The organism is Paractinoplanes atraurantiacus, assembly GCF_900215205.1.
GTDB lineage: Bacteria > Actinomycetota > Actinomycetes > Mycobacteriales > Micromonosporaceae > Actinoplanes > Actinoplanes atraurantiacus.
Genome location: NZ_OBDY01000004.1, coordinates 158356 through 269707 on the forward strand (window position 1 = coordinate 158356; position 111352 = coordinate 269707).

Sequence of the window (111352 nt, forward strand, 5' to 3'; positions counted from 1 at the left end):
CAGGCGCAGGCCGCTCGGGCCGACCAGGTCGGCCGCGCGCACCCCGTCGTCGGCGAAGCCGTACCGGGCGAGCCGGCTGGGCCTGGTCACTTACTGCCCCAGCAGCGGGAGGGTGCGGCCGGTGCCCGGGTTCGGTATGTCGGCGTCGGGCAGCGTGCCCAGGGCCAGTGAGGCGAACCGGGCCGCGAACGGCTGCCAGACCTCCTCGACGTCGGCCAGGATCTGGGCCGTGGCGTAAACGACGGCCTCGGCGTCGTAGCCGAGCTCGTCGATGCTCTCGCGGTCGCTGGCCGCCCACTGCTCGATCATCGCGGCGTCGCACTCGATGTGGAACTGCACGCCCCAGGCGCGGTCGCCGAGACGGAACGCCTGATGCGGGTAGCGGCTGGAGGCGGCGAGCAGGACGGCCCTGAGCGGCAGCTCGGTGATCTCGTCGCGGTGCCACTGGATCACGTCGGGCAGCAGCGGCACCCACTTGAACAGCGGGTCGGTGTCGGCCGCGTCGCGCTTACCGACCAGGCCGGGGCCGATCTCGGGGCCGGCGGTGCTGCGCTCGACCAGGCCGCCGTGCGCGGAGGCGAGCAGTTGGCCGCCGAGGCAGACGCCGAGGGTGGGCACGCGATGCCGCACGGCCTTGCGCAGCAGCCCCTCGAGGGCCGGGAACCAGGGCGCGCCGGGAGAGCCCCCGGAGTCGGGGTACGCGTTCTGGTCGCCGCCGAGGACGACCAGGGCCAGATACCCGTCGAGGTCGTCCGGCAGCTGGTCACCGGCGTGCGGGCGCAGCACGGTGAGCTCGAGGCCGGCCTCGGTCAGCCACTCCCCCAGCCGGCGCGGATCGTCCGTCGGATCGTTCTCGATGACAAGTGCGGTGGCCACGCCCACGAGGCTAACGTGTTCACCCATGACAGCGCCGCCGCGTGTACGAGTCTCGACGCTGGAGCTCTTCTTCGACCTCGTCTTCGTGTTCACCGTCATCCAGCTCTCCGAGACCCTGGCCGAGCATCTGAGCCTGGCCACGCTCGGCGACATGATGCTGATCCTGTTCGTGGTCTGGTGGATGTACTCCGGTTACGCCTGGCTGACGAACGCGGTCGCGCCCAGCAGCACGACCCGGCGCACCCTGCTGCTGACCGGCATGGCCGGCTTCCTGGTGATGGCGCTGGCCATCCCCGAGGCGTTCGGCGAGTACGGCTGGCTGTTCGGCGTGGCCTACCTGGTGGTCAACCTGGTGCATTCGGCGCTGTTTCTGACCGCCGGCCCGGGCGCGATACCGGCGCTGCGCTTCCTGGCCCCGCTGAACATCGGCTCGGCCCTGCTGGTGCTGGCCGGCGGCCTGGCACCGGAGCCGTGGCGGCACGTGCTGTGGATCGCGGCGCCGCTGCTCCAGATCGCCACCGGATATCTGCGCCGGCTGCGGGGCCTGACGATCGCCGAGGGCCACTTCGTCGAGCGGCACGGCCTGGTCGTGATCGTGGCCATCGGCGAGTCGATCCTGTCCATCGGCCTCGGCTTCGACGGCGTCCACCTGGGGTGGGACGAGGTCGTGGTGGCGGTGCTGGGCCTGTGCGTCGCGTACTACCTGTGGTGGTTCTACTTCGCGGGCGACGACACGCGGGCCGAGCACGTGCTGGCCGCGACGGCCGATCCGCTGAAGCGGGCGCGCCTCGCCTTACACGGGTGGGGTTTCGCCCACTACCCGATGCTGCTCGGCATCGTGGTCACGGCCGTCGGCGTCAAGAAGACGGTCGGCCACGCCTTCGACGGCCTGCCGTGGGGCTCGGCCCTGGCGCTGAGCGGCGGCGTGGCGCTCTACCTCGTGGGCCACGCCGCGTTCCTGGCCCTGCTGCGCCTGCGCGGCGTCCACCACCGTCTGGCCGCGGCCGCGGTCGTCCTGGCCGCCGTGCCCCTGGGCCACCGGATCGCGGTCGCCCAGCTCGCCGCCGTCGTCGTGATCATGGTGGCGGCCGCGATCATCGAAGACCTTCCGGAGGTACGCCGGACGCACTCCACCGCCATCAACGACTTCGGCCGTACGCCCTAAGCCCTGATGTCGATGTTCGAGAAGCGCACAAAGCCCTCGTCCCCGTCCGCCAGCTGGGCCAGGCCGAGCGTCGTCGCGCCCTCGGCCAGCGCCGGATCGTCCAGGACGGCGGTGAGGAGCTTCTCGCCGTCCAGCCGCACCGTGGCGATCTCGCCGACGATGTCGATGACGAGCTGGTGGCGTGCGGCGTAGTCGCCCTTCAGCGGCGCGCTGCTGATCGTGTTCACGTCGCCGGACGGGTGGTAGGCGGCGACGGCGATCTCGTCGGCGCAGGCGGTCAGCTCGTATCGGGCCCGGCCGGTGTGCCGAAATCCGACGAGCGCGCAGGCGTCGTCGCTCAGCTCGTCGTAGTGCACCTTGATCGACTGGTCGCCGGCGAACACGGTGGCCGGTCCGGGACAGGTGACACCGTCGTCGGTGGTTCCGCTGACGACGGCCAGCCCGTCCGGGCCGAGCTCGCAGCTGTAGTCGCCGGTCCGCTTGTCGCGCCACTGCCCGGCTCTGGTGAGGGTGTCGACGATGCGCACCTCGGCCGGCGTGCTCGCCGACGCCGGCGCCGACGCCGACGTGATGGTGGTGGCTCCGCTGTCGTCGCCCGTGTTCAGCGCCACCACCAGAGCGCCCGCCGCGACCACGGCCGCCGCGGCCACCGCGCCGGCGACCTTCCTCCGGTGCGGGGCCCGGCGGCGCGGCGGAAGCAGCGGTGGGGTGAACCCGGGGCGGCCGGTGAGCAGAGCGTCGAGCACGTCCTGGGCGGACGGACGGTCGGCCGGGTCCTTGGCCAGCGCCCGCCCGACCACCGCACGGAGATCGTCCGGAAGCCCGGCCAGGTCCGGCTCGGCCGTCATGATGCGGACCGCGGTGGCGGTCGGCGTGTCCGCGGCGAACGGCGTACGCCCGGTGGCGGCGTAGGCCACCAGCACGCCCCAGGCGAACACGTCGACCGCGGGCGTGACGGCGCCGCCGTCCAGCCGTTCCGGCGCCATGTACGAGATCGTGCCCACCACTTGATCGGTACGGGTGTGCTCGCTCGTCGACTCGAGCGCCCGCGCGATGCCGAAGTCGATCACTTTCGGAAATCCGGGCGCGAGAAGGACGTTGCGGGGCTTGAGGTCACGGTGGATGACGCCGGCGCCGTGGATGGCGACGAGGGCGGTGGCCACCCCGACCGCCACGCTGTAGAGCGCGCCGCCGGTGAGCGGGCCGTCGCCGGCGACGCGGTCGGCCAGGTCGGGCCCGTCGATGTACTCGACGACCAGGTAGGGCGTCTCGTGCTCCGGGTCGGCGTCGAGCACCGCGGCCGTGCAGAACGGAGGAACCTGCCGGGCCCGGTTGACCTCGCTGCGGAAGCGCCCGCGGAACTCGGGCTGGGCCGCGAACTCGGCCCGGATGATTTTGACGGCGACGGTCTTCCCCCGGCTCTGGGCCAGGTAGACGGCGCCCATGCCGCCCTCGCCGAGCAGGCCGAGCAGCTCGTACTCGCCCAGCGTGCGCGGGTCGTGCGGCCGGAGAGGCTTCATCGTCAGGGGGTCCAGCGGGCGACGAGCTCGGTGTCCTCGGTCTCGCCGGTCTCGTGGAAGCCGAGGGTGCGGTAGAGGTGCCGGGCGCCGGTGTTGTCGGCGGCGTAGCTCAGGGCCACGTTCGGGGTGCCCGGTTCGGCGATCAGGCGCTCGCGGAGCTTGCGCACGGCGGCGTGGCCGATGCCCTGGCGCTGGTGCTGCTCGCCGACGACCAGGCCGCCGATCCAGGCGCTGCGGTCGTCGTCGATCGCCCACATGGCGAAGCCCACGACGGTGCCGTCGCGGGTGATGGCCAGCGGGTTCCACAGCTCGCCGTAATGGCAGAGGCAAAGGTAGTACGTCACCGCGTTGACGAAGCGCTGCTGGCCGGCGCTCACGGTCAACTCGGCGCAGTCACGCCAGTTGTCGGCGGTGACCGGCACCAGGTCCACTTCAAGATCGATGGGCATCGGGACATTGTGCCGCCCGGCGGCACCGGACGCCGGGCGGCCCAAGGCTTTCTACAACCGGTCGGCGTCCACCACGGCCTGGGCGAACTCGCGCGGCGCCTCCTGCGGGACGTTGTGGCCGACGTCGAACGTGCGGTGCCGGTACTTGCCGGTGAAGTGCGAACGGTACGAGCTGCCGTTGCCCTCCGGCGTGAACGGGTCGTACCTGCCGTCGATCGTGATCGTCGGCACGGAGATCGGCGGCGGAGGCATGACCTGCAGCTTCTTCTCGATGTCGGCGTACTCGGGCTCAGCCGGGGCCAGGCTCAGGCGCCACCGGTAGTTGCCGATCACGATGGGCACGTAGTCCGGGTTCTTGAACGCCGCGGCCGTGCGGTCGTACACGGCCTGCGAGAACTTCCACGTCGGCGAGTTGAACTTCCAGATGAACTGACCGAGTTCCGAGGTGTACGTGGTCAGGCCCTTCACGCCGCGCTCGGTGGCGAAGTAGTACTGGTACCACCAGTCGTTCTCCGCCGCCGGCGGCAGCGGCGACAGGTTCGTCTCCAGATTGGTGATCAGATATCCGGTCACCGAGACGAGCGCCTTGACCCGCTCCGGCCACAGGGCGGCGATGATGTCGGCGGTCCGCGAACCCCAGTCGTACCCGGCGAAGACGGCCCGCCGGATCTTCAGCTTGTCCAGCAGGGCGAGGATGTCGAGGGCGAACGCGGCCTGGTCGACGTTGCGCGGCGTGGAGGCGGACCGGAACCGGGTGCTGCCGTGCCCGCGGAAGTACGGAACGATCACGCGGTAGCCGCGGGCGGCGAGCAGCGGGGCCACGTCGGCGTAGCTGTGGATGTCGTACGGGAAGCCGTGCAGCAGGACGACCGGGGCGCCCTTGACCGGCCCGAGCTCGACGTAGCCGACGTTGAGAACGCCGGCGTCGATCTGCCGTACCGGCCCGAAGTGCCCGGCCTTGCCGCCGCTGCTCGTCGTGACCGGGGCCGCGGCCTCGGCGGCGCCGCCCATCACGAGCGGGGCGACGCCCGCGGCCAGCGCGGCCGAGCCGGCCGCTTGCAGGAATTGACGACGGGGATTGCTGGTGACCATGAGAAGACTCCCTGGCGAGATCGACTGTGGACGCGCACCTCACGTTCACACGCCGCCCACCGGACCCAACCCAGGGAAACTCCCTGGTCCGGCCCCCGGCACGGGCCCCAGGTGACCCAGCCCACCGTTTAGTTCGGCCGGGACGCCAGCAGCGCGTGAGCGAAAAGAGCCTCCAGCCGGGCGGCGGCGCGGACGACCAGCGGCAGGGTGGCGGCGAAGATCAGGGCGGTGACGAGATAGAAGACGACCTCGGTGCTGTACGAGTCGCCGAGCCCCAGCCAGTGCGGCACGCCGTGGTCGTCGGGGCCGTCCGGGAGCGCCCAGCCCCAGGCCGACCAGGTGAGGCCGCCGAGCAGGCCGGACCACCAGGCCACCACGAACGAGAAGCCGATGGTGTTCGGGATGAAGCGCAGGATCGCGTGGGCCAGGTCGCGCCAGGCCTGCGGATCGGCCAGGCGGTGCAGTGCTGACCCCGTACGGTAAACCGGGTCGTGGATCCTTTGACCCAGAACCGCGCCGATGCGCCGGCGTTCGAGGACGGCGAAGCCGCGGGCGGCGACCAGCGCGGCGATGAGAATGGGCACGCCGACCCAGACCACCGCGAGGCCGAGACCGAGTGAAAAGGCGGTCACGCCGACGGTGAGGGCGGCGATGCCGATCGGAAATCCGGTGAGGACATAACGGGTGTCGGCGCCGATCCGCGCAAACGGGCGGACGGCCATGACCGGGGCTTCGAGCTGTGTCGTCGTCATGGGAATGACGCTAGGCAGCGGGCCGCCCCCAGCCGATCCGGTGAGCTGGCGGATCGAAGGTAGTGCCAGCCCTACCTGTCCCGCGCGTGGACGGCGACGGGCTGCCCGTGCCCCGGGACGACGGTGTCGAACTCGTGCACCAGACCAAGCTTCGCCATGACCCGCCCCGACCGTTCATTGTCGACATGCCGGATGCTGACGACACGCTCGAGCCCGCACTCCTCGAACCCGAACCGCAGAGCCTCGGCCGCGGCCTCGGTCGCATAGCCCTTCCCCCAGTGCGGCCGGGCCAGCCGCCACCCGATCTCCACAGCCGGCATGACCTCGGGCAGAAACTCAGGAACGGAAAGTCCGGCCCACCCCAGGAGTACGCCTTCGTCCCGCCCCTCAACCGCGAAAAGCCCGAACCCGCGCCGCGCCCACATCGCCCGGATCCGCCGAAGCCGCTCCGCGCTCTGCACCCGGTCGAGCACCGCCCCATCGAAGATGTAGCGCATGACCTCAGGGTCGGCATTCATCGCCGCCAGCGGATCGAGATCCTCATCCCGCCACTCCCGCAGAACCAGCCGCTCCGTCCTCAGCGTCACCATTTCCGCAGCGTAACGCGGTGCCGGTAGCGGGAAAGGCACCGGCGCCCTCGAACAACGACGGCCGATCCTCGTGGGGCGGGGGTCTGCCCTCGACGGCTGAAATCCGTGGCCGGGTGGCGGAACGATCTGGTACCTCTCGGCGGTGGACATTCTCGGTCAGGTTCTGGCCCGGGTGGGGGCGGATCCCAACGTACGCGGCGTCATTCTCACCGGGTCGCGGGCTCGCGGGCTTGAAACCGCGCGGTCCGACTATGACGTGACCGTCGTGGTGGCCGCGCAGGATCGGCCCTGGCGGCATGACACGCGAACCGCCGTGCTGGATGAAGTGGTCGGGACCGTGGAGGCGCTCGCCGACACCTCCGTGCACTGGAACCGGTATTCGTATCGGGGCGCGCGCGTGCTGCTCGATCGCCTCGACGGGGGCATCGCCGAGCTGGTGGCGCGGCAGGCCACATTCTCCCCGGAGGAGGCGCGGGAGCACGCCCGGGACAATCTGGACAACTACATCAACCAGCTCTACCGGTGCGTCAAGAGCCGCCGGGACGGTTTCGCCGACGCCGCCGGGCTCGACGAGGTGGAGAGTCTGCCGTGGATGTTGGAGACCGTGTTCGCCCTGCACGGGCGGCTTCGGCCCTACAACAAATATCTGGCGTGGGAGCTGGAGCGCTTTCCGCTGCCCGAGCCGTGGAACACCGCGCTTCGCCCGGATCGCGTCGGCACGGCCGCGCTGCGTTTGTTTCCCGAGGTCGAGGCCTTGGCTCGGCGCCTCGGCCACGGTGAGGAGATCGACAGCTGGGGAAGCGACATCGGGCTCATCCGCGCCGCCGCGTGAGGTAGGCCCGTTCGGCGGGGTTGCCGGCGAGGGCGAGGGCCCGGTCGTACGCCGTGCGGGCCTCCGCGGTGCGGCCGAGCCGGCGCAGCAGGTCGGCTCGGGCGGCGTGGAAGGCGTGGTAGCCGTCCAGCGGCTCGGCGAGGCGGTCGATCTCGGTCAGGCCGGCGGACGGGCCGTCGACCTCGGCCACCGCCACCGCGCGGTTGAGCCGGACGATCGGTGACGGGTCGAGCTGGGCCAGACAGTCGTAGGGGGCGACGATCGTGGGCCAGTGGGTGTCCTGGCAGTGGACCGAGTTGATCGCGGCCAGCAACTGGTAGCGACCCGGTGGGTCGCCGCCGGCGGCGACTGCCGCGATCCGCTCCCGGATCAGGGCGGTGGCCTCGCCGATGAGGGCGTGGTCCCAGGCGTCGCGGTCCTGCTCGTCGAGGGTCACCAGCTCGCCCGCGGCGGAGAGGCGGGCCGGGCGGCGGGCGTCGATGAACAACATCAGGGCCAGCAGGCCGGTCACCTCGCCGTTGCCCGGGATCAGGTCGCGGAGCAGGCGGGCCAGGCGGATCGCCTCGTCGGTGAGGTCGGCGCGGATCGGGTCGTCGCCGTCGCCGGCCAGGTAGCCCTCGTTGAAGACCAGGTAGACCACGGCCAGGACGCCGGCCAGCCGTTCGCGGATGTCGGTGGCCGAGGGGATCCGGTACGGGATCCGGGCCGCCTTGATCTTCGTCTTGGCCCTGGTGAGGCGCTTCGCCATCGTGGCCTCCGGCACCAGGAAGGCACGGGCGATCTCGGCCACGGTCAGGCCGCCGAGCAGGCGCAGGGTGAGAGCCACCCGGGCCTGCATGGCCAGGGCGGGATGGCAACAGGTGAAGACCAGTCGCAGCCGGTCGTCCTCGATCGGGCCGACCGGCTCGGGGGGTGAGTGCATGATCCGGGCCGCCTCGTGCCGGGCGTCGCGCTGCGACTCACGACGGAGCCAGTCGATCGCCTTGCGGGTGGCGGTGGTCGTGAGCCAACCGCCGGGATTCGGGGGTACGCCGTCACGCGGCCACCGCTCGGCCGCGGCGGCGAAGGCGTCGGCCGCCGACTCCTCGGCCAGGTCGAGGTCGCCGAAGCGGCGGGCCAGGCCGGCGACCACCCGCGCCCACTCCTCGTGGTGGGCGCGGACGATCGCCTGCTCGGCGCTCACTTCCAGCGGAACCCGGGGCCCCGGAACCGGTGCACCTCCTGCGGCCAGTCGAGCACGACCGCGAGCCGGCCGGCCCAGTAGCGGGCCGTCTCGTCGTCGGGGACGTCCACGACGCAGAAGCCGCCGAGATGCTCCTTGGTCTCGGTGTACGGGCCGTCGGTGAAGACCGGCTCGCCGTCGACCGCGACGACGCCGCACAGCGCGGTGGACCGGTCGAGGCCGCCGTTCGTGAAGATCAGAACGCCCTGGTCCCGCATCTCGTCGACCACGGCCCGCGCGGCCTTGCCCTTGTCACTCAGCTGTTCGGAAGTGTGCTCCTGCACCCACTCGTCGTTGAAGGTGATCAGGTATTCGGTCATGGTCGCTCCTCTGGAGTACTAGCCGGACACTAGTGCCACGAACGGCCCGGCCCCAGAAGGACAGACGCGTGATCAGAAAGTGTGTTCGGCCGCGGGGAACTCGCCGCCCCGGACCTCGGCCGCGTATTGGCGCGTGGCCTCGGCCAGGATGCCCGACATGTCGGCGTACTTCTTGACGAAGCGGGGAGCCTTGCCCGTACGCAGGCCGACCATGTCCTGCCAGACGAGCACCTGGGCGTCGGTGTCGGGACCGGCGCCGATGCCCACGGTCGGGATGTCGAGCTCCTTGGTGATCGTCTTGGCGACCTCGCCCGGGACCATCTCGAGCACGACGGCGAAAGCGCCGGCGTCGGCCACCGCCCGGGCGTCGGCCACCACCTGGGCGGCCGATTCGTCGCGGCCCTGCACGCGGTAGCCGCCGAGCGTGTGCTCGCTCTGCGGGGTGAAGCCGACGTGGCCCATGACGGGGATGCCGGCGCCGGTCAGGGCCTCGATCTGGGCGGCGACGCGGCGGCCGCCCTCGAGCTTGACGGCGTGGGCGCCGCCCTCCTTCATGAAGCGGACGGCGGTGCGCAGGGCCTGGGTGGGGCCCTCCTCGTAGCTGCCGAAGGGCAGGTCGGCGACGATCAGCGCGGTCGTGGTGGCGCGGACGACGGCGCGGACCAGCGGCAGCAGCTCGTCGACGGTGACCGGCAGGGTGGTCTCGTAGCCGTAGACGTTGTTGGCCGCCGAGTCGCCGACGAGCAGGACGGGTACGCCGTTCTGGTCGAAGATCGCGGCCGTGTACTGGTCGTACGAGGTCAGCATGGGCCAGCGGTCGCCCCTGGCCTTGGCCGCGGCGAGATCGCGGGTGCGGACACGCCGGGTGGCTGGACCGCCGTACAAAGTAGGAATTTCCGACATTTCCGACTCCTTCCCTCGAGGCCGCGGTGATGCGGTCCCCGGGTGCCCAGAAATCGTCGCACCTAGCGTCGCCGCGTGGTCAGGGGTCAGTGGAGGTAATCACACCCCTTCGCGAAACCGGTTGGTGATAGGCAGCCGGCGGTCGCGGCCGAAGGCCTTGCCCGAGATCTTGGTGCCGGGTGCGGACTGGCGGCGCTTGTACTCGGCGATGTCGACCAGGCGCAGGACCTTGTCGACCAGGGCCTGGTCGTGGCCGGCGGCGATCAGGTCGTCGCGGCCCATGTCGTGGTCGACGTAGCCGGCCAGGATCGGGTCGAGCAGCTCGTAGTCGGGCAGCGAGTCGGAGTCCTTCTGGTCCGGCCGCAGCTCGGCGCTCGGCGGCTTGGTGATCGAGCTGTCCGGGATGGGCGGCGTGCCCGGCTGCGTGTTGCGCCAGCGGGCCAGCTTCCACACCATCGTCTTCGGCACGTCCTTGAGCGGGTTGAAGCCGCCGACCGAGTCGCCGTAGAGCGTGGAGTAACCGACCGCGAGCTCACTCTTGTTACCGGTGGTGAGCACGAGGTGCCCGTCCTGGTTCGACAGGGCCATCAGGATGACGCCGCGGACGCGGGCCTGGAGGTTCTCCACGGCCAGCCCGGAGAGCGACATGTTGGCCAGGAACGCGTCGACCATGGGCTGGATCGGCTCGGTCCGGTAGTCGAGGCCGGTGCGCTTGGCCAGGTCGGCCGCGTCGTCCTTGGAGTGCTCGGAGGAGTAGCCGCTCGGCATCGAGACGCCGGTGACGCGGTCGGCGCCCAGCGCGTCGACCGCGATGGCCGCCACCACGGCCGAGTCGATGCCGCCGGAGAGGCCCAGGGCCACCGAGCGGAAACCGTTCTTGTCGACGTAGTCGCGCAGTCCGAGAACGAGGGCCGACCAGATCTCCTCCTCGTCGGCGACGCGCTCAGCGATGCCGCCGTCCCTTTTGTCACCAGGATGCGGGCGCAAATCAGACAAAGCGCCCACTCGGTCGATCGCCATATCGTCTTCGATGTGCTGTTCGCCGTGCGGCGGAGGAGTAGCGTCCGTTTTAGGCGAAATGTTCGGCGTGGGGTCGGCCGCCGGGAGCGACAAATCGTGCACCAACAGCTCCTCGGTGAACTGGCGCGCCCGGGCCAGCAACTCCCCACCCGCGGTCACGATCAGCGAGTCGCCGTCGAAAACGAGCTCGTCCTGCCCGCCGACCATGTTCACGTACGCGACGGTGGCCCCGGCCTCGGCCGCCCGGCGCTTGACCAGCGGCAGCCGCACGTCGTCCTTGTTCAGCTCGTACGGCGACGCGTTGATGTTGACGACGAGTCCCACGCCGGCCTCGCGGGCCGCCTTGAACGGCCCCCCGGCCTGCCAGATGTCCTCACAGACGGTGAGGGCCACATCGACCCCGCCCAGGCGCACCACGGTCAGTGATGTCCCCGGCTCGAAATACCGGTCCTCGTCGAAGACGCCGTAGTTGGGCAGGTGGTGCTTGTAGTAGGTCGCCACGATCTCACCGCCCAGCAGCAGCGCCGAGGCGTCGCGCCGCCCGCGCCCGGGAACTGCGTCGGCACTGGTGTGCGGCGGCCCGTCCGAGTCGACATATCCGACAACAACGGCGATATCTCCCAGGCCGTCCGCCGCGAGGTCGCCGGCGAGCGAGGCCACCGCCGCCCGCGAGGCCGAGACGAACGAGTTCCGGAAGACCAGGTCCTCAATGGGATATCCGGTCAGCATCATCTCCGGGAAGGCGACCAGCTGCGCCCCCGCGTCCGCGGCGGCCCGGGTCCACGACCGGACAGACGCGGCATTTCCGGCAATGTCACCGACCGTGGAGTTGACCTGGGCCAGGGCGATCCGCAGCGTGGGCATGACCCTTATTCTTCCCCAAGACGCCGCACGTCTATCGCGACCCGGGACATCCCCACAGCAGCCGGTCAGCGTAATGTCGGCGTAACCGGACCAGGGAAGACTGGCCTGCTAGGCCACCACCGACCAGGAGTGAACGTTGGACCGACAGCAGGAGTTCGTGCTTCGCACTCTCGAGGAGCGCGACATCCGTTTTGTCCGGCTCTGGTTCACCGACGTGCTGGGCACCTTGAAGAGCGTGTCCGTCGCCCCGGCCGAGCTCGAGTCCGCCTTCGAGGAGGGCATGGGCATCGACGGCTCGGCCATCGAGGGCTTCGCCCGGGTCTACGAGTCCGACATGGTGGCCATGCCCGACCCGACGACCTTCCAGGTCTTCCCGTTCGAGGGCGGGGCCAGCGGCGAGTCGGCCCGCATGTTCTGCGACATCCTGCTGCCCGACGGCAGCGCCGCCTGGGCCGACCCGCGCCACGTGCTGCGCCGCGGCCTGGCCAAGGCGGCCGAGAAGGGCTTCACCTTCTACACCCACCCCGAGGTCGAGTTCTTCCTGGTGCAGGACGGCCCGCTCGACGGCTCGGTGCCGATCCCGGTCGACAGCGGCGGCTATTTCGACCACACCACCCACGCCATCGCCCGCGACTTCCGGCGCCAGGCCGTGCTCGCCCTGGAGCGCATCGGCATCTCGGTCGAGTTCAGCCACCACGAGGTCGCCCCGGGCCAGCAGGAGATCGACCTGCGGTACGCGGACGCGCTGACCACGGCCGACAACATCATGACGTTCCGGCACGTGGTCAAGGAGGTGGCGCTGTCGCAGGGCGTGCGCGCGACCTTCATGCCGAAGCCGTACACCGACCAGCCCGGCAGCGGCATGCACACCCACCTGTCGCTGATGGAAGGCGAGCGCAACGCCTTCTACGACGCCGACGACCCGATGAAGCTGTCCAAGACGGCCCGCTCGTTCATCGCCGGCCTGCTGGTGCACGCCCGGGAGTACACGGCCGTCACCAACCAGTGGGTCAACTCGTACAAGCGGCTCTTCCCGCTCCAGCTGCCCAACGCGATCACCGAGTCCCCCGCCTTCGTCAGCTGGGGCCACCTCAACCGCTCGGCCCTGGTCCGGGTGCCCGCGTTCGGCAAGCCCAGCTCGGCCCGCGTCGAGGTCCGCTCGATCGACTCGGCCACCAACCCCTACCTGGCCTTCGCCGTCATGCTCGGCGCCGGTCTCAAAGGCATCGAGGAGGGCTACGAGCTGCCGCCGGGCGCCGAGGACGACGTCTGGTCGCTGTCGCCGGCCGAGCGCAAGGCCGCCGGATACGAGGCGCTGCCGGAAAACCTGTCCGAGGCCATCGACGTGATGGAGAAGTCCGAGCTGATCGCCGAGGTCCTCGGCGAGCACGTGTACGACTTCTTCCTGCGCAACAAGCGGGCCGAGTGGGAGCAGTACCGCCGCGAGGTCACCCCTTACGAGCGGCAGCGTTACCTGGGCGCGCTGTAGTTATGTAGACGCCTTCTTGTACGGTCTCTCCTGACGTCGCCGACAAGATCCGACCTGGGAGAGGCCGTGCTCGAAGACCTGCTAGAAGGTGCTGGCCGCAGCATCGTGTTCGGTATCGTCGGCATCGGCCTCATGGCGGTCGGCTACGTGCTGATCGACGTGCTGACGCCCGGCAAGCTGCGCGACCTCATCTTCGTGGAGCGCAACCCCAACGCCTCGCTGCTGCTGGCGGCCAACCAGCTGGGCATCGCCGCCATCGTCACCACGGCGATCTTCACCAGCTACTCCGACTTCGGCCAGGGCCTGGCCTCCACGGTCCTGTTCGGCATCATCGGCATCGGCATCATGGGCCTGGCCTTCCTGGTCCTCGACTGGATGACCCCCGGCAAGCTGGGCGAGGTCATCTGCACCCCCGAGCGCCACGGCGGCGCCATGGTCAGCGCCGCTTCACATTTCGGTGCGGCTCTGATCGTCTGCGCCTGCATTTCTTAGTCGTACGCGTCGTCGACCGGGCCCGTCTCGACGGGCCCGGGTCCGCTACGCGTTCCGCAGGAGCAGCGCGCCCCCGTACACCAGAGCCGCGATCGTGCCGAGCAGGAAGAGGAACGCCCAGATCTCACTGGGAACCAGCGTCTTTTCCCGCAGCACGCCGACTTCGTTGCCCTCGACCGCGTAGGTCCGCTGCGCGACCAGCACCAGCATTCGCTGCACCCCGCCGATCAGCAGCAACCACACCCACATGTAGGTGTACAGCTCCTGCACCGGCCCTTCGACCTTCGTCGCCATCATCCAGACCAGGACGATCAGCCCGGGCACCAGCAGCCACCCGAAAAAGCCGCGCACCGTGATCAGCATGAGCACGAGAAACGCGAGGCTCCCCCAGAGCACCCCCTCGGTGTGCTCGTGCAGCAGCATCCAGGCCCCGGCCAGCCCGAACATCGACGGCCCGAGATAGCCGGCCAGAAGCACGATGATGGCGAGCAGCCACGGCGTCTTCTCCACCGCGACGGCGGCACTCCCGCCCGCCCCCACAAGCCGCACCGACTTCAGCGGCCTGAAAAGCAGAACCGCCAGCAGCGCGTGCCCGCCTTCATGCGCGACGGACACCAGAAACCGGCTGACGTACCAGAGCGGCACAGCCAGCACCCACGACAACAAAGCCGCGGTCCAGGCAACATTCGACCCCGCCACCTCCGCAAGCTAACGACCACCCGCGCCACCGGACCACAGCCGATCATCCGACCCGTTCTGCGACCAACTGGTCGACGCCGAGCCTGCGGTAGCTCTGGTCGTCGGCCGGGTAGCAGGGCCCTCAGCGGCGACTTCCGCCACCGGCCCGGGCCGATCACCTCGACCAAGCAGGAGTGGCTGGCCGCCCTCCGCGCGGCGCAGGGCCCGCTGGAGGGCATGCGGGTCGCCATCACCCACCTGCTGGCCGACGGCGACCACGTCATCGTCCACTCGCAGCGCCGCCTTCCCGCCACCGGCGCCGAGATCGCCGTCATCGAGATGTGGCGCCTGGACGGCGGCCTCATCGCCGAGGGCTGGGAACTGATCGAGCCGCTGTCGCACGTCCCGGCCGACCTCGCGTGGTGGGCTCAGCCGGCGACGTGACGCAGGACGGCCAGGACGCGGCGGTTGTCGGTGTCGGACGGGGGCAGGCCGAGCTTGGTGAAGATGTTGGCCACGTGTTTCTCGACCACGCCGGACGTGATGACCAGGGCGGCCGCTATGCCGGCGTTCGAGCGGCCCTCGGCCATCAGGGCCAGGACCTCGCGCTCGCGTGGGGTCAGCGCGGCCATGCCGGTGGTGTCGCGGCCGGCTCTCATCAGGTGGCCCACCACCTCCGGGTCCAGGGCCGTGCCGCCGGAGGCCACCCGGGTGAGGGCGTCGACGAAGTCGGCCACGTCGGCCACCCGGTCCTTCAGCAGGTAGCCGACGCCGGTCGGGCGGTCGGCGAGCAGCCGGGTCGCGTAGCGGGTCTCCACGTACTGGGAGAAGACCAGCACGCCGACGGTGGGATGGTCGCGGCGGATGTCGATGGCGGCGCGCAGCCCCTCGTCGGTGTGTGTCGGCGGCATGCGGATGTCGATGATGGCCACGTCCGGTACGGCGGTGGCGGTCGCGGCGCGCAGGGCGTCCGCGTCGGCCACCGCCGCACAGACCTCGAAGCCGCGATCCGTGAGGAGACGGACCAGGCCCTCGCGCATCATCGCGGCGTCCTCCGCGATCACCACCCGCATGTGTGCTCTCCCTTCAGATGTGGATGTCGACACGGGTCGGGCCGCCGGGTGGGCTCGTCACGGTCATCCGGCCGTCCACGACGGCGATGCGGCGGGCCAGGCCGGACAGTCCGGGGCCGTTCGGGTCGGCCCCGCCGGCGCCGTCGTCCTCGACGGTCAATGTCAGGCGCCCGCCGACCGTGAGCTTGATGCTGGTGGCCCGGCTGTGTTTGGCCGCGTTCGCCAGCAGTTCGGCCGCGCAGAAGTAGACGATGGTCTCGATCGCGGGCGACGGTCGCACGGGCAGGTCCACGTGCACCTCGACCGGGATGGCACTGCTCGTGGCCAGGGTGCCCAGTGCGTCGCCGAGGCCGTTGTCGAGGACCGGCGGGTGGATGCCGCGCACCAGGTCACGCAGGTCGGCCAGGGCTTCCTTGGCGCCACGGTGGGCGAGCGCGACCAGCTCGCGGGCCTGATCGAGGTCGGGGGGCGGGCCGTCGGCGCCGAGCTTCTCGGTGGCCATGCCCAGGTTCATGGCCAGCGTGGCCAGCCGGATCTGGGCGCCGTCGTGCAGGTCCCGCTCCAGCCGGCGCATCATGGCGGCCGCGTCGTCGATCGCCTGGGCCCGGCTCTCCGTCAGCTCGGCGACCCGGCCCGGGCCGAGCAGCCGCCGCATCGCGGCCAGGTCGAGGGCCACGCCGGCCCGCATCAGCCACGGCGCGACCAGCAGCATGGCCAGGCCGGCGGCCGCGATCAGGAACGTGCCGGCGAACGTCCGCGTGCTGATCATGCCGAACGGCGTCAGCGCCCACACCGGTCCGAGGGTGGTGCCCGGCGGGTGGTTGCGGAACAGCGGCCACCACAGCGGATAGCTGAGGTTGACCACGCCGAACACGAAGCAGAAGGCGCCGTAGCCCTCGGGGATGGCCAGGGGCACTTTCAGCACGCCGTAGCCGAGGGCCCGCCAGCCCGGCCCATCGGAGATCCGCCTCGACCGGCGGGGCGGCGGGGCGTCCATCCGCGCGCCGAGCAGCCGGCGGGCGAGGAAGCGGTGCCATTTCCCGGTCGTACGCCCGAAGGGTGTGGCCAGCACGACCAGAAGCGCGACGGTGAGCGGGAACAGGACCAGGAACACCGGCGCCACCACCGGCGCCGGCTGCTCGGCCAAAGTCCCCGTCGCCCAGAGGATCAGCACGGCCGCGCCCGGCACGACCGCCGGCAGGGCCAGGATCACGACCGCGCTGACCACGCCGGCGACGCAGAACGCCACTCGGCGCAGGGCCATCATCGGCTCATTGTGGCCGATCACGCGTCGCGGTGGCGGAGCAGCAGGCCGCCGGCCACGATCGCCACCGCCGCGTAGCCGCCCATCAGCAGCACGCTGACCCACCCCGGGAACAGCCCGGGAATCGGTGACGTGACGGCGATCGAGTTGAGCAGCATCAGCAGCGGGACGAAGCGGCCGACCGCGATGCCGTCCTCGCCGAACAGCCCGGCCACGATCATCGGGACGAACATCAGCCCGAACAGCGTCCCGATGGCCGCCCCCGAATGCCGCACGATCGCCCCGATGCCGAGCCCGATCAGCGCCGTCACCCCGAGGTAGACGCCGGTCAGCACGACCGGCCGCAGGATCGACGGGTCGCCGAGGGAGGCGGCCGGGATGGCCGTGCCGCGGATCGCCAACTGCCCGCCCAGATAGCCGGCGAAACTCGCGAGCAGCCCGACCGCGAGGGCCGCTCCCCCACACACGGCGACCTTCGCGGCCAGCACGATCCGGCGCCGCGGCACGGCCGCCAACGTCGAGCGGATCATCGGAGTGCCGTACTCACCGGTTATCACCAGCACGCCGAGCGAGCCGAGCAGCAGCTGGGCCAGGATCGCCCCGCCCAGGCTGTTGTTCAGGATCTGAGCCGCGGTGGCGACCGGCGTATGCGACCGATAGCCGAGCCCCACACCCACGCCGGCCGCGGCCATCGAGACCACCGCCGCGATCGCCAGCCACCACGTCGACCGGACGCTGCCCAGCTTGATCCGTTCCATCCGCGCCACGTGCCGCAGTCCGTACCCGCTCATGACATCTCCGATCCGCGATAGTCGGTGGCCTGCGAGGTGAGCCGGAAGAACGCGTCCTCCAGGCTGTCCCCGCCGCCGGCCAGCTCGGCCACTGTCGTCTCGGCCAGCAGCCGCCCCCGCCCGATCACCACCAGCCGGTCGGCGGTCAGCGCCATCTCGGCGATCAGATGGCTGGACACGAACACCGTCCGCCCCTCGGCCGCCAGCCCGCGCAGCAGCTCCCGGATCCAGCGGATGCCCTCCGGATCGAGCCCGTTGACCGGCTCGTCGAGCAGCAGAACGGCCGGATCCCCCAGCAGCGCCACCGCCACACCGAGCCGCTGCCGCATGCCGAGCGAGTACGTGCCGGCCCGCCTCCCCGCCACGCCGGACAGCCCGACGATCCCCAGCACTTCGTCGACCCGCGAGCCCGGAATGTCGTTGCTCGCGGCCAGCGCGGCCAGATGCGCCCGAGCGCTGCGCCCCGGATGGAAGGCGCCCGCGTCCAGCAGGGCACCCACAGTCTTCAAAGGCCAATCCGATTGGGTGTACGCGACACCGCCCACCAGAGCCTCACCATGATCCGGGGCGTCGAGCCCCAGGATCATCCGCATCGTCGTCGACTTCCCCGACCCGTTCGGCCCGAGAAAGCCGGTCACCACCCCCGGCCGGACCCGGACGCTCAGCCCGTCGACGGCGACCCGCCCGCCGTACCGTTTGCTCAATTCCCGCAGTTCGATCACCTCTTCGACGCTAGGCAGCCCGGCCCCCGCGGATAAGCCGGAAACCATCCGACCGCGCCTGGGGGTTTTCCCACCCCCGCACAATGACGAGATGACGCAGCCGCTCCCGCACAAGACCGCCACCCTGGCCACCGACCTCCGCGAGCTCGGCCTGGCCGCCGGCGACACGGTGCTCGTGCACTCGTCGATGCGGGCGGTGGGTTCGGTGGCCGGGGGCGTCCAGGCCGTCGTACAGGCACTGCTCGACGTCCTCGGCCCGGACGGGACGCTGGTGGTGCCCACCCACATGCCGGCCAACTCCGACCCGGCCGGCTGGGAGAACCCGCCCGTCCCGCCCGAGTGGTGGCCGGTGATCCGCGAGCACAGCCCCGGTTTCGACCCGGACCGCACGCCCAGCCGGTGGATGGGCGTTCTTCCCGAGGTCGTACGGGCGTGGCCCGGCGCCCGGCGCAGCGGCCACCCACAGGTGTCGTTCGCCGCGCTGGGTGCCCGGGCCGCGACCGTCGCCGGCACCCATCCCCTGGAGGACGGCCTCGGCGACGGCTCACCGCTGGGCGCCGTCTACCGCGCCGACGGCAAGGTCCTGCTGCTGGGCTGCGGCCACGACCGCAACACGTCACTGCACTTGGCCGAGTGCCGCCAGACCCGGCCCTCGATAACGGAGCACGGGGCCGCCGTCCACGAGCCGTCCGGCCGCAGCCGCTGGCTCACCTGGACAGCACCACTGGCCGACGCCTCCGATTTCGCCGAGCTGGGAGCCGCCTACGAGGCGTTATCCACTGCACAGCCCTCCCCCGGCGTCACCGATCCAACAGCGTCCCCTGTGCGCATCGGCCGAGTCGGCAACGCGGAGTCGCGCCTGCTGCGGCAGCGCCCCTTGGTCGACTTCGCAACCGACTGGCTCAACCGGCACCGGTCCTGACCCAACTCCCGCGGCGCGTCGCGACCCCATTCCCGCAGCGCAGCCTCCGCGGCGCCTCGCCCGCGACCCAACCCCCGCAGCGCAACCCCGCCGCGCGTCGGCCGCGACCCAACTCCCCCAGCGCCCCGCAACGCATCCCCCTCGGCACGTCGCCCGGGACCCAACTTCCGCAGCGCAACCCCGCCGCGCGTCGGCCGCGACCCAACTCCCCCAGCGCCCCGCAGCGCAACCCCCGCGGCACGTCGCCCGCGACCCAACCTCCGCAGCGCAACCCCGCCGCGCGTCGGCCGCGACCCAACTCCCCCAGCGCCCCGCAACGCAACCCCCGCCGCGCGTTGGCCGCGACCCAACCCCCGCAGCGCAACCCCGCCGCGCGTTGGCCGCGACCCAACTCCCCCAGCGCCCCGCAACGCAACCCCCGCGGCACGTCGCCCGGGACCCAACTTCCGCGGCGCCCTCGCAGCGCAACCACTCGCACCGCGTCATCCGCGCCGGCGGTTTCGCGTTTTCCACAGGTCGTGAGCTGCTGTCCACAGGGGGCCGACGCGATCTCGCCGCTTTCCGTCAGAATGGGACGGGACGGGGGCCCCCTTGGGAGGGCGGGGTCTGCGGTCTGAAGGCGTGGCTCCGCGCGGCGCGTCATGCCATGACGGAACCTGCTTTTCGGGGCCTCTGGCGGCGTACGCAATGGTTATTTGGATTCGAGTTTGCCGTTTTCGTCGGGCTCGATCGGCCAGGTTCCGGCGGAGATGTTCAGGGCCGAGTGCAGGTAGGCCGTGCTGACGCGCTGGATGAGGGCTACGCGGTCGGGGCTCTCGTCGGTGGTCTCGGTGACGTTGTAGCCGGTGATGCCGCCCAGCGAGTGTTCGCCGCCGAAGAGGGTGAGCAAGGTTTTCGGGGACGGGCTCTGGAAGTAGGCGTCGGTGAACCAGTCGGGGCCGCGCGTGGTCAGGGCCGACTGGTCGCTGTCGCCGGCGACGATCAGGGCCGGCGTGGTCATCGTGGTGAAGTCCGGGTTCATGAAGGCGAAGTGCTCGGCGGCGAACGGCACCAGGCCGCCCTTGCCGGCGGGGGCCAGCAGGACGCCCGCCTTGACGCGCGGGTCGGGCATGGCGAAGTCGTCGCCGTCGACCCTCGCGCCCAGCAGCATGCCGGCGCTCTGGGCGCCCCACGAGTGACCGGCGACGGCGACCCGGCCGCAGTCGATCGTGCCCGGGATGACGCTCTCGATCAGGTCGAGCGCGTCGAGGATCCGGGTCAGGTCCTCGACGCGGATCTTCCAGATCTGCGGGGTGCGTGGGTCGTCCGCGGGCAGGGCCAGCTTGCGCGAGTCGAGGTGGGTGGGCTGGACCACGACTAAGCCGTTCGCGGCCCAATGGTCGGCCAGCGGGGCGTAGCCGTCGAGGGATTCGCCGTAACCGTGCGAGAAGAGCACGACCGGAAGGTTGGTGCCGGTGGTCGGCGCGGTGACCCGTACGGCCAGATCCGTACCGCGGCCCGGCGCTGGAACGACGACAGGTTTGACCGAGACGATGGTGTTCATACGAACTCCCGTTCTGACATCATGAACAAGCGGAACCTTGTTCCGCTAAGAACCATACGGAACCTTGTTCCGGTTAGCAAGGGAAGAGCGAGGAGAGCGACTGTGACGAAGCGCGCCGACGCCCGGCGGAATGAGAAGGCCCTGCTCGACGCGGCCGCGGCCGCGTTCGTGGAATCAGGCGTGGACGCGCCCGTGCGCGACATCGCCGCGAAGGCCGGAGTGGGCGTCGGGACGATCTACCGCCATTTCCCGGCCCGCTCCGACCTGATCGTCGCGGTGTTCCGGCACCAGGTGCAGGAGTGCGCGGCGGCCGGGCCCGAGCTGCTGGCGAGCAGCACGTCGCCGCACGAGGCGCTGAGGCGGTGGATCGACCTGTTCGCCGACTTCCTCGTCACCAAGCACGGGCTGCCGGAGGCGCTGAACGCGGGCGACCTGCACGCGTACTTCCTGGAACGTCTCGTGCCCGTCTGCGCCGAGATCGTGGGCGCCGCGACCGAGGCCGGCCAGATCGTGCCCGGCATCAACCCGGTCGGGCTGCTGCGCGGCGTGGGCAACCTCTGCATCGGCGCGGGCCGCGACGACGGCTACGACGCGCGCCAGATGATCGGCTTCCTGATCGAGGGCCTGCGGAAGGACTAGGCCGGCTCGAACTGCACTTTGCGGGTGGCGGGGTCGGCCAGGGTGAGGCGCACCTGGGCGCGGGTGCCCACCGGCAGTCCGCCCTTGCAGCGGGCCCGTACGGCCGGGTCGTCGATCGCGATGGTCCCGTCGGCGTCGAGCACGCCGGCCGCGAAGACCTCACCGACCCGGCCCTGCAACAGCACGGCCTCGGCCAGGTCGATCGCGCCGCGGTCGGCCGCGCCGGCCACCCGGTCGGAGTCGGCCATCACCTTCGGCAGCTTGGGCAGCGCCTCCCGGGCCCAGTCCGGCACCGGCTGACCGGCGGCCAGAGCCAGGCAGACCTCGGTGGCGTAGCGGTCGGCCAGCCGACGAAGCGGGGCGGTGACATGGGCGTACGGCGAACCGACCCCACCGTGCCCGGTCAGCGCCGGCGCCGAGCCGTCGAAGGCCGTGTACGCGGCGCCGCGCAACAGGTCGGCCGCCTGCTCGAGGAAGGCGGCACCGCGCGGCGTCGACGGGTCGGCCGTGGCCACGACCTCACCGACCGGCGCGCCGCCCGGCCACAGCACCCCGAGCGACTTGGCGGCGGCCTGAAGCTTCACGACGGCCTCGGGCTTCGGCGGCGGCATCGTGCGCAGCAGGCCGACACCACCGCGCAGCATCAGATCGGCCGCGGCCATGCCGGTCAGCAGCGAGATCTGCGCGTTGTGCTCCTCGACCGGCAGCGGCGCCCGCAACACCAGCCGCCAGCCATCACCGTCACGCTCCACCTCCTGCTCGGGCAGGGGCAGGTTGACGGCGCCGCGCTCGCCGGCCCGCTTGGCCAGCAAAGATCCGAGCTCGGGCAACAGCGCGTACGGCTCGGCGGCCGTGCCGGCATCGACCTCACGCTGCACGCTCGCGTAGTCGAGCTTGGCCCGGCTCCGCACCCGGGCCCGGCCGACCTCCACGCCGGTCATGGCACCGTCGGCGTCCAGGTCGATGGTCCAGACGACGGCGAGCCGCTCGACGTCGGCGAACAGGCTCACGGCCCCCTCGCTCAGCACGGGCGGATGCAGCGGGATGCGCCCGTCGGGCAGGTAGATCGTCTGTCCCCGGGCCCAGGTCTCGGCCTCGAGAGGCCCACCCGGCCGTACGAAGGAGGCGACATCGGCGATCGCGTAGAGCACCCGGTAGCCGCCGTCGCGGCGGCTCAGATGCATCGCTTGATCGAGATCCTGCGACGAAGCCGGATCGATAGTCACAAAAGCCACATCGGTGAGGTCGACCGCCGCCGCAACGGGCTGGTCGGCCGCCGCTTCCGCCTCGGCCATCGCCTCAGCCGGGAACTCCCCCGGCAGCTTCAACTCCCGCCGCAGCCCGGCGAAGTCGATTTCCGGAGCCCACACCCGTCTGATCGGCACGGCTCATTCCTACCAGCACACACACGAGAGGAGGGCCGCGCCATCCGGCACGGCCCTCCTCTTTGTCAGTTGACGCTTCAGCGGGCCCGCTTGGCGGTGGCCTTTCGGGCCGTCGCCGGGCGGGCGTCGAGCATGTCCGCGGCCGGGGTGTTGCCGACGGCGGCGCGGCGAGCGGCGGCGCCCGTCGTCGCCTTGGCCACCCTGGACGCGTTGGTGGACGAGTTCTTCGCGGTCGGCCCGGACTGGCGGGTGTTCGTCGCCTTCGCGGCCCGGGTCCGGCCGGCGGTCGTCTCGTTGGCCGCCGACCGCTTCGCGGCAGGCGCGGCCGCCGGACGGTTGCCGCCCTTGGCCACCACCGGGCTCAGGCCGGCCACCTTCGCCACGGCCGAGCGCGGAGCCGCGGACGCGGCCGCCCTCTTGTTGGCAGTGGCCACCGCCGCGGTCCCGACCGCCTTCTTGGCGGGCGCCTTGGTGGCCGTCGTGGCCTTGGTGGCCGCCGTGGCCTTGGCCGCTGTTTTCCTCGCCGTGCCCGCGGCCTTGGCGGCTGTCGCCTTCGTGGCCTTAGCGGCCTTCGTAGCCTTCGTAGCCGTCGCGGTGCTGGCCGCTGCCGCCTTCGCTGCCGTCGCCGCCTTGGCCGCGCGGGCGTTGGCCGTCGCCTTGGTCGCGGTCGCCTTGGTCCCCGTCGCCCTGGTTCCGGTCGCCTTGGTGCCGGTACGGGCGGCGCCCGCGGTGGCCTTGCGGGCCGAAGCGGTGCCGGTCCGCGCGCTCTTGGCCGCCGCGGTGTTGGCGGCCGCGGTCTCCTCCATCGACGTGGAACGGCCGGCCACCTTGCGCGCCGACGCGGTCCGGCGCGACGCCGCGCTCTTGGCCGCCGCCGTGTTCGCGACGGCCGTCTCGTCGATCGCGCTCGCACGCCCCGCGACCTTGCGCGCGGAACGAGCGGCCGCGCTCTTGGCCGCCGCCGCGTTGGCCGCCGCCGTCTTGGCCGTCTCGGCCGCGCGCCCGGCCGTCTTCCGAGCCGTGGTGGCGCTCTTCGACGCCGCGCTCTTGGCCGCACCCATGTTGGCACTGGCCGTCTTGGCCACCTCGGACGAGCGCCCGGCCATCTTCCGCGACGACTCGGCCGCCTTCTTGGCCGCGCTCTTGGCCGCCGCGGTGTTGGCCGCCGCCGTCTGCGCCGTGGCCGACTTCTTCGCCGCCGCGCCGCCCTTGGCTCCGGTCGCCTTCACGCCCGCCGCCCTGGCCGCCGTGGCCGCGCCGGTCGCCTTGGCCGCTCCCGCCTTGGTGGCCTTCGCCGCCGTGGTCGCGCCGGTCGTCCTGGCCGCGCCCGCCTTGGTGGCCTTCGCCGCCGTCGCCTTAGTGCCCGTCGCCTTCGCCGCCGTCGCCTTCGCGCCCGTCGCCTTGGCCGCGGTCACCTTCGCGCCGCCCGCCCTGGTCGCCGTCGCCCCCGTGCCACTCGTCTTCATCGCAGTCGCCTTTGTGGCAGCGGCCTTCGCCGCCGTCCTGGTAGCAGTCGCCTTCGCCGCGGCTGCGGTGGTGGTCGCCTTGGTGGCCGCCTTCTTGGCCGCCGCCGTCGTGGCCTTCGCCGTCGCCGCCTTCTTCGCCGCGGTCGTCGTCGCCTTCGTGGCCGCCTTGCGCGCCGGGGTCGCTGCCTTGTTGGCGGGCGCCGTGTTGGCGGCGGCCTTGTTGGCGGGCGCCGTGCCACCGGCCGCCTTGCGGGCGCTCGGCCGCGCCGTCCCGGCGGGAGCGGCACCCTTGCCCGTGGTCCGCGCCCGCTTGGGCGTACCCCTCTTGGCCGTCCGAGCACCCGACTCGGTGGCCTCCTCCATGTCGGGCGCCGCCGCGAAGTCCTCTTCCATGTCAGCCGCCGGCGCCGACCCCTCATCGATCGACGCGGTGGTCATGCTCGGCGAGGATCCCATGGCCGCCGCCGTACGCCGCGGCGTCACCGGCCGCCGTCCACCCCGGGCACCGGCCGTACGAGCCGGCCGCACACCTTCGCCGGCCGCAGCCCCACGAACGGCCCCGGTGAGCGCCACCCGTCCCCGCGCCGGCGCCTTGCTGCCGACCGGCTTGACCGCCCCGGTCTTGGCCGCCGACGACTTGGCCCCCGAAGCCTTGACCGCACCCTTCGGCGCCGCCGCGCCCTTCGACCCGGCCTGCTTCGGCGCGACCGCCTTGGCACCGTTCAAAGCCGCGCCCTTCGGCGTGCCGCTCTTCGACGCGGCGGCCGCACTCCCCGATGCCGGCCGCTTGGCGGCGGGCTTGGGCGCGGCGGGCTTCGGGGCCGTCGGCTTCGGCGCGGCCGGCTTGGCCGCAGCCACCCTCGACGTCTTCGCGGCGGACGCCACCTTGGCCGTGGTCACCTTCGGACCGGCGCTCTTGGCGGCGAGCGCGCGCGCGGCGACCGCGCGCGCGGCGACCGGCTTGGCGGCACCGCTCTTCGCCGCGCTCCGCTGCTTCGGCGCCACCGCCTTCACAGCGCCCACCGCCTTCACAGCGCCCACCGCCTTCACAGCACCCGCCGCCTTCACAGCGCCCGCCGCCTTCACAGCACCCGCCGCCTTCACAGCGCCCGCCGCCTTCACAGCACCCGCCGCCCGCTCGGCAGCCTTCCCGGCAGCGGCCTTCACCGCCGCCGTCTTCGCCGCGCCCGCCTTCGCGGCAGCGGTCGTCTTAACCGCGGCGCTCTTGGAGGCAGCGGTCGTCTTCACCGCGGCGCTCTTGGAGGCGGCGGTGGTCTTCACTGCGGTCGCCTTCGCGGCGGTGGTCGTCTTCACCGCCGCACCCTTGGAGGCGGCGGTCGTCTTCACTGCGGTCGCCTTCGAGGTGGCCGGCTTCGATGCGACCGACTTCACGGCCTTCGCCGCGGCCTGCTTGCCCGCCGTGGACTTGGCCGGAGCGGACTTCGCCGCGGACGGCTTCCCGGCAGCGGACCGCGCGGCCGACGCAGCGCCAGAGCGCGCAGCCGACGCAGTGGACCGAGTGGTCGACGCGGCGCCAGAGCGCGCAGCCGACGCGGCGGCGGACCGGGTGGACGCGGCGGCGGACCGGGTGGACGCGGCGGCGGACCGGGTGGACGCGGCGGCGGACCGGGTAGACGCGGCGGCGGACCGGGTGGCCGACGCGGTGGATCGGGCCGTCGAGGCCGGCGTGGAGCGCTTGCCGGTGGCCGGCTTCGGGGCGCTCGCGGACCGGGACGATTTGGCGGTTAGGGTGCTTTTGCCCGCTCTTGTGGCGAGATTGGTCGGGGCCTTTTTGGCAGCGGCCATCAGGGTGTTCCTCCTTGCGAATGACTGCGGGCTCGTCTCCGCCTGGAGACTGCGAAGATCCGGCTTGGACTCAGGGACGTCGGAGCCGGCTTTTAGCTGACCTCCCCGGTCCAGCGGGCATCCTCGGCATCCCAATCGGCATTGCGCTTCTCGACCGTCTCGAGAGCCCGCGTCGCTTCGTCAGCCGTGGCGTAGGGGCCGAGCCGAAACTGGGCGGGACACAGGTCCTCGCCGGTCTCGACCCGACTGTCGCGAAGGCACCAGAAGTAGCCGCCTCCGCCGGGCCCACTGTCGTTCATGCAATCACTCTGCACCTCAAACCGACCATCCGCCACCGATTCGGGCAAAAAGTCCTAGATTTCCACAATGGAGGATGAGGCGTACGCAACAAAAACCGCCCCGGCCGTAACCCGGCCGGGGCGGTTCGCGTCAGCGGAGCTCAGAGCTCGGCGGCCACCAGCTCGGCCACCTGCACGGCGTTGAGGGCCGCACCCTTGCGCAGATTGTCGTTCGAGACGAACAGCGCCAAGCCGTTGTCCACCGTCTCGTCGGCGCGGATCCGGCCCACGTACGACGGGTCACGGCCGGCCGCCTCGAGCGGGGTCGGCACGTCGGACAGTTCGACGCCGGGCGCGCTCGCCAGCAGCTCGCGGGCTCGCGAGGGGCTGATCGGCCGGGCGAAGCGGGCGTTGAGTTGCAGCGAGTGGCCAGTGAAGACCGGGACACGTACGCAGGTGCCGGAGACCTTCAACGAGGGGATGTCGAGGATCTTGCGGCTCTCGTTGCGGAGCTTCTGCTCCTCGTCGGTCTCGCCCAGGCCGTCGTCGACGATCGAGCCGGCCAGCGGCAGCACGTTGAACGCGATCGGCTTGGCGAACGAGCGCGGCGCCGGGAACTCCACCGCGGACCCGTCGAAGGTCAGCTCGGTGGCCCGGTCGGCGACCTTCTTGATCTGCTCGTCGAGCTCGGCCACGCCGGCCAGCCCGGCCCCGCCGACGGCCTGATAGGTGGTGGCGACCAGCGCGACCAGCCCCGCCTCGTCGTGCAGCGGCCTCAGCACCGGCATCGCGGCCATGGTGGTGCAGTTGGGGTTGGCGATGATGCCCTTGGGACGGTTGCGGGCCGCGTCCGGGTTGACCTCGGAGACGACCAGCGGCACGTCGGGGTCCATGCGCCAGGCCGACGAGTTGTCGACGACGACCGCGCCGGCCTCGGCCACGCGCGGCGCGTACTCCTTGGAGGAGCCCTTACCCGCCGAGAACAGGACGATGTCGAGACCGCGGTAGTCGGCGGTCGCCGCGTCCTCGACGGTCACCTCACCGTCGCCCCACGGAAGGGTGCGGCCCGCGCTGCGTGCGGACGCGAAAAGCCGGAGCTGTTCAACGGGGAAGGCGCGCTCGGCCAGGATGCGCCGCATGACGCCGCCCACCTGTCCCGTCGCGCCCACAATGCCGATCCTCATGGCGACAAAAGTACGGCCTGACGTGCGTACGGAGAAATCGGTTAAGGCCCTTGGTTTCACATCGTGAGATTTTTGTCCCACATCCAGGGACGCCGGGCATACGGTCGGTGGCATGGCGACGTACACACACGGTCATCACGAATCGGTCTTGCGCTCACACCGCTGGCGCACCGCAGAGAATTCGGCGGCATACCTGTTGCCGCATCTTTCCTCCGGCGTCACCGTGCTGGACATCGGTTGCGGCCCCGGCACCATCACGGCCGACTTCGCGGCTCTCGTCACTCCGGCCCGGGTGACCGCCCTGGAGGTCAAACAGGAGGCGCTCGACCTGGCCCGCGCCGAGATCGCCCGCCGCGGCATCACCAACGTCGACTTCGCGGTCGGCGACGTGCACGGGCTCGACTTCCCGGACGCCTCGTTCGACGTGGTCCACGCGCACCAGGTGCTCCAGCACGTGACCGACCCGGTGGCCGCCCTGCGCGAGATGCGCCGCGTCACCAAGCCCGGCGGCGTCATCGCGGTCCGTGACAGCGATTACAAGGCCTTCGCCTGGTACCCGGAGCTGCCCGAGCTCGACGAGTGGATGGCGCTCTACCAGCGGGTGGCCCGCGGCAACGGCGGCGAGCCCGACGCCGGGCGCCGCCTCCTGTCCTGGGCCCGCGCCGCCGGCCTGACCGACGTCACCGCCACGTCGTCCACCTGGTGCTTCGCCACTCAGGAAGACCGCGACTGGTGGGGTCACATGTGGGCCGACCGCATCCTGAAGTCGGAGATGGCGACCACCGCCGTGCAAACGGCCGCGGCGAGCCAGGAAGATCTGAAGAGGATCTCCGAGGCTTGGCGTACGTGGTCAGCCGCCCCCGACGGCTGGATGTCCCTGCTGCACGGCGAACTGATCGCCCGCGCCTGAAAAACGGGTCAGGCGGTCTTCGGCTTGTAGGCCCAGTGCCACGGCTCGCGGGGCACGTTCTCGACGAAGCCGTACTTGTCGGCGTTCTTGCGCATCCAGGCCTGGGCCTTCGAGTCGAGGTCCAGGTCGGTGGCCATGCCCCAGCCGTGTTCGCTGGTGCCGGGCTTGGCCGCCAGGCCGCCCTGCGAGTACAGGCCCTTGCGGCGGGCCAGATCGACCTGTTCCTCGTACGGGCGGTACGAGTCCGTGATGCCGATGGTCACGCCTTCGCGCTTGGCGTCGGCGATCATCTGGTTCAGGCCCTGCGCGGCCGGCGCCCACAACTTGTGGCGGGTGCTGCCGACCTGTTCCAGCGCGTTGGCCGGGATCTTGCCGTTGCCGTAGGCGGCCAGCTCGGTCGGGATGCCCTTGCTGTTGAGGGTGAAGGAACGGGCGGACGTGCCGGCCGTGTTGGTGGTGCCGGACATCGCTTCCTGAAGTTTGGCCGCGAAGTCGTCGCCCGAGCCGCCGCCCTGCACCGTCGTCGGCTGGGCCTGGGCGGTCTTGGCCGCCTGCTGGGTCTGTAGCGCGATCATCCGGCTCTGGATGTCGGCGATGCGCGAGTTCACTCTCTCGATCCCCACCCACTCCTGTTCGGCACCGGGACCGAAACCTGAGGCCCTACCTGAAGTCGGATCGTGTGACCCGTGTGGTCGACCTTGGCCTGCAGGTAGCGCATGTTGGCCGGGTTGGCGTGCACGTCGGTCGGCAGCACCCGGCGTACGGCAATCTCGTGAAGTCGCAGTTGACGGGCTTTGTCGGGGTTGTTGGTGAGCAGGTCGATCGTCGTGACGCCGAGGTCGGTGAGCATCTGGGCCGCCGCCGTGTAGTCGCGTTCGTCGTCGGCGTGCCCGAGCGCCCGATTCGCCGCGTACGTGTCCAGGCCCTGATCCTGCAGGGCGTACGCGTCGAGTTTCGCGTAGAGGCCGATGCCCCGGCCCTCCTGGCGCAGGTAGAGCAGGTAGCCGCCGGTCTCGCTGAGCCGCGCGACCGATTCGCGCAGTTGGGGGCCGCAGTCGCAGCGCTCGGAGCCGAAGACGTCGCCGGTGAGGCACTCGGAGTGCAGGCGCACCAGCGGCACCGGGGAGGAGCCCTCGAAGAAGAGCGCCAGATGCTCCTTGCCGTCGACCAGGCCGGTGAAGGTGATCACGTCGGCGGTGGCGGTGAAGCCGTCGGGGAAGCGGAGCGGGACGCGGACCCTGGTGCGTACGGACATGCCGCCTTTGATCGGACACGGCGGCGGCCGGATTAGATGTTGACGGACTCGCGGCGCTCGGAGCCTTCGAGGCGCTCGACCAGCTCCAGCTCGACCTCGGAGACCTTGTCGCGGCGGTTCGGCAGCATGTTGGTGATCAGCACGATCAGCGCGCCGATGCCCGCGTAGAGACCGAGAACGATCAGGTGCGACCGGATCTCGGCGTTCGGGAAGTACAGGTTGTCGCGGACCGCCTGCACGCCGGCGCCGGTCGGCAGGTTCTCGCCGAGGACGCGGCCGAAGGCGGGCAGGAACTCGGGCAGGATGCTGGCGCCGGAGATCACCGTGCCCAGCGTGAAGTACATCGCGCCGATCAGCGCGCCGGGCGGGCCGAGCAGCGCGACCGCGCCCGCGGTGGAGGCGGTGATGGCCAGCGAGATGAGCGAGAAGATGGCCAGCATCTCGCCGCGGTCGGCCGTGGTCCCGACGCCGAACCAGCCCATCGACCACAGGATCACCGCGGCCGAGGCCACGGCGTAGACGGCCAGGATGCTGACGTGGGCGATGCCACGACGCCATGATCTTTTCGTACGGGGGATCAGGCGGCCGAGACCCATCGAGGCCACCGTGCCACCGAGCGCGAGGGCCTGGGTGAGATATCCGAGCGAGACGCCGTTGACGTCGTCGTCGGGCAGCGGCACCACGTCGGTGATCGGCGGCGGCGAGTTGAGCTCCTCGGCCTGCGCCACCGGCATGGTGTCGCCCTTCTCGGCCAGCTCGGCCAGGGCGGAGGCGGTCTGCTGCTGCACGACGGTGGTGAACGTGGTCCTGAGCAGGGTGGAGGCGGCCACCCCGGCCGCGCTGGCCACGTAGAGGTGCGGCTCGTTGCCGGTGATGTCGACGCCGCCGTACACGTCCCGGCGTTTGATCGCGATCTCCAGGTCGTCCGCCGTCGCGTAGTCGGTGACCTTGAAGTACCCGTTCTCGGTCAGCAGGCTGACCACCGCGGCCCGCTCGCTCGCCGGCGCGACCATCCCGACCGGCACGTGGTGGGGCTGGGCCTTGTGGCCCATGCCGAGGTAGTACGCGGTCAGGCCGAGCTGGACGAGCACGCCGATGACGCAGACGGCCAGCGCGAACCGCCGGAACTGCAGCACCGACTCGGCTTGGGGTTCTTCCGCCATTTCCTCATGTTTACGGACGAACCGCCTTCGTGGGACCGTTTCGGTCGATCAGGGTGAGGAGCGCTCGCGTTGCCGCGCTGGGCTGCCGCAGCGCCGGCACGGCGATGCCCAGCGGCCACACCAGGTCCACGCCGGGCACCCGCTTGATGATCAGGCCGCTCTTGTCGTGCACGGCGAACTGGGGAACGATCGCCAGCCCGAGGCCTTCCCGTACGAAATCGGCCGCGCTGCTGATGTCGGTCACCTCGACGGCGACCTGCCGTTGCACCCCGGCCGCGGCGAACGCCCGGTCGACCACGATCCGGTTGCCGTAGCCGGCCGGGAAGTCCACGAACGCCTCCCCCTGAAGGTCGTGCAGGCGCACGGTGCCGGAGGCGGCCAGCCGGTGCTCGATCGGCAGGACGAGGTCGAGCGGACGGTCGTCGACCTGCTGGAGTCGCACGCCGGCGGGCGGCCGCCCGGGCCAGGACACGAAGGCGAGGTCGAGCCCGCCGTCGGCCAGCATGTCCATCAGCCCCTGCGAGCCGCGCGGCGAGACGCTGAGCCGCAGGGTGACACCCGGGTGCAGGCGGTGGTACTCGCCGAGCAGCCCGGCCATGTCGATCAGCGGGATGGACGTGAGGGTGCCCACACGGATCGTCCCGCGCAGCCCGCCGCGCACCTCGTCGACCGCGTCGCGGGCGGCCTGCGCCGCCTCCAGCGCGGCCCGCGCCCGGGGCAGCAGCGCCTGACCGGCGTCGGTCAGCTCGACCCGCTTCGAGGTGCGTTCCAGCAGCTTGACGCCCAGTTCGTGCTCCAGCGCCTTGATCACCGCGGAGACGCCGGACTGTACGACGTGCAGCCGGGCCGCGGCCTTGGTGAAGTTGCGCTCCTCGGCGACGGCCACGAAGTACTCGAAGTGCCGCAGTTCCATCACGGATCCAGATGCTACCCAGCATGGATCATCGTTGGACGCGATGCTCCTGGCGGCGCACTCTCGGCTCATGACCGTGATGACCAAGCCTGCCCCCACCGGTGCTCGCACCGGGTCGGCCCGTCACGGCGCCGCCTTCTGGCTGGTCGCCGTCGTCTACCTCGTGGCGCTCGCCTTCTCGACGATTCCCGCGCCGCTCTACCCGCTCTACCAGGCCGCCGACGGTTTCTCGTCGTTCACGGTCACGATCGTCTTCGCCGTGTACGCGGTCGGCGTGATCGTCGCTCTGCTGCTGGCCGGGCATATCTCGGACTGGGTCGGCCGCCGCCGCGTGCTGCTGCCGGCGCTGGCCCTGGAGATCGCGGCCGGCGTGCTCTTCCTGGCCTGGCCGTCGCTGACCGGCCTGATCGTGGCCCGGCTGCTCACCGGCCTCGGCGTCGGCATGCTGACCGCCACGGCCACCGCCTATCTGCTCGAGCTGCACACCGCCCACCGGCCGCAGGCGAGCGGCACCCGCTTCGAGGTCGTCTCGGCGGCGGCCAACCTGGGTGGACTGGGCACGGGCACACTCGTCGCGGGCTTCCTGGCCCAGTTCGTCGCGGCGCCGCTGCGTACGCCGTACATCGTCTTCCTGGTCCTTCTGGTCCTGAGCGTCGTCGCCGTCGCCGCCGTGCCCGAGACGGTGACCGCGCCCGCGGTGAAGCCGAAGTACCGGCCGCAGCGGGTGCGGATGAGCGGCAAGTCCCTGGTCGCGGCGGCCGGAGCGTTCACCGCGTTCGCCGTCTTCGGGCTCTTCACCTCGCTGGCGCCGGGCTTCGTGGCGTCCGGACTGCACCACCCGAGCCGGCTGCTCGCCGGGTTCGTCGCCTTCCTGGTCTTCGCCGCGGGCGCGGCCGCCCAGTCGGCGGCGGGCCTGGTGCCGGCGGCCCGGCGCTTCCCGATCGGGCTGGCCGCGCAGGGCGCCGGACTGGTCGTGCTGGCCGCCGGGATGCTCGCCACCTCGCTGTGGCTCTTCCTGATCGGCGGGGCGATCGCCGGCGCGGGCGCCGGGATCCTCTTCAAGTCGGCGGTCGGCCGGATCGCCGCGGCGGCCCCGCCGGCCGAGCGCGGTGGCGCGCTGGCCGGGCTGTTCCTGGTCGGCTACGCCGGGCTGACCGTGCCGGTGCTGGGGCTCGGCATCGCGACCCTGTTCGTCGCCTCGACCACCGCGATGCTGTGGTTCACCGGCATCCTGCTGGCCGGCTCGGCCGTGATCTTCAGCCGGCGCTAATTATTGGGGTACAAACTATTGCTACCCCAAGCGTTACGCTTTACCGGTGTCCGACGACCCTCTGGAACTGGAACGCCAGGTCTGCTTCGCCCTGGCGGTGGCGTCGCGCAGCGTGATCGGGCTCTACCGCCCGCTGCTCGAGCCGATGAACCTGACCCACCCGCAATATCTGGTGATGCTCGCCCTCTGGCAGCACGCGCCACTCTCCGTACGCGACATCAGCCGGCTCCTCCAGCTCGACCCGGGGACGCTCTCGCCGTTGCTGAAGCGGCTCGAGGCGGTCGGCTACCTCACCCGCAAGCGGGACCCCACCGACGAGCGCAGCCTCGCGGTCGACCTGACCGATCAAGGGCGTGCACTGCGGGCCGAGGCGGAGAAAATCCCGCCCGCGATCGTCGCCCGTCTGGGTATGCCGATCTCCGAACTCGAGTCGTTGCACGCGGCACTCACGCGGGTGATTGCGGCCACTCACTGATCGATTTCGGAATACCGTGGGGGCTCGGTTCGGGTTGGAATTCTCGGAAACGAATTAGCCGCGCCCGCCGGGCGCCGATGGCCGGAATGCGCACCGTTCATCCAGATGGCGCACTGGGCATCGCGGGTGACCATTAGGAGGTTCGCAGCGCTATGGCCCTGCCCCACCAGGTCTTATGTGGATCAAGAACACCGTGTGACGCGTCCTCCGTTGACGTGCAACTTGCACGACTCTTAGTGTCGAGGGCGTGACGGCGGGTGGAAACCGGGTACTCACGGGCCCCTGCCGGCACGGCACAGCGAGATTCAGAGCGGCCGAGGAGCCTCCGATGACTGTCACGATCGGCATCAATGGATTCGGTCGTATCGGCCGCAGCATCACCCGGATAGTCGCGGCATCACCCGATCCGGGAATATCAATTGCGGCGGTAAACGATGTTGCCTCGACCGAGAAAATGGCCTACGGGCTGCGCCGGGACAGTATTCGGGGCGCATTTCCGGGCACCGCCATCGCCCGCGCCGACCATCTCGTCGTCAATGACCATGCGATCCGCGCCTTCCATCACGAACGGCCCGAGCGCATTCCGTGGGCCGACGCCGGAGTCGACGTCGTCATCGAGGCCACCGGCCGCTTCCGGGCCGGCACGACGGCACGCACCCACATCACCCACGGCGGCGCCCGCAAGGTCGTGATCAGCGCCTCGGCCGACGAGCCGGACGCGTTCCTGGTCTACGGGGCCAACCACGACACGTACGACTCGGACCAGCACGACGTGGTCTCCCCCGGCTCGTGCGGGGTGAACGCGCTGACCGTGATGGCGAAGGTCCTGCTCGACCGGTTCGGGTTACGCGCTGTGAACTCGACAGTGGTGCTGGCCACCCAGGGCTGGCAGAAGCCGCAGGACTCCGTGGTCGGCACCTCCCGTGACGATCCGCGACTGGGCCGGGCCACCGGCGACAGCATCATCCCGCACAACTTCGTGGTCGGCGACCTCGTCCGGGTGGCGCTGCCGGAGATCGGCGAGATGCGCTACAGCTACTACGTGGTGCCGACGCCGATCGGATCGCTGGCCGAGCTGTCCGGGCAGACCGGGCGCGCGGTCAGCGTCGAAGAGGTCAACCGGGCGATGGCCGAGGCCGCCGCCGGACCTTTGAGGGGCGTTCTGGCGTACGACCCGGATCCCACCGTCTCGATCGACGTGAAGAACAATCCGGCCTCCTGCCTGTTCGACCCCTCGGGCACCCAGACGACGGCGGACGGCGGGGTGAAGGTCCGCGGCTGGTTCGACAACGAGTGGGGCTTCTCCAACCGATTACTCGACATCGCGCGTCTCGTGGGTGAACGATCACCCGTCGCGTCCCGGCGGGTGAGCTGGAGCATCGCTTAGGGTTCAGCAGTGATCGACATTCAGGACGTACGGGCGGCGGCCACCCGGATCGGCTCGCGGGTGAGGCGCACGCCGGTGCTTCAGGTGGCGCCGGCGACGTGGTTCAAGCTGGAGCAGACGCAGCACGCGGGTTCGTTCAAGACCCGGGGCATGGTCAACCAGATCCTGGCCGCCCCTTCGGTCCCGCCCGCCGGCATCGTGGCCGCGTCGGGCGGCAACGCGGGCCTGGCCGCGGCATACGCGGCCCGCGAGCTGGGCATCGCGGCCACGGTCTTCGTGCCGGTCACCGCGCCCCCGGTGAAGGTGGCGAAGCTCGGCAAGCTGGGCGCCAAGGTCACCCAGGTCGGCAGCGAGTACGCGGAGGCGTACGCCGCGGCGGTAGATCACGCCGCCGGCACGAACGCGCTGTTCTGCCACGCCTACGACGACCCGCAGATGGTCGCCGGCAACGGCACGATCGGCCTGGAACTGCTGGAGCAGATCCCGTCCGGCTTCGACACGGTGCTGGTCGCGGTCGGCGGCGGAGGCCTGATCGCGGGCATGATCGCGGCCCTGTCCCCGCAGGTGAAGGTCGTAGCGGTGGAGCCGGCGACGTCGGCGGCCCTGCACGCGGCCCTGTCGGCGGGCGCCCCGGTCGACGTCCCGGTCTCGGGCGTGGCGGCCGACTCCCTGGGCGCCCGGCGGGCCGGCCAGATCGCCTTCGACCTGGCCCACTCCTTCGGGATCCCGTCGGTGCTGGTCGACGACCAGGCCATCATCGACGCCCGCCGCACCCTGTGGGACGACTACCGCCTGGCCGTGGAACACGGCACCGCGGCCGCCTATGCGGCGCTGACCTCGGGCGCTTACGTCCCGGTCCCCGGCGAGCGCGTCGTGGTCCTGATCTGCGGCGCCAACACGAACCCGACCGACCTGGCCTGACCCACCCCGGGCACACACCGCCGCGCCGAGATCACGGCCGCGGTGCACCCCCGGGGTGCACCGCGGCCTCGGCCGATACGCCGCATGCATGCAGCAGTCACCGCGTCGTCGATCACGCCACATGTACCCCAAGCCGTCGGACCCTGGCGCATCCGCGGCGAGCCGTGACCTCCCGCCGGATATGCCGTATCCCCCCGGTCCGGAAGAGCGTCCCCGATTTCGTCGATGGCTCTGGACAGCGGATCCTTGGCCGGTCCGGACAAACGCCGGTCTCTTTCCACAATCACCGGTTGTCCACAGGGTGCCCCGCACGATCTTGCGTTTTCGGTCAGACTTGAGCGGGGGCCTCTTGCGGAGAGCGGGAGCCGATCTGCGGTGGCGCAAACCCGACATTTCCCTTTTGCTGGTTTTTCGGCCTGCGCATTGATACTGGGCCGATGACTGTTGTGGCGCAGCTCGACCAGAGCGACTGGACCGAGGCCGACTACCCCCGGATGGACTGGCACGACAGCCGGGTCCATGCGATCAGCCTGGCCGGGGAGCCGCAGGTCCGGCTTCTGCTCGACCTCGACTACGTCGTTCGGCGCGAGCCGGGCGATGGATTCTGGGTCGCGCCCGCCACCCTCGTCTTCGACGCGCCGTGGGGCATCGGCGGTGGGTTCGGGCCGCTGGCCGAGCCCCTCGACATCGCCGACATTCACCGGCTGCCCTCGCCCGACCAGCATCCGGCGCCGGTCTGGCACATCGAAGGGCACAACTTCGCATTTGAGGTACGGGCGGACGGCTACCGCCAGACCCTGCGGCGGCCGCCGCTGCTCGTGCCGGTGCCCGCCCTCACCTGGGACGAGCGGGGCGGTGTCACCTTCTGAGACCGAGGCGCTCGATCGCCCGCTCGGCGACTTCGGCCGGCTGCAGGTGGGTGGTGTCAAGCCGTACGTGGGAAGGGTCGTCCTTGAACTCGTCTGTTGAATTGAGCCGATAGTCCCGGTCGGCTCGCAGCAGCAGGTCGCGCGAACGTTCGAGGTTCCGCTTCGACGGCTTCTCGGCCAGGCGCGACTCGCCCGTGTTGCGGCGCAGGCGCTCCTGCTGATCCGCTTCGAGCTCCAGGAACAGGACCCGACCGCCGCGCCGGGCGAACGGCTCGGCGTAGCGGCGCACGCTCTGCGCGTCGCCTGGGGAGTCGAAGGCCCAGACGTACGTGAAAATCAGCCCCGGCAGATCGCTCGCCGCCACCTCCTCGAGCACCGCCTGACGGAAGCCCTGCACCAGGCGCGAGAACGCCGGCGTGCCGAACTCGAAGAACCGCAGCACCGGCTCGATGGCCAGATGGTTGTGGAAGACGCGCAAGCCGGTCCGCGCCGCGATCTCGTTGCCCACGGTCATCTTGCCGACCGCCGGTGGCCCGATGATGAAGAGCAGATCCCCCATCGCCGGAGCGTAGATTCCTCACATCATGGATGTCGCGCACATTTTGCTGCTGGTCGCGGCCGGCCTGGCCGCCGGCGCGGTGAACGCCATCGCCGGCGGCGGCTCGCTCATCACGTTCCCGACGCTGATCGCCACCGGCCTGCCCTCGGTCGCCGCGAACGTCACCAACTCGATCTCCGTCTTCCCCGGCTACGTGTCGAGCGTCGCCGGAAGCCGCGCCGACCTGGCCGGCCAGTCCCGGCGCCTGCGCGCCATCATCCCGGCCGCCGTGCTCGGCTCCGGGGCCGGATGTGCGCTGCTCCTGCTGACCCCGGCCCGCGCGTTCGAGCTGATCGTCCCGTTCCTGGTCCTGGGCGCCGCCGCCACCCTGGCCTTCCAGCAGCGCCTGCGCGGCCTGGTCGGCCACCCGCGCCACCTCTCCCCCCGGCGCGCCGCCCTCACGTTGCAGACCGTCGTCTTCGTCGGCGCGGTCTACGGCGGCTACTTCGGCGCGGCCCTCGGCGTCATGTACGTGGCGGCGCTGGCCCTGATCCTCGACGAGTCCCTCAACCGCATCAACGCCCTCAAGAACGTCCTGTCGGCGGTCGTCGGCCTGATCACGCTGCTGGTCTTCGCCTTCTTCGCCCCGGTCAACTGGGCCGCCGTCCTGGCTCTGGCCCCCGCCACCGTGGTCGGCGGCTATCTGGGCGCCAAGCTGGCCCGGCGCCTGCCGGCCCGGGTCCTGCGGGCCCTGATCGTCACCTTCGGCACGGTGATCGGCCTGCTCCTGCTGTACCGGGCCCTCACCTGATCGCCCACCCACGCCCCCGTAGGATGAGGGCGCGACGGACGAGTCGGCTGGGCGGTCGCGTCGGTGCCCTTCGGGGCGCCGCCGAGGAACGTCCGGACTCCGCAGAGCAGGGTGGTTGTTAACGGCAACCCGGGGCGACCCGCGGGACAGTGCCACAGAGAACAGACCGCCGGCCCCACCAGGCCGGTAAGGGTGAAACGGTGAGGTAAGAGCTCACCAGCACCCCGGGCGACCGGGGTGGCTAGGTAAACCCCACCCGGAGCAAGGCCAAGCAAGGCCGGCGCCGCGAGGCCCCGGCCGGCGCAGGCGTTCGAGGGCTGCTCGCCCGAGCCTGCGGGTAGGCCGCAAGAGCCTGCCGGCAACGGCAGGCCGAGATGGATGGCCGCCACCAGCGTCTTCGCTGGCTACAGAATCCGGCGTACAGGCCGACTCGTCCGTCGCCCTTCTTATTGCCGTACGCCTCGGAAGGCGGCCCGCAACTCGGAGGCGAACAGCTCGGGCTCCTCCCAGGCGGCGAAGTGGCCGCCGCGGTCGGCCTCGTTGAAGTAGGCCAGGGTGGGGTAGACGGCCTCGGCCCAGCTGCGCGGGGCGGCCCACAGCTCGCCGGGGAAAGTGGTGAAAGCTACCGGGACCTGGAGCGGTGGTGGGGCGTGGCCGGCGGCGGCGGCCTGGAAGCGGCCGAACTCCCAGTACCAGCGGGCGGCGGAGGCGCCAGTGCCGGTCAGCCAATACAGGGTGATGTTGTCGAGGATGCTGTCGCGGGTCAGACCGCCGGTGGCCTGCTTGTCGGTGAAGGCGCGGGCCATCTTGTAGTAGCTGTCGGTGTCGTGGTCGAGCATCCAGGCGGCCAGGGCCACCGGCGAGTCGAGCAGGGCGTAACCGATGGTCTGGGGGCGGGTGGACTGCTCCAGGAAGTAGGCGAAACCGTCGGTGGCGAACGTGGTGACGGCGTCGCGGGCGGCGCGCTCCTGGTCGGTGCCGGCCGGAAGGTGGTCCTTGAGGTCGAGGGCCGGGGCCAGCAGGTTGACGTGGATGCCGAGCAGACCGTCGGGCCCCTGACGGCCCATGAAGTCGGTGACGGCGGCGCCGACATCACCGCCCTGGGCCACGTAGCGCTGGTAGCCGAGGCGGTTCATCAGCTCGGCCCAGGCGCGGGCGATCCGGCCGTTCTCCCAGCCCAGCTCGGCCGGCTCGCCGGAGAAGCCGTAGCCGGGCAGCGACGGCAGCACCAGGTGGAAGGCGTCCTCGGCCCGGCCGCCGTACGCGGTCGGATCGGTGAGCGGGCCCACCGCGCCGAGCAGCTCGACCACCGAGCCCGGCCAGCCGTGCGTCATGATCAGCGGCAGTGCGTCCTCGTGACGCGACCGCACGTGGAGGAAGTGAATCCGTACACCATCGATCTCGGTCGTGAATTGCGGAAAGGCGTTGAGCCTGGTTTCGAACGCGCGCCAGTCGTGGTCGGCCGTCCAGTAGCGGGCCAGCTCCTGAAGCGCCGCCAGCTGCACCCCCTGGGACCGGTCGTCGACCAGCTCACGCCCGGGCCAGCGCGTGGCCGCGATCCGCCGGTGCAGATCGGAGATCGCCTCCTCCGCGGTGTCGAGCCGGAAAGGACGGATCTCACGGTCACCGGACATGGCGCCCACCTGCCGATTCGAGAAGTCGGTAAGTGGCCCATCGTCCCGCGTCCCAGCGAGCCCACCTCATCCCTGACGAATGAACGCGCGGCGCCGGCCGTCAGCCGAGGAGCTCCACGAGGCGAGTGTCGCCATCGACCACGCGTTCGAGGTTCACCTCCGCGGTCGCGGCGACCTGCAACGGCGAGGTGCCGCCGACCGCGCTGGCATGCACGATGCGATCGACCCCGGCACCCACGAGCGGGGCGGCGGTCCGGAGAGTCCCGGCCAGCGCCACCGAAGTCAGATCTCCGGCGTGAAGGACAAGGTTCCGCTGCCGGTAGAGGCGGCGGAACGCGTCCTCGAGCTGAGACACGATCTTCGGCAAGATCTCCGCGGGTTGCGAGGCGAGGGCCTGCATCCTTTCCAGCGCCAGGCAATGGCGGGGTCGAGAGAAGCCGGCGAGGGTCCCCGCTCTCAGCGCGTCCTCGAACATGCGGGCTTTCTCGATGTCCTCAGGGATCTGGCGTATTCCTATCGCCAAGGCATCTGCGCACTCGCCCGCATACGCGTTCGCTAGCGCCGTCAGTTCGGTCCTGATGTAGCTGCATGCCACGATGCGCGCCATCCGTATTGCCGCGGTGACACGATTGCGCCCGTCGCCCGGCCCGACGAAGAGTGCCTCGATGGCGGCCCAGCTCCCGGCGACTGCCGCGGCCGGGGTACCCAGGTCAAGGGGCTCCAGAAGTTCGAGCGCCGAGCTGACTTCTGCCGAGAGGTTCAGCCCGCCAGCCTGTCGGAGCGGCTTCTCGCCCGGAACCCATTGCGCCAGCTTGGCCGCCTCGTCGATCAGATCGCCAACCTCGGCCGAGTCCGGGCATGGCAGCCATGGTAGGTCCACCACCGATGCAGATATCTAGGGCTGAACCCGGCATCCAGGAGATGACTGCCAACCGCCCGGGAGACGACTTCCGGGCTGGGCTTGCCGACACGCACCGCCTCCGCCCAGTTCGGCAGGTACGCCTCGTCCGCTTGGTCGGCGAGCAGGGCGAGGACGTAAGCGTCGTGGCTCTCAGGTTCCAGCTTCCGGCTCACGGCACCGATCAGGATTCCGCGCTGCCTTTCCGACCCGAAGCCCACATCCCGCCGGACGCGCCGGATCAGCTCATCGCTGAGGTATTTGACCGAGGAGTCGGACAGGACTCCTCATGGCGGGCCCGGTGGGCCTCGAGTAACTCTCTGATCTCGAGGACAGAGCTGAGGCGCCACAGCTGGCGGTTCCACGGGGTAGACCGAGAGTAGTAATCGAGCAACCTTTTGTGCACGCCGAGGTCGTACGGCTTGTCGACCAGAGCCAAGTCGGGTTACCCTTCGGCGTAGTGGGGGGAAGTCGCCGCGAGGCCGCTTCCCCCCAATTCTGTGTTCGGCGGGTGCGCTCGAACGAGCAACCTATGGCCACCGTGACGCCCACCTCAACCGGCTCCGGGCGTGGATCATCCGTACGTGTGAGGGCGCCGGCCCGGCAATCCGGGCGATCGGGACCCAACGCCCGGGTTCCGTACTCCCGCACCGGCGAAAGCATTGCCTCAGCGCAGTGAGACCTCTAACTTCCTCGATTAGGAAACTTTCTTTCCTGGAGGACTCATGCGCGAATGGAAACGCCGGCTCGTTGCTGTGGCCGCATTGGCTGCTGTGGGGGGCACGGTTGCGGCTACGCCTGCTCAGGCGGGCGGCAAGTCATACGTCAAGGTCGGGTACTTCACGCAGTGGGGTATCTACGGCCGCGACTTCCAGCTCAGCAAGGTGCAGAGCTCCGGCGCGGCCGGGAAGCTCACGCACCTCAACTACGCGTTCGGGCCGGTCACGGCGGACGGGGTCTGCGCCAGCGCCGACCCGTGGGCCGACTGGCAGACCAGCTTCGACGACGCGCACAGTGTGGACGGTGTTGGTGATGTCGCGGGGCAGCCGATCGCGGGCAACCTCAACCAGCTCGCCGAGCTCAAGAAGAAGAACCCGAAGCTGCGGGTGCTGATCTCGCTCGGCGGGTGGACCGGGTCGGCGTACTTCTCCGATGCCGTTCTGACCGACGCCTCGCGGAAGAAGCTCGTCAGCTCCTGCCTCGATCTCTGGATCAAGGGCAATCTGCCCGGCCTGCCCGCGGGGGTCGCCGCGGGAATCTTCGACGGGGTCGATCTCGACTGGGAGTGGCCCGGGTCCGACGGCAACGCCGGCAATGTCATCCGGCCCGAGGACAAGCGGAACTTCACGCTGCTCACGGCCGAGTTCCGGGCGCAGCTCGACAAGCTCAGCCGGACCACCAAGCACCGGTACGACCTGACGGCCTTCCTTCCGGCGGCCCCGGCCAAGATCACGGCCGGCTTCGAGGGCGACAAGATCTTCAAGTACCTGGACTTCGGAACCGTGCAGGGGTACGACTTCCACGGCTCCTGGGAGACCCGCGCCAACCAGCAATCCGCCCTGTTCGTCCCCCGAGGCGCGCCCGACAACCCGGACTTCTCCGTGGATGTCGCGATAAACGCCTGGCTCAAGGCGGGGGCACCGCGCAAGGAGCTCGTTCTGGGCCTGCCCTACTACAGCCAGGGCTGGACCGGCGTCACCGACAAGAACAACGGCTTGTTCCAGCCCGCCACCGGCCCGGCGCCCGGGATCTTCGCGGCCGGCACGGAGGACTACAAGACGGTCAAGACGCTGCCCAATTTCAAGATCCACCGGGATCTCCGCAGCGGGCACGCCTGGCTGTTCGACGGCACGACATTCTGGACGTACGACGATCCGGCTCAGATGATTCAGAAGGCGCTCTACATCCGGGCCAAGGGCCTGGGCGGCGCGATGATGTGGTCACTCGACGGTGACGACGCCAGCGCGTCACTCACCAAGGCGGTTTCCGCCGGGCTGCGGTAAGCCGTTCGGCGCACGACCGAAACCGCTTGGCGCACGGTGATCGCCCGATTTGACCCCTCCTCGTTAGCGTGACGTACAGCACCAGCGCTGACGAGGAGGTACGGGCCATGGCGGAGCCTGAGACCAAAGAGCCAGGACCGGAGAGCAGGCCCCGGAGCGATCGCAGCCCCTGGAACTGGCTGCTGCTCATCCCCATCGTCGTGCCGGTTCTGACGTTCATCTACAACCATGACGAGCCCCGGCTGTTCGGCTTCCCGGCGTTCTACTGGATCCAGTTCCTCTTCATCCTGCTCGGCGTCGGCACCACGTCGCTGGTCTACCAGATGACGAAGCGGGGACGGCGGCCATGAGAGACCACATCACCGAGATCGTCGTCTTCACCATCCTGTTCCTGTTCGTCAGCGGCATGGGCTTCGTGGCCGCACGCTGGCGCGCGCCCCAGGACATGGCCCACCTCGACGAGTGGGGCCTGGGCGGGCGCAACTTCGGCGGCTGGATCACCTGGTTCCTCGTCGGCGGTGACCTGTACACGGCGTACACCTTCGTCGCCGTACCCGCGCTGATCTTCGGCGCCGGTGCGGCCGGGTTCTTCGCCGTCCCGTACACCATCATCATCTATCCGATGTTCTTCTTGATCCTGATCAGGCTCTGGTCGGTGTCGCACCGGCACGGCTTCGTGACCCCGGCCGACTTCGTGCGCAGCCGGTTCGACTCGCCCACGCTGGCCCTCGTCGTCGCCATCACCGGCATCGTCGCCACCATGCCGTACATCGCCCTCCAGCTCGTCGGCATCGAGGCGGTGCTCAAGACGATGGGCGTGACCGGCGACAGTGTGCTCGCCCGGCATGCGCCCATCATCATCGCGTTCGCGATCCTGGCTGCGTACACCTATCAATCGGGTCTTCGCGCCCCGGCCCTGATCGCGTTCGTCAAGGACGCGCTCATCTACATCGTGATCCTGGTGGCGGTCATCTATCTGCCGACCAAGCTGGGCGGGTGGGGCAGCATCTTCGACGCCGCCGAGGCCAAGTTCACGGCCAGCCCGAACCCCAACGACGGCATCACCCTGAACGCCAACAACCAGCTCCAGTACGTGACGCTCGCGCTCGGCTCGGCCCTGGCGCTGTTCCTCTACCCGCACAGCATCACCGGCGTGCTGGCCAGCAAGAACCGCAACGTGATCAAGCGGAACATGTCGGCCCTGCCGGCCTACAGCTTCCTGCTCGGCCTGCTCGCGCTTCTGGGGTACGCGGCCATCGCGTCCAATGTGAAGCCGCTGCCCGGCGCCACGGCGGGCACGGTCGACAGCAACACGGTCGTGCCGCTGCTGTTCGACATGCAGTTCCCGGCCTGGTTCGCCGGGGTCGCCTTCGCCGCGATCGGCATCGGCGCGCTCGTGCCGGCCGCCATCATGTCGATCGCCGCGGCCAACCTGTTCACCCGCAACATCTACAAGGAGTACCTGCGCAAGGACGCGTCGCACGCCGACGAGGCCCGCGTCTCGAAGATCACCTCGCTGGTCGTGAAGATCGGCGCGGTCGCCTGCATCGTGTTCCTCGACCCGCAGTTCTCGATCGACCTCCAGCTCATCGGCGGCGTGATCATCCTGCAGACCGCTCCGGCGGTGGCGCTCGGCCTGTTCACCCGCTGGCTGCACCGGGGTGCGCTGATCGCGGGCTGGGTGGCCGGCATGGGCCTGTCGATGTGGATGTTGTGGCAGATCCCGAACCCGGCCACGAAGCGCGCCCACTTCGGCGGTTCGGCGTTCCCGCTGTCCGAGTTCGGCTTCGACACCAAGCGCACCATTTACGTCGGCTTCGTGACGGTGCTGGTCAACCTGCTGATCGCGGTCATCGTCACGCTGATCCTGCGGGCGGCCAAGACTCCCGCCGGCGTCGACGGCACCACGCGGGACGACTACTTCGCCGACGAGGGCGACCCGCGCGTCGACCGCGACCTCACGGCCGTCGAGACGCCGTCGTCCACATGAATTGGGTTCAATGGCACGAGGAGTACGGGATTCCCGGCTCCTCGTTGGCCCGCCGCTTGACGGTGGTGCAGGACCACATTCGCACGGCCCTGCAGTCCTTTGTCACGCCGCGCCTCATCAGCATGTGCGCCGGCGACGGCCGCGACATTCTGCCGCTGCTGCCCGCGGGCGCGAACGCCCTCCTGGTCGAGCTCGATCCATCGCTGGCCCAGCGGGCGCAAGGTCACACGAATGTCGTCATACGCAATGAGGACGCGGGCGCGATCGACGCGTACCTTTCCTTCGGCCGCGCCGACATCGTGCTCGCCTGCGGCGTCTTCGGAAACGTGAGCGCGGCCGACGTCCGCCGCACCATCGAGTCGCTGCCGATGCTGCTGTCCCCCGGCGGTCAGGTCATCTGGACCCGGGCCGGCGACGAGAGCGCATTCGTGCGCGACTGTTTCGCCGAATCGGGCTTCGACGAGGTCGCCTTCACCGCGCCCGCCGACGCGAAATTCCGGGTGGGCACGCACCGGATGTCGGCGGCTCCGACACCACCGATTCCCGGCACGCGCCTCTTCCGGTTCCTGGATCAGTCGTCCGTGTAAAGGCAGAAGGGATGTCCGGCCGGGTCGAGCATCACCCGTACCGTCTCCTGGGGTTGATAGGAGGCCTGCTCCGCGCCCACCGAGACGGCGTACGCGACGGCCTCCTCGAGATCGTCGACCTCGATCTCCAGGTGCATCGACATCTGCGGTTTACCGGCCTCGGCCGGCCACACCGGCCGTACGTATTGTTTCTCGGTCTGGAACCCGAGGTTGTATCCAGCGTTGTCGGAGGGCGCGACCGCGCCACCCAGACCGTTGTCCGCCGGGTAGAAATTCCAGCCGAGCAGCCGCGAGTAGAAGCGTCCCAACTCCACCCCGTCCGGCGCGTCCAGGGTCACACCCCACCACTGCTTACGGCTCCTGAGCGGCACAAGCAACTCCCCTCTGATTCTGCTCCCACTCCATTCAAGCCGGAGATTCACCCGCGCGCGAGCGAATCAGCTATGTGCTGATCCCCTTGCAAGTGAAGATCATCAATGGTAGGGCAGGGGTTGCAACCACATTCGACCGGACCGCGACATCTTAAGATCAATTGTTTGCAGAAATATGAATGTCCTATGTGGTGACACTCCGCGATAGGCCAACCGGTCAACTTCTCGTAACTGATCGACGTGTCGATCGATCCGCTCGCCATCGCCAGCTGAGCGTAGCCTGCGTCAAGGCCACACTACGAGGAGTGACTGATGAGTGAAGATGTCTGGCTTGCCGCCCGTCTCATTCCCACGTCGGGAATCAATGGGGCCGATGAGCAGGAGCGGCGAGCTACGTCAGCTCTTCTCGCCGTGATGAGCGCCGTGCGGGAGTTCGGCCGGGCGTTGACACAACCGATCGGTGCTCCGGCTGGAACCGTGCAGACTTACATCGAGGTCCCCTTCAAGCTCGGGGAAGGAAAGTTCTTTCCGGACGGGCTCATTCGGATCACTCGCGGACAGCGCCAGTGGACTGCGCTCGTCGAGGTGAAGACAGGCAGTAACGAGCTACGGGTCGACCAGCTCGAACGCTATCTCGACATTGCAAGGGAACAAGGCTTCGATGCCCTCATCACCATCTCCAACCAGATCCCTCCCGTACCTGGACAACACCCCACCGCTGTCGACAAGCGGAAGCTGAAGAAGGTTGCACTCCACCATCTGCCGTGGTCGGAGGTTCTCACCGCAGCCGTCATGCAGAAGGAATATCGCGGCGTCGCCGATCCCGATCAGGCCTGGGTCCTGGGAGAACTGATCCGTTACCTGGAACATCCCCGGTCGGGGGCGCTGGAGTTCGGTGACATGGGCGCCAGCTGGGTTCCTGTACGAGAGTCCGTCAATGCAGGCACCCTTCGAGCTGTCGACCCGGCGGTGGCAGAAGTGGCGGGAAGGTTCGACGCTCTCGTGCGTTTCGCCGGTCTCAAGCTCGGCCGACAGCTAGGTACGGAAATCGTTCCAGCCCTCACGCGTAGAGAGCTGGCTGACCCATCGATTCGAACTCAGGGTCTCGTCACGCAATTAGCGACCACTGGCACGATGACCGCCGCCCTCCGTATACCGGGCGCGGTCGGCGCCCTTTTCGTGACCGCGGATCTACGAGCAGCGAAGATAACATGTCACGTTGATGTCGAGGCGCCCCGTGAAGGCCGCCCGACCACTCGTGTCAATTGGTTGGTGCGACAACTCAAGCACGCGCCGGAGACGCTCCGCCTAGAGTCTTTCGCGGCATACTCACGTGGCGCAGGCAGCGCCGAGTTACTCAAGACCGTCCGCGAGGAGCCAGGCCGCCTGGTCGGCGAACCCTCGAGGGAACTGAAGTCCTTCCGCGTGGCTGCGAACTCGGCGGCCGGCACCAAGCGCGGCACCGGGCGCAGTTCCTTCATCGACTCGGTGCTTGGCGCCATCGACGACTTCTACGAACAGGTCATTCAGAACCTCAAGCCCTGGATGGCCGCGCCCCCGAAGCTACGCGCCCCCGAAGAGGTGATCGAGGCCGAGCCAGTTGCCGCAGCGCTCGTATCAACGGCGATCTCTTCCCAGGACGGTCCGCAGCCGCTGGAGCCTGGTAGTGGTCAAGCTCCGCAATCCCCGTAGCGCGGGCGGTGGAGGCTTCGCCTACGGTCAGAAGCATGATCGAGAGGAAGGCGCGGGTCGCGACGTCGGTGATCTTCGCGGCGCACGGGGCCGTCACCGGGACGTTCGCGGCGCGGGTGCCCTGGGTGGCCGACCACGTCGGGGTCGGGCCCGGCGGGCTCGGGCTGGCCCTGCTCATGCCCGGGGTGGGCGCGCTCATCGCGATGCCGCTGTCGGGGCGGCTGGTGCATCGGTTCGACCTGCGTTCCCTCGTACGCGTCCTGATGCTCTGCTGGTGTGCCGCGCTCCTGCTCCCGGCGCTGCCGACCTCGCTGTGGGCGCTCTGCCTGTGCCTGGTCGTCTACGGCGCGGCGGCCGGTGTGGCCGACGTGGCGATGAACGCGCACGCCGTGCTCGTCGAGGAACGGTACGGGCGGTCGGTGATGTCGGGCTTCCACGGCTGGTGGAGCATCGGCGGGCTGGCCGGCTCGGCGGTGGCCGTCCTCGCGACCCGGGCCGGCCTGTCCGCGCCCACACACTTCCTGCTCACGGTGGCCGCCCTCGTCGTGATCGTGCTGGCCGCGTCGGCGTGGCTGATCCCGCACCGGCCGGCGCCCGAACTGGAGGAGCCGCCGGCGTTCGCGCTGCCCACCGGCCGGGTGCTGACGATCGGCCTGATCGGGCTGTGCGCGGTCTTCGCCGAGGGCGCCAGCCTCGACTGGGCCGCCGTCTACGTCCGCGACCTGCTGCACCATCCGGCCGCCACGGCCGCCGCCACGGTCTCGATCTTCTCGGTGTGCATGGCCGCGGCCCGATTCGGCGGCGACTGGGTCGTCCGGCAACTGGGCCCGGTGAAGACGGTCCGCGTCTCCGGCGTGTGCGCGACAGTGGGCGCCCTGACGATCGTGCTGGCCGAACCGGTGGCGCTGGTCATCGCCGGGTTCGGCCTGCTCGGCATCGGCATCGCGGTGGTGGTGCCGCTCGTGTTCGCGGCCGCCGCCCGTACGGAAAGCAGCCCTGGCAAAGGCATCGCCGGGGTGGCCGGCATCGCCTACGGCAGCGGTCTCATCGCCCCCGGCATCATCGGCGACATCGCCCACATGTCGTCGCTGACGGTTTCGTTCGGCGTCATCGTGGCGCTGATGGTCGTCATGACGCTGGGCGCGCAGGTGCTCCGGGTGCGGTCGGTTTCCGTAGCGTCATAAAGTCACTCACTGTTCGGCGGCGGAGATCTCACGGGCTTCCTGCGCCGTACGCCGTAAACCCACCCACCCCTGCGTCTCCGACAACTCGATCCCCTTGACGGCCTGCACGAAAAGGGCCTCCCGATCCGCCTTGTCGTAGTCATCGAGCCGGTGCCGGAAACGCGCCCATTCCGCCTCCAGCTGCACCATCGTCTCGATGTTGCGAATCCAGTTGTCGTGCCACCGGAAAAGCGTCCGCAGCCCGGTCAGCACGACGACGAGTCCACCGAGGACGGCCGGAACCCGAGCATCATCGGTGAAGGCGACACTGGCCGGAATGGCCGCCGCGAACACGATGAGCAGCGTCTCCGAAACCTGATAGGCCCGCCGAGCCGTACCGGCATTGCGGAGATACCGCTCCCGAGCCACCCGATAGACCTCGGCAGCACTGAGGTCCCCGTCCCCCTGAGTCATGCGGACCAGTATCCATCGTCGATCCGCCCCCGGATCTCCCGAGCCAGCCCCGCGCCGTCTCCGCTGGTTTGCCGGGTCAGACAGCACGTCAGAGACGGCCGAGTAGCTCGGCCTTCTTCGACGCGAACTCCTGGTCGGTGAGGATGCCGGCTGCGTGGAGCGAGGCGAGTTTCTCGATCTGCGCGACGACATCCGTCTGAGGCGCGGCCAAAGCCGGCGGGGCTGTCGGTCCCGCGAACTTGCCCCGCTGGATCACCGAAGAGGCAAGGTCCAGGATCTTGTCGGTCACGCCGGGCTGCGGCGTCAGGGGCTCCTCGGGCTGAGCGGAAGCCTCGGTGACGACCTGCTTGCCCTGGAGCAGTACGGAGAAGACCATGAACAGCTTTTCCGGAAGCTCGATGATGGACTGGTTGCCGTCGGCCCAGTTCACGCGGACGGTGTGCCCGGACTTCATGGCCGCGCCGAGGCCGGCGCCGACAGCTCGGCCGATCATCCCCGGCAGAGCAGCCTTCGCGGCCGCCTGGCCCATGACGCCGGCTACGCCGTCCTTGGTCGAGAGCTCCTCCCACTCGGCCACCGTCTCGGCATCGAGCTTGTGCCTCTTGAACGGATTGCGAGGATTCCCGACGATAAGTCCGCCATGACCAGAGAGAACGCCGCCGTTCGCCAGGTGACCTCCTACTACCCGTCCTTGGTTCGTCAGCTCTTGCAAGATCGCCACCGGCGAACCGCAGATCACCACTTCTGCCCACGCAATCAAGCCTTCGGCCCCACGTGAATGCGGTACGTATGAATTCGGCCTCGGCGGGCCGCCGCTGCTCAGCGCGTTGTGCTGCCCTACTACGGACGCAACTTGGCCGCCTTGCGGGACGCGCTCTGGTCCTGCAGCTGGGCCGAGCGTTTCGAGTACGCCGGCCCGAGGCGGACAGGTGACAGCACCTTGCCTGGCCATCGCGGCCGTCTCACCGTGGACGTGTGGCACAACCGGCGGAGGGGGTAGGTCCAGGCGAGGGCGTCGCGCCTGAACCCGATGCCACACCGCCTCCGGACGGCGGCGCGGCCGAGCCGGCCAAGAGCGACAACTGAATCGGGTGGGCGATCGGTGGCCTCGTCGGCCCTCGACGTCCTCAAGAACTGGACGTCATAGAGCCGCGGCGGTCAGTCGTCCTCGTCGGTCAGTTCGGCCAGCAGCTCGGCCGCGTCGCTGTTGCCGGCGTCGGCCAGGCGGCGCAGCTCGCCGGTGTCGCCGCGCTCGCTGGCCAGCTGGACCAGCTCGTCCGTGGCGTCGCTGCTGCCCGCCTCCGAGAGACGGCGCAGCTCCGCCATGTCGCCTCGTTCGCCCGCCAGCTCGACGAGCTGATCCACCGCGTCCCGGTCTCCGTCAGCGGCCCGCGCCCGCAACTCCGACAGCTCAGAATCCGTCATGGTTGTTCAGCCTAGGCCGGTCGCGCGCAGGCGTACGGCCGCCGGACGTGAGTGAAGAAGCCCTTCCAGGCGAAACCGCCGTTGCTCATCAGGAGCTGGCCGTTGATCCAGCCGCCCTGCGGTGAGCAGAGGAGGTCGACCAGGTGGGCCGTGTCCTGAGGGGTGCCGAGGCGGCCCAGCATCGCTGGTCAAGGCGATGATCCGGCCCGCGCCGGGTGTGCCGCGGAAGCGGAGGGCGTGTTCGCGGATGAGCAGCCAGGTGGCGCGGGCGTTGACGGCGAAGTGGCGGTCGAAGCCTTCCACAGTGGTGTCGAGCAGCCCGGAGTCGACGGTCGTCGTAGGCGTGCCAGTACGTGAAGGCGACGTCCCAGCCGGAGGAGGCCAGCTGCCGGGCGATGCCGGCACCGATCCCGGCCGTACGGCCGACGCCGGTGACCAGTGCTACCGGGCGAGGCTCATTCATTCCGTGATTCCAGTACGGCCAGGTCGCGTTCCGCGTACCGGCGATGCTCCCACTCCTCGTTGAGGACGGTCAGCAGACATTTCCGTACGGGAAAAGTCCTTTGGGGAGGCGGCCAGCCGAGCCCATCGACCGGTTTGGTGTCGGAGGCCAGCAAGTCGCCGGTGAGACCGTCGATGACCCGGCGCACCGTGGCCATGCGGTCGAGCCGGAGCGCGAGCGCCTCATCGAGCGAAGGCCGGGCCGCACGATCACGCGGAACGCCCGGTGTGTCCTCCATGCCGTCCCACGGCAGCGACAGCGGATGCCACGGCGACTGCTCGCCGAGGATGGCCCGCGACACCCACGACTCCTCGGCGAACGCCAGATGCCGCAACGTCTCGATGAACGACCATTCCCCGTCCACGGACTCGTGCAGCAACGGCTCCGGCAACCGCCGCGCCCGCTCGACCGTCTCGGCCCACCGCGCCTCGATCAGATCCCAGGCCTCACGAAAGCCGTCCGGATCCGTGGGCCGCATCTTCACCCGTTCGGGCTCGAGACGATCCATTTCCGCCTGTACGAACGGAGCAACGTCCACCCCGTTGATCACCAACGATTCGACCTCGCCGTCGATGTCGACCTTCCCGATGTAGACGCCCCGCATGGTCACGTCGTAGAAGTTGACCTCCCGGAACCGGCTGCCGGCCAGATCGACATCCCGCAGCTCAGCCCTCTTGAGATCAACATGCTCGAACCGGGAGCCGCTCAGGTCCCCCTCGAAGTCAGCCATCCCCGCACGCTAGCCCCAGTTCCGGACGAAAACCTTCCTGAACGACGAGCCCTCTCAGCAACGACCGCGACGCGACCGCAGTCCGCCTCAGGCGAGAGGGGCTGCTCAGAACGAGGCCCGCGCCCTCTTGATCAGAGGCCGCGGGGCCGGTGGCCGGCCCGCGAAGCACGAACCGGCCGTAAATCCGCTACTTCCGGTTGAGCCGCCGGAAGATCGACTCGACGATCGCTGGCAGGTCGTCCTTCTTCGCCAGCGAGATCGCAATGATGCCGAGCAGGAGCCACGCGACTTCCCGTCGAGCCCGGAGCAAGAGCGAGAAGATCGCCAGGGCGATCGCCCATCCTCCGAATGTTCCATCGATAGGTACCACGACGCACGCACCCTTCGGCGTCTTGCGGGTCGATGCGAGACCGCCGAAGGGCACGCGGCTCCGGTCAGGGCGCATGCCCCCTGACCGGAGAACGTCAGCGGAGGTGGGCCGTCTCGTTGACTGAGCGGACCGCTATGTTGCCGTCGGGCCAGATGTCCATGGTGGAGACGCCGGCTGCGTCCAGGAAGAGGCGGTGGAGGAAGGCGTCTGAAGCGGCCAGGGCGTCTCTGAGGATGAGTTTGATCGGGGTCACGTGGGAGACCAGGACGACCACGCCGCTGGGGTAGGAGTCCAGGACTGCCTGCAAGGCTCCCCGCACCCTCTTGGCCACCGCCTGGAAGGACTCGCCGCCCGGCGGGGCCACGCTCGTCTTCTCCAGCCAGGCCGCCATCTCGGTGGGCCAGCGCTCGTTCACCTCGGCGAAGGTCAAGCCCTCCCAGTCGCCGAAGTCGCACTCGATCAGATCGGGGATCACCGTCACCGGCACGCCGCCCACCTCGGCCGAGATGAGCTCCGCTGTCCGCACGCAGCGGCCCAGGGGTGAGCTGACGATGGCCGTGACGTCCCGCGAGATGCCGGCCACCCGGCCGCCCGCGGCCATGGCCTGTGCCTCGCCCTCGTCGGAGAGGGGGACGTCGCCCCGGCCCGAATAGCGGCCCTGCTTGGTCAGCGCCGTCTCGCCGTGGCGGACCAGGATGAGACGGGTCGCGTTGTCCAGTGACGGGGGCGCCCAGGAGCGTGGGGCCGGGGTTTCCCCAGCGACCAGATCCTCGGTCACGACCTCGCGGACCGGCTTACCCGCCGCCTCGTCCATGGCCCGGTTGGCCAGGGCGTCGGCCGCCTTGTTGCGCTCACGGGGGATCCACTCGAAGGTGACCCGCTCGAACTCGCTCACCAGGGCCGCCGCCGCGGCGGCCAGGGGGCGCAGGCCCGCGTTTTTGATCTGCCAGCGGCCGGACATCTGCTCGACCACCAGTTTCGAGTCCATGCGGACGTCGACCTCGGTGGCGTTCAGTTCGCGGGCCGCCTTCAGGCCCTCGATCAGGCCGGTGTATTCGGCCACGTTGTTCGTGGTCACGCCCAGCGCGCCGTACCGCTCGACCAGCACCTCGCCCGTCGGGTGGGCGCGGACCACCGAGCCGTAGCCGGCCGGGCCGGGGTTGCCCCGGGAACCGCCGTCGGCCTCGATCGCGACGCGCAGGCTCACAGGCCGGACTCCTTGGTGCGGACCATGATGCGGCGGCACTCCTCGCAGCGTACGACCTCGTCCGGCGCCGCCGCCTTGACCCGGGCCAGGTCGGCGCCGTACAGCTCGATGCGGCAGCCGCCGCAGCGGCCCGACTGGAACAGGGCCGCGCCGAGACCCGAGTCGAGGCGGATCTTGTCGTAGAGGGTGACCAGCTCGGCCGGCAGGTCGGCGGCCAGCGGGGCCCGCGACGACTGCTTGAACTCCTGCTCCTTGGTGATGTCGGCCAGGGTCTCGTCGCGCCGGGCCTCCGCCTCGGAGCGGCGGGCCAGGGCGGCCTCGAGGCGCTGTTTGACCGAGGCCAGCGCCGACTCGGCCGTCTCCTTCTGCTCCATCAGCTCGAGCTCGGCGTCCTCCAGCTCGGACTGGCGCCGGTTGAGGGTGGCCAGCTCGTGTTGGAGGCCCTCGATCTCCTTGAGGGCGCCGCCGGCGTCGAGCCTCTTCTGGTCGCGGTCCTTGCGGATGCGTACCTGCTCGATGTCTTTCTCGAAACGGCTGATGTCACGATCGAGGTCGTCGACCGCGACCTGGGCGCGGACCCGCTCGTCCTCCAGCGCGGAGAGCTCCCGCGACACCGTGTCGATCTCGGCGAGCTCGGGCAGCGTCTTGCGCCGGTGGGCGAGCTGGGCCAGGGCGGTGTCGACGGCCTGCAGGTCGAGCAGGCGGCGCTGGGCTTCCGGGGAGGCCTTCACGGCAGGGGCTCCTTCTTTCGAAAAAGGGTCCAGGGGTCGGTGTCCAGGTCGGACACGACGACGTCGAAGCCGAACTCGCCGCGCAGCCACGCCGCGACGTCGTCGAGCCAGGGACGTTCCGTCGCCCAGTGGGCGACGTCGATCAGCGCCGGGCCTTCGCCGGCGACGTGTTCGCTCGCCGGGTGGTGACGAAGATCAGCGCAAAGGTACGCGTCCACGCCGGCCCGTGCGGCGTCGGCCAGGAAGGTGTCACCCGCGCCACCGCAGACGGCCAGGGTGCGTACCACCAAGGACGGGTCCCCGGCCGACCGGACTCCGGCGGCGGTCGCCGGAAGCCGCGAGGCGACAAATCCCGTTAATTCCGACAGATCCATCGGCGGATCCAGAACGCCGATGCGACCGAGTCCCCGGCCGTCATCGGAAGACGGAATCAACGGGCGCAGGTCGCGGAGACCCAACCGCGCCGCGAGCGCGTCCGAAACGCCCGGATTGGCCACGTCGGCGTTCGTGTGCGCGACGTAGAGGGCCACGTCCGACCGGATCAGCCGGTGGATGACGCGGCCCTTGTACGTGTCCGGCGCGATCGACGACACCGGCTTGAGCAGCAGCGGATGGTGGGCGACGATCAGGTCGGCGCCCACGGAGATCGCCTCCTCGGCGGTCTCGGGCACGCAGTCGACGACGCACAGGACCCGCCGCACGGGGTGGTCGAAGTCGCCCAGCACCATGCCGACCCGGTCCCACGACTCCGCCCACTCGCGGGGATAACGCCGGTCGAGGGCGTCGATCACGTCCCGGACGGTGGGCACGCTGGCATTGTCGGTCACGGCCGACAACTCTATCGGGCTTCGGGTGCTAACCCACCGCACCCGGCTCGACCGAGCGGCTGCTCATCGACACCGGGTTGCTGACCGCCTGCAGCGCCCGCCGCCACGGGAACTGCCCACGGTAACGATCGGTCTGGCCGGGCCCGCCGAGCCGGCACACGTCCTCGCCGTACAGCACGTGCACTCCCCAGTCACGGAGTTTCGCCAGGCTCTCGTGCAGGGAGGGATGAAGGGCCATGACCTTATTGGTGTACGGGACGACGGCCGTCGGCACGCCGTAGCCGTAGCCCTCGACGAGCAGGCCGAGGACGAGGGTGTCAGTGATGCCGACGGCCCACTTGTTGACGGTGTTGACCGTCGCGGGCGCGACGATCATCGCGTCCGCGGCGGGCAGCACGTCCGGGTCGCCGGGGCTCTTGTAGTGAGTGCGTACGGGGTGGCCGGTCTGAGCCTGGAGCGCTTCCACGTCGACGAACTTGCGGCCGTCGGGCGTGGTGATCACGCAGACCTCCCAGCCTTCCTGCTGGGCCAGGGTGACCAGAATGCCGACGTCACGCGCCATGGGAGAACCACAGACCAGGACGTACAGCACGCCGGGTGCGGGGTTGCCGATCGTCACCTGCGGACCGCCCTCATACGCCGACTCCCATCTGCTCGGCCAGCTCCGCGATCGGAGCCGGTGGCGTGCCCCGCGTCCGGCGGAGCACGTCGGAAAGGACCTCGTGGGCGAGCGGACGGCAACGGATCTCCGACGGGGCGAGCCGGTCGCCCTCGAGGAGCATCTCGCTGGCCTTGTCGATGTTGCCGATCTGCGTGTAGCCGCGCGCGATGTCCAGGAAGTGGTGCGCCCGCCGCTCCGGCAGCATGGCGTTGAAGCCGACGATGTCGAGCTTCTCGTGCGCCTCCACCGCGGTGCGGCCGTCGCCCAGCTCGACCGCCGTGGCGCAGCGGTGCAGCTGCACGTTGGTCGGGCCGAAGCTCGTCCAGTAGTGGTTGAAGTCGCCGCCCAGCTCCTTCGACGCCTGGTCGGCGCCGCAGAGCAGGTCGCGCACGGTCGCGCTGTCGCCGATCCGCGCGGCCGCCATCGCCCCGTTGAGCAGCAACATCCCGTACACCGAAAGCCTCTCGCCCTGGCCTTGGGGTCGATCGAAGCTCGGCGCGAGCCGGTTCGCGATGTTGACGTTGACCTCGAGCGCCGGGCGGACCCGGCCGAGCGCCAGCAGCGCGCTGCCCACACGGTAGGACGCCAGCCCGGCCAGGAGCTGATCGCCGGCCCGCTGGGACACCGCGATCGAACGGTCGGCGGCCAGCCAGGAGAGCTCATGCTCGCCCACCTTGCGCAACGCCGACGAGGCGATCTGGTAGACCTGCCCGAGCAGGTGGGCGGCGTCCTTGGCCTCCGTGCCGGTGGCGTAGGCGCTGTCCGCGGCCTGGGCGTCGCGCAGCAGCTTGGGCAGCATCCTCGCCAGGACGCCGTACTTCGCGTGCTGATAGGTCAGCCAGGCGTGGCTCACCGCCTTGCGCATCTCGACCAGCGGCGGCGAGTGTGGCACCGCCTGGAAGAACGCGCTCATCTGGTCGTAGCGCTCCAGGGCGGCGCGGATCTCCTCCACCTCGACCTGGTCGATGCAGTTCTGGGTCTCCGGGCGCCGTTCCACGTCCTTGCCCAGCAGCAGCTGGACGTCCACCTGCAGGACGTCGGCGATCTCGTAGACGACGGAGAACTTGTCGAGCCGGCGGACGCCTCGTTCCACCTTGTCGACCCAGCTCTTGGACTTGCCCAACCGGTCAGCGAAGACCTGTTGGGACATCTTGCGCCGGCCGCGCCAATAGGCGACGCGGCGGCCGATCGGCAGCTCGTCCACGGTGCCTCCCCCGGCTCACCCGGCGACCCCCGCCGGCGAGCCCTTGTGTCATCTGCAGTGTGGACCACCCACGTGCGCTCACGTCGCACAGCGTGTGTGATCGCCTGCTCACCGATGCTCGTAGTTTTCGTTGCAACTTGCAAAGGGTGGATCTGCCGGAAACAACGATGCGTGTCGCGCTTGGATACGGCACACGGAGCTGATATGGCACCGGCCCACCCAGATCGGGGGTTATCGAGCCATGCAGTGGACCATCAGTCGGCCGTTCGTACCACCGGCATTGCTCGATCTCGTCGATCGGGGACGTCTAAGGCGGGCCGCTTCGCGGTACGCCGAGCACGGCTGGGCGGTGACACCCGGCGCCCGCCTCGTCGGGCACCGGTTCACCTGTGGACGCCCCGGATGCCCGATCATGGCCTGCCATCCCGCGCTGGAGTCGTGGGAGGACAGCGCGAGCGCCGACCCCGCACAGGTGCAGTCGTGGTGGCGGCATCGGCCGTACAGCGTGCTGCTGGCGACCGGGCGGCTTTTCGACGTGCTGGAGGTGCCGGCGGCGCTCGGGCTGCGGGTGCTGGGCACGGCCCGGCTGCACACCGGTGTGCTGGGAGTTCAGCGGGCCGACGCCCGCGGCCCGGTCGCGGTGACGGCGGCCGGGCGGTGGATGTTCCTCGTGCGGGCCGGTGTGCCGCTGCGGCCCGAACTGGACCATCGGCTGGACGTGGTGCGGCACGGGGCCGGCTCGTGGGTGCCGGCCGCGCCGACCCGGATGATCGAGGGCCCGGTGCGCTGGGCCGTGCCCCCGGAGCAGGCACAGTGGTGGCTGCCCGACGCCGAGGTCGTGCAGAGCCTGCTGGTGGACGCGCTCGGCACGCTCCCGGAGCGGCACGTCACGGTCCCCAGACAACTGTCGACCACCCGTCGCAGCACATAGACATGATGGCTAACCACCCTAGTCCCGTGACGAGGGCGGGAGAAGTCACTCGTGGGGGTGCTTTCTCGATTTGGCACGAACGTGGATCCGGGCACCCTGCCGGTCGAAGATCGTCAGGAACTCGACGGCCTGCCCGTCGGCGCTGCCGAACCAGTGCGGCACCCGGGTGTCGAACTCGGCCGCCTCACCCGGCGGGAGCACCAGGTCGTGCTCGCCGAGGATCAGGCGCAGGCGTCCGCTGAGGATGTACAGCCACTCGTACCCCTCGTGGGTCTTGGGCTCCGGCTCCTGCCGGGCCCCGGCCGGGATGAGGTGCTTGAACGCCTGCGGGCCGCCCGGCTGCCGCGACAGCGGGACGATCGTCTGGCCGAACGCGCTGATCGGCCGCGCGTAGACGCGAGGGTCGCCGGTGGGCGGGGCGCCGACCAGCTCGTCCAGGGGCACTCGGTAGGCCCGGGCCAGCGGCAGCAGCAGTTCGAGGGTGGCCTTGCGCTGACCCGACTCGAGGCGGGACAGGGTGCTGACCGAGATGCCGGTGGTCTCGGAGAGCGCGGTGAGCGTGGTCCCGGCCTTCTTGCGCAGCTGCCGCAGCCGGGGGCCGACCTCCCTCAGGACGTCGTCGTTGTTTGCCGTCATGGCAAATATGTTTCCGCATTTCGGCACGGCCGGGCCACCATCGGCGCATGACCTACGACGTGATTGTTATCGGGGGCGGACCGGCCGGCCTGAGCGGCGCGGTGGCCTTGGGACGGGCGTTGCGCTCGGTGCTGGTGATCGACTCGGGCGAGCCGCGGAACGCGCCGGCCGACGGCATCCACAACTTCCTCACCCGCGACGGGATGACCCCGGCGGAATTCCACGCGGCGGGCCGCGCCGAGGTGCTCAGGTACGGCGGCGAGGTGATCGACGGGTCGGTGGTCTCGGCGCGGCCCGGCTTCGAGGTTCTCGTCTCGGGCGGCGCGACCTTCCGGGCGAAACGGCTGCTGGTCACCACGGGACTGGCGGACCGGCTGCCGGACATTCCGGGCCTGGCCGAGCGCTGGGGCTCGATGGTGCTGCACTGCCCCTACTGCCACGGCTACGAAGTGCGGGGCAAGGCCATCGGCGTGTTCGGCGACGCGGAGAAGGTACGCCTGTGGCAGCAGTGGAGCAGCGACGTCATTCCGCTGGCGGTGGACGACGTGGCCGCGGTGGAGGACGGGGGCGTACGGCTGAAGGACGGCAGTTTCGTGGTCCGCGATTACCTGGTCGTGACCACCCGGATGGAGGCGCGAGCGGGATTCTTGGACGACATCGGGCTGAAGCCGGTGGAGCACCCGATGGGCATCGGCACCTACCTCCCGGCGATCGACCCGTCCGGGCGCACCGAGGTCCCCGGAGTCTGGGTGGCGGGCAACGTGGCCGACCCCATGGCTCAGGTGATCACCTCGGCCGCGGCCGGGCTGACCGCGGGCGCGATGATCAATTTCGACCTGCTTCCAGCTCTCGATACGCCGTGATCACGGCGTCCGTGCGGTCGGCCAGCTCCGAGTGATTGACCGTGGCGGCCGGGGCGAGGCCGGCCAGCGCCAGCTCGGCGTGCCGGGCCGTCTCACCGATGTGCCGCTCGCGCAGCAGCGACTCCTGGGCCAGCGCGGTCCGGTCGAGGCTGCGCAGGATCCGGTTGACCTCCCGGCCGGCCTCGCGCCACAGCCGCTCGGCCTGGTCACGCTGCTCGGACAAGGCGGACAGGGCCGGGCTGCCCTCGGGGACGTCCCGGCCGGGCACGGCCGCGAGCCCGGACCGCAGGCGGCGGAGCTCCTGGCGGCGTACGAGAAGGGTCGCCAGGTCGTCGAGGGCGCTGGTCAGCGAGTGGTCGGCGGCCTCGTCGACCATGCCCGGGAGGGCCGGCCAGGCGCGGCGCACACGGCGCGCGACCCGGACGGCGCGCTGCAGGACGGCCCGCTCCTCGGCGGCCAGCAGCACCCGGGCCTGCGGGTCGCGGGGCAGCTCGAAGTCGGTCTCGGCGGCGGCGCGGGCCTGACGGCGCCAGACGGCGGCGACGGTCACGACGGAGGCGACGGCCGGCAGCCACCACGGCGCGCCGGCCGCGGCGGCCAGGGCGGTCAGGAAGGCCAGCGGCAGGCTCAGGCGGCAGGCGAAGGCGGTGCGCTCCTCGCGGGTCGCGCCGCTCGGCGCCACCGGCAGCATCTCGGTCACCGATCCGGCGCGGTGGCGGCTGACCCGGCCCGTGCGGACCTTGATCGGGCGGGCGCTGACGACGATCTTGGTGGCGTCGATGCCGACGTACAGCTCGCGGTCCATCGACGCTCCTTCGCTCGTGTTCTCCGGGCGGGCCCGATCGCCAGGGGGAAACCGGTCGGGGCCCGCCCGCCGGTGGGTTCTCCCCGCCGGCACCCTCAGCAATCGGTGGCGGGGGGCGCGGCATGAGAAGGCGCCCGGGTGCGAGTCGGTTACTCCCACACGCGGAAAATGAAGCGCTGGTCCCAGTGCCGGCGCTCGTCGGCGATCTCGATCGCCTCGAAGACGGCCAGGTAGGACCGGAAGACGGTGACGCCCAGGGCCAGGCGGATGGCGTCGGCGTGGATCCAGGTCAGCTCGAGCGGGCGCGGATCGCCGGCGGCGAGGCAGTCACGCAGGGCGGCCAGATCACGCTTGTAGAAGGGCCCGTATCCGAACGCCCCGGCCAGGCGCGCCTGCAGGTCCGCCTCGTCGAGGACGAACCTGCCGTCGATGACGACCTTCACGGCCCTTGAAACGAATCACGGCGGCGGGCCGGAGCGGGGCGGCCGGGCATGTCCCCCGATGGTGATCGATGTAGCCTCGCCGGGTGGATGCGGTCGATCTGGTGCTGCGCAAGTTCGACGGGCGACCGCACCGGCAGGTGACCGCGCGGCTGCTCGGCGAGGACGAGTTCGGCACGTGGCTGTCCACGCCGCGGGGCACCGTCGTCACCTATCACTACGGCCGCCGCCCGACCGGCGTGACCAGGGTCGACGCCGTCCGGCTGATCCCGGCCGAGGGCTGGTGGATGGCGATGTTCCTGGCCGCGCCGGACAGGCGCGAGCTCTACTGCGACATCATCACGCCGGCCCGCTGGACCGGACCGGCCGAGATCACCGTGATCGACCTCGACATCGACCTGGTCCGCTACCGCCAGGGCAAGCGGGTCGAGGTGGAGGACGAGGACGAGTTCGAGCAGCACCGCCGCGAGATGGGCTATCCGCCCGAGATCGTGGCCGGGGCGCTGGCCGGCGCGGCGTCGCTGCACGAGGCCCTGGAGCTCGACCGGGAGCCGTTCGCCGCGCACTATCGCAAATGGCTTGGGGCGCCTACCTAGAGTGGTCGGCATGCAGCGGATCACGACGCACGACGAGCTTCGCGACATCATCGGAACGCCGATCCCCCGGGTGGCGGCCAAGGTGCGGCCGGCGCTGCACGACCTCGACCGCGACTGGCTCGCGGCGTCACCGTTCTGCCTGGTGGCCACATCGGACGACGACGGCAACATGGACGTCTCCCCCAAGGGCGATCCGCCCGGTTTCGCGGTCGTGCTCGGCCCGACGACGATCGCGATCCCCGAGCGGAGCGGCAACCGGCGCGCCGACGGCTTCCACAACATCATCGACAACCCGCACGTCGGCCTCATCTTCATGATCCCCGGCCGGGGCGACACCTTGAGGATCAACGGGCAGGCTTCCCTCGTACGCGACGACGACCTCTTCGACCGCATGACGGTGCACGGGCATCGGCCGGAGCTGGCCCTGCTCGTCGAGATCGAAGAGGTCTTCTACCACTGCTCCAAGGCGTTCCTGCGCTCCGCGCTGTGGGAGCCGGCCTCGTGGTCGCCGTCGGTCGCGCCGTCCCGCCCGGTGATCGCCAAGACGATCGAGCAGCCGCAGGCGTCGATGGAGGCCCTGGAGGAGTACTACGGATCTTCGTACGCGGCGAAGCTCTACCAATGACGTCCATCAACGCGGCCATCGCACAGGAGAGGCGCCGGACGGCCGACCTGCTCGAGTCGCTGACGCCCTCGCAGCTGGCGGTGCGCAGCCTCTGCGGCGACTGGACCGTCCGCGAGGTGGCGGCCCACCTGCTGGCGGCGGTGGAGGCACCGCGCGGCGCGACACTGTCGGCGATGATGCGCTCGGGTTTCCGGCTCCACCGGGCCAACGCGCTGCTGGCCCAGTCACTGGGCCGGCTACCGGTCGAGGAGATCGCCGACGGCCTGCGCCGCAACGCCGACAACGACTTCAAGCCACCCGTGGTCGGCTATCCCGGCCAGCTCACCGACCTGCTGGTGCACGGACAGGACATCCGGCGGCCGCTGGGCCTGCCCCACCGGCTGCCGCTCGACTCGCTGCGGATCGCCCTGGACTTCCTGACCACAGGCCGCCCGGTCGGCTTCACAAAGAAGGCGTGGCTGGCCGGCCTGAGCTTCGCCTCGTCCGACCTGGACTGGAGCTTCGGATCGGGCCCCCTGGTGACCGCGCCGGCCGAGGCGCTGATGATGGCGATGACCGGCCGCCGGGCCGTCGTGGGAGAGCTGGAGGGTCCGGGGGTACGGCTCCTGGCGTCCCGCCTGGAGTGATCACCCGAAACTGTCAGGGGGTGGGTCTACCTTCCGCCCCATGAATGACACCGCGTTCCGAGCCGCCCCGATCATCCTCGACCGCCGCCTCACCCTGGGCGACACCGAATACCAGGTCACGTCGTTCCCGGCCGAGAACGACCGCTTCGACCTGTGCATAGTCAGCAGCGACACCGACGGCAACGTGGTGAGCGAGGTCAGCGCCGGCATAGCCCCCGCCGACCTGCCCGGCCTGACCGACGTGCTCACGTCCACGTTGGCCGGCCTGCTGGCCATGACACAGCCGTCCGCACCGGCCCGCGACGCCCCACCCCCCGACCGCCGCCACCCGAACCAGGGCGCCCGCTGGACCCCGGACGACGACGACCGCCTGCTGACCCGCTACCGCGAGGGCGCCCGCCCCCGAGACTTGATGAAAGAATTCGGCCGCAGCAACGGAGGCATCCGAGCCCGCCTGGAATACCTGGGCGAGCTGGCCCCAGGCGCCCGCTGGCACTCCCCCACCACGCCGCCCACGCCATCCAGCGACTCCACCACCATCCCGACCACCCAAGCCGGCGCCCCCGCTCCCGCAGCAAGCACGCCACCCAGCAGCCCCACCATGAGCACAGAAAGCGGCGTCTCCACCCCAGCGGCGAGCGCGCCACCCAGCCACACCACCGCGGGCCCACACGCCGACGATCCCACCTCTGTCGCAAGCGCGCCGCCGAGCCGCACCACCCCCATCTCAACCGCGCCGGGCGCTGACGCGTCCACCGGGGAGGCCGCCATGTGACGGGGCCGCGGGCCGGGCGCGCCGTTGCGCCCGGCCCTCCCCTTCGCGGCAGCCGGTGTCGAACGCGACGGCCGTGCCGAGAGCGGCAGCCGGTCGACCTAGGCGGCCGGGGTCCTTAACCGGGGGCGGCCAGCGCTGCCAGCCATTCCACCGCCCACCTTCACCCCGCCGCCGCGAGCCGTCACACGCTCGCGTCGGCCGGGAGCCACCGCGGGGACGCGGCGGGCAGCCCCGCCCGCCGCTCTACCGGCCACTCCGCCCTCGGCCCCGAGCCGTCGAACTCGTGGCCATCGGGCCGGAGGTGGTGTCGTGGGCCCGGGCGGGCGTCACGGGGAGGGTGGGATGCCCTTCAGGCTCTGGCGGGGGCCGGCCAGGCAGGCGTCTATGCGTTCGAGCTGGCCCTTGGTGAACATGAACATGGCGGCGTCGTCCACGTAGTCCATGTAGTTCATGAACATGTCGCCGTTGGGGCCGTTGCCGCAGGTGATGCGGGGGAACTTGGGGCGGCCCACGTTCTGGTCGGACTGGTTGGGGGTGTCGGCCACCAGGTCGGTGCCGCCGCAGCCGGTGCCGTCGTCGCCGCCGATGTGGAACAGGTTGAGCCAATGGCCGATCTCGTGGGTGGCGGTGCGGCCCAGCTCGAACGGCGCCCTGGCCGTGCCGGTCTTGCCGAAACCGGTGTGGGTGATCACGACGCCGTCGGTCTCGGCCGGGCCGCCCGGGAACTGGGCGTATCCGAGCAGGCCGGCGCTCAGCTGGCAGACCCACATGTTGAGGTACCGGTCGCTCGGCCAGGCGTCGGTGCCGCCGGTCGCGGCGAACTTCACCGTGTCGTTGCCGCCGAACGAGGTGCGGGTCGTCTGCCGCCGCGTCACGCCGTCGGTCGGGTTGCCCTGCGGGTCCACCGTGGCCAGGCGGAACTCGATCTTCAGGTCGGCGACCAGGCCCTGCCAGATCGGGGGCACATCTTTCACGTCCGGGTTCAGCGCCCGGTAGTCCTCGTTGAGGACGGCGATCTGGCTGTCGATCTGCTCCCTGGAGACGTTCTGCTCCTCGGTGTTGTAGACGACGTGCACCACGACCGGGATGTTCACGACCTCGGTGCGGTCGTCGCGTTTCTCCCCGCTCGCGTAGGCGAAGGCCAGGTTTTCGATGTCGGTGCGGGCCACGCGGTAACTGATGCTCTCGTTCAGCAGCCGTCGGTGGACGTCCTCGGTAGCGCAGCGGCGTCGTGCGGGAGCTTCGATGATCTCGTCGGAGTCCACGGAACTCATCTCCTGTCGGTCACTTGCGGATCTTCAGCACCTGCCCGTCGTGCGCCGTGATGTGCAGCAGGCGCGTCCCCGCGCCGGCGCGCACCCGAACCGCGTCCGCCTGCTCCGCCTCCCAGCTCCCCCGGCTCGGCGCCGACCGGTCGGCCGGCCCCGGGCCGTACTCGATGTAGCCGCCGCCGGGCCGGAACTCGAGGCTCTCCCGTGGGGCCCGCCGCGGCGGGAACGGGAAATCCGCGGGCCGGTAGACGGCCTCGTCGTCGGTATCCTCCTCGAAGGAGTGGTACCAGCGCTGAAAAAGATCCGGAGAAAGATCAGACATGTGACCGCCCGCACTAGGGGTGGTTGGTGCGAACGCCAGACTGGCAGCTCGCGGTAGTTCCAAGACCCTTACGGTCCGTGATCCGACAAGCCGTCACCGACGGGTGAGCTGGGCGTCCAGCACCCGCAGCAGATCCCAGATCTCCGACCCGCTCACGCCGATGCCGTGATCGTGGCTCTCGGTGTCGGCCGCCGCCGCCCGGTGGGCCAGCGAGTCGGCCACGAGCTGACACTCGGCCCCCGACAACTCGACGGTGGCCACCCGATCGTCCGGCAGGGGCCGCAGGTCATCCCCGTACACGCTCTCCCGAACCGCGTGCGCCGCACTGCGATCGACGAGAAGGTCCCCTTCGACGCTCTCGTAGTCGTCCAGCACCTTCTCAACAAGAAGCCACCTTCGGACCGGCAGAATCACCGAATACCGCCGCTCCCCTTCAAGCCCAAGCCCATGCCGAGCGTGCACAAATCCCCCAATTCCGACCGCAACTGACCAGCACGCCATCCGCGCGCAAGATCGGCACCAAAGGGGAGGAAAACCGGGGATCCAGGCCCCGAACGGAACGTGAGGTTCCGCGGGCGCAACCCACCTCGCCGTCCGCCCAGCCACAGCCGGAGGGAACGGGGGGACGCAGGCCTGCGCCCAGCCCCACCATCCACCCAGCCGCAGCCGAACGGAACGCGGGACTCGGCCCTACACCCGGCCCAGCCCCACCCTCCACTCAGCCGCAGCCGAACGGAACGTGGGGTCTCCGGGGCTCGGCCCCGGAGCAGATATGACGGGTCGGGGTGGTCCGCGCGTTCCGCGGACAGGGGGATCCCCCGACTCGTGGGCGCGGTAGGTTTCGAACCTACGACCCCTCGCTTGTAAGGCGAGTGCTCTCCCACTGAGCTACGCGCCCGGTGTGCACCGGAGCCGCCATCGTACCTGGGCCGGAATCAGCGATCGAGTGCGGCCAGCCATGCTTTCACGTCGCGGGACTCGCCTGGGCCGATCATCTCGGAGAACTGGATGACGCCGGACGGGTCGATGAGGAACGTGCCGCGGTTGGCCATGCCGCCCTCGTCGTTGAAGACCTGGTAGGAGCGGGCCACCTCGCCGTGCGGCCAGAAGTCGGCCAGGAGGGGGAAGTCGAAGCGCTCCTGGACGGCCCAGACCTTGTGGCTGTAGACCGAGTCGACGCTGACGGCCAGGACCTGGACCGTCTCGTTCTGGAAGGCGTCCAGGTTGTCCCGGACGGCGGTCAGCTCGCCCCGGCAGGTGCCGGTGAAGGTGAAGGGGTAGAACACCAGCAGGACCGCCTTGCGACCGCGGAAGTCACGCAGGCGTACCACCTGATTGTTCTGGTCCTTCAGGGTGAAGTCGGGCGCCTCGGCGCCGACGGGAAGTGGCATGTGCACAACCCTAGCTGGACCGGCGTCCTGGGGACGCCGGTCGGCTCGGGAAGGGGCAGTGAGCTACTTCTTCTTCGCACCCCTGGGTGAGACCAGGCGAGCCCCGGTCCAGTCCTTGCCGGCGTTGACCGTCGAGGTCTGCTGCAGGCCCGCCGTGGGGGCGGACTCGCTGACCTCGCTCGGCTCGACATGGCCGTCACGGCCGGCTTTGGGGGTCAGCAGCCACACCACGCCGTTGTCGGCGAGTGGGCCCAGGGCGTCGGTAAGCAGTTCGAAGAGGTCTCCGTCGCCGTCGCGGTACCACAACAGCACCGCATCGACGACCTCGTCGGTGTCCTCGTCGACCAAATCGCCGACGCGTTCGGTCAGGGCGTCACGGAGGTCCTCGTCGACATCGTCGTCGTAGCCCATCTCCATGACCACCATGTTCGGCTCGAAGCCGAACCGGTCCGCCAGGCTGCGTACGCCGTCGGCCTGACCAGCGGTCGCGCTCACTGTCTAAGTCCTCCTAGCCAAGAAATCGGTGCGTGAACTTGGGGGTAGTCCACACACTTGCGCGCCCGGGCGCAAGTGGCGCACCGAGTGTGAGGCAATTTACCGTGCCAGCAGGGTGTGGGCACCCTGTGTGATGGCATCCTCCCCCACCAGCACCTGTTGTGCGGCCGGACCCAGCGGAATCAGCGAATCCGCCGACGCGATCCGGCGTGCTGAGCCTACGAAACCGCCGTCCACCAGGGCCGCGAGGACTCCCTCGCCGACGCCGCCGGATCGGCGGGTCTCGTCCACGATCAGCACCCGGCCGGTCGCGGCGGCTTCCCTCACCAGGTCGTTCACCGGCAGCGGGGAAATCCAGCGCAGGTCCACCACTCGGGATCCGTAGCCCTGCTCGGCGAGCCGGGAGGCGACCCGCAGCGACATGCGCAGCCCGTTGCCGTACGTGATGATGGTCAGATCCGCCGCGTTGCCGACCGCATAGGTGCGAGCGCGGCCGATCGGCACGTGCTCGGACGACCAGGCGTGCGGGCCCGCGTACGGCGCCAGCCACTCGCCGTCGCCCTGCTCGTGCAGGTCGCGGGTGTGGTAGAGCGCGATCGGCTCGAGGAAGACGCAGACGCTGCCGTCGGCCGCGGCCGAGGCCAGGCAGGAGCGCAGCATCGGGGCGGCGTCGGCCGCCCGGGCCGGCACGGCCAGCACCAGGCCGGGCACGTCGCGCAGTACGGCGACCGAGTTGTCGTTGTGGAAGTGGCCGCCGAACGCCTGCTGGTAGGCCAGGCCTGCCACCCGTACCACCATGGGGTTTTTATAAGCACCGGAGGAGAAGAACGACATCGTGGCCGCCTCGCCGCGCAGTTGGTCCTCGGCGTTGTGCAGATAGGCCAGATATTGGATCTCGGGGATGGGCAGCATGCCGTCGAGCCCGGCCCCGAGGGCGAGCCCGAGGATCGTCGTCTCGTCGAGCAGGGTGTCGAAGACCCGCTCGGCCCCGAAACGCTCCTGAAGGTGCTTGGTGACGCCGTAGACGCCGCCCTTGCGGCCCACGTCCTCCCCGAACACCAGAACGCCGGGATCGGCCGCCAGCGCGTCGGTGAGGGCGGCGTTGACGGTCTGGGCCAGGGTGAGCGGCCCCGCGTTCTCGGGCAGCTTGCCGCCGAACACCCGGGAGCGGGCGGAGGCGCCGGGCCCGAGCGCCCGCGAGGCCGCCTCGGTGATCGCGTGGGCGGAGCGCAGCGGCCGGCGCGGGGCGAGCGGGGCGACGATCTCGGCCACCGTGGTCAGTTTCGGGTCGCCGAGCACCTCCTCGGCGACCTTGCGGACCTGCCAGCCCACCTCGTCGTAGCGGGTGATGGCCTCGTCGGGCGTCATCAGGCCGGCCGTGACGAGCATGCGGGCGGTGGCGACGAGCGGGTCGCGCTCGAGGTCGCGCCTGATCTCCTCGGCCGGGCGGTAGCCCACCTCGGCGTCGGCGCCGGCGTGCCCCATCAGGCGCACCGTGGACAGGTGGAGGACGGCGGGCCGCCGCTCGCGGCGCACGTAGCCGGCGGCGTCGGTCGCGGCGTCGTACGTGCCGGCCAGGTCGCAGCCGTCGGCCGCGGTGTAGCGCAGGCCGGGCCGCGAGCCGAGCATCGCGGCGACCCATCCGTCCGGCGACGGCACGCTGATGCCCAGGCCGTTGTCCTCACAGATCAAAAGCAGCGGCAGGGGTACGGAGGAGTGTTCGAACCAGCCGGCGGCGTTGAGCGCCGCCGTGGCCGTCGCGTGGTTGATCGAGGCGTCGCCGAAGGAGGCGGCCACGATGGCGTCGCGCGAGGAACGGCCCTGGGAGAACGCCAGGCCGACGGCCCGCGGCAGGTGGGAGGCGACCGTCGAGGTGGTGGGGATGATGTTCAGCTCGGCGCTGCCGAAGACCTTGTGACGGCCGCCGGCGATCGGCTCGCGGGCCGAGGCGACGACCCCGCGCAGCACGTCGCGGGCGGCGTCGACCAGGCTTTTGGCCCGGGCGCTGAAGAACGCGGCCGAGCGGTAGTGCAGCAGGGCCGGGTCGGTCGGCAGGAGCGCGGCCGCGACCGCCGCGTTCCCCTCGTGGCCGGACGACCCGATGGTGTAGAAGCCCTCGTTGAAGCTGCGCAGCCAGCGGGCCGCGAGGTCGAGATGCCGGCTGGCGAGCTGGGCGTCGAACAGCTCGAGCGCGCGGGCGCCGGTGAGGGTGGAGCCGTCGCGGACGGGATCGCCGGGCGCGCGACGGTCGCCGGGCAGCGGCAGGGCCGACACGGCGTCGCGGAAACGCTCGTCGAGGTTCTGCGGGGTGGTCACACGACCAGCATCGCGCAGGCGCGCGAGCCCTGCCATGCCGGAAACCGTGACGTGCGAGGTCTCCGCAGGTAGACGTGGAGCGAATTTCGGCGCGGACCGGGCCGGCCGGTGTTGTACTCGCCGGATGATCATGAGGATGGTCCTGCTGGCCGCGCTGTGCCCGGTCGCGTTCATCGTGCTCGACCTGTACACGTGAGACGGGCCGGAGGGGATCCCCTCCGGCCCGTCGTCGAGCTGTCCTACGGGTTGACGGTCACGGTGAGCGTCTTGTAGCGCACCGTTCCGGCGGTGAACATGCCGGCCGCGACGATCGTGCGGCTGGTGCCGGTCGAGACCCCGGTGAGGGTCACCGACTGGGAGAACGCCCCGTTGGCGTCGGTCACCACGCCGCCCAGGCGGACCGCGTTCGGGTAATAGCCCAGGGTGACACCGGTGTACGGCGCGAACCCGGTGCCGCTGATCGTCAGCGTCTGCCCGACCCGCAGCGGCGAGACCGCCGAGCTGGTCAGCGTGCCGGCCGAGACCGGCACCGTGCTCGGCAGCGACGGCGCGGTCGCGGTCAGCGCCACGACCTCACCGCCGGCGGCCGTGGCCGCCGCGGAGGCGACACCGGCCTGCTGGCCGTTGGCCACCACCGACACCGCGTACGAGCTGCCCGGGTTGAGCCCGGAGATCGTGCACGAGGTGGCCGTCGTGGTGCAGGTGTACGACGTACCCCCGCCGGTGGCCGTGGCGGTGTAGTCCTTCAGCAGGTCGCTGCCGCTGACCGACGCCGTCCAGCTGACCGCGAAGGTCCGGGCGCCGACGACCACGCCCACGCCGGTCGGCGCGGCCGGCGGGACGCTCGGCACGACCGTCGCGGCCGCGCTGGGCGCCGAATATCCGCTCGCGCCCCGGCCCATGGCCACCACGGTGACCCGGTACGACTGCGCGTTCTGCAGACCGGTGATGGTGCAGGTGAGCAGCGTCGTCGAGCAGCTGCGGGAGCTGCCGGCCGAGTTGACCGCGGTGGCCGTGTAGCCGGCGATGCCGTCGCCCAGCACGACCGGGGCGGCCCACGTGACCTTGGCGCCGGCGTTGAGGCTGGCCGCCGTGACGTCGGTCGGCGCACCGGGCGCGCCGGCCGTGGGCCGCACCCGCGCCGACGGGACGCTGGCCGGCGATTCGAGGCCGGTGGATCCGATGGCGACCACGGTGACGCGGTACGAGGTCAGGTTCTCCACGCCGGTGCTGATCACACACTCGCGGACCGCGGCCAGTGTGGTGCAGGTGCCGGTGCCCGGAGTCGTGGCGACCCGGTAGGAGACGACCCGGTCGGCCGCGTACTGCGGAGCCGACCAGGAGACCGCGATCTGCCGGTCCCCGCCGACCACGTCGACGTTCTGCGGACGGCCGGGCGCACCCGGCACGATCGCCTCGGAGAGCGGGCTGAACGCCGAGTCACCGGCGCCGGCGACGCCGTTGGCCTGCACCCGGAACCGGTAGGACCGGGTCGCGGTGAGACCGGTGACCGGGCAGGAGGTGTCGCTGGACGACACGTTGCAGACGTCCGAGCCGTCCGTCTGCACGGTGTAGCCGGCGATGCCGGCGCCTTCACCGGGCCGCGCCCAGCTGACCGTGACCTGGCTGGTGTCGGCTCCGGGTACGACCGTCGGCCGCTCCGGGACGTCCGGCACGCCGACCAGGATGGGATCCGAGTAGTCGGTCTCGATGTACCGGCCGCCGGTGCCATTGGCCCGCACGTTGAAGCTGTACCGGTTGCCGCTGATCAGACCGGTGAAGATGCAGGTCCGGCTCTTGACACCGACATTGGTGCAGTTCTGCGGGGTGGTGACGATCGGGCTCGACTTCACGTCGTAGCCCATGATCGGCCCGCCGTCCTCCGGCTCGGTCCAGGTGACCCGGACGGCGTTGGCCCCGCCGAGCTCGACGGTGGGCCGGCCGGGCAGGCCCGGAGCGCGCAGGTTGACCGGCTCGCTCGGCTCGCTGTCGGCGGTCGCGCCGCCGTCGACGATCGAGGTCACGACGAAGGTGTACGTGTCCTCGACCGGCAGGCCGGGGAAGTCGCACGTGAGCGGGCCGTCGGCCGGAACCTCGATGCAGGTGTCCATGCGGTACGGCGACTCGGGGTCACTCTCGGCGTACGCCGAGACCGTGTAGCCCACGATCGGGGTGGCCCCGCGCGGCGCCGGGCGCCACTTCACCGTGATGGTGCCGGTCTGCGCGCCCTCGTCGACCGCGACGATCTCGGCGGTCGGCGCCCCGGTGGCGTTCGGCAGGTTCGGGACGACAGGAGGGTCGGTGACGTACGGCTGAGCGAGGCTGCCCAGGTCGTTGACCGCGCTGATGGAGAACGTGTAGTGCTTGTCCAGGCTCAGGTTCTCGAACCCGCAGCGAAGCATCTGAGGCGGCGTGATCCGGCAGGCGGCCGGCTCGTTGCCGCCGTCCGCCGAGTCGGGCGTGACCGTCCACTGGTTCACGACCGAGCCGGGCGGCTGCGCCCAGTCGACCACGATGGTTCCGGGCGTGAGGCTGATGCCGACCCGCACGTCGGTGGGCGCGAGCGGCACACCGGGCACGATCGGATCCGTCGCCGTGGAGTCGGTGGGGCCGGCGAGGTTCCAGGCGGTGACCGTGAAGATGTACTGCTTCTCGTCGTCGAGGTTCGGCACCAGGCATTCGGTCTCGCCCGGGTCGGCCTCGCACACGGCCGGCAGGGCGCCGCCGTCCGGCGACGTGGCCGTCACCTTGTAGCCCTCGACCTCGGCCCCGCCGACCGGCTCGACCCAGGTCACCAGCGCGTTGCCGGCGCCCGCGTCGACGTCCAGGTCCACGTCCGGGGTGGTGGGTGCGCCCGGCTTGTCGGCCACGATGGCGGCGGTGGCGGACGCGGCCGTGGAGTCGATCGCGTTCTTGGCGCTCACCGTGAAGGTGTAGTGCTTGGTCTTGCTCAGGCCCGTGATCAGGCACTTCGGGTCGTTGACGGAGACGTTCGGGCAGCCGAACGTCTCGGGGCCGCTCTCGGTCGACGCGGAGGTGACCACGTAGCTCGACGGCGCGCCGCCGGCGGCCGGGGCCGTCCAGGTCACCTCGATCGCGGCCGGCGTGTCCGCGACGAGGTTGGCCTCGACCGTCCGCGGCTCGGTCGGCTTGTCCGGCACGATCGCCGCGGTGGCATCGGACGGGGTGCCGGTGCCGAGCGCGTTGCGGGCCTCGACAGTGAACCGGTACGGCTTGTCCACGTCCAGATCCTGCATGGTGCAGGCCAGTTCGGCGGCGTCGCCCAGGACGACACACTCGTCGTTGCTGGGCGCCGTGGCACCGTTGAGGGCCGTGGCCCGCACCTTGTAGTCGATCGGCGTGCCACCGGCTGGCGCCGTCCAGGACACCTTGATCCGGCCGGGGGTCGAGGCGACCAGCTCGGCCTTGACGTCGGCGGGCACGCCGACCGCGGCCGGCATGATCGCGTCGCTGGCTTCCGAGGTGATCGTGTCCAGATCGCCGACCGCGCTCACCGTGAAGGTGTACGAGACCGTCGGGTCCAGGCCGGTGATCGAGCAGACCGGAGTGTCGAGGTCGTCGGCGCAGGTCGGGTCGAGGTCACCGACGTCGTTGCCGGTGGCCGGGATGACGTTCACGGTGTAGCTCGTGACCGCGCCTCCGCCCGTCGGCGGGTTCCAGGCCAGGTCCACCTCGCCGCTTCGGACGAGGGTGACGGTCGGCGTGGAGGGCTTGCCGGGCGCGCTGGCCACGATCGGGTCGCTGTCGGCCCCGGTCGAGGTGCCGGCGGTGTTGGTCGCGGTCACCGTGAAGGTGTACTCGGTCGCCGGGTCCAGGCCGGTGATGTCGCACTCGGTCGTGCCGACGACGACGTCGGCACATCCGAAGTTCTCGGGGCCGTCGTCCGACGTGGCCGTCACGTCGTAGGTCACGACCGTGCCGCCGGTGTTCGGCGGGTCCCAGGTGACCTTCACCTTGCTCTCGGCATCGCCGAGGGCCGCGACCACGGTGCGCGGCACGCCCGGCTTGGACGGGGTGATCGCGTTGCTGTCGCCGGAGGCGGTCGCGCCCAGGTCACCGACCGCGGAGACCTGGAAGGTGTACTCGGTCGCCGGGTCCAGGCCGGTGATCTCGCACGAAGGGGTGGCGAGATCGGCGCCGCAGTCGTCCGCCTTGACGCCACCGGCCGGGGTGACCGTCACCGCGTAGCTGGTGAGCGTGCCACCGTCCGACGGCGCGTCCCAGGTCAGCTTGACCTTGCCGTTGGCGTTGCCGAGCGTCGCGACCGGCGTGGAGGGCTGGCCCGGCAGCTCCGAGATGATCGGCGGGGTGCTCAGGCCCGAGGTCTGCTCACCGGCCGCGTTCTTGGCGGTGACCGTGAACTGGTAGGACTTGCCGTTCGCCAGGGAGTTGACCGTGCATTCGAACGTCCCCCCGAGCTCAGTGCAGACGTCGAGTGTCGACTGGTCGTCCGGCGAGAAGCTCTTGACGATGTACTGGTCGACGGTTCCGCCGTCCGCGGGCGCCTCCCAGTAGACGAAGGCCTCGCCGGCCTCGTCGCCCAACTCCACCGACGGCGGCTCGGGCTTGCCCGGGAAGGCGGGCTTGATCGCGTCCGAGGCGTCACTTGCGGGCGAGGCGCCACCGGCGTCGCCGGTCGCCGTCACCTTGAACGTGTAGCTCGTCGCTCCGGTCAGGCCGGTGACGTTGCAGGTGGTGTCGTCCGGATCCACCGACGTGCAGCTTCCGGACGGGGTGCCGGCCACCGAGTAACCGGTGATCGCCTGGCCGCCGCTGGGCTTGTCCCACGTGACCGCCACCGAGCTGTCGCTCAGCCGCTCCACGGTGGGCTTGGCCGGCTTGTGCGGCGGGCCGGCGACCTTCGCGGTCGAGGCGGCGCTGACCAGCGAGCTGCCGGTGGTGCCGGCGGCGGTCGTCACGCCGTTGGCCTGCACCCGGAACGAGTAGGACGTGTCCGGGACCAGGCCCTCGAAGTCGCAGTACGGGCTGCCGGACGGCGCCACCAGCGTGGCGCAGGTTCCGGTCAGGGGGTCGGCCGTATTGGCCGTGACCTTGTAGGAGGCGATGCCGGGGCCGGGGTCGCCCGGGGTCCACGACACCCGCATCTTGGTCGGGCTGTCCTGGTAGTTCGCGGTCACCCCGGTCGGCGCGGCCGGCGGTCCGGGCGTCACCGAGGAGGAGGTGGCCCCGCTCGAACAATCGGTGGCGGGCGCGGTCGTACACGCCACGACGGTCACCGTGTACGCGGTGAGAGCGGTGAGCCCGGTGATGGTGCAGGAGGTCTGCGACGTGGTGTCGCAGTAGGCCCCGCCGGGGCTGGCGGTCGCCCGGTAGCCGCCCACCGGCCCCGGGTTGGACGCGGTCCAGCTCACGAGGACGCTCCGGCGTCCCGCCGCGGCAGTGACCGCTCCCGGGTCCGGCGGAGCCGCCGAGGCCGGCGCGGGATTCGTCACGATCCCCGCCACCGACAGCAACGCGCTCGCGATCGCGAGCGCCCACCTGGAGTTTCGCCGCCTTCGGCGCGGCCCTTCTGCTTGCACTGCCCTCACACCCCCGTGCTCGGTTCCGGCCACTGCTACCACCACAAGGTAGCTATTTCGGGGGTAAATAAGGGTGAAACGGGTTTATGGGGCCGATGCATCGCCGGGCGACCTGGTAGAGGGGCTGGCAGACTCCTCCCATGCGCACTGAAGTGATCACGGTTCGGACCGGGAACCGGTCCGTCGTGCGGGACATCACGGCCGAGGCCGCGAAATTCTGCCAGTCCGAAGGGGACGGGCTGCTGCACGTCTTCGTCCCGCACGCGACGGCCGGCATCGCGATCATCGAGACGGGCGCCGGGTCGGATGACGACCTGCTGACCGCCATCGACGATCTTCTGCCTGCTCAGGACAAGTGGCGGCACCGGCACGGGTCGCGCGGACATGGGCGCGACCACGTTCTGCCGGCCTGGATCCCGCCGTACGCCTCATTGCCCGTCATCAATGGCCGAATGGCCCTGGGAACGTGGCAGTCGGTCTGCCTGGTGGACACCAACGGAGACAATCCGGAGCGCCAGGTACGGTTCAGTTTCCTGCCCGGGTAACGAAGGGTTCATGTTACTGATCAGTACGTGTGTCGCGCATCGCGTACCCGCACGGTAGGCGTGACGACGCACACTGCGAAGGGGCAGGATGGAGTTATTACCGCGCGACTCACACAATGGGCCGTTCGGTCCGACACCCGACCAAGAGGAATGCCTGTGGCCACGGAGCGCAAGCGCCCGGTGATCAGCGACGGCCTGCCGAGCCAGCTTCCGGACATCGACCCCGAAGAAACGAACGAGTGGGTCGAGTCCCTCGACGGAGTCATCGACGAGCGGGGCGCCAAGAGAGCCCGTTACGTTATGTTGCGCCTGCTCGAGCGGGCGCGGGAGCGACAGGTCGGCATCCCGCCCCTGACCTCCACCGACTACGTCAACACGATCACGCCCGAGCGCGAGCCGTGGTTCCCCGGTGACGAGTTCGTCGAGCGCCGCATCCGCGCCTACATCCGGTGGAACGCCGCGATGCTGGTGCACCGCGCGCAGCGCCCCGAGATCGGCGTCGGCGGCCACATCTCGACGTACGCGTCGAGCGCCAGCCTCTACGAGGTCGGCATGAACCACTTCTTCCGCGGCAAGGACCACCCGGGCGGCGGCGACCACATCTTCTTCCAGGGCCACGCCTCCCCCGGCATGTACGCCCGGGCCTACATGGAGGGCCGGCTCTCCGAGAACGACCTGGACGGCTTCCGGCAGGAGCTGTCGCACCCGGGTGGCGGCCTCCCGTCGTACCCGCACCCCCGCCTGATGCCCAACTTCTGGGAGTTCCCCACGGTCAGCATGGGCCTCGGCCCGCTGAACGCGATCTACCAGGCGCGGTACAACCGTTACCTGCACAACCGCGGCATCAAGGACACCAGCCAGCAGCACACCTGGGCGTTCCTGGGCGACGGCGAGATGGACGAGGTCGAGTCGCTCGGCGCGATCGGCCTGGCCGCCCGCGAGGAGCTCGACAACCTCACCTTCGTCATCAACTGCAACCTGCAGCGTCTCGACGGCCCGGTGCGGGGCAACGGCAAGATCATCCAGCAGCTGGAGTCGTTCTTCCGCGGCGCCGGCTGGAACGTCATCAAGGTCGTCTGGGGCCGCGAGTGGGACCCGCTGCTCGCCGCCGACAGCGACGGCGCGCTGGTCAACCTCATGAACGTCACGCCCGACGGTGACTACCAGACCTACAAGGGCGAGTCCGGCGCGTACGTGCGTGAGCACTTCTTCGGCCGTGACCCGCGCACCCGCAAGCTGGTCGAGCACCTGTCGGACGACGAGATCTGGAACCTCAAGCGCGGCGGCCACGACTACCGCAAGCTGTACGCGGCGTACAAGGCGGCCATGGAGCACACCGGCCAGCCGACCGTGATCCTCGCCAAGACGATCAAGGGCTGGACGCTGGGCTCGCACTTCGAGGCGCGCAACGCGACCCACCAGATGAAGAAGCTGACCCTGGACGACCTCAAGGGCTTCCGGGACCGGCTCTACCTCGACATCAGCGACAAGCAGCTCGAGGACAACCCGTACCTCCCGCCGTACTACCACCCCGGCGAGAAGTCCGACGAGATGCAGTACATGCTGGAGCGCCGGCGCGAGCTCGGCGGTTCGATCCCGAGTCGCCGTACGAAGGGAAAGATCCTCCAGATCCCCGACTCGAAGGCGTTCGGCGACGTCAAGCGGGGCAGCGGCAAGCAGAAGATCGCCACCACGATGGCCTTCGTGCGCCTGCTCAAGGACCTCATGAAGGACAAGGAGTTCGGCGCCCGGTGGGTGCCGATCATCCCGGACGAGGCCCGCACGTTCGGCATGGACTCGCTCTTCCCGACCAAGAAGATCTACAACCCGCACGGCCAGACCTACACGTCGGTCGACCGGGAGCTCTTCCTGTCGTACAAGGAGGCGACCAACGGCCAGATCCTGCACGAGGGGATCAACGAGGCCGGGTCGACCGCGAGCTTCATCGCCGCCGGCACGTCGTACGCGACGCACGACGAGCCGATGATCCCGCTGTACATCTTCTACTCGATGTTCGGCTTCCAGCGGACCGCCGACGAGTTCTGGGCGGCCGCCGACCAGATGACCCGCGGCTTCCTGCTCGGCGCCACCGCCGGCCGCACCACGCTCAACGGTGAGGGCCTGCAGCACGAGGACGGCCACTCGCTGCTGATCGCGGCGACGAACCCGGCCGTCGTGGCCTACGACCCGGCGTACGCGTTCGAGATCGCGCACATCGTCGAGGACGGCCTGCACCGCATGTACGGCGAGAAGCAGGAGAACGTCTTCTACTACCTCACCGTCTACAACGAGCCGGCCATCCAGCCGGCCGAGCCGGCCAACCTCGACCGGGAGGGCCTACTCAAGGGCATCTACCGGTACGCCGAGGCGCCGCAGACCACCGGCGCCAAGGCCCAGCTGCTGGCCTCCGGCACCGGCCTGCCCTGGGCTCTCAAGGCCCAGCAGCTGCTGGCCGAGGACTGGGGCGTGTCGGCCGACGTCTGGTCGGTGACCTCGTGGACCGAGCTGCGCCGCGACGCCATCGAGGCCGAGGAGCACAACCTGCTCAACCCCGGTGACCAGCCGCGCAAGCCGTACATCCAGGAGAAGCTGGAAGGCACCGACGGACCGGTCGTCGCGGTCAGCGACTACATGCGGGCCGTGCCCGACCTGATCTCGCGCTGGGTGCCGAACGACTACACGTCGCTGGGCACCGACGGCTTCGGCATGAGCGACACGCGGCACGCGCTGCGCCGCCACTTCCACGTGGACGGCGAGTCGGTCGCGGTGGCCACGCTGCGCCAGCTCGCGCTGCGCGGCAAGGTGCCGTCGCACGTTCCGGCCGAGGCGGCCAAGAAGTACGCGATCGACGACGTGAACGCGGCGCCGGTCGGCGAGACCGGCGGCGACAGCTAAAGCCGATCTTTGAGAGCCGGACCATCCCGTACGGGGTGGTCCGGCTCAGTCGTTCCCGGAACGTGCCGATGGGTACGGAGTGGGACGCGGCATGCAGATCAGTCACAAGCTCCTCGCTCTGGGCCTGGGCGGGGTGATCGGCACCGCCGGCGTCCTCGTGCTGGTGGGCGCCTGGAAGAGCGGCGATTTCGCCGAGAGCACCGAGACGCAGGTGGTCGCACAGAACGAGGCGAACCTGAAACAGATCACCAGTGACGTCACCACGCTGGTGTCGTCGGTCGGTGACGAGGTGCAGAACAGCGTCGACGTCTCGATGAACGCCGCCGACAAGCTGCTGGCCCTGCGCGGCGGCGTCTCCTTCTCGGACCGGACCGCGACCTGGACCGCCACCAACCAGGTCACGAGCGCCAAGACGTCGGTCACGCTGCCCCGGATGCTGGTCGGCGGCACCTGGCTCGGGCAGAACAAGAACCTGAAGGTCACCACGCCCTTCGTGGACGACGCGGCGTCGGTCTCGGGCGCCGTGGTCACCATCTTCCAGCGCATGAACACCGCCGGCGACCTGCTGCGGGTGGGCACGACCGTCAAGGCGGCCAGCGGCAGCCGGGCCATCGGCACTTACATCCCGGCCACCTCGGACGGCAAGGCGAACGCCGTGGCCGCCGCCATCAAGTCCGGCAAGTCGTACCGGGGCGTGGCCAAGGTGGTCGACACCTGGTACATCACGGCCTACGACCCGATCAAGGACGCCTCGGGCGCGGTGGTCGGCTCCCTGTTCGCCGGCATCCCGCAGACGGACGCGCTGGAGAACCTGACGGCGGCGGTCTCCGCGGGCTCGTTCGGCCAGAACGGCTGGGCCACCGTCTTCAGCACCTCGGCGGCCGACGCGGGCCGGGTCGTCGCCTCCAGCATCGAGGGCGCCACCGACAGCGTCACCATCGACTCGGCCGACGCGAACGGCGCCAAGTACGTGTCGGAGATCGTGGCCAAGGCGCCGACCCTGGAGGACGACGCGACCTGGACCACGACCTACAAGCTGCCGGGCTCGTCGGGGGCCGAGGCCGGGTCGACCACCACCACTGTCGCCTATTACGCGCCGTATTCGTGGGCCATCGCGATCGGCGGCTACGACGCCGACTCGGCCGGGCCGATCAACGCGGTCCGCGACGGCCGCCGGACGATGCTGGTGGCTTTCGTGATCGCGGCGATCCTGCTCGCGGTGGTCGGCGGCCTGGTGGCGGCGACCATGGCCCGGCGCATCGCGGGCCGGCTGGCCGGTCTGACCGGCGGCCTGGCCCGGCTGGCCAAGCGGGACCTGACCGTTGTCGTGCCGGTCGACGGCAAGGACGAGATCGCGGTCGCCTCGGCCGAGCTGAACACCGCCGTGGGTGAGCTGCGCACGGTGATGGTCGAGGTCACCGCCGCCTCGCACGAGGTGGCCGGCACGGCCCGGCAGGTGGCCGCGACCGGTGGCGAGTTGGCCGGCTCGGCCGACGAGGCGGCCACCCGGGCCGGGCACGTCAACGTGGCCGCCGAGGGCGTCTCGCACGTCGTGCAGACGGTCGCGGCCGGCGCCGAGGAGATGGGCGCGTCGATCTCCGAGATCTCGAACAACGCCCAGGACGCGGCCCAGGCCGGCCGGGACGGCGTCGGGCTGACCGCGGCCGCGGCCGGCGTCATCGGCGAGCTGCGCACCTCGACCGCGGCCATCGCCGACGTGGTGCGGCTGATCGCGAGCATCGCCGAGCAGACCAACCTGCTGGCCCTGAACGCGACGATCGAGGCGGCCCGGGCCGGTGAGACCGGCAAGGGCTTCGCGGTGGTCGCGGGCGAGGTCAAGGAGCTTGCGCAGGAGACCGCGCGGGCCACCGAGGACGTGACCTCGCGGGTGCAGGCGATCGAGAGCGACACCAGCCGGGCGGTCGACGCGATCGAGGCCATCACGGCCCGGATCGCGCAGGTGAACGACTATCAGACGGCGATCGCGGCCGCGGTCGAGGAGCAGGCCGCGACCACGGCCGAGATGGCGCGCAACATCTCCGAGGTCGCCTCCGGCAGCCGGGACATCGCCGAGGGCATCGGCGTGGTCAGCGGCGCGGTCGACGGCACCCGGGCGTCGGTGGCGGTGTCGCACCAGGCGGCCGACGAGCTCGACGCGACCGCCCGCAAGCTGACCGGCCTGGTCGACCGCTTCACCGTGTAGAGGATCAGGCCGGCACGTACGTCAGCACGTCGACGCCGGTCTTGGTCTGCCAGGTGCCGGTGAGCGACAGCGCGATCTTGGTGCCGGGCTCCCACAGCTTGCGGCCTTCGCCCTGCACCACGGGGTAGATCATGATCCGGTACTCGTCGATCAGGTTGTGCCGGGTCAGGTAGTTGACCAGATCGGCGCTGCCGTTGATCAGCAGGTTGGCCGGCTCGTCCTTGAGCGCCCGGACCGCGTCGGCCACCTCGCCACGAAGGAAGGTCGCGTTCCACTCGGGCTCGGTCAGCGTGGTGGTGGCGACGTGCTTGGGCATCGCGTTCATCTTGACGCCGAAGTGGCCGGTCGCCTCCTCCATCTGGGGCCAGGCGGCCTTGAAGCCCTCGTACGTCTTGCGGCCCAGCAACAGGGCGTCGGCCTCGCGCAGGTTCGCGTCCTGCCAGCTGCCGAGCTCGTCGTTGAAGTACGGCCCGCTCCAGGACGGCTCCTCGAAGACGCCGTCGAGGGTCACGTACTCCACCGCCACGATCCTGCCCATCAGAACACCCCTAATCTCTTATTGCGACCGGATGACCACTTTCCGTAGGCTCTCTTCCCAGGGGATCGTTGATCCTCTAACCTCCGAGGAACTTTCACCTTTCGAGGAGGCCGGATGGCCGTCGCGCACGAAGCCACGGCCCTCGCCGAGCCTACGGTCCCGGTCCGCCGATCCTGGATCGGCCTGCTGTTCGCGGCCAACCTCGGTCTTTGGATGGCGTGTTACACCCCCATCCAGGTGCTGCTGCCGGAGCAGGTCGCCGAGCTCACCAAGGACAACAAGGAGCTGTGGCTCGGCCTGGTGACCGGCATCGGCGCGCTGGTCGCCGTGATCATCGCCCCGCTGGCCGGCGCGCTCTCCGACCGCACCCGGCTCAAGCTGTTCGGCCGCTCCTACGGCCGCCGGCACGTCTGGACCCTCGGCGGCGTCATCCTCACCGTGCTCTCGCTGTCGGTGCTGGCCGAGGCGCCCAACCTGCTGACCGTCACGCTGGCCTGGGCGGCCGCGCAGGTCGGCATCAACGTCATGCTGGCCTCACTGACCGCCGCCGTGCCCGACCGGGTGCCGGTGGTCCAGCGCGGCCTGGTCTCCGGCTGGATCGGCATGCCGCAGGCGCTCGGCCTGGTGCTCGGGGCCATCCTGGTCACCGCGGTCGTCACCGACATCGGGCCCGGCTACATCGTGCTGGCGTTCGGGCTGGTCGCCCTCTCGGCCCCGTTCGCGCTGCTCACCCGGGACGAGCCGCTGCCCGAGGGCCACCGGGTCAAGGCGACGTGGCGGCTCGACCTGCGCGGCAACCCCGACTTCGCCTGGGCCTTCGGCACCCGCTTCCTGGTGCAGCTGGGCAACGCGCTGGGCACGCTCTACCTGCTGTACTTCCTGACCGACGCGGTGAAGCTGGACGATCCGGACACCGGCCTGCTGATCATGATCCTGCTCTACACGGTCGGGATGATCGCGACGGCGATGGTCGGCGGCCACCTCTCCGACAAGCTCGGGCGCCGCAAGATCTTCGTGATCTGGTCCGGCGTGCTGATCGCCATCGCGGCCACCCTGCTGGCCATCTGGCCGACCTGGGGAGTCTCGATGGTCGCGGCCCTGCTCTTCGGCGCCGGCTACGGCGTCTACCTGGCCGTCGACACCGCCCTGATCACCCAGGTGCTGCCGGCCGCCACCGACCGGGCCAAGGACCTGGGCGTCATCAACATCGCCAGCGCCGCGCCCCAGGCCATCGGCCCGGCCATCTCGGCGCCGATCGTGACCCACCTGGGTGGCTATCCGGCGCTGTTCGCCCTGACCGCGATCGTCACGATCCTCGGAGCGGTGGCGGTGGTGAAAATCCGCTCGGTGCCCTAGGTACCCTTGACCCGTGACTGTACGAGTACGCTTCGCCCCCTCTCCGACCGGCATGTTCCACGTCGGCGGCGCGCGCTCCGCGCTGCAGAACTGGATCTACGCCAAGCAGCACGACGGTGTCTTCGTGCTGCGGATCGAGGACACCGACGCCGCCCGCAACCGTCCCGAGTGGACCGAGGGCATCATCTCGGCGCTCGACTGGATCGGCATCGAGCGCGGCACGTACGAAGGCCCGTACTTCCAGTCCTCCTACGCGCAGGACCACACCGCCGCCGCCACCCGCCTCTACGGCGAGGGCAAGGCGTACTACTGCGACTGCAAGCGTGAGGACGTCATCGCCCGCACCGGCAACCAGCACACCGGCTACGACGGCTTCTGCCGCGACCGGGCGCTCGGGCCGGGCGAGGGCCGCGCGCTGCGCTTCCGCACCCCCGACGAGGGCGAGACCGTCGTCGAGGACATCGTGCGGGGCAAGCCCACCTTCGAGAACAAGCTGATGGAAGACTTCGTCATCGCCCGCAGCGACGGCTCGGCCGTCTTCCTGCTGGCCAACGTCGTCGACGACATGACCATGGGGATCACCCACGTCATCCGGGCCGAGGAGCACCTGCCCAACACGCCCAAGCAGCAGCTGCTGTGGGAGGCGCTCGGGCACACCCCGCCGATCTGGGGCCACGTGCCGGTCATCGTCAACGAGAAGCGGCAGAAACTCTCCAAGCGCCGCGACAAGGTGGCCCTGGAGAGCTACCGCGACGAGGGCTACCTGGCCGCCGCCATGAAGAACTACCTGATGCTGCTCGGCTGGGCGCCCTCGGGCGACCGCGAGATCGTGCCGTGGCAGGTCATCGAGGACGAGTACCGCCTCGAGGAGGTCAACCACGCCCCCGCGTTCTTCGACGTCAAGAAGCTGCGGGCCTTCAACGGCGACTACATCCGGGCGCTCGACGTGCAGGAGTTCATCCAGTGCTGCACGCCCTGGCTGAGCGGCACCGACACGATCCCGGCCCCGCCGTGGGAGCCGTCGGCCTTCGACGCCGAGGTCTTCACCGCGGTCGCCCCGCTGGCGCAGACCCGCATCGCGGTGCTGTCGGAGATCGTGGACTATGTCGACTTCTTCTTCCTCCCCGAGCCCAAGATCGACGAGGCGTCGTGGGCCAAGGCGATGAAGGAGGGCGCGGCCGACATCCTCGACGCCACCGCGGCCGCCTTCGAGGCGCTCGAGGAGTGGTCGGCCGAGCCGCTGAAGGCCGCCCTCGAGGAGGTCGGGCTGGCCCGTGAGCTCAAGCTGGGCAAGACCCAGGCGCCGGTACGGGTGGCGGTCACCGGCCGTTCCGTCGGCCTGCCGCTCTTCGAGTCGATCGAGGTGCTGGGCCGCGAGCGGACCCTGGCGCGTCTGCGCGCGGCACGCGCACGCTTGTAACACAATTTGATCTCAGATGTGGCCCGGTCGAGTGACCGGGCCACATTCGTGTTGCGGGGACTGGGTACTATTCGGCCGCTGATCAACGGCCATCGTCGTCTCTCGGTCATCCCCAGATGGCTTCAAATTCGTCGGGCTCGAGATGCGCCCGGGCGCGGTTCCGGGAAGGCTTGGGCACAAGCCATGTCCACCACGGGGCGGGGAGGCCGGACGATGGTTGGTAAGACGATCACCAGGTTGCTGGCTGTGACGGCGGCGCTCGCGGTCGGGCTCGCGCCCGCGGCCGCGCAGGCCGCTCCCAAGCCGGCGGCCAAGCCGAACGTCGTGCAGATCACCGGCAAGGACGTGGACGGCAAGATCCTCGTCGATCAGAAGAACCAGAAGCGGCTCTTCGACAGCCTCCTCAGCGAGGTCAGCTGGATGGCGACGGCCAAGTCGCAGACCACCGCGCTCAAGGCCGACAAGCTCGGCGTCAAATACACGGTCACCCTGCTCAACAACAAGCAGACCCTCCAGACGTACGACCTCTTCCCGCTGGCCGCCGGCGGTCCCCGCGCCCACCGTCTGGCCAAGCAGCCGACCGGCGCCAAGACCGAGGGCTGGTTCTACGGCCGTCTCACCATGCCCGAGGCGCTGCGGGTGGCCGGCGTGCCGCTCAAGTCGAAGCCCGACGTGGTCACCGGCGGCATCGGCGGCGGCATCGGTCAGGGCCTCGACGTCGAGGCGGCCAAGGAGCCGGCCGGCGTGAAGGAGTACGTGGGCGAGGTGCGCCGCCTGTTCCTGCTCAACGGCGCGGTCCTCGCGGCCATCCTGGTCGGCCTGGCCGGCATCGCCTTCCTCATCCGCCGCAAGATTTAACTCACGGGCGTCCGGAACGGCGGGCAGCCTTTCTCGCAGGCCTCGCCGCCGAACGCGTCGAACACCCGCTCGTCGGTCGCCACCTGCTCGACCTGGGCTCCGGTGAGCCCGGGCTTGCCGCGGGCGGCGCCGACGTCGCGCTTACCGGTGGCCATCACGGCGATCGTGCGGCCGTCGCCCGGGCGCCGCGCGATCGTCTGGCGCACCTGCCAGTTCTCGTCGCTGACGTCGTCGTAGCGGACGAACTCGAGGTCACCTGCCTTGTCGACCCGGGCACAGGCCTTCTTGTCGGCCTTCACCGGCAAGCAGTAGCTGCCCGATCTGTCATAGACGGCCACGTCGATGGCGCCCCGCGGCTCATCCCCGTCGACCACGTGATACCTCCGCCAGCCGTCCCCCCGCTCGACCGACTTGATCCCCAGACCACGACCGGCGATCAACGGCTCGACCATTTCCCGTACGCCGTCAGCGGCCTCCGAGACCGCGGGCGCGGGCCGGACCGTCGCCGGGACCGACACGGCCGGGGTGGCGGTGGGCGGCGCGCCCGGCAGCAGCGTGGTGGTGATCAGATAGCCGGCCGCCACGACACCGGCCGCGGCCAGCAGACCCGAGCCGAGCAGCAGCTGCGTGCGGCGCCGGCGCAGCCGGTCGGCCCGGCGGAAGACCGCGTCGACCTCGTCGCCGACCGACGGCTCCCCCTCGAGGACGTGCTCCAGCAGCTCGCGCAGCGGCCCCGACGGCGCGCTCATCCGGCCATCGCCGCCTCGGACTCGGTGAGCAGCTTCTCCAGCGCGGCCAGGCCGGCCCGCTCGTAGGCACCCACCCGCTCGTCGTCGAGGTCGAGCATGGCCCCGGTGGCCTCCACGTCGAAGCCGTCCCAATAGCGCAGCACGAGAACGGCGCGGCAGCGCGGCGCCAGCTTGTGCAGCGCGTCCAGAAGCAGGATCGACTCGGCGGCGACACCTTCGGCACCGGCCGAGGCCACGAAGACGTGCTCCCGGCGGCGGTTGCGCTTGCGGCACGACTCCATGAGGTCGGCGTACGCGTAGACGTCGGCGTCGGCCACGGCCCCGCGCCGGCTGTCCACGACCAGGCGGGCCAGGGTGGCGCGGGTCAGCTCGGCCGCGAGCTGCCAGTCGCCGCACATCAGGAAGGCCGACCGGCGCAGGTGCGGGAGGCGGGCCGCGACGAACGTACGAAGTTCGTCACCCTCGTTTCCGGACATATGCCCTTTATAGGCGCGGAACGGGGTGCCGGGGCGCGGAACGGCGATCACGCGACCTGAACGGCGACCTCCACCAGGCGTACGAGATCATCCAGGTCTTGATCGAACTCGTCCGGGGCCTCGGCCGGCGGCAGGCCACCCGTCACCTCACCGGTGGCGTGACCCAGCAGAAAGGCGAGGATCATGCGAGCCATTCGCGGTACGGAGCTCTCGGGCACCCCGGCGTCGTGGAGGATGCCGCGCAGCGCCGCCGTCAGCCAGGAGGCCGAAGCGCCGGCGGCCGGGCGGTTGAGCAGCAGCGGGAAGGCGCCCGGATGTTTCTGCGCGAGCGCCCGGACGGAGCGGCCCAGCGCGCGCAGGCGCCGCCGCCAGCCCGCGGCCTGACCCTCACCCTCGTCGCCGCCGTCGTTCTCGAGCTCGATGTTGAGCAGATCCACCAGGCCGTCGAGCAGGGCGTCCTTGCCACCGACGTACGGGTAGAGGGCCATCGAGGTCAGGCCGACCCGCTCGGCCACCGCCCGCATGGACATCGCGGCCAGGCCGCGCTCGTCGACGAGAGCGAGGGCCTGGTCGAGAATCAGCCGTCTCTTGTCGTCCACCAAACAACCGTGTCCGGCATTTCGCCTAAGTCAACCGGGACGCGCCGCGCGGCCACCCGGTCGGGGTCAGCTTTACCGCTTCCGCCTCGTACGCCTTGCCTTTTACCTTGCCCGATTTGCGAGGTTCATCGAATGGCGCGAGCGATCAGCACCAGCGGCCCGGCGGGCGGCCCCGGCCGGCGGCGCGGCGGCGGGGGCGCACGGCGCCGTGCAGGTGGGCGCCGGCCCAGCCGTGCAGCTCGGTGCGGCAGCCGCCCCGGCTCGGGACCGGCACGACGACCTCCGGGTCCGCCTCGTTCACGGTCGCCATCGGCAGCGAGCCCTCCGGCGCGGGCTCACCCTCGCCGAGCGGCCAGTTCTCCCGTTCCGTCATCTCGCCTCCTCACCCTCTCGCGGTCTTTCATCGGCAGTTCGTGGCCCCCGCTTTACCGGAGGCGGATGCGAATCCGCCGACGCTAGGACGACACGATGCCAGGTCACCGACCGAAATCGCGGGAGAGGCGCACCGCTACACCGGACATTTACCCCAAATCGCCACTTTTTCGACTCGGGCGCCGGCGTGGCAGTCTGTTGGCGTGTCAGAGACCGCGCTGCCCCAGGGCTCGGCGAAACCGCCACCGGCCGAGACCCTGCGCCGGATCGAACGGCACGCCGGGGCCCTCGCCACCTCGGCCGTCGCCCGCATGGACGAGACCCTGCCCTGGTTCCGGGCCCTCCCGGCCGACCAGCGCTCCTGGGTCATGCTCGTCGCCCAGGCCGGCGTCCGCTCGCTGGTCGAGTGGCTGCGCTCCGGCGGCGCCATCGAGGACAGCACCCAGGAGATCTCCGACGAGGTCTTCGCCGCCGCGCCGCGCGCCCTGGCCCGCTCGATCACGCTGACCCAGACGGTCCAGCTGATCAAGGTGACCATCGACGTCGCCGAGGCCGAGGTGGCCGTGCTGGCCGCCCCCGGCGAGGAGGAGCCGCTCCTTCAGGCCATCCTCAAGTTCTCCCGCGAGATCGCCTTCTCCGCGGCCCGGGTGTACGCCCGCGCCGCCGAGTCCCGCGGCGCCTGGGACGCCCGCCTCCAGGCGCTGCTCGTCGACGCGCTGCTGCGCGGCGACTCCTCCGACGTGCTGGCCAGCCGGGCCGCGGCGCTCGGCTGGGCCGACGCCCCACCGGTCGCGGTCGTGGTCGGCCGCTCCCCCGGCGGCGACATCACCGCCGTGCTGCACGCGGTCTACCGGGCGGCCCGGCGCGGCCGCATCGAGGTGATCGGCGGCGTCCACGGCGACCGGCTGGTCGTGGTCATGGGCGGCGCCGCCGACCCGGTGGCCACCGCGACCTCGCTCGCGGCCAGCTTCGGCGAGGGGCCCATCGTGGTCGGCCCGGCGGTGCCCTCGCTCGACCAGGCCACCGAGTCGGCGCGGGCCGCGCTGGCCGGCTTCCGGGCCGCGCCGGCCTGGCCGGGCGCGCCCAACCCGGTGTCCGCCGACGACCTGCTGCCCGAGCGGACCCTGGCCGGCGACATGGAGGCACGGCGGAAACTGCGGCACGACGCGTACGGGGCCCTGTCCCGGGCCGGCGGCGGACTTCTCGACACGCTCGACGCGTTCTTCGCCGCGGGCGGGGTACTCGAGAGCGCGGCCCGCGAGTTGTTCGTGCACCCGAACACGATCCGATACCGCCTCAAAAGGGTGGCCGAGGTCACCGGGCTGTCGCCCCTGGACGGACGCGACGCGTTCGCCCTGCGGCTGGCGCTGGCCGTCGGCCGCCTCGACCCTGCGACATAGCTCACCGACTTGTAGAGTTCCTACAACAGCCGTCGTAGGGTTTCGTCGCCGTCAGCAACCCCGCAACGGCGACCTATCCGGAAGAGTCGAAGACGTGCTCGCCGTACTTTCCCCCGGCCAGGGTTCCCAGAAGCCCGGCTTCCTGACTCCGTGGCTCGACCTCCCCGGCGCCGAGACCAAACTGCGTTGGTGGTCGGTGCTGGCCGGCGTCGACCTGGTGCACCTCGGCACGTCGGCCGGCGCCGACGAGATCAAGGACACCGCCCGTACGCAGCCCCTCCTGGTCGCCGCCGCCCTGCTGGCCGGCTCCGAGCTCCCGCTCGACGGCGTGGACCTCGTCGCCGGGCACAGCGTCGGCGAGCTCGGCGCGGCCGCCCTGGCCGGCGTGCTGCCGTCCGAGGCCTCGATCGCGCTGGCCGGGCTGCGCGGCCGCGAGATGGCCGCCGCCTGCGCCCTCGAACCGACCGGCATGAGCGCCGTCCTCGGCGGCGACCCCGACGAGGTGCTCGCGGCCATCGACAAGCACGGCCTGTACCCGGCCAATCGCAACGCGGCCGGCCAGGTCGTCGCGGCCGGCTCGCTCGACGGGCTCGCCGCGCTGGCCGCCGACCCGCCGGAGAAGGCGCGGGTCCGGGCGCTCGAGGTCGCGGGGGCGTTCCACACGCCGTACATGCAAACCGCCGAAACCGCCCTCGCCGCCGTAGCCGGCGGCATCAGCGCCGGGAACCCGGCGCGCACCCTGCTCTCCAACCTCGACGGCACCGCCGTCACCGACGGCGCCGAGATGGTGCAGCGACTCGTCCGCCAGGTCACCGCGCCCGTGCGCTGGGACCTGTGCATGCGGTCGCTGGCCGAGCTCGGCGTCACCGGCGTGATCGAGCTGCCGCCCGCCGGCACCCTGGCCGGCCTGGTCAAGCGCGAGCTCAAGGGCAACGGGGCCCCCGAGATCGTCACCCTCAACACCCCCGACGACCTGCCCGCCGCCCGCGACCTCGTCGCCCGGCACTCAGCTCGCCACTAAGGAGCATGCTCATGACCGCGGGTTCCCGCATCGTCGCGATGGGGCACTACCAGCCCTCGCGCATCGTCACAAATGACGATCTGGCCGCGACGATCGACACCAACGACGAGTGGATCAAGAGCCGGGTCGGCATCGCCGAACGGCGCATCGCCGACGGCGAGTCCGTCGCCGACATGGCCACCTTCGCGGCCGAGAAAGCGCTGGCGGCGTCCGGGCTGACCGCGGCCGACATCGACCTCGTCACGGTCGCCACCTGCTCGTCCATCGACCGCTGCCCCAACGTCGCGAGCCGGGTCGCGGCCCGCCTCGGCGTCAAGGCCCCCGCAGCGTACGACCTCAACACCGCCTGCTCCGGCTTCAGCTACGCGCTCGGCACGGTCGACCACGCCATCCGCGCCGGCGCGGCCCGCAACGCGATCGTGATCGGCGCCGAGAAGCTGTCCGACGTCACCGACTGGACCGACCGCACCACGGCCGTCCTGTTCGGCGACGGCGCCGGCGCCGCGGTCGTCACCAGCGTGGCCGACGGCGAAGAAGCGGCCATCGGCCCGGTGCTGTGGGGCTCCGCCCCCGAAAAGGGCGACGCCCTGCTCATCGAGGGCTGGCAGCCGTACATCAAGCAGGAAGGCCAGACGGTCTTCCGCTGGGCCACCACCGAACTGGCGCCGTTCGCCCTGCAGGTCTGCGAGCGGGCCGGGGTGGCCCCGTCCGAGCTGGCCGCGTTCGTGCCGCACCAGGCGAACACCCGGATCATCGACGGTATCGTCAAGCGGCTCGGTCTCGGCCCCGACGTGGTCGTGGCCAAAGACCTGGTCCACTCCGGCAACACCTCGGCGGCGAGCGTGCCGCTGGCCCTGTCCAAGCTGGTCGAGCGCCGGGAGGTGCCCTCGGGCGCGCCCGTCCTGCTCTTCGGCTTCGGCGGCGGCCTCACCTACGCCGGTCAGGTCGTCCGCTGCCCCTGAGCAGTTGATGGTCCTGTACGGAGCAGTCCCCACCATTGAGAGGAAACACCAGTAATGGCTTCACGCGAAGAGATCACCTCCGGCCTCGCCGAGATCCTCGAAGAGGTCGCCGGGGTGAACCCGGACGACGTCGCCGAGGGCAAGTCGTTCACCGACGACCTGGACGTCGACTCGCTGTCCATGGTCGAGGTCGTGGTGGCCGCCGAGGAGAAGTTCGGCGTCAAGATCCCCGACAACGAGGTCCAGAACCTGAAGACCGTCGGTGACGCGGTGAGCTACATCGAGGCGAACCACTGACATGAGCAATGTCGACGTCGTCGTCACCGGGCTCGGCGCGACCACCCCGTTGGGCGGGGACGTCGCGTCCACCTGGGACGCCATGCTCGCCGGCCGCTCCGGGGTGAGTCACATCACCGCGGGGTGGGCCGAGCAGGCCACAGTGAAAATCGCCGCACAACTCAAGGTCGAACCCTCCGAGGTGCTCGAAAGGGTCCGGCTCCGCCGCCTCGACCGCTCCGAGGCGATCGCGCTGATCGCCGCGAAGCAGGCCTGGGCGGACGCCGGCCTGGAAGACGCGGAGATCGACCGCGAGCGCCTCGCCGTCAGCTTCGGCAGCGGCATAGGCGGTGCGCTCACCCTGCTCAACCAGGACGACATCCTCGAAGAGTCAGGCCCCCGCAAGGTCAGCCCGCACACCGTGCCGATGCTCATGCCCAACGGGCCGGCCGCGTGGATCGGCATCGACCTCAAGGCACAGGCCGGCGTCCACGCGATGGCCAGCGCCTGCGCGACCGGCGCCGAAGCCCTGGCGCTCGGCATGGACATCATCCGCAGCGGCCGGGCCGACGTGGTCCTGGCCGGCGGCACCGAGGCGGTCATCCACCCGCTGCCGTTCGCCGGATTCGCCAACATGCGCGCCATGTCGACGCGCAACGACGACCCGGAGAAGGCGTCCCGGCCGTGGGACAAAGGCCGCGACGGCTTCGTGTTCGGCGAAGGATCGGGCGCGGTGGTCCTGGAAAGGGCCGAGCACGCGAAGGCCCGAGGGGCACGCGTCTACGCCCGCCTGGCCGGCTCGGGCATCACATCGGACGGGTTCGACATCGTGCAGCCCGACCCGGAGTGCAAGGGCGGAGCCCGGGCGATGACAAAGGCGATCCGCGACGCCGGCCTGACCGGCGCCGACATCGTCCACGTCAACGCGCACGCCACCTCGACCCCGGTCGGCGACATGGGCGAGATCGTGGGCATCAAGACGGCAGTGGGAACCCACCCGCTGCTGACCTCGACGAAGTCGATGTCCGGCCACCTGCTGGGTGCGGCCGGAGCGCTGGAGTCGATCGCCGTGATCCTGGCGATCCGCGACAGCGTCGTCCCCCCGACGATCAACCTGGACGACCCGGATGATCGCCTGGATCTCGATGTGGCGGCGCACAAGGCGCGGTCACTGGACATTCCGGCGGCTATGAACAACTCGTTCGGGTTTGGTGGGCACAACGTGGCTCTGGTCTTTACCCGGGCCTGAGAATCTTTCGCTTGAAGCCGGTTCCTCTGGGTGGGGGGCCGGCTTTCTTGCGCTGGGACGGTTGGGGGATGGGGTGACCACTCGGGCTGACTGGGAAGCGTTTTATGCCTCGAGTGGTCACCCCATCCCCCAACCTTGCCGGGGAGTCCGTAGCTGCCAGGTGGGTGGTTGCGGGCTGCTGGGGCGTGGGGTGGGCCGGCGGTCACCTTGCTCGGGTGGTGGGGTGGGGTTCGCATCCGCGCTGGGGTGCGGGCAGGGGAGCTTGTCACCCGGGCCTAGCTGGGTGGTGTGCTGGTCGGCAATTCCAGGCCGGTCGCGCGGGTTCGGTGGTCAGGTCTGAGGGCCGCAGCGGATTCTGCTGAGAGGTGGAGGCGGGGGCCGACCTCGCCGCGGCGTCCTCTGCGCCTCACCTGGGCCCGGATGGCGGCATGCACTGTGCCTCAGCGGCCCTGGTGGAAGTCACGCTCTGCGCCTCACGTGACCCGGCCGAGCCCGGCGGGGCGGTGCGCTCTGCGCCTCACGCGACCCGGCGGGGCGGTGTGCTCTGCGCCTCACGCGACCCGGCGGGGCGGTGTGCTCTGCGCCTCACGCGACCCGGCGGGGCGGTGTGCTCTGCGCCTCACGTGAACCGGCGGGCGCTTTGCTCTGGGCCTTACGTCGTTCCTGCGGGCGGCGTGCTCTTCCGCGGCCCACGCCGCATCGGGGTACCTCCGGCGGACCCAGTCGTGCGGTCACGATCTGACGGCGGCACACGATCCACGCGCCCGAGCGGCTGCTGAGCGGCATGCTTTGCCACGCCTCTTCCCCGGGCCTCGGCGAACGAGGCACCCGCGCGCCGGGCAAGCTTTGCTCCCTCGCCACTGCCCCGAGCCTCGGCGGGCGACGGACCCACGCGCCCGGCGGGCTTCGCGTTTCCCACCTCACGGTTAGGTCTGCGCGCAGGAGGGCTCGGCTCCCCGCCTCCACGGTCCACCGCGGACAGGGTCCGCGCTTCCTACCTTCACCCTCGCCCCGACCGCCTGCGCGCCCACCTCCACACTCATACCCCTCGGGTCGGTGGGCTCCGCGCGTGCGAGCGGTGAGTGATGTGCTTCGGAGGGCTGCGGCCCTTCGGCAGGGCGCGGCGGGGGCGGGTATGGCTGGTCAGGCCGGGCAGGCTGAGGTGGGTAGGCCTGCTACGGGGACGGGGGACTTGCCGTGGGGCTTTGACTTGCCGGCTATCAGGTTGGCGGCTGCGGTCAAGGAGAGGCGGCTTGAGGAGTAGGTGGCGATCAAGGTTTTCGAAGTGGCGGAGGACAGGAGGTGGGGGGTGTCCATGGCGATCGTGATGGTGGCCTGGGGGTCCAGGTCGGCGGGCTTGTCGCCGTACCCCACCAAGCGAATGAGTGACCCACCGGTCGGCTGGACCTTGACGCCGGCCGTTTGAAGCTCCCTGATGAGGGTTTGCTTGGCGGTTTCGCGGACGTCGTCGGCCGAGACCGAGACGGGGCCAGTGATCAGGGGGCCCGCGCAGGCGCCTCGCAGGACGGTGACGGCGGCGGTGGACAAAGGGCCCACGGCGGCGGCGTGGGCGGGGGAACCGACTGTGGCGATGTCGGGGCGCGGGGCGGTGGGCTTGCGGAGCTTCAGGGTGAGGATGCGGGTGACCGCCTCGACCAGGCGCTCGCGCTTGAGGGTTCCGTTCTTCAGGGCGGCCACGATGCCGTCGCGGGCGGCGGTGATGTCCGGTGGCATCAGCAGCATGTCGTTGCCGGCGTTGAGGGCGCGGACGGCGGCCTCGCCGGGGGGCCACTTCATGGCGGGCGGCATGTTCATGGCGTCGGTGACGGCCACGCCGGTGAACTTGAGGCGGCCGCGCAGCTCGTCGGTCATGACCTTGTGGGAGAAGGTGGCGGGGACGCCCTTGTCGAGGGCCTGGACGTCCAGGTGGCCGGACATGACGACGCCGGCGCCGGCCTGGATGCCGGACTGGAACGGTGGCCGATCCTGAGCGTCCCAGGCGGCGCGGCTCTGGGTGACCACGGGCAGGCCGTCGTGGCTGTCGCCGCTGGTGTGGCCATGGCCGGGGAAGTGCTTGAGACCGGCCGTGACGCCGGCCTTCTCGAGGCCGCGGACGGAGGCGGCGACCTGGGCCGCGTTGGCCTTGGGGTCGGCGCCGAACGAGCGGGAGCCGATCACGGTGTTGTCGGGCGGGCCCAGGGTGTCGGCGACGGGGGCGAAGTCGACGGTGACGCCCATGGCGGCCAGTTCCTGGCCCGCGGTGAGCCAGGCCTTCTCGGTGAGCGGGGGCTGCGCGGCGGCGCCGGCTGCCATGGCCGAGGGCAGCATGGTGACGCCGTTGGTGACGCGGGTGACCACGCCGTACTCCTGGTCGATGCCGATCATCAGCGGGGCGCCGCCGGGGATCTGCGCCGCCGCGGCCTGGAGACCGTCGGTGAGCTCACGCACCTGCTTCGGGTTTTCGACGTTGGTGGTCGGGTTGGTGGCGCCGGTCGGGTCCTGCGCGGTGAAGCTGACCAGGATGAGGCCGCCGAGATGGAACTTGGCGATCATCTCGGCCGGGGTGTTGACGCCGGCCAGGCCCTGGTTGCCCGCCGCTGAAGTCTTGTCGACGCTGGTGGCGGAGCTTCCATAGGCGTACGGCATGAGAACCTGCCCGGCCAGATCGGCGTCGGACATCTGGCCCAGGGCGGCGGCGACCGGGTCGCTCCCCGTTGCGGAGGGTGACGGAGTCGCGGACACGCTCTGTTGCGGCGGGGCGGCGGACGGCGCCGGTTCGTCGTTGCACGCCGCCGCCGCGAGCAGCAGGGGCACGACCAGGCCGACGCGAGCTGTCCTCATCACGCCCGCCATCGAAGCAGGGCCCGTCCAGCCCCGCCTCGTGGGGGGCCGGTCAGCCGACCCGGGTCAGAAGTGTGACAGGGGCGCCGTCGCCGGCGTAGCGGTACGGCTCCAGCTCGGCGTCCCAGGCGGAGCCCAGGGCCTTCTCCAGGGCATGCGAAAGAGCCTCCGGCGCTCGCGCGGAGGCCATGATCGCGCGCAGCCTGTCCTCGCCGATCTGGATGTCTCCGGAAGCGCCCATGACCCCGTGGAACAAGCCGCGGCCCGGGACGTGCATGAAGCGCTCGCCGTCGACGCCGGGGCTGGGTTCCTCGGTAACCTCGAAACGGATCATGGGCCACTGCCTGAGGGCAGCAGCCAGCTCGGCGCCTGTGCCGGCCCGCCCGGTCCAGCTGCACTCGGCCCGCCGCGCGCCGGGATCAACCGGCTGCGCGGTCCAGTGCAGGGTGACCGGCGCGGTCAGCACACGCGCGATCGCCCACTCGACGTGCTGGCACACGGCGAGTGGAGTCGAGTGGACGTATACGACGCCACACGTTGGCACGGTGACCTCCCGGAGACCGAGGTGCGTCTTCCCCTACGACCTCGACCGCGGTTGATCGTGTCCCATGATGCCGGTTGGTACGGATGGTGCGCCAGAGAATCGGCAACATCGACATCGGATCGGCCGTAGTGGCACACCCGTTACAACGCCTCAACCTGCTCGGACGGCACGGTTCGCCGGACATCGTGTAGAGTCAGAACGGCCTTTTTTCTGTTTTCCTCAAGGAGTCCCGCCGTGGCGAGCAACACCTCAAAGACCGCCCGCGCATCAGTCCGCGCCGGACAGGGTTCGGGCGGCGCCCTCAGCGTGCTCGGTGAGTACAAGTACCTCATTCCGCTCGCCAACGGCCGCTTCGCGTACGTGCGTAACCTGACCAACGGCAAGACCGCGCACCTCAAGACCGACTCCGAGGCGTTCGTCGAGGAGATCCGTCTCCTCGCCGCCGCGGGCCACGGCGCCAAGATCCGCGCCGAGCTCGAGGCCCTCGGGACCGCCCACCCGCAGGACGGCTGGGACGCCACCGAGAAGCGCCTCGCCGAGGCCGGCGTCTTCGAGGGCTGAGTGACTCAGCCTGCTGGCGCCGACCGTTCCCTGGTCAGCATCGTCAGCTGAGCCCGTTCCGCCGCCTCAGGCGGAACGGGCCCGCGCGTTCAAAGCGCCAAAAAGGCGCCTCCCGGCTTTGTGGCCGAGAGGCGCCTTTTTGCGCTTGGTGAAGATCAGCCCACGGAGATCATCCAGGCAGGATCGCCGCGGAAGGGGACAAATCAGTTCTGGCCCGCTCCGAGTGAAACGCACACGAAGAGTCTCTCCGTACCGGAACGAGCCACACGCTGAGTAAGGGTCAGGGCAGGATCTCGACCAGGCCGGTGTCGAGGTCGTAGACGGCGCCCACCACGTCGGCCTGGCCCGTGGCGAGGGCGTCGGCCACCGCGTCGATGGACTGCATGCGGCGGACCGTGCGGCTCACGTGGGCCCGCATCGCCTTCTCCGGGGCGTCCGGGTCGTCCACGCCCACCGCGCGGACCGCCGGGGTGATCTCGTCGACCAGGTAGCCGATGTCGCCCGCCGGGTGAGCTCCGGCGCGGAGGGACTCCACCGTCGCGGCCACCGCGCCGCAGCGCTTGTGACCCAGGACCACCACCAGCGGGACGCCCAGGGCCGACACCGCGAAGCCGACCGAGCCCAGCACCGCGCGGTCGACCACGTGGGCGCCGGAGCGGACCACGCAGATCGAACCGAAGGTCTGGTCGAAGATCGCCTCCAGGGGCACCCGGGAGTCGATGCAGCCGATCACGACGGCGTGCGGCTGCTGCCCGCCCGACGCGGCGGCCGCGGCGGCGACCTGATGGCCGTGCTCGGGGCGGCCCGAGACGAAGCGCTTGTTGCCGGCCAGCAACTCGGCCAGGGCTTCAGCTGCGGAAGTGATCGGGGCGCTGGGGGCGGCTGCCGGGTCCGTCGTCATACGAGGATTCTCTCCCCACCGGGCGATGTGAACAGCGAGTGCGAGACAACTCACGTTGAGCGCAAGGGCCGAAAGTCCCGACCGGCGGACCCGGGAGCCGATTTCATGATCCGGCTGGAACTGGCAATTCGGTCGATCACGAGTGATGCTTATTACCCGTGGGTACTACGGGGCGGCGGTAGATCCCCCGGAGGTGCCCCGATGCCTGAGCTCACCCTCAGCGACGGCGTGACCCTGCACGTCGAGATCCACGGTGAGGCCGACGCCCCGGCCACCGTCGTGCTCGTGCACGGCTGGTGCCTCGATCGGCGCACGTGGCGCCAGCAGGTCACCGCCTTGAAGCGTCTCGGACGGCGCTCCCCACGGGTGATCACTTACGACGCGCGGGGGCACGGGCGCTCCGGCGCGACCGAGCTCGGCGGCGCCACTCTGGGCCGGCTCGGCGAGGATTTGGCCGAGGTCATTCGGGTGTACGCCCCCAGTGGCCCCGTCATTCTCGCCGGGCACTCGATGGGCGGGATGACGATCATGGAGTACGCCCACGCGTACCCCGAAGAATTCGCCGGCCGAGTGGCCGGCCTTCTTTTCGTCTCGACCACCGCCGAGGGACACACCCACACCCGGTACGGCCTGCCGCCCCAGCTGGCCACCCTGATGCGGGCCGGCGAGGTGCTCGGTGCCGGCCTCCTGGCCCGGTCCGGCCCGTGGGCGCCGCACCGGCTCCTGCTGCCGGCGTTGCGCCCGGCCGTGCGCTGGCTGCTGTTCGGCGACGACCTCGACGACCACGCCCTGCAGGTGACGATGCGCTGCGTCGGCCGCACGTCGCTGCGCTCGATCGGCGGCTTCCGGGCGTCGATCGGCGCCCAGCAGCGCCTGGACACGCTGGCGGCACTCGCCGGCGTCCCGGCCTCGGTCCTGGTCGGCGAACGCGACCGCCTGACCCCACCGGCCTGCGCCGAGTCGATCGCCGCGGCCCTACCCGGCGCCACCCTGACCGTCCTCCCCGGCGCCGGTCACATGCTCACCCTGGAACGCCCCGACGACGTCTCGGCCGCCTTGACCGCGATCGTCCGCCGGGCTACACGCACCCGCCGCCCCCGCCGCGTCACCAACCGCCTCGACCAGGCGGCATAGCCCTCCCCGGCCGCCAGGCACGATCCGCAGCCCGAGCGCCGCGAAAAATCGCAAAACCGGCAGTCGAAGCCACCCCGATGGTGTGTCAGCGTGCAACAACGCAAATCCACCGATACTCGCACTCACCCCCACGCCCAACAGCGCCAAGCGAAGTGGGCAGCGGGAGGCAGGGCCGATGTTTCCGCCGACCGGGACCGAGGCGGCGGCCGCTGAGAGCGGCCCCCGATCGGCCTGGCTGGGCGAAACGCCGGCAGAACGAACGGAGGGGCCAGGAAAGTCGGGCGGCAGAACGAACGAAGGGGCCAGGAAGGTCGGGCGGCAGAGCAGCACCAGGACGGCCAAGCACGCCGGCCAGCCGCCGCAGCACAGGAGACGGCCAAGCACGCCGGCCAAGCACGCCGACCAGGCAGAGCGGTCGGCAGGACGAGCGGGCACGGCAGCCGGTCACGACGGCTGGCAGGACAGCCCGGCACAGCGGCCAGGCACCACGACCGCAAGGACGGCGAGGCACAGCGGCCGGGCATGGGTACCAGGCCGGCCGGGCACGACGGCACAAGGACGGCCAGCCAGGTCGGCTGGGCACAGCGGCCAGGCACGGCGACCGGACAGGCGCAACGGTCGCCAGGACGGCCAGGAACAGCGGCCGGGCGCGGCGGCCAGGCACGGTGACCAGGCACGGTGGCCGGTGGAGAGGGGCGGCGGGGAGTAAGCGGGGCGCGGAGCGGTGGTGGGGGTGGGCTGGGGAAACGGGCGCTGAGGGCTGTGGGTGGAGGAGGGTGGGGTGGGGAAAGGTTGAGGAAGCGGCGGAGAACCGGGGGTCGGAGCAGACGCGGGGTGCGCCGGGGGAGTAAGTTCGATTGCCCCCTGCACGTGGGGGCGCGGACATAGGGAGATCCACGGAGTTGAGCGACGCCACCGTCCTGCAACAGGAGATCGCGGTCGAGCAGGAGCACGTGGACCGGGTTTACTCCCGGCTCGCCGAGCTGCGCCGGGATGCCTCGCGCGCCGAGAAGGAGGGCTACCAGCTCGCCGGCGTCGGTAACTTCGGCGCCCTGGTCGAGCGGGATGCGATGGTCTTTCACGCCGCCCGGCGCCGGCACGCTCTCGACACCGAGTATGAGGGGCTGGTCTTCGGGCGCCTCGACCTCAAGACCGGGGCCACGCATTATGTCGGCCGCATGGGCATCCGCGACGACAGCTCGCAGCCTCTCGTCGTCGACTGGCGGGCCCCCGCCGCCGCCGCCTTCTACCGGGCGACCGCGGCCGAGCCGCTCGGGGTCGTCCGGCGGCGGATGATCCAGTCGAGCCGTGAGCGGGTCACCGGCATCGAGGACGACCTGCTCGACCCGGACGCCGCGCCGGCCGACATGCGGGTCGTCGGTGACGGCGCGCTGCTGGCCAGCCTGTCCAAGGCGACCGGGCGGGGCATGCGGGACATCGTCGCCACGATTCAGCGGGAGCAGGACGACGCGATCCGCTCCCCCGCCTCCGGCGTGACGATCGTGACCGGCGGGCCGGGCACCGGCAAGACCGCCGTGGCCCTGCACCGCGCCGCCTACCTGCTCTACTCCGACCGCAACCGGTTCGCCGGCGGCGGCATCCTCGTCGTCGGGCCGTCGGGCGTCTTCGTCGAATACATCGCCACCGTGCTGCCGTCGCTCGGCGAGGACACGGCCACCCTGCGCTCGCTCGGCACGCTCGTGCCGGGGTTCGGCGCCACCCGGGTCGACCCGAGCGACATCGCCGCGATCAAGGGCTCGCTGCGGATGCGGCGGGTGCTCGAGCGGGCCTCGCACGACGCCGTGCCGGACGGTCCCACCGAGCTGCGCTTGCTCTACCGGGGGACGCTGTTGCGGCTCGGCAAGGACGAGCTCGACAAGATCCGCCGGTCGGCTCTGCCGCGCGGGGCCCGGCGCAACGAGGTTCGCGGCGTGGGCTTCGACCGGCTCTTCGACGCGCTCTGGGCGCAGGCCCGCCAGCACAAGGTGAGCGGCCTGCCGGAGAAGCGCGAGTTCGAGTCCGAGCTGGCCGACCGGGGCGACTTCCGTGACTTCCTGCGGGCCTGGTGGCCGCGTTTCACGCCGATGCGGGTGCTGCGCTGGCTTGCGGTCGCGCCGCGCCTGAAGGCGTACGCCAATGGGGTCCTCTCGAGAGAGGAGATCGCCCGCCTGCAGGGGTCGTTCGACGCGCTGGCGGCCGAGGGGCCGACGATCGCCGACGTGGCGCTGCTGGACGAGCTCGACGAGATTTTGGGCCGTCCCCGGCAGGCGGCCAAGAAGACCAAGAATCCTTTCCACGTACGGGACGGGATCCAGGAGGTCAGCACGTACGCCGACCGCCAGGCGGCGCAGCGGGCCCAGCAGGTGCAGCGCGACGAGGATTACCGGGAGTACGCGCACGTGGTCGTCGACGAGTCGCAGGACGTGTCGCCGATGCAGTGGCGCATGATCGGCCGCCGGGGCTCGTACGCGTCGTGGACGATCGTCGGCGACCCGGCGCAGACGGCCTGGGCCGGTGACCCGGCCGAGCTCGACCGGGCTCGTGACCGCGCGCTCGGCTCGCGCAAGCGCAACAGTTTCGCGCTGACCACGAACTACCGCAACTCGTCGGAGATCTTCGCGGTGGCGGCCGAGGTCATCCGGGCGATCATGCCCGACCTGCCGTTGCCGCGGGCGGTCCGCAGCACCGGCGTGGACCCGGTCGACCTGGTCGCCGGCGCCGCCGCGCTGCCCGACCTGGTGCGTGAGGTGGCCGAGAAGCAGCTGGCGGACGTCGACGGGACGATCGGCGTGATCACGCCGGTGCCGCGCCGCGACGAGATGGCCGGCTGGGTGGCCGGCCTGCCGGAGCGGGTCCAGGTGGTCACGGCGCTGGAGGCCAAGGGCATGGAGTACGACGCGGTGGTGCTCGTCGAGCCGTCGTCCCTCACCGGGGACGCGGCCGGCATCCGCACCCTTTACGTCGCTCTCTCCCGGGCCACCCAGCGCCTGACCACTGTCGGAACCGTCGCGGATTGGCTGCCTAAGGGATAGGCACCCGCACCGCGGTGTAGGTCGTCTCCGGTGTCGCCGGCGTCGTGAACCGGGCGTTGGGCAGGTAGAACCGCTTGCCGTACTCGGCGATGGTGGTCGGCACGTCGAAGTTCGGGTTGCCGGTCCGCGAGACGACCGTGCCCGCGGTGCCGCTCCGGTTCAGCTCGACCTTCGTGATCACGTTGAGCCGGTTCTGCACGACGTACAGCGTGCGACCGCGCAGCCAGAGGCCGTCGCCGTTGACGACGTTCTCGGTGCCCAGGTCGATCAGGGTGGCCTTGCCGTCGTACGTCACCCGGAAAAGCTTTCCGGTGTTGCTCTGCACGACGATCAGGGCCTTGCCGTCGGGCGTGGGCACGATGCCGTTGGCGTTGACCCCGGTGCTGTAGGCGATGTCGCCGGTCAGCGGGACGGAGGTGGCCTTGCCGTTGCGCACCTTGAACAGCACCGGGTTGGTGGAGTCGGTGAACCAGGCGGCGCCGCCGGTGAGGGTGACGTCGTTGATGAAGGACGGGACGGGCTGGAGCGTGTACGACCGAAGGACCTTGCCGGTGCGGGTGTCGATCACCCGGGCGTCGCCGCCACTGCCACCGGCCACGAAGAGGCGGCCGTGATCGTCGATCTTCATGCCGAGCGACGGAGTGCCGGGCCCTTGGCTGATCACGTCGCCGCGCCCGGTGCGGAGGCTGACCCGGTAGATGTCGCCGTCGGCCCGGGAGCCGAAGTAGGCGTACGGCTTGTCGCCGATGGCGATGCCCTCGGGCTGGAATCCGTCGGGCAGGGCGAGCACTGATGGTCCCCGTGCGGGGGAATGAGCGGCAGCGGGCGACGCGGCGCCGACCACGGCGAGCACCGTTGCCATGACAATCGCGAGGGTACGTCTGGACACGGAGATGAGGTCCTTTCCAGGCGGGGCTTTTGACTTGTCCAAGAGTTCATACCCCACGGGTCTGACAATGGTTCGACCTTGCACATATAGCAATGTCCGCATACATTGGCGACGGCGAAGCGGTCCGACGGAAGGTTGATGCATGGGAGCCGGGCACGACCACGGCGGTCAAGCGCTGAGGGCAGGAGCGAAGCATCGCTCCCGCCTGTGGTGGGCGGCCGGCCTGCTCGCCGGCTTCATGATCGTCGAGGCGCTGGCCGCCTGGGCGACCGGCTCGCTGGCGCTGCTCTCCGACGCCGGGCACATGTTCACCGACGTCCTGGGCATCGCCATGGCCCTGGCCGCGATCACCGCGGCCGGCCGCGCCGCCACCGACTCGCAGCGCACCTTCGGCCTCTACCGGCTCGAGGTGCTGGCCGCCCTGGCCAACGCCGTGCTGCTCACCGCCGTGGCCGGCTTCGTCGTGGTGCAGGCCGTGCGCCGCTTCACCGACCCGCCGGACGTGCCGGCCGGCTCGATGCTGATCGTCGCGGTCGGCGGCCTGATCATCAACCTGATCGCGTTCGGGCTGCTCCGCGAGGGTGCGCAGGAGAGCATCAACGTCCGCGGCGCCTACCTCGAGGTGATCGGCGACCTGCTGGGCTCGGTCGGCGTCATCCTGGCCGCCGCCGTCATCGGGCTGACCGGCTGGTCGTACGCGGACCCGATCGTCGCCGTCATCGTCGCCCTGCTGATCCTGCCCCGCACCTTCGCGCTCGGCCGCTCGGCCGTGCGCATCCTGGTCCAGGCCGCACCGCAGCACCTGGACATCACCCGGGTGCGGGCTCGCCTGGCCGCCGTGCCGGGCGTCTGCGACGTGCACGACCTGCACGTCTGGACCCTCACCTCGGGCATGGACGTGGCCTCGGCCCACCTGAGCCTGGAGCCGGCGGCCGAGCTCGGCACCGTGCTCACCACGGCCCGCGACGCCCTGCACGACGACTTCCACATCGAGCACGCCACGCTCCAGGTGGAGCCGGTCAACGCCGGCGGCCGCTGCTCTCCCGCCGGTTGGTGATCGCCAGACTATGGCGATCATCACACCTCAAGGTGCACCCTGATCACACCGGTCACCGCGTCCGCCGACCCGTCGTCCCGGGTCTCTCGCGGTCACTACGCTTGGTGACCATGCGAACACGGGAGGACACCAGCATGACCATGGTCATCCACCAGCCCCGGGTGGCGTGGGACGGCGCCCGGGCCTTCGTCCGGGCCGCCGGCAGCCCGCACTCCGAGGCGTTCGCCGCCCGGGTGCTCCGCCGGCTCGGCAGCGAGACATACGGCCACTTCGCGGACACGCGCCAGCGGCTCCTGACCGCCCTGGTCGAGACCGGCGGCGACCGTTACGCGGCCGACGTCGAGGCCGGCAAGTGGCGGGTGCGCCTGGAAGACCTGCTCCGCACCAGGCCCGACCTGACCGACGAGATCGTCGGCCTGACCAACGAGGCCTTCGAGATCTGAATCGGCGCGATGGGTGCCGCCGCTACTTTTGCGGGAATCGGCACCCAAAGCGAGACTTGCGGCTTAAATGTCGTTTATGGGCGACGCTCGGGTCATGGTCTTCGCGCCGGCACCGCAACTGACGGTGACGATCGAACAGCAACACGACGTACCGGAACTGCATGTCCACCCGGGCGGCCAGGGCATCTGGCAGACCCGGATGATCACCTCGCTCGGCGCCGAGGTGACCCTCTGCGCAGCCGTGGGCGGTGAGGTCGGCCGGGTGCTCAAGCCCCTGCTCGACTTCAAGGGCGTCCAGCTGCGCACCATCCCGCGCGAGAGCGGCAGCGGCTGGTACGTGCACGACCGCCGCGACGGCAAGCGCAAGGAGATCGCCGAGCAGCCCGGCGCCCCGTTCACCCGGCACGAGCTCGACGAGCTCTACAACCTGGCCCTGGCCGAGGGCCTGCGGGCCGGCAACGCCATCCTCAGCGGCCCCGCGCACCCCTCGGTGATCCGGGCCGACGTCTACGGCCGCCTGGCCAAGGACCTGCGGGCCAACGGCTGCCGGGTGATCGCCGACCTGTGCGGCAACCACCTCAAGGCGGTGCTGAAGGCCGGCTTGAACGTCGTCAAGATCAGCCACGAGGAGCTGATCAAGGACGGGCTGGCCAAGGACAACTCCGAGAAGCAGCTCACCGACGCCCTGCTCAAGCTGCACGACGACGGCGCCGAGTCGGTGCTGGTGTCGCGGGCCGACGCGGGCGCGCTGGCCATGTTCAACGAGGAGATCTACCGGGTCGGCATCCCCAAGCTGTCGATCGCCGACCACCGCGGCGCCGGCGACTCGATGACCGCGGGCGTGGCCGCCGTGCTGGCCAAGGGCGGCGACATGCACGACGCGGTCCGCACCGGGGCCGCCGCCGGAGCGCTCAACGTCACCCGGCACGGACTCGGCACCGGCCATCTGGACGCGGTCCAGGTGCTCACCGAGCGGGTCAAGCTCACCCCGATCAAGAAGGCGTGATGACGAGAATCCTGGTCACCAACGACGACGGCATCGACGCGCCGGGCCTGCGGCATCTCGCCCGGGCGCTGGCACGGGAGGGCCACGACGTCGTGGTCGCGGCCCCGGTCACCGAGGCGAGCGGCAGCAGCGCCGCGATGACCGCGGTCGAGGAGCACGGCAAAATCATCCTGCACAAGCGGGAACTGCCGCACGCCAAACACATTCCGGCGTACGCGGTCGCGGCCTCCCCGGCGTACATCGTGCTCCTCGCCCTGCGCGAGGCCTTCGGCGAGCCGCCCGAGATGATCTTCTCGGGCATCAACCGGGGCGCCAACGCGGGCTCGGCCGTCGTGCACTCCGGGACCGTCGGGGCCACGCTGACCGGCTCCTACGCCGGGCTGCACGGGATGGCGGTCTCGCTCGACGTGCTGTCGCCGCGGGCCTCGTCGGCGCGCAGTGGCGGCGCCGCCCTGGCCGCCCTCGACCACGAGGAGGACGAGAAACGGCACTGGGAGAGCGCGGCCGAGCTGGCCGTGCGGCTGGCGCCGACGCTGCGGCACACGCCGACCGGCACCGTCTTCAACCTCAACGTGCCCGACCTGCACCTCGACGGCATCCGCGGGCTGCGCCGGACGTCGCTGGCCTCGTTCGGCCAGGTGCAGGTGAGCATCGCCGAGGCCGGCGAGGGATTCGTGCGCACCGCCGTGCAGGCCGCCGACGAGCTGCTCGAGCCGGACACGGACCTGGCCGCGCTGGCCGAGCATTACGCCGTGGTCACGCCGATCAGGCCGCCCGTGGAGGCGGTGGACGTGCGCATCAACCTGGAGACGATCCAGGTCCACGCGTCGGCGCTGGCGTGAGAGATCAGCTGCTGGCGGCGGCCGGCTGGGCCTTGCCCTCGGCGAACGGCTCGGGGTTGCCGAACAGGCCGAGCAGGCCGGTCACCCAGAGCTGACGGTGCGCGAAGCGGCTGGGGCGCGTGACCACGAGCTTGACGTCGCTCACGGCCGCGAGCTGGAAGGCGGCCACGAGGGCGCTGATGCCTACGGAGTCGATGAAGGTGACGTTCTGAAGGTTGAGCTCGATGCGGCCGGGCGGCCCGGCGGCCAGCTGCTCGCCGACGGCCTCGCGGATCTCGTACGCGTTCTCGACGTCGATCTCGCCGCTGGGCGAGACCTCCACCACATCGCCGGCAAGCGTCGACGTCATTATCGACAGCGTCACGCCAATTCCCTCCACCCGCCCGGAGCATCCAGGCGTCGTTCCTCCACTGCACTGACCACTGCACGGCGTGTCGACGCCGTCGTCGCCCGCGCTCGGGGCTGACCTGCCCTTTTGGGAGCAGAGCCATCCTCGAAAGGTTCGGTGAGACTGACCGAAAGGTTAGGCCCCAAACCTGTTAGACACCTGAGTGCCTCGTGTGAACCGGGTCAAGACTACCGGGGGCAGGCAAGTCGTTTCCGAAACGTGATGGCGTCCACACGGGACACGTTTCACCAATGGCGCACATGGGCAGGGTTAACGATGTAGGCGAGCCACAGGAGGAGACATGTTCACCAGCAAGAACACGGCGGAGCGCACCGCCGCCCAGGCCTGGGACTACCTGTCGTCCGCCATGGCCGCGGCCGGTGACAGCGCCAAGGAGACCGCGGACCTGGCCGGCAAGGCGGGCCGCAAGGCCCGGAAGGCCAGCCGCAAGGCGAGCAAGCAGAGCTACAAGCTCGCGGGCAAGGCCAGCGACAAGGCCGACGTGGCCTGGACCAGGGCGAACGCCGCCTACGGCGCGCTGGCAGGCCGCCGGCCGGGCCGCCCGTGGGGCCTGATCGTGGGCGTGGGACTGCTCGGCGTCGCGATCGGCTGGGCGGCCGCGAGCTCGGCCCGGGCCGCGCTGGAGCGCCAGGCCGAGAACGAGGAACTGGAGCTGGCCGAGACCGCGGTCGTGGTCACCCCCACGTACGACACGAAGTAATCCCTTGATCCCTGGTCGCCGGACGGAGCCCTTTGCCGCCCGGCGACCAGGCGTGTCCCGAGAGTCCGTAAAATACCGACAAATCGGTCAGGACCCTCTGGCCCCCCGCTGATCGGCGAGGGTCGCTAAAGTTGAGCGCTGCTCGGCTCTCACGTTCCTCACCGCTGTGGCTCAGCCACCCGATTAGATAAGGTCCCTTGGTGCTCACTGCGGGACACCTCCTGGGCAACCGGTACCGGTTGGACGAGCGCATCGCCACGGGCGGCATGGGTGACGTCTGGCGCGGCACCGACGTCGTGCTGGGCCGCACCATCGCGGTCAAGGTGCTGCGCTCCGCCATGCTGTCCGATCCCGAGTTCGCCGCCCGCTTCTACGGCGAGGCCCGGATGATGGCGGCCTTTCGTCACCCCGGCGTCGTGGAGGTCTACGACTACGCCGGTGCCGACGAGGACGGCGGTGAGGACTCGGTCGCCTACCTGGTGATGGCATATGTGGAGGGCGAGCCGCTCTCCACCCGGGTCAAGCAGGGCCCGATGCCGGTGGCCGAGGTCATGTCGATCGTGGCCCAGGCGGCCGAGGCGCTGCACGCGGCCCACCTCAACGGCACGGTTCACCGCGACGTCAAGCCCGGCAACCTGATCGTCAAGCCGAACGGCACGGTCGTGCTGGTCGACTTCGGCGTCGCCCGGTCGAACGCGGTGACCAGCGTCACAGCGGTGAACGCGATCGTCGGCACCGCCCTCTACATGGCGCCCGAACAGGTGGCCAAGGGCAACGTCTCCCCCGCCACCGACATCTACGCGCTCGGCGCGGTCGCCTATCACTGCATCTCAGGCCACCCGCCGTTCGACGGCGACAACGCCCTCCAGGTCGCGCTGCGCCACCTCGAGGACGAGCCCGAGCCGCTGCCGGCCGACGTGCCGGACGAGGTCGTCCACCTCATCTACAAGGCGATGGCCAAGCAACCGGCCGACCGGTTCGAGACCGCGGCCGAGTTCGCCGAGGCGGCGTTCGCGGCGGCCGGCCCGCTCGACTGGAAACGTCTCACCGGCACCATGAAGGTCGCCCCGCTGAGCCCGGCCGCGCCGACCCGGGCCGTGCCGCTCCCCCGCGACCTGCCGCCCACGCCCGTGCCCGCGGCCGCCACCACCGCGGCCCGGCGCCCGCCGCGCAGCCAGACCGCGCTCCTGGTCGCCGTGGTCGCGCTGCTGGTGCTGGCGGGCGGTCTCGCCTTCGCGATCGCGCTCAGCGGCGACGGCAACGACGACGCCAAGAACAACAACGGTGGGACGAAGGACGCGCCGGCCCCGGTCGTGTCGCTCGAGCCGACCGTCGAGCCGACGGAGACGACACCCACCGCCGAAGAGACGTCCCGGCAGACCAACCGCGGCGGCAGTGAGCAGTCCCGCTCGTCCACCCCGAGCCCGTCGGTGACCGCCACGACCACCGCGCCGACCACGAAGCCGACCACCACGCCGCCGACGACGCAGCCCACGACCACGGCGCCGACCACCACGCCGGCGACGACCCCGCCGACGACGCCGCCCACCACGCCGCCCACGACACCGCCCACCACCCCGCCGACCGAGCAGGATCCCGGCACGGGTGGCGGGACCAACCCTTGACCCTCACACGGTGTCAGACCCCAGGCTGAGTGGACTGTGTTTTCCATCGGAGAGTTCGCCGGCCTGGGCCGGGTGTCGGTGCGCATGCTGCGCCACTACGACGCCATCGGCCTGCTTCGTCCCGCCCACGTCGACCCGCACAGCGGCTACCGCTTCTACACCGCGGCCCAGCTGCGCCTGCTCAACCGGGTGACCGCCCTCAAGGATCTGGGCTTCAGCCTCCAACAGGTGCAGACGCTGATCGACGAAAAGGTGGAGACCGCCGAGCTGCGCGGCATGCTGCGCCTGCGCCGGGCCGAGCTGGCCTCGCGCATGCGGCAGGACACCGCGCGCCTGGCCCAGGTCGACGCGCGCCTCCGCATGATCGAGAGCGAGGGGCACATGGACACCGGAGACGTCGTCCTCAAGACCATCCCGGCGATGCGGGTGGCACAGCTGTCGGCCACGGCCGAGGGCTACGACCACCCGACGTCGATCGGGGAGAACCTGAGTCCGCTCTATCCGCGGCTGATGGAGCTGATGGAGAAGCACGGCGTGGCCATGACGGGCGCGCCGATCGCCTGGTACGAGCCGGCGCCGGCCGAGCCCGGCGAGGAGACGATCCGGGTGCACGCGGCCTTCCCGATCGGCGCGGCCGAGGTGGGGCCGGAGGCCGGCTTCGACGTGGTCACGCTGCCACCGATCGAGCAGGCGGCGACGGCGCTGCACCACGGCAACATGAACGAGGCGTTCCGCACCGGGCAGAAGATCGCCAACTGGATCGACGACAACGGCCACCGCACGATCGAGCCCGGCTTCGCCCGCGAGGTCTACCTCGACTGCCCGCCGTGCGAGTTCGACAAGTGGGTGACCGAGATGCAGGTCCCGGTCAGAATTGCTCCCGAAAACTAACCTCAAGTCACCCGGGCCGCTGCCGATGGGGCGCACATGACCTATCCGACGGCACCGCCCTGGGCCATCCCGCCGTCCCGCCGTGAGGCGGCGGACAGTGAGCCTTGGACTCCCCCCGGCCGCCTGCTCGTCGCGTACCCCGAGGAATTGGACCCGACCGCCCGACCGCCGGCACCCTCGTGGCTGCCGGTGATCCTCTGGACCCTCCTCGGCGTCCTGCCGGGGGTGGTCTCGGCGGCGCGCCGGGCCCGGGAGGCCCGGCGCGGGCGCCACGAGGGCTACCCCTACTGGATCGTGTTCGGCGCGACCGTCCTGACGACGGCCGCGCTGATCATCGCCCTTCTCGAGAAAACGATCTAGAAGACGACCGGCACGCCCTCGCGGACCAGCTGCCAGTTCTTGACGTAGAAGTCGGCCGGGTTGATCGAGCCCTTGGCCTGCGCCCAGTCGATCAGCAGCTGGCGGATCTCTTGCTGCGCGTTGTAGACCTGCGTCTTCACGATGCCGGGGAAGTTGCCGCCGCCGGAGCGCCGGTAGTTGTTCACCGCCACCACGAAGCGCGCGGCCGGGTCGACGCCGGCCCCGGCGATCTGCAAGCGGGTGATCCGCGAGCCGATCGGCTTGCTGATGTCGATGTCGTAGTCGACGCCGGAGAACACGTCGTAGTTGTAGTCCGGGATCGACGGGTCGCTGATCGCCGCCGGGTCCACCGGCGCGCCCGGCGCCAGCGTGACGAAGAACTTCGCCGAGTACTCCAGGTACGCCTTCACCTCGGCGCCGGTCAGCACGACGGCCTCGAGCGTGTTGTCGTAGATGTAGAGCCCGGCCACGTCCTTGATCTTGAACGCGCCCTTCGGGAACACCGCGGTGCGGCTGAACGGCGCGGCGATCGACAGCACCGGCAGGCTCGCGTACTCGGTGCCGGCCAGGGCGGCGGTCACCGTGTCGGTCTGCACCTTGTTGATGTAGTCGAGGATCGGGGTGTCCTCGTACCGCGAGGTGGCGGCGGACAGCTCCTCGGTCGAGTCGGCCACGACCTGGTTGACGTACGCCACGGTCTTGGTGTGCTGTGCCTTGACCGCGGCCAGGACCTTGTGGTCGGCCTCGACCGTGTTGGTGTTCAGCGTGACCGCGGCCTTGGTCGTGATCCGCCAGCGGCCCTTCTCGCGGACCAGGTCGAAGTCCATCTTCGTGAGGCGCTGGCCCCACTTCGACGGCTCCGACATGAGCACCTGCTGCCCGGTCTTCGTGTTGGTCACGAAGCGCTGCGCGATCTCCTGGTGGGCGTGACCGAACAGGATCGCGTCGATGCCGGGAACGTTCTGGGCGATCAGCGCGGCCGGGTTCTCGTTCGGAAGCTCCGGGCCGTAGCTGGACAGGCCGCTGTCGCCGCCGTGCGCCGAGATCAGCACGATGTCGGCGCCGTGCGCGCGCATGACCGGCACCCACTTGGCGGCGGTGCTCACCATGTCGAGGAAGTTGAGCTTGCCCTCGACGTTGCCCTTGTCCCAGATCGCCACGCCGGGGTTGGTCAGCCCGAGGATGCCGACGCGCAGCGTCGGCGCGTGCCGGCCCAGAGAGACCTTCTTGATGATGTACGGGGTGAAGGCCGGCCGTCCGGTCTTGGCGCTCACCGCATTGGCGGCCAGGGCCGGGAACCCGAGCTGGCGGATCCACAGGTTCAGCAGCGGCAGGCCGTAGTTGAACTCGTGGTTGCCCAGCGTGATGGCGTCGTAGTGCAGCACGTTCATGGCGCGGGCCATCGGGTGCTTCTCACCGGTGGTCGTGATCGGCTCCTGCTTGGCGTAGTACGTGGCCAGCGGCGTGCCCTGGATGGTGTCGCCGGCGTCGAGCACGAGGGTGGCGCCCTTCGCCTCCTTGCGCAGCTTGTTGACCAGGGCGGCCAGCTTGGCGACACCGACGTCGTTGTGCGCGCTGTCGTCGTACTCGGCGTCCTTGTAGTAGTCCCAGTTGTAGACGTTGCCGTGGGTGTCCGATGTGCCCAGCACCGTCAGGTGATAGGTCTCCGGGCCGTGGTTTCCGCCCTTGGGGTGCGCCTGCGCCGCGTCGGAGAGGACGAGCGGGGTCGCCACCGTCGCCGCCGAGGCGGCCAGCACAGTACGCCGCGAGATGGTCATGTCGGGCCTTTCGGGGTCTTCGAACCTGACGAACGCACACTAGACCTTCTTCGATCACATGACGTCCGGCACCGGGATCCCCAGGAGATCGAGACCCAGGGTCAAGGTCTGGCCGGTCCGCTCGGCCAAGGTGAGCCGGCTCGCCCGTACGTCACCTTCGGACTTCAAGATCGGGCACTTCTCGTAGAAGGTGGTGAAGGCGACGGCCAGATCGTGCAGGTAAACGGCCAGCCGGTGCGGCTCCCTTCCCTCGGCGGCGGCGAGGACGGCCGGCTCGAAGCCCAAGAGGGTCAGGGCGAGCCGCCGCTCGGCCGGGTCGGTGACCTTCACGGGGCCGGGCGCGGTGGTGGCTTTGGCGATCAGCGACCGGATCCGGGCGACGGCGTACTGCAGGTAGGGACCGGTGTTGCCGGTGGCGGCGAGCATCCGGTCCCAGTCGAACAGGTAGTCGCTGCGCCGGTCGCCGGCCAGGTCGGCGTACTTGATGGCCCCGACGCCGATCGCCGGGCTGGTGGCCTGGGCGGCCGCCTCGTCGAGCAGGTCGCCGAGCTTGACGGTGTCGCCGGCCCGGGTCTTGAGCATCTTGCCGTCGGCGCCGAGGATCGACCCGAAGTCGATGTGCTCGGGCTCCACCCCGTCCAGCCAGCCGGCCGCCCGGGCGACCGCGAAGACCATCCGGAAATGCTGCTTCTGGGGAGTGCCCACGACGTACAGAAGCCTGGAAGCTTTGAGCTCCTGCACCCGGAAGCGGAGAGCGGCGAGATCAGTGGCGGCGTAGCCGAAGCCGCCGTCGCTCTTGCGCACGATGAGCGGAAGCGGCCGCCCGTCCCGGCCGATCTCGCCGGGCGGGAAGGCACAGAGGGCGCCCTCGCTCTCGACGAGCAGGCCTTTCGCGGTGAGCTCGTCGACCACGCCGGCGAGCATGGGCTGGTAAAAGCTCTCGCCGACGAAATCGCCGGGTGCGAGCCCGATGCCGAGCCGGGCGTACGAGTCCACGAAGGACTGCTCGGACTGCGCGACGAGCCGCTGCCAGAGGGCGCGCGAGGTGGGGTCGCCGCTCTGCAGCGCGACGACCCGGAGCCGGGCCCGGGTCCGGAAGTCCTCGTCGCCGTCGAACCTGACCCGGGCCCGCCGGTAGAACTCGGTGAGATCGCCGATCGTCGCCTGGCCATGATCATTGCCGGCCATGTACTCGATCAGCATGCCGAACTGGGTGCCCCAGTCGCCGAGATGGTTGACCCGGACGACGTCGTGACCGGTGGCTTCGAGGAGCCGGGCCAGCGCGTCCCCGATGATCGTCGACCGCAGGTGCCCGACGTGCAGTTCCTTGGCCACATTGGGCCCCGAGTAGTCGATCACGATCCGTTCGGGATGCTCGGTCAGCGGGACTTCGGGCGGCGCCCCCTTGATCACCTCATCGTCGAGGGTGATGTTGAGGAACCCCGGCCC

The 111352-nt window shown here is 70.5% G+C and carries 111 protein-coding genes, 1 tRNA gene and 1 other RNA gene (2 of these 113 running past the window's edge); 50 read left to right on the forward strand and 63 right to left on the reverse strand.

Going from position 1 to position 111352, the window contains the following annotated elements:
• Positions 1–90, reverse strand: partial view of a bifunctional [glutamine synthetase] adenylyltransferase/[glutamine synthetase]-adenylyl-L-tyrosine phosphorylase gene (locus CRP55_RS12590; RefSeq protein WP_097320047.1) — the 5' end (the start) only. Its footprint begins 2892 nt before the window's first position; the window shows 90 of its 2982 coding nt (coding positions 1–90); the start codon lies at positions 88–90; its stop codon lies beyond the left edge, outside the window.
• The gene (locus CRP55_RS12595; protein WP_097320338.1) at positions 91–876 is read right to left on the reverse strand and encodes a type 1 glutamine amidotransferase; all 786 of its coding nucleotides are present in this window, start codon (positions 874–876) and stop codon (positions 91–93) included.
• A gap of 25 nt (positions 877–901) precedes the next feature.
• Between CRP55_RS12595 and CRP55_RS12600 the strand changes: the two genes are divergently transcribed.
• Entirely contained in the window at positions 902–2041 is a 1140-nt protein-coding gene (locus CRP55_RS12600) for a low temperature requirement protein A (protein WP_097320048.1), read from the forward strand.
• Here CRP55_RS12600 and CRP55_RS52940 read toward each other — a convergent pair.
• The 5 genes from CRP55_RS52940 to CRP55_RS12625 all read right to left on the reverse strand — a co-directional run bounded on the left by CRP55_RS52940 (position 2038) and on the right by CRP55_RS12625 (position 6444).
• Positions 2038–3561, reverse strand: a complete 1524-nt coding sequence (locus tag CRP55_RS52940; RefSeq protein WP_097320049.1) for a serine/threonine-protein kinase — start codon at positions 3559–3561, stop codon at positions 2038–2040. The genes CRP55_RS12600 and CRP55_RS52940 overlap by 4 nt on opposite strands.
• Positions 3562–3563: 2 nt before the next feature.
• Positions 3564–4010, reverse strand: a complete 447-nt coding sequence (locus CRP55_RS12610) for a GNAT family N-acetyltransferase (RefSeq protein WP_097320050.1) — start codon at positions 4008–4010, stop codon at positions 3564–3566.
• A gap of 51 nt (positions 4011–4061) precedes the next feature.
• Entirely contained in the window at positions 4062–5102 is a 1041-nt protein-coding gene (locus CRP55_RS12615) for an alpha/beta fold hydrolase (protein ID WP_097320051.1), read from the reverse strand.
• Positions 5103–5230: 128 nt separating this feature from the next.
• A complete protein-coding gene (locus CRP55_RS12620) occupies positions 5231–5854 on the reverse strand; it encodes a sensor domain-containing protein (RefSeq protein WP_097320052.1) in 624 nt (207 codons plus the stop codon).
• A gap of 71 nt (positions 5855–5925) precedes the next feature.
• Positions 5926–6444 (reverse strand): GNAT family N-acetyltransferase, encoded by a 519-nt coding sequence (locus tag CRP55_RS12625; protein ID WP_097320053.1) that lies wholly within the window; start codon positions 6442–6444, stop codon positions 5926–5928.
• A gap of 142 nt (positions 6445–6586) precedes the next feature.
• On the opposite strand from CRP55_RS12625, the gene CRP55_RS12630 reads away from it, so the two are divergent.
• A complete protein-coding gene (locus CRP55_RS12630) occupies positions 6587–7276 on the forward strand; it encodes a nucleotidyltransferase domain-containing protein (RefSeq protein ID WP_097320054.1) in 690 nt (229 codons plus the stop codon).
• On the opposite strand, the gene CRP55_RS12635 is transcribed toward CRP55_RS12630, so the two are convergent.
• The 4 genes from CRP55_RS12635 to CRP55_RS12650 all read right to left on the reverse strand — a co-directional run bounded on the left by CRP55_RS12635 (position 7257) and on the right by CRP55_RS12650 (position 11605).
• A complete protein-coding gene (locus tag CRP55_RS12635; protein WP_218854378.1) occupies positions 7257–8459 on the reverse strand; it encodes an RNA polymerase sigma factor in 1203 nt (400 codons plus the stop codon). The two genes, CRP55_RS12630 and CRP55_RS12635, sit on opposite strands and share 20 nt — an antisense overlap.
• Positions 8456–8818, reverse strand: coding sequence for a YciI family protein (locus CRP55_RS12640; protein WP_097320055.1), 363 nt, complete (start codon positions 8816–8818; stop codon positions 8456–8458). Before CRP55_RS12640 ends, CRP55_RS12635 begins: the two co-directional genes overlap by 4 nt.
• A 72-nt stretch (positions 8819–8890) precedes the next feature.
• Positions 8891–9721 carry a 3-methyl-2-oxobutanoate hydroxymethyltransferase gene (panB, locus tag CRP55_RS12645; protein ID WP_097320056.1) on the reverse strand — a complete coding sequence of 277 codons (831 nt, stop codon included), beginning with the start codon at positions 9719–9721 and terminating at the stop codon, positions 8891–8893.
• 99 nt (positions 9722–9820) lie between these two features.
• Positions 9821–11605: an NAD+ synthase gene (locus CRP55_RS12650; RefSeq protein WP_097320057.1), complete on the reverse strand. Its 1785-nt coding sequence runs from the start codon at positions 11603–11605 to the stop codon at positions 9821–9823.
• A 136-nt stretch (positions 11606–11741) separates the two neighbouring features.
• Here CRP55_RS12650 and CRP55_RS12655 point away from each other — a divergent pair, with 136 nt between their 5' ends.
• Together CRP55_RS12655 and CRP55_RS12660 are read left to right on the forward strand one after the other, a co-directional pair.
• On the forward strand, positions 11742–13094 hold the full coding sequence (locus CRP55_RS12655) for a glutamine synthetase family protein (RefSeq protein WP_097320058.1): 1353 nt from the start codon (positions 11742–11744) through the stop codon (positions 13092–13094).
• A 66-nt stretch (positions 13095–13160) separates the two neighbouring features.
• Positions 13161–13586 (forward strand): DUF350 domain-containing protein, encoded by a 426-nt coding sequence (locus tag CRP55_RS12660; RefSeq protein ID WP_097320059.1) that lies wholly within the window; start codon positions 13161–13163, stop codon positions 13584–13586.
• Between the two features lie 45 nt (positions 13587–13631).
• Here CRP55_RS12660 and CRP55_RS12665 read toward each other — a convergent pair whose 3' ends face one another.
• Positions 13632–14285, reverse strand: a complete 654-nt coding sequence (locus CRP55_RS12665; protein ID WP_097320060.1) for a M50 family metallopeptidase — start codon at positions 14283–14285, stop codon at positions 13632–13634.
• On the opposite strand from CRP55_RS12665, the gene CRP55_RS12670 reads away from it, so the two are divergent.
• Positions 14187–14708 carry a nuclear transport factor 2 family protein gene (locus tag CRP55_RS12670; protein ID WP_097320340.1) on the forward strand — a complete coding sequence of 174 codons (522 nt, stop codon included), beginning with the start codon at positions 14187–14189 and terminating at the stop codon, positions 14706–14708. The genes CRP55_RS12665 and CRP55_RS12670 overlap by 99 nt on opposite strands.
• Here CRP55_RS12670 and CRP55_RS12675 read toward each other — a convergent pair.
• The 4 genes from CRP55_RS12675 to CRP55_RS12690 are packed head-to-tail and all read right to left on the reverse strand — an operon-like array spanning position 14693 to position 18114.
• Positions 14693–15337, reverse strand: a complete 645-nt coding sequence (locus CRP55_RS12675; protein ID WP_097320061.1) for a response regulator transcription factor — start codon at positions 15335–15337, stop codon at positions 14693–14695. The genes CRP55_RS12670 and CRP55_RS12675 overlap by 16 nt on opposite strands.
• 13 nt (positions 15338–15350) lie before the next feature.
• The gene (locus tag CRP55_RS12680; RefSeq protein ID WP_097320341.1) at positions 15351–16604 is read right to left on the reverse strand and encodes a sensor histidine kinase; all 1254 of its coding nucleotides are present in this window, start codon (positions 16602–16604) and stop codon (positions 15351–15353) included.
• A gap of 17 nt (positions 16605–16621) precedes the next feature.
• Complete coding sequence (locus CRP55_RS12685) at positions 16622–17392, reverse strand: ABC transporter permease subunit (RefSeq protein ID WP_097320062.1); 771 nt, start codon at positions 17390–17392, stop codon at positions 16622–16624.
• Entirely contained in the window at positions 17389–18114 is a 726-nt protein-coding gene (locus CRP55_RS12690; RefSeq protein ID WP_097320063.1) for an ABC transporter ATP-binding protein, read from the reverse strand. The genes CRP55_RS12685 and CRP55_RS12690 overlap by 4 nt, the downstream gene beginning before the upstream one ends.
• 91 nt (positions 18115–18205) lie before the next feature.
• Here CRP55_RS12690 and CRP55_RS12695 point away from each other — a divergent pair, with 91 nt between their 5' ends.
• A complete protein-coding gene (locus CRP55_RS12695) occupies positions 18206–19036 on the forward strand; it encodes an AAC(3) family N-acetyltransferase (protein ID WP_097320064.1) in 831 nt (276 codons plus the stop codon).
• A 691-nt stretch (positions 19037–19727) separates the two neighbouring features.
• Here CRP55_RS12695 and CRP55_RS12700 read toward each other — a convergent pair.
• On the reverse strand, positions 19728–20579 hold the full coding sequence (locus CRP55_RS12700) for an alpha/beta hydrolase family protein (protein WP_097320065.1): 852 nt from the start codon (positions 20577–20579) through the stop codon (positions 19728–19730).
• 102 nt (positions 20580–20681) lie between these two features.
• Here CRP55_RS12700 and CRP55_RS12705 point away from each other — a divergent pair, with 102 nt between their 5' ends.
• The gene (locus CRP55_RS12705; protein WP_245922951.1) at positions 20682–21218 is read left to right on the forward strand and encodes a TetR/AcrR family transcriptional regulator; all 537 of its coding nucleotides are present in this window, start codon (positions 20682–20684) and stop codon (positions 21216–21218) included.
• Here the strand turns inward: CRP55_RS12705 and CRP55_RS12710 are convergent.
• The gene (locus CRP55_RS12710; RefSeq protein WP_097320067.1) at positions 21215–22603 is read right to left on the reverse strand and encodes an RNB domain-containing ribonuclease; all 1389 of its coding nucleotides are present in this window, start codon (positions 22601–22603) and stop codon (positions 21215–21217) included. The two genes, CRP55_RS12705 and CRP55_RS12710, sit on opposite strands and share 4 nt — an antisense overlap.
• Positions 22604–22680: 77 nt before the next feature.
• Positions 22681–24507, reverse strand: coding sequence for a hypothetical protein (locus CRP55_RS52065; RefSeq protein ID WP_143234572.1), 1827 nt, complete (start codon positions 24505–24507; stop codon positions 22681–22683).
• Positions 24508–24691: 184 nt separating this feature from the next.
• Here CRP55_RS52065 and CRP55_RS52945 point away from each other — a divergent pair, with 184 nt between their 5' ends.
• Positions 24692–25975 (forward strand): hypothetical protein, encoded by a 1284-nt coding sequence (locus CRP55_RS52945; RefSeq protein WP_179855145.1) that lies wholly within the window; start codon positions 24692–24694, stop codon positions 25973–25975.
• Here CRP55_RS52945 and CRP55_RS12725 read toward each other — a convergent pair.
• Both CRP55_RS12725 and CRP55_RS12730 read right to left on the reverse strand, forming a co-directional pair.
• Positions 25968–26174 carry a hypothetical protein gene (locus tag CRP55_RS12725; RefSeq protein WP_097320342.1) on the reverse strand — a complete coding sequence of 69 codons (207 nt, stop codon included), beginning with the start codon at positions 26172–26174 and terminating at the stop codon, positions 25968–25970. The genes CRP55_RS52945 and CRP55_RS12725 overlap by 8 nt on opposite strands.
• 140 nt (positions 26175–26314) lie before the next feature.
• Positions 26315–27337 (reverse strand): aspartate-semialdehyde dehydrogenase, encoded by a 1023-nt coding sequence (locus CRP55_RS12730; protein WP_097320069.1) that lies wholly within the window; start codon positions 27335–27337, stop codon positions 26315–26317.
• Between the two features lie 112 nt (positions 27338–27449).
• Here CRP55_RS12730 and CRP55_RS12735 point away from each other — a divergent pair, with 112 nt between their 5' ends.
• Positions 27450–28247, forward strand: coding sequence for a class I SAM-dependent methyltransferase (locus tag CRP55_RS12735; RefSeq protein WP_097320070.1), 798 nt, complete (start codon positions 27450–27452; stop codon positions 28245–28247).
• Positions 28248–28255: 8 nt separating this feature from the next.
• Here CRP55_RS12735 and CRP55_RS12740 read toward each other — a convergent pair whose 3' ends face one another.
• Genes CRP55_RS12740 through CRP55_RS12755 form a run of 4 tightly spaced genes read right to left on the reverse strand, consistent with a single transcriptional unit; the run spans position 28256 to position 31578 of the window.
• A complete protein-coding gene (locus CRP55_RS12740) occupies positions 28256–28855 on the reverse strand; it encodes a M15 family metallopeptidase (protein ID WP_245922952.1) in 600 nt (199 codons plus the stop codon).
• The gene (locus CRP55_RS12745) at positions 28852–29502 is read right to left on the reverse strand and encodes a GTP cyclohydrolase II (protein WP_097320072.1); all 651 of its coding nucleotides are present in this window, start codon (positions 29500–29502) and stop codon (positions 28852–28854) included. Before CRP55_RS12745 ends, CRP55_RS12740 begins: the two co-directional genes overlap by 4 nt.
• 32 nt (positions 29503–29534) lie before the next feature.
• Positions 29535–30665, reverse strand: coding sequence for an ABC transporter permease (locus CRP55_RS12750; RefSeq protein ID WP_097320073.1), 1131 nt, complete (start codon positions 30663–30665; stop codon positions 29535–29537).
• A 10-nt stretch (positions 30666–30675) separates the two neighbouring features.
• A complete protein-coding gene (locus CRP55_RS12755) occupies positions 30676–31578 on the reverse strand; it encodes a LysR family transcriptional regulator (RefSeq protein WP_097320074.1) in 903 nt (300 codons plus the stop codon).
• A gap of 70 nt (positions 31579–31648) precedes the next feature.
• On the opposite strand from CRP55_RS12755, the gene CRP55_RS12760 reads away from it, so the two are divergent.
• From CRP55_RS12760 to CRP55_RS12780, 5 genes are all read left to right on the forward strand, one after another.
• Positions 31649–32848 carry an MFS transporter gene (locus tag CRP55_RS12760; RefSeq protein ID WP_245922953.1) on the forward strand — a complete coding sequence of 400 codons (1200 nt, stop codon included), beginning with the start codon at positions 31649–31651 and terminating at the stop codon, positions 32846–32848.
• 46 nt (positions 32849–32894) lie between these two features.
• Entirely contained in the window at positions 32895–33323 is a 429-nt protein-coding gene (locus tag CRP55_RS12765; RefSeq protein WP_097320075.1) for a MarR family winged helix-turn-helix transcriptional regulator, read from the forward strand.
• Positions 33324–33651: 328 nt separating this feature from the next.
• Positions 33652–34710 (forward strand): type I glyceraldehyde-3-phosphate dehydrogenase, encoded by a 1059-nt coding sequence (locus CRP55_RS12770; protein WP_097320076.1) that lies wholly within the window; start codon positions 33652–33654, stop codon positions 34708–34710.
• Between the two features lie 9 nt (positions 34711–34719).
• The gene (locus CRP55_RS12775) at positions 34720–35631 is read left to right on the forward strand and encodes a threonine/serine dehydratase (protein ID WP_097320077.1); all 912 of its coding nucleotides are present in this window, start codon (positions 34720–34722) and stop codon (positions 35629–35631) included.
• A gap of 437 nt (positions 35632–36068) precedes the next feature.
• A complete protein-coding gene (locus CRP55_RS12780; RefSeq protein WP_143234576.1) occupies positions 36069–36500 on the forward strand; it encodes a hypothetical protein in 432 nt (143 codons plus the stop codon).
• On the opposite strand, the gene CRP55_RS12785 is transcribed toward CRP55_RS12780, so the two are convergent.
• Positions 36490–37059 carry an AAA family ATPase gene (locus tag CRP55_RS12785; RefSeq protein ID WP_097320079.1) on the reverse strand — a complete coding sequence of 190 codons (570 nt, stop codon included), beginning with the start codon at positions 37057–37059 and terminating at the stop codon, positions 36490–36492. The two genes, CRP55_RS12780 and CRP55_RS12785, sit on opposite strands and share 11 nt — an antisense overlap.
• 25 nt (positions 37060–37084) lie before the next feature.
• Here CRP55_RS12785 and CRP55_RS12790 point away from each other — a divergent pair, with 25 nt between their 5' ends.
• Positions 37085–37849, forward strand: a complete 765-nt coding sequence (locus tag CRP55_RS12790; protein WP_097320080.1) for a sulfite exporter TauE/SafE family protein — start codon at positions 37085–37087, stop codon at positions 37847–37849.
• A gap of 39 nt (positions 37850–37888) precedes the next feature.
• An RNA gene (gene rnpB / locus CRP55_RS12795) (RNase P RNA component class A) lies at positions 37889–38286 on the forward strand.
• A 9-nt stretch (positions 38287–38295) separates the two neighbouring features.
• On the opposite strand, the gene CRP55_RS12800 is transcribed toward rnpB, so the two are convergent.
• Together CRP55_RS12800 and CRP55_RS12805 are read right to left on the reverse strand one after the other, a co-directional pair.
• The gene (locus tag CRP55_RS12800) at positions 38296–39483 is read right to left on the reverse strand and encodes an epoxide hydrolase family protein (protein ID WP_097320344.1); all 1188 of its coding nucleotides are present in this window, start codon (positions 39481–39483) and stop codon (positions 38296–38298) included.
• A 100-nt stretch (positions 39484–39583) separates the two neighbouring features.
• Positions 39584–40366 (reverse strand): hypothetical protein, encoded by a 783-nt coding sequence (locus CRP55_RS12805; RefSeq protein WP_097320081.1) that lies wholly within the window; start codon positions 40364–40366, stop codon positions 39584–39586.
• A 740-nt stretch (positions 40367–41106) separates the two neighbouring features.
• Here CRP55_RS12805 and CRP55_RS12815 point away from each other — a divergent pair.
• The 4 genes from CRP55_RS12815 to CRP55_RS12830 all read left to right on the forward strand — a co-directional run bounded on the left by CRP55_RS12815 (position 41107) and on the right by CRP55_RS12830 (position 44961).
• Complete coding sequence (locus tag CRP55_RS12815; protein WP_097320083.1) at positions 41107–42384, forward strand: glycoside hydrolase family 18 protein; 1278 nt, start codon at positions 41107–41109, stop codon at positions 42382–42384.
• 107 nt (positions 42385–42491) lie between these two features.
• Entirely contained in the window at positions 42492–42734 is a 243-nt protein-coding gene (locus CRP55_RS12820) for a DUF3311 domain-containing protein (RefSeq protein ID WP_097320345.1), read from the forward strand.
• Positions 42731–44374: a monocarboxylate uptake permease MctP gene (gene mctP, locus CRP55_RS12825; RefSeq protein WP_097320084.1), complete on the forward strand. Its 1644-nt coding sequence runs from the start codon at positions 42731–42733 to the stop codon at positions 44372–44374. Before CRP55_RS12820 ends, mctP begins: the two co-directional genes overlap by 4 nt.
• A complete protein-coding gene (locus CRP55_RS12830; protein WP_143234578.1) occupies positions 44371–44961 on the forward strand; it encodes a class I SAM-dependent methyltransferase in 591 nt (196 codons plus the stop codon). Before mctP ends, CRP55_RS12830 begins: the two co-directional genes overlap by 4 nt.
• Here the strand turns inward: CRP55_RS12830 and CRP55_RS12835 are convergent.
• Positions 44946–45332: a VOC family protein gene (locus CRP55_RS12835; protein WP_097320086.1), complete on the reverse strand. Its 387-nt coding sequence runs from the start codon at positions 45330–45332 to the stop codon at positions 44946–44948. The two genes, CRP55_RS12830 and CRP55_RS12835, sit on opposite strands and share 16 nt — an antisense overlap.
• A 312-nt stretch (positions 45333–45644) precedes the next feature.
• Between CRP55_RS12835 and CRP55_RS12840 the strand changes: the two genes are divergently transcribed.
• Both CRP55_RS12840 and CRP55_RS12845 read left to right on the forward strand, forming a co-directional pair.
• Positions 45645–47024, forward strand: a complete 1380-nt coding sequence (locus tag CRP55_RS12840; RefSeq protein ID WP_097320087.1) for a stress response protein — start codon at positions 45645–45647, stop codon at positions 47022–47024.
• Positions 47025–47059: 35 nt separating this feature from the next.
• Positions 47060–48208, forward strand: coding sequence for an MFS transporter (locus CRP55_RS12845; RefSeq protein WP_179855146.1), 1149 nt, complete (start codon positions 47060–47062; stop codon positions 48206–48208).
• A gap of 6 nt (positions 48209–48214) precedes the next feature.
• On the opposite strand, the gene CRP55_RS12850 is transcribed toward CRP55_RS12845, so the two are convergent.
• The 11 genes from CRP55_RS12850 to CRP55_RS12900 form a co-directional block, all read right to left on the reverse strand.
• Positions 48215–48661, reverse strand: a complete 447-nt coding sequence (locus CRP55_RS12850) for a DUF4231 domain-containing protein (protein ID WP_097320088.1) — start codon at positions 48659–48661, stop codon at positions 48215–48217.
• 88 nt (positions 48662–48749) lie between these two features.
• Positions 48750–49238, reverse strand: a complete 489-nt coding sequence (locus CRP55_RS12855) for an SHOCT domain-containing protein (protein ID WP_218854389.1) — start codon at positions 49236–49238, stop codon at positions 48750–48752.
• 581 nt (positions 49239–49819) lie between these two features.
• Positions 49820–50086: a hypothetical protein gene (locus CRP55_RS12860; protein WP_097320089.1), complete on the reverse strand. Its 267-nt coding sequence runs from the start codon at positions 50084–50086 to the stop codon at positions 49820–49822.
• An 11-nt stretch (positions 50087–50097) separates the two neighbouring features.
• The gene (locus tag CRP55_RS54505) at positions 50098–50268 is read right to left on the reverse strand and encodes a hypothetical protein (RefSeq protein ID WP_245922954.1); all 171 of its coding nucleotides are present in this window, start codon (positions 50266–50268) and stop codon (positions 50098–50100) included.
• A 273-nt stretch (positions 50269–50541) separates the two neighbouring features.
• Positions 50542–51318, reverse strand: coding sequence for a DinB family protein (locus CRP55_RS12870; RefSeq protein WP_097320090.1), 777 nt, complete (start codon positions 51316–51318; stop codon positions 50542–50544).
• Positions 51319–51505: 187 nt separating this feature from the next.
• A complete protein-coding gene (locus CRP55_RS12875) occupies positions 51506–51763 on the reverse strand; it encodes a hypothetical protein (RefSeq protein WP_143234580.1) in 258 nt (85 codons plus the stop codon).
• A 19-nt stretch (positions 51764–51782) separates the two neighbouring features.
• On the reverse strand, positions 51783–52895 hold the full coding sequence (locus tag CRP55_RS12880; protein WP_097320092.1) for a bifunctional RNase H/acid phosphatase: 1113 nt from the start codon (positions 52893–52895) through the stop codon (positions 51783–51785).
• Entirely contained in the window at positions 52892–53626 is a 735-nt protein-coding gene (locus CRP55_RS12885; RefSeq protein ID WP_097320093.1) for a zinc ribbon domain-containing protein, read from the reverse strand. The genes CRP55_RS12880 and CRP55_RS12885 overlap by 4 nt, the downstream gene beginning before the upstream one ends.
• Entirely contained in the window at positions 53623–54453 is an 831-nt protein-coding gene (locus tag CRP55_RS12890; RefSeq protein ID WP_245922955.1) for a Nif3-like dinuclear metal center hexameric protein, read from the reverse strand. Before CRP55_RS12890 ends, CRP55_RS12885 begins: the two co-directional genes overlap by 4 nt.
• Positions 54454–54481: 28 nt before the next feature.
• On the reverse strand, positions 54482–55015 hold the full coding sequence (locus CRP55_RS12895) for a flavoprotein (RefSeq protein ID WP_245922982.1): 534 nt from the start codon (positions 55013–55015) through the stop codon (positions 54482–54484).
• A 70-nt stretch (positions 55016–55085) separates the two neighbouring features.
• Positions 55086–56318, reverse strand: coding sequence for a helix-turn-helix domain-containing protein (locus CRP55_RS12900; RefSeq protein WP_097320096.1), 1233 nt, complete (start codon positions 56316–56318; stop codon positions 55086–55088).
• Between the two features lie 241 nt (positions 56319–56559).
• Here CRP55_RS12900 and CRP55_RS12905 point away from each other — a divergent pair, with 241 nt between their 5' ends.
• Entirely contained in the window at positions 56560–57249 is a 690-nt protein-coding gene (locus tag CRP55_RS12905) for a bifunctional DNA primase/polymerase (RefSeq protein ID WP_097320097.1), read from the forward strand.
• Between the two features lie 45 nt (positions 57250–57294).
• On the opposite strand, the gene CRP55_RS12910 is transcribed toward CRP55_RS12905, so the two are convergent.
• Positions 57295–57885: a helix-turn-helix domain-containing protein gene (locus CRP55_RS12910; RefSeq protein ID WP_097320098.1), complete on the reverse strand. Its 591-nt coding sequence runs from the start codon at positions 57883–57885 to the stop codon at positions 57295–57297.
• Between the two features lie 47 nt (positions 57886–57932).
• Here CRP55_RS12910 and CRP55_RS12915 point away from each other — a divergent pair, with 47 nt between their 5' ends.
• Positions 57933–58748, forward strand: a complete 816-nt coding sequence (locus CRP55_RS12915; RefSeq protein WP_097320099.1) for an NAD(P)/FAD-dependent oxidoreductase — start codon at positions 57933–57935, stop codon at positions 58746–58748.
• On the opposite strand, the gene CRP55_RS12920 is transcribed toward CRP55_RS12915, so the two are convergent.
• The gene (locus tag CRP55_RS12920; RefSeq protein ID WP_097320100.1) at positions 58711–59553 is read right to left on the reverse strand and encodes a hypothetical protein; all 843 of its coding nucleotides are present in this window, start codon (positions 59551–59553) and stop codon (positions 58711–58713) included. The two genes, CRP55_RS12915 and CRP55_RS12920, sit on opposite strands and share 38 nt — an antisense overlap.
• A 149-nt stretch (positions 59554–59702) precedes the next feature.
• Entirely contained in the window at positions 59703–59996 is a 294-nt protein-coding gene (locus CRP55_RS12925) for a barstar family protein (RefSeq protein WP_097320101.1), read from the reverse strand.
• A gap of 83 nt (positions 59997–60079) precedes the next feature.
• Here CRP55_RS12925 and CRP55_RS12930 point away from each other — a divergent pair, with 83 nt between their 5' ends.
• Genes CRP55_RS12930 through CRP55_RS52075 form a run of 4 tightly spaced genes read left to right on the forward strand, consistent with a single transcriptional unit; the run spans position 60080 to position 62615 of the window.
• Positions 60080–60589 (forward strand): DUF402 domain-containing protein, encoded by a 510-nt coding sequence (locus CRP55_RS12930; protein WP_097320102.1) that lies wholly within the window; start codon positions 60080–60082, stop codon positions 60587–60589.
• Between the two features lie 10 nt (positions 60590–60599).
• Positions 60600–61214 (forward strand): pyridoxamine 5'-phosphate oxidase family protein, encoded by a 615-nt coding sequence (locus CRP55_RS12935; protein WP_097320347.1) that lies wholly within the window; start codon positions 60600–60602, stop codon positions 61212–61214.
• Positions 61211–61840, forward strand: coding sequence for a maleylpyruvate isomerase family mycothiol-dependent enzyme (locus CRP55_RS12940; RefSeq protein ID WP_097320103.1), 630 nt, complete (start codon positions 61211–61213; stop codon positions 61838–61840). The genes CRP55_RS12935 and CRP55_RS12940 overlap by 4 nt, the downstream gene beginning before the upstream one ends.
• A 40-nt stretch (positions 61841–61880) precedes the next feature.
• Positions 61881–62615 carry a hypothetical protein gene (locus CRP55_RS52075; protein WP_143234582.1) on the forward strand — a complete coding sequence of 245 codons (735 nt, stop codon included), beginning with the start codon at positions 61881–61883 and terminating at the stop codon, positions 62613–62615.
• 326 nt (positions 62616–62941) lie between these two features.
• Here the strand turns inward: CRP55_RS52075 and CRP55_RS12950 are convergent, their stop codons facing one another.
• From CRP55_RS12950 to CRP55_RS12985, 8 genes are all read right to left on the reverse strand, one after another.
• On the reverse strand, positions 62942–63880 hold the full coding sequence (locus tag CRP55_RS12950; RefSeq protein WP_245922956.1) for a zinc metalloprotease: 939 nt from the start codon (positions 63878–63880) through the stop codon (positions 62942–62944).
• Positions 63881–63899: 19 nt separating this feature from the next.
• Positions 63900–64208: a hypothetical protein gene (locus CRP55_RS12955; RefSeq protein WP_097320105.1), complete on the reverse strand. Its 309-nt coding sequence runs from the start codon at positions 64206–64208 to the stop codon at positions 63900–63902.
• 93 nt (positions 64209–64301) lie between these two features.
• Entirely contained in the window at positions 64302–64583 is a 282-nt protein-coding gene (locus tag CRP55_RS12960; protein WP_097320106.1) for a hypothetical protein, read from the reverse strand.
• A gap of 451 nt (positions 64584–65034) precedes the next feature.
• Positions 65035–65106 (reverse strand) — tRNA-Val (locus CRP55_RS12965).
• Between the two features lie 37 nt (positions 65107–65143).
• The gene (locus CRP55_RS12970) at positions 65144–65599 is read right to left on the reverse strand and encodes a peroxiredoxin (RefSeq protein ID WP_097320107.1); all 456 of its coding nucleotides are present in this window, start codon (positions 65597–65599) and stop codon (positions 65144–65146) included.
• Between the two features lie 63 nt (positions 65600–65662).
• Positions 65663–66094: a DUF3052 domain-containing protein gene (locus tag CRP55_RS12975; protein WP_097320108.1), complete on the reverse strand. Its 432-nt coding sequence runs from the start codon at positions 66092–66094 to the stop codon at positions 65663–65665.
• 99 nt (positions 66095–66193) lie between these two features.
• On the reverse strand, positions 66194–68446 hold the full coding sequence (locus tag CRP55_RS12980; protein WP_097320109.1) for a thiamine pyrophosphate-dependent enzyme: 2253 nt from the start codon (positions 68444–68446) through the stop codon (positions 66194–66196).
• Positions 68447–68649: 203 nt separating this feature from the next.
• Positions 68650–74016, reverse strand: a complete 5367-nt coding sequence (locus tag CRP55_RS12985) for a fibronectin type III domain-containing protein (protein ID WP_342751544.1) — start codon at positions 74014–74016, stop codon at positions 68650–68652.
• Positions 74017–74111: 95 nt separating this feature from the next.
• Here CRP55_RS12985 and CRP55_RS12990 point away from each other — a divergent pair, with 95 nt between their 5' ends.
• The 3 genes from CRP55_RS12990 (at position 74112) to CRP55_RS13000 (ending at position 79614) form a co-directional block, all read left to right on the forward strand.
• Positions 74112–74516 (forward strand): YjbQ family protein, encoded by a 405-nt coding sequence (locus tag CRP55_RS12990; RefSeq protein WP_097320111.1) that lies wholly within the window; start codon positions 74112–74114, stop codon positions 74514–74516.
• Between the two features lie 156 nt (positions 74517–74672).
• Positions 74673–77411 carry a pyruvate dehydrogenase (acetyl-transferring), homodimeric type gene (gene aceE, locus CRP55_RS12995; protein ID WP_097320112.1) on the forward strand — a complete coding sequence of 913 codons (2739 nt, stop codon included), beginning with the start codon at positions 74673–74675 and terminating at the stop codon, positions 77409–77411.
• Between the two features lie 91 nt (positions 77412–77502).
• On the forward strand, positions 77503–79614 hold the full coding sequence (locus CRP55_RS13000; protein WP_097320113.1) for a methyl-accepting chemotaxis protein: 2112 nt from the start codon (positions 77503–77505) through the stop codon (positions 79612–79614).
• Between the two features lie 4 nt (positions 79615–79618).
• On the opposite strand, the gene CRP55_RS13005 is transcribed toward CRP55_RS13000, so the two are convergent.
• Positions 79619–80152, reverse strand: coding sequence for a dihydrofolate reductase family protein (locus CRP55_RS13005; protein WP_097320114.1), 534 nt, complete (start codon positions 80150–80152; stop codon positions 79619–79621).
• Positions 80153–80266: 114 nt separating this feature from the next.
• Here CRP55_RS13005 and CRP55_RS13010 point away from each other — a divergent pair, with 114 nt between their 5' ends.
• The 3 genes from CRP55_RS13010 (at position 80267) to CRP55_RS13020 (ending at position 83786) form a co-directional block, all read left to right on the forward strand.
• Positions 80267–81508, forward strand: coding sequence for an MFS transporter (locus CRP55_RS13010; RefSeq protein WP_097320115.1), 1242 nt, complete (start codon positions 80267–80269; stop codon positions 81506–81508).
• A 13-nt stretch (positions 81509–81521) separates the two neighbouring features.
• Positions 81522–82928, forward strand: coding sequence for a glutamate--tRNA ligase (gltX, locus tag CRP55_RS13015; protein ID WP_097320116.1), 1407 nt, complete (start codon positions 81522–81524; stop codon positions 82926–82928).
• A gap of 213 nt (positions 82929–83141) precedes the next feature.
• Positions 83142–83786 (forward strand): hypothetical protein, encoded by a 645-nt coding sequence (locus CRP55_RS13020; protein ID WP_097320117.1) that lies wholly within the window; start codon positions 83142–83144, stop codon positions 83784–83786.
• Here the strand turns inward: CRP55_RS13020 and CRP55_RS13025 are convergent.
• The 4 genes from CRP55_RS13025 to CRP55_RS13040 all read right to left on the reverse strand — a co-directional run bounded on the left by CRP55_RS13025 (position 83783) and on the right by CRP55_RS13040 (position 85983).
• The gene (locus CRP55_RS13025) at positions 83783–84535 is read right to left on the reverse strand and encodes a hypothetical protein (RefSeq protein ID WP_097320118.1); all 753 of its coding nucleotides are present in this window, start codon (positions 84533–84535) and stop codon (positions 83783–83785) included. The two genes, CRP55_RS13020 and CRP55_RS13025, sit on opposite strands and share 4 nt — an antisense overlap.
• Positions 84532–85011 (reverse strand): sigma factor-like helix-turn-helix DNA-binding protein, encoded by a 480-nt coding sequence (locus tag CRP55_RS13030; protein ID WP_097320119.1) that lies wholly within the window; start codon positions 85009–85011, stop codon positions 84532–84534. Before CRP55_RS13030 ends, CRP55_RS13025 begins: the two co-directional genes overlap by 4 nt.
• Positions 85012–85058: 47 nt before the next feature.
• Complete coding sequence (locus CRP55_RS13035) at positions 85059–85610, reverse strand: TetR/AcrR family transcriptional regulator (RefSeq protein ID WP_097320120.1); 552 nt, start codon at positions 85608–85610, stop codon at positions 85059–85061.
• A gap of 145 nt (positions 85611–85755) precedes the next feature.
• A complete protein-coding gene (locus CRP55_RS13040) occupies positions 85756–85983 on the reverse strand; it encodes a hypothetical protein (protein ID WP_097320121.1) in 228 nt (75 codons plus the stop codon).
• Between the two features lie 202 nt (positions 85984–86185).
• On the opposite strand from CRP55_RS13040, the gene CRP55_RS13045 reads away from it, so the two are divergent.
• The 5 genes from CRP55_RS13045 to fabF all read left to right on the forward strand — a co-directional run bounded on the left by CRP55_RS13045 (position 86186) and on the right by fabF (position 90890).
• Entirely contained in the window at positions 86186–87382 is a 1197-nt protein-coding gene (locus CRP55_RS13045; RefSeq protein ID WP_245922957.1) for a PucR family transcriptional regulator, read from the forward strand.
• Between the two features lie 94 nt (positions 87383–87476).
• Positions 87477–88403: an ACP S-malonyltransferase gene (locus CRP55_RS13050; protein ID WP_097320122.1), complete on the forward strand. Its 927-nt coding sequence runs from the start codon at positions 87477–87479 to the stop codon at positions 88401–88403.
• 11 nt (positions 88404–88414) lie between these two features.
• Complete coding sequence (locus CRP55_RS13055; RefSeq protein WP_097320123.1) at positions 88415–89365, forward strand: beta-ketoacyl-ACP synthase III; 951 nt, start codon at positions 88415–88417, stop codon at positions 89363–89365.
• Between the two features lie 54 nt (positions 89366–89419).
• Entirely contained in the window at positions 89420–89662 is a 243-nt protein-coding gene (locus CRP55_RS13060; protein ID WP_097320124.1) for an acyl carrier protein, read from the forward strand.
• Between the two features lies 1 nt (position 89663).
• Positions 89664–90890, forward strand: a complete 1227-nt coding sequence (gene fabF, locus CRP55_RS13065; RefSeq protein WP_097320125.1) for a beta-ketoacyl-ACP synthase II — start codon at positions 89664–89666, stop codon at positions 90888–90890.
• A gap of 1143 nt (positions 90891–92033) precedes the next feature.
• Here fabF and CRP55_RS13070 read toward each other — a convergent pair.
• Together CRP55_RS13070 and CRP55_RS13075 are read right to left on the reverse strand one after the other, a co-directional pair.
• Positions 92034–93731: a glycoside hydrolase family 3 protein gene (locus tag CRP55_RS13070; RefSeq protein ID WP_245922958.1), complete on the reverse strand. Its 1698-nt coding sequence runs from the start codon at positions 93729–93731 to the stop codon at positions 92034–92036.
• 52 nt (positions 93732–93783) lie between these two features.
• Positions 93784–94275 carry a DUF3145 domain-containing protein gene (locus tag CRP55_RS13075; protein ID WP_097320127.1) on the reverse strand — a complete coding sequence of 164 codons (492 nt, stop codon included), beginning with the start codon at positions 94273–94275 and terminating at the stop codon, positions 93784–93786.
• A 234-nt stretch (positions 94276–94509) separates the two neighbouring features.
• On the opposite strand from CRP55_RS13075, the gene CRP55_RS13080 reads away from it, so the two are divergent.
• Complete coding sequence (locus CRP55_RS13080) at positions 94510–94836, forward strand: hypothetical protein (protein WP_097320128.1); 327 nt, start codon at positions 94510–94512, stop codon at positions 94834–94836.
• Positions 94837–95116: 280 nt separating this feature from the next.
• On the opposite strand, the gene CRP55_RS13085 is transcribed toward CRP55_RS13080, so the two are convergent.
• Positions 95117–95737, reverse strand: a complete 621-nt coding sequence (locus CRP55_RS13085) for a carbonic anhydrase (RefSeq protein WP_097320129.1) — start codon at positions 95735–95737, stop codon at positions 95117–95119.
• 201 nt (positions 95738–95938) lie between these two features.
• On the opposite strand from CRP55_RS13085, the gene CRP55_RS13090 reads away from it, so the two are divergent.
• Positions 95939–96871 (forward strand): alpha/beta fold hydrolase, encoded by a 933-nt coding sequence (locus CRP55_RS13090; RefSeq protein WP_097320130.1) that lies wholly within the window; start codon positions 95939–95941, stop codon positions 96869–96871.
• Between the two features lie 902 nt (positions 96872–97773).
• Entirely contained in the window at positions 97774–99903 is a 2130-nt protein-coding gene (locus tag CRP55_RS13095; RefSeq protein WP_097320131.1) for a HelD family protein, read from the forward strand.
• Here the strand turns inward: CRP55_RS13095 and CRP55_RS13100 are convergent.
• Positions 99893–100765, reverse strand: coding sequence for an SMP-30/gluconolactonase/LRE family protein (locus CRP55_RS13100; protein ID WP_245922959.1), 873 nt, complete (start codon positions 100763–100765; stop codon positions 99893–99895). The genes CRP55_RS13095 and CRP55_RS13100 overlap by 11 nt on opposite strands.
• A 169-nt stretch (positions 100766–100934) precedes the next feature.
• On the opposite strand from CRP55_RS13100, the gene CRP55_RS13105 reads away from it, so the two are divergent.
• From CRP55_RS13105 to surE, 4 genes are all read left to right on the forward strand, one after another.
• Entirely contained in the window at positions 100935–101849 is a 915-nt protein-coding gene (locus CRP55_RS13105; RefSeq protein WP_097320133.1) for a cation diffusion facilitator family transporter, read from the forward strand.
• Between the two features lie 110 nt (positions 101850–101959).
• Complete coding sequence (locus tag CRP55_RS13110) at positions 101960–102292, forward strand: hypothetical protein (RefSeq protein WP_245922960.1); 333 nt, start codon at positions 101960–101962, stop codon at positions 102290–102292.
• A gap of 76 nt (positions 102293–102368) precedes the next feature.
• Positions 102369–103298 carry a 1-phosphofructokinase family hexose kinase gene (locus CRP55_RS13115; protein ID WP_245922961.1) on the forward strand — a complete coding sequence of 310 codons (930 nt, stop codon included), beginning with the start codon at positions 102369–102371 and terminating at the stop codon, positions 103296–103298.
• The gene (gene surE, locus CRP55_RS13120; RefSeq protein WP_097320135.1) at positions 103298–104140 is read left to right on the forward strand and encodes a 5'/3'-nucleotidase SurE; all 843 of its coding nucleotides are present in this window, start codon (positions 103298–103300) and stop codon (positions 104138–104140) included. The genes CRP55_RS13115 and surE overlap by 1 nt, the downstream gene beginning before the upstream one ends.
• A gap of 4 nt (positions 104141–104144) precedes the next feature.
• On the opposite strand, the gene CRP55_RS13125 is transcribed toward surE, so the two are convergent.
• The gene (locus CRP55_RS13125; RefSeq protein ID WP_097320136.1) at positions 104145–104504 is read right to left on the reverse strand and encodes an STAS domain-containing protein; all 360 of its coding nucleotides are present in this window, start codon (positions 104502–104504) and stop codon (positions 104145–104147) included.
• Between the two features lie 325 nt (positions 104505–104829).
• Here CRP55_RS13125 and CRP55_RS13130 point away from each other — a divergent pair, with 325 nt between their 5' ends.
• The 4 genes from CRP55_RS13130 to CRP55_RS13145 all read left to right on the forward strand — a co-directional run bounded on the left by CRP55_RS13130 (position 104830) and on the right by CRP55_RS13145 (position 108125).
• Positions 104830–105249, forward strand: coding sequence for a hypothetical protein (locus tag CRP55_RS13130; protein WP_097320137.1), 420 nt, complete (start codon positions 104830–104832; stop codon positions 105247–105249).
• 200 nt (positions 105250–105449) lie between these two features.
• Positions 105450–106874, forward strand: coding sequence for a serine/threonine-protein kinase (locus CRP55_RS13135; protein ID WP_097320350.1), 1425 nt, complete (start codon positions 105450–105452; stop codon positions 106872–106874).
• 36 nt (positions 106875–106910) lie between these two features.
• The gene (locus tag CRP55_RS13140; RefSeq protein ID WP_097320138.1) at positions 106911–107765 is read left to right on the forward strand and encodes a MerR family transcriptional regulator; all 855 of its coding nucleotides are present in this window, start codon (positions 106911–106913) and stop codon (positions 107763–107765) included.
• Positions 107766–107801: 36 nt separating this feature from the next.
• On the forward strand, positions 107802–108125 hold the full coding sequence (locus CRP55_RS13145; protein ID WP_097320139.1) for a hypothetical protein: 324 nt from the start codon (positions 107802–107804) through the stop codon (positions 108123–108125).
• Here the strand turns inward: CRP55_RS13145 and CRP55_RS13150 are convergent.
• Entirely contained in the window at positions 108122–109903 is a 1782-nt protein-coding gene (locus CRP55_RS13150) for a bifunctional metallophosphatase/5'-nucleotidase (protein WP_097320140.1), read from the reverse strand. The two genes, CRP55_RS13145 and CRP55_RS13150, sit on opposite strands and share 4 nt — an antisense overlap.
• Before the next feature lie 54 nt (positions 109904–109957).
• A protein-coding gene (gene argS / locus CRP55_RS13155; protein WP_097320351.1) for an arginine--tRNA ligase crosses the window boundary here: on the reverse strand, positions 109958–111352 show its 3' portion. It continues 210 nt past the right edge of the window; the window shows 1395 of its 1605 coding nt (coding positions 211–1605); the start codon falls outside the window, past its right edge; its stop codon occupies positions 109958–109960.

Excerpts from the sequence above, each read along its gene's own strand:
- CRP55_RS12600 (WP_097320048.1), top strand. The coding sequence starts at position 902 with ATGACAGCGCCGCCGCGTGTACGAGTCTCGACGCTGGAGCTCTTCTTC.
- CRP55_RS52940 (WP_097320049.1), bottom strand. The coding sequence starts at position 3,561 with ATGAAGCCTCTCCGGCCGCACGACCCGCGCACGCTGGGCGAGTACGAG.
- CRP55_RS12610 (WP_097320050.1), bottom strand. The coding sequence starts at position 4,010 with ATGCCCATCGATCTTGAAGTGGACCTGGTGCCGGTCACCGCCGACAAC.
- CRP55_RS12615 (WP_097320051.1), bottom strand. The coding sequence starts at position 5,102 with ATGGTCACCAGCAATCCCCGTCGTCAATTCCTGCAAGCGGCCGGCTCG.
- CRP55_RS12620 (WP_097320052.1), bottom strand. The coding sequence starts at position 5,854 with ATGACGACGACACAGCTCGAAGCCCCGGTCATGGCCGTCCGCCCGTTT.
- CRP55_RS12625 (WP_097320053.1), bottom strand. The coding sequence starts at position 6,444 with ATGGTGACGCTGAGGACGGAGCGGCTGGTTCTGCGGGAGTGGCGGGAT.
- CRP55_RS12640 (WP_097320055.1), bottom strand. The coding sequence starts at position 8,818 with ATGACCGAATACCTGATCACCTTCAACGACGAGTGGGTGCAGGAGCAC.
- panB (WP_097320056.1), bottom strand. The coding sequence starts at position 9,721 with ATGTCGGAAATTCCTACTTTGTACGGCGGTCCAGCCACCCGGCGTGTC.
- CRP55_RS12650 (WP_097320057.1), bottom strand. The coding sequence starts at position 11,605 with ATGCCCACGCTGCGGATCGCCCTGGCCCAGGTCAACTCCACGGTCGGT.
- CRP55_RS12670 (WP_097320340.1), top strand. The coding sequence starts at position 14,187 with ATGCGCGACGGACACCAGAAACCGGCTGACGTACCAGAGCGGCACAGC.
- CRP55_RS12675 (WP_097320061.1), bottom strand. The coding sequence starts at position 15,337 with ATGCGGGTGGTGATCGCGGAGGACGCCGCGATGATGCGCGAGGGCCTG.
- CRP55_RS12680 (WP_097320341.1), bottom strand. The coding sequence starts at position 16,604 with ATGATGGCCCTGCGCCGAGTGGCGTTCTGCGTCGCCGGCGTGGTCAGC.
- CRP55_RS12685 (WP_097320062.1), bottom strand. The coding sequence starts at position 17,392 with ATGAGCGGGTACGGACTGCGGCACGTGGCGCGGATGGAACGGATCAAG.
- CRP55_RS12695 (WP_097320064.1), top strand. The coding sequence starts at position 18,206 with ATGACGCAGCCGCTCCCGCACAAGACCGCCACCCTGGCCACCGACCTC.
- CRP55_RS12700 (WP_097320065.1), bottom strand. The coding sequence starts at position 20,579 with ATGAACACCATCGTCTCGGTCAAACCTGTCGTCGTTCCAGCGCCGGGC.
- CRP55_RS52065 (WP_143234572.1), bottom strand. The coding sequence starts at position 24,507 with ATGACCACCGCGTCGATCGATGAGGGGTCGGCGCCGGCGGCTGACATG.
- CRP55_RS12725 (WP_097320342.1), bottom strand. The coding sequence starts at position 26,174 with ATGAACGACAGTGGGCCCGGCGGAGGCGGCTACTTCTGGTGCCTTCGC.
- CRP55_RS12730 (WP_097320069.1), bottom strand. The coding sequence starts at position 27,337 with ATGAGGATCGGCATTGTGGGCGCGACGGGACAGGTGGGCGGCGTCATG.
- CRP55_RS12735 (WP_097320070.1), top strand. The coding sequence starts at position 27,450 with ATGGCGACGTACACACACGGTCATCACGAATCGGTCTTGCGCTCACAC.
- CRP55_RS12745 (WP_097320072.1), bottom strand. The coding sequence starts at position 29,502 with ATGTCCGTACGCACCAGGGTCCGCGTCCCGCTCCGCTTCCCCGACGGC.
- CRP55_RS12750 (WP_097320073.1), bottom strand. The coding sequence starts at position 30,665 with ATGGCGGAAGAACCCCAAGCCGAGTCGGTGCTGCAGTTCCGGCGGTTC.
- CRP55_RS12755 (WP_097320074.1), bottom strand. The coding sequence starts at position 31,578 with ATGGAACTGCGGCACTTCGAGTACTTCGTGGCCGTCGCCGAGGAGCGC.
- CRP55_RS12760 (WP_245922953.1), top strand. The coding sequence starts at position 31,649 with ATGACCGTGATGACCAAGCCTGCCCCCACCGGTGCTCGCACCGGGTCG.
- CRP55_RS12770 (WP_097320076.1), top strand. The coding sequence starts at position 33,652 with ATGACTGTCACGATCGGCATCAATGGATTCGGTCGTATCGGCCGCAGC.
- CRP55_RS12780 (WP_143234576.1), top strand. The coding sequence starts at position 36,069 with ATGACTGTTGTGGCGCAGCTCGACCAGAGCGACTGGACCGAGGCCGAC.
- CRP55_RS12785 (WP_097320079.1), bottom strand. The coding sequence starts at position 37,059 with ATGGGGGATCTGCTCTTCATCATCGGGCCACCGGCGGTCGGCAAGATG.
- CRP55_RS12790 (WP_097320080.1), top strand. The coding sequence starts at position 37,085 with ATGGATGTCGCGCACATTTTGCTGCTGGTCGCGGCCGGCCTGGCCGCC.
- CRP55_RS12800 (WP_097320344.1), bottom strand. The coding sequence starts at position 39,483 with ATGTCCGGTGACCGTGAGATCCGTCCTTTCCGGCTCGACACCGCGGAG.
- CRP55_RS12815 (WP_097320083.1), top strand. The coding sequence starts at position 41,107 with ATGCGCGAATGGAAACGCCGGCTCGTTGCTGTGGCCGCATTGGCTGCT.
- CRP55_RS12820 (WP_097320345.1), top strand. The coding sequence starts at position 42,492 with ATGGCGGAGCCTGAGACCAAAGAGCCAGGACCGGAGAGCAGGCCCCGG.
- mctP (WP_097320084.1), top strand. The coding sequence starts at position 42,731 with ATGAGAGACCACATCACCGAGATCGTCGTCTTCACCATCCTGTTCCTG.
- CRP55_RS12830 (WP_143234578.1), top strand. The coding sequence starts at position 44,371 with ATGAATTGGGTTCAATGGCACGAGGAGTACGGGATTCCCGGCTCCTCG.
- CRP55_RS12840 (WP_097320087.1), top strand. The coding sequence starts at position 45,645 with ATGAGTGAAGATGTCTGGCTTGCCGCCCGTCTCATTCCCACGTCGGGA.
- CRP55_RS12845 (WP_179855146.1), top strand. The coding sequence starts at position 47,060 with ATGATCGAGAGGAAGGCGCGGGTCGCGACGTCGGTGATCTTCGCGGCG.
- CRP55_RS12850 (WP_097320088.1), bottom strand. The coding sequence starts at position 48,661 with ATGACTCAGGGGGACGGGGACCTCAGTGCTGCCGAGGTCTATCGGGTG.
- CRP55_RS12860 (WP_097320089.1), bottom strand. The coding sequence starts at position 50,086 with ATGACGGATTCTGAGCTGTCGGAGTTGCGGGCGCGGGCCGCTGACGGA.
- CRP55_RS54505 (WP_245922954.1), bottom strand. The coding sequence starts at position 50,268 with ATGCTGGGCCGCCTCGGCACCCCTCAGGACACGGCCCACCTGGTCGAC.
- CRP55_RS12870 (WP_097320090.1), bottom strand. The coding sequence starts at position 51,318 with ATGGCTGACTTCGAGGGGGACCTGAGCGGCTCCCGGTTCGAGCATGTT.
- CRP55_RS12875 (WP_143234580.1), bottom strand. The coding sequence starts at position 51,763 with ATGCGCCCTGACCGGAGCCGCGTGCCCTTCGGCGGTCTCGCATCGACC.
- CRP55_RS12895 (WP_245922982.1), bottom strand. The coding sequence starts at position 55,015 with ATGGCGCGTGACGTCGGCATTCTGGTCACCCTGGCCCAGCAGGAAGGC.
- CRP55_RS12905 (WP_097320097.1), top strand. The coding sequence starts at position 56,560 with ATGCAGTGGACCATCAGTCGGCCGTTCGTACCACCGGCATTGCTCGAT.
- CRP55_RS12910 (WP_097320098.1), bottom strand. The coding sequence starts at position 57,885 with ATGACGGCAAACAACGACGACGTCCTGAGGGAGGTCGGCCCCCGGCTG.
- CRP55_RS12915 (WP_097320099.1), top strand. The coding sequence starts at position 57,933 with ATGACCTACGACGTGATTGTTATCGGGGGCGGACCGGCCGGCCTGAGC.
- CRP55_RS12920 (WP_097320100.1), bottom strand. The coding sequence starts at position 59,553 with ATGGACCGCGAGCTGTACGTCGGCATCGACGCCACCAAGATCGTCGTC.
- CRP55_RS12935 (WP_097320347.1), top strand. The coding sequence starts at position 60,600 with ATGCAGCGGATCACGACGCACGACGAGCTTCGCGACATCATCGGAACG.
- CRP55_RS12940 (WP_097320103.1), top strand. The coding sequence starts at position 61,211 with ATGACGTCCATCAACGCGGCCATCGCACAGGAGAGGCGCCGGACGGCC.
- CRP55_RS52075 (WP_143234582.1), top strand. The coding sequence starts at position 61,881 with ATGAATGACACCGCGTTCCGAGCCGCCCCGATCATCCTCGACCGCCGC.
- CRP55_RS12955 (WP_097320105.1), bottom strand. The coding sequence starts at position 64,208 with ATGTCTGATCTTTCTCCGGATCTTTTTCAGCGCTGGTACCACTCCTTC.
- CRP55_RS12970 (WP_097320107.1), bottom strand. The coding sequence starts at position 65,599 with ATGCCACTTCCCGTCGGCGCCGAGGCGCCCGACTTCACCCTGAAGGAC.
- CRP55_RS12980 (WP_097320109.1), bottom strand. The coding sequence starts at position 68,446 with ATGGCAGGGCTCGCGCGCCTGCGCGATGCTGGTCGTGTGACCACCCCG.
- CRP55_RS12990 (WP_097320111.1), top strand. The coding sequence starts at position 74,112 with ATGCGCACTGAAGTGATCACGGTTCGGACCGGGAACCGGTCCGTCGTG.
- CRP55_RS13000 (WP_097320113.1), top strand. The coding sequence starts at position 77,503 with ATGCAGATCAGTCACAAGCTCCTCGCTCTGGGCCTGGGCGGGGTGATC.
- CRP55_RS13005 (WP_097320114.1), bottom strand. The coding sequence starts at position 80,152 with ATGGGCAGGATCGTGGCGGTGGAGTACGTGACCCTCGACGGCGTCTTC.
- CRP55_RS13010 (WP_097320115.1), top strand. The coding sequence starts at position 80,267 with ATGGCCGTCGCGCACGAAGCCACGGCCCTCGCCGAGCCTACGGTCCCG.
- CRP55_RS13020 (WP_097320117.1), top strand. The coding sequence starts at position 83,142 with ATGGTTGGTAAGACGATCACCAGGTTGCTGGCTGTGACGGCGGCGCTC.
- CRP55_RS13025 (WP_097320118.1), bottom strand. The coding sequence starts at position 84,535 with ATGAGCGCGCCGTCGGGGCCGCTGCGCGAGCTGCTGGAGCACGTCCTC.
- CRP55_RS13030 (WP_097320119.1), bottom strand. The coding sequence starts at position 85,011 with ATGTCCGGAAACGAGGGTGACGAACTTCGTACGTTCGTCGCGGCCCGC.
- CRP55_RS13040 (WP_097320121.1), bottom strand. The coding sequence starts at position 85,983 with ATGACGGAACGGGAGAACTGGCCGCTCGGCGAGGGTGAGCCCGCGCCG.
- CRP55_RS13055 (WP_097320123.1), top strand. The coding sequence starts at position 88,415 with ATGACCGCGGGTTCCCGCATCGTCGCGATGGGGCACTACCAGCCCTCG.
- CRP55_RS13060 (WP_097320124.1), top strand. The coding sequence starts at position 89,420 with ATGGCTTCACGCGAAGAGATCACCTCCGGCCTCGCCGAGATCCTCGAA.
- fabF (WP_097320125.1), top strand. The coding sequence starts at position 89,664 with ATGAGCAATGTCGACGTCGTCGTCACCGGGCTCGGCGCGACCACCCCG.
- CRP55_RS13070 (WP_245922958.1), bottom strand. The coding sequence starts at position 93,731 with ATGAGGACAGCTCGCGTCGGCCTGGTCGTGCCCCTGCTGCTCGCGGCG.
- CRP55_RS13085 (WP_097320129.1), bottom strand. The coding sequence starts at position 95,737 with ATGACGACGGACCCGGCAGCCGCCCCCAGCGCCCCGATCACTTCCGCA.
- CRP55_RS13090 (WP_097320130.1), top strand. The coding sequence starts at position 95,939 with ATGCCTGAGCTCACCCTCAGCGACGGCGTGACCCTGCACGTCGAGATC.
- CRP55_RS13100 (WP_245922959.1), bottom strand. The coding sequence starts at position 100,765 with ATGGCAACGGTGCTCGCCGTGGTCGGCGCCGCGTCGCCCGCTGCCGCT.
- CRP55_RS13105 (WP_097320133.1), top strand. The coding sequence starts at position 100,935 with ATGGGAGCCGGGCACGACCACGGCGGTCAAGCGCTGAGGGCAGGAGCG.
- CRP55_RS13110 (WP_245922960.1), top strand. The coding sequence starts at position 101,960 with ATGCGAACACGGGAGGACACCAGCATGACCATGGTCATCCACCAGCCC.
- CRP55_RS13115 (WP_245922961.1), top strand. The coding sequence starts at position 102,369 with ATGGGCGACGCTCGGGTCATGGTCTTCGCGCCGGCACCGCAACTGACG.
- surE (WP_097320135.1), top strand. The coding sequence starts at position 103,298 with ATGACGAGAATCCTGGTCACCAACGACGACGGCATCGACGCGCCGGGC.
- CRP55_RS13130 (WP_097320137.1), top strand. The coding sequence starts at position 104,830 with ATGTTCACCAGCAAGAACACGGCGGAGCGCACCGCCGCCCAGGCCTGG.
- CRP55_RS13145 (WP_097320139.1), top strand. The coding sequence starts at position 107,802 with ATGACCTATCCGACGGCACCGCCCTGGGCCATCCCGCCGTCCCGCCGT.
- CRP55_RS13150 (WP_097320140.1), bottom strand. The coding sequence starts at position 109,903 with ATGACCATCTCGCGGCGTACTGTGCTGGCCGCCTCGGCGGCGACGGTG.